The organism is Legionella longbeachae, assembly GCF_004283175.1.
In the GTDB taxonomy this organism is placed as follows: Bacteria; Pseudomonadota; Gammaproteobacteria; order Legionellales; family Legionellaceae; genus Legionella; species Legionella longbeachae.
The window spans coordinates 1-102,541 of sequence record NZ_RXNW01000016.1 but is presented as its reverse complement, the minus strand read 5'-3'; the positions used below and the strand labels follow the sequence as shown (position 1 = coordinate 102,541).

The following is a 102,541-nucleotide window of genomic DNA, read 5'->3' as shown; positions in this document are numbered from 1 at the left end:
GTCAATTGCCAACCCACGCTCAGCCATCATTTCTTCTAAATCACGATAGCTAATGCCCTATTTGCAATACCAACGTACACATTCCAGAATTAGATCCACATTAAAGTGCCGCCATTTGAAATCAATTGGATTTTCAGACATTTGCTGCTCTATAGAAAATCACAATTATACCCTAATCCTAATTTTTTCAATGCAGCCAGTGAATTCAATATCTCGATACAAGTCTTCACATCGATACATTAACCCTCATAAAAACCATCGGATTGCGGCCTTACGTCCTTCCTCAAATATTAATATAGAGGAAGCAATGCCAATGGCCATTAACCACTGAGCAAGAGTCAAATAAGACGTGCCAAAAATAGACTGTGCCGGTATCCAGTGTACTGCCAGAACTTGAAGAATAACAACAGCGGTGAGGGATAGCCATAACATTCGATTTTGGAAGAAACCTTTGCCAAAGGCCGAGCCTTTCTCAACACGTGCATTGAACACATTGAAAAACTGGAACAGCACAAATGTGGTAAAAGCAAGTGTCAGTGCTGTTTGTTCATTGTAATTGTTCACTGCGTAGTACAGCACCCCGAGTGTACCTACCATCATAGTTATACCGAACACAAAAATACGTGCCAAACGCATCCATGGCAATACAGGCTCCAAACGATTACGTGGGGAATCGTTCATAATTCCCGGGCGTCCTGCATCTAAGGCCAGGGATACTGCAGGTGGCCCATCCATGATCAGTGCGACCCATAAGATTTGGATTGGATTAAAGGGTTCCGGTAATCCTAAGATAGGCGCGAAAAACACCGTCAGAATAGCGCCCACCGTAGTGGAGAGTTGGAAACGGATGAATTTGAGGATATTATCATAGAGTACTCGCCCCTGTTCGACTGCACTAACAATTGTTGAAAAATTGTCGTCCATAAGCACCATAGTTGCAGCTTCTTTTGCAACCTCAGTACCCACGACTCCCATCGCCACACCTATATCTGCATTTTTTAAAGCAGGGGCATCATTGAGGCCATCACCGGTCATCGCTACTACATGTCCCTTACTCTGTAGAACTTGCACGATCTTCACTTTATGAGCTGGCGAGACCCGCGCAAACACGGTAATATTGTTTATAACTTCGGCAAGCTGTAGATCATCCAACCGATCGAGTTCTTTACCAGAGATGGCCTCACCTTGTAGACCGAGTTCATGTGCGATAGCTACGCCTGTATCCGTATGATCACCCGTAATCATTTTAACCGCGATACCCGCCTGTTTACACTGCGCGATAGCTTGCTTTGCCTCGGTTCGTGGAGGGTCCTGTAGTCCGATCAGACCTATAAAAGTGAGATCACCAATCCAAACAAACAAATTATCCGATAAAACAAATTCATCGGCATCCAAAGTACGGGATGCTATGAGTAAACATCGAAGCCCGCGAGATGCCATAGTGCAGTACTGCTCTTCTATTTCTTCCTTGTGCTTGCTGTCCAATAGAACATTATGATCATCACTAAAAAAATGGCTGCAACGAGCCAGAAGAACATCTGGTGCTCCTTTGACAAAAATTTGCCCCCCTCTCCCAACACGGTGAAACGTCGCCATGAATTTATAGGTAGAATCAAACGGTATCTCGGCAATGCGCGGGTACTCAGTAAGTACTTGTTCGTGGTGAAGTCCTGCCTTTACCGTAAGTACTAGCAGAGCAGCTTCGGTCGGATCCCCAATGACTCGCTCATCCTCAATATGACTATCATTACAAGCGACTAAGGGGACTAAAAGTGGTTGCATGTCTGGCAGCACTGAGTTTCGTGTTTCATGAAGCACCGCACCCGAAGTACTGTAGCCCTCACCTGTAACTTTGAATCGCTGGCCAAGATAGAACAATTCACGCACCGTCATTTGGTTAAGTGTAAGTGTTCCCGTCTTATCAGAGCAAATAACCGTTGTGCAGCCCAAGATCTCAACACTCGCCAGACGCTTGACGATTGCACGGTGTCGCGCCATTTGGTGCATACCCAGAGCCAAAGTTACTGTGACAACTACAGGCAATCCCTCCGGCATTGCAGCAACGGCCAGCACAATAGCATCAATAATAGCATGTGTGACATTCTCGCCACGAAATAATTGAAATACAAACAAAAGGCTTATCAACAATAAGGCTATCGCACCCAGACGTTTGCCGAGCTGATCTAACTGAACTTGAAGTGGACTGAGAATCTCTGGTGTCAAAGCCAATTGTTGCGATAACTTTCCCATCTCAGTGTGCATCCCTGTGGCTGTGACCAGAAGTTCAGCTCGTCCGCGAGTGACCATGGTATTCATATAGGCCATATTTAATCGATCAGCTATTGGAGCATCTCTTTCAAACATTGCGTCCACATATTTTCTAACTGGTTGTGACTCACCAGTCAAAGTCGACTCATCAACATCGAAATTGGCTACAACCACCAATCTGCCATCAGCTGGAAGTCGGTCACCGGCTTCGACTAGTACTATATCCCCAGGCACTAAGGATGCCGCATTGATAGTATATTTCTTACCGCTACGCCGAACATGAGCCTGAACTGGAAGCATTTTTCGTAGTGCAGCTAAACTTTGTTCTGCTCGGTACTCTTGGTAGAAACTGACGAAAGCATTAATAACTACAATCGCAAGGATGACGCTGGCATCCTTAAAGTTTCCTATTAGTGTGGCGAGTACGGAAGCTCCAATAAGAATGAGAATCAAGGCGCTTTTAAACTGGGCCAGAAAAACCAGCAAAGGTGATCGTGAAGATTGGTTTTGGATTTGATTAATACCCACTGAAGCTAATCTTGTCGCTGCTTCTTGGTCACTAAGTCCTTTAGACAAATCCACATTAAGATGTAGCGCAACCTCACTAATTTCAAAGGTATGCCATGATTCGGTTTGAGTCATGTCAGGATCTTTCTCTGATTTAACATTCAATTGCATAGCACTCCCTTTTGAGTAATTAGAAACAAATATAGCCATGCGACTCGCAATATCATCGCGCTAATTATGTAATACGCATGTGAAACCCAATACGGTGGTGTTCCAAATTTTTTTTTGCGACATAATACTAGAATAGCATTTCAAAAGACTTTAATTTGATTGTTCTCCTACTGCGGCTCCGCGCGATCCACCCACCAATAGGCATTCTTTAATCATAAGCTGCCTTGTCATATAAAAAAAATCTTTATCGGGGTTTTAATATAAGAGCCAATTAAAGTTCTATGCAAAATTTCTGGAAAAAAATCATGACCAATATCTTCAACATGGTCCGACCAATTACTCCTGGAATATTAGTATATATCCTAGGTGTCCTTTTTGATATAAATTAAGGGAGACGGATATGTTTAAGTAGATACACAATAAAAAATAGCGGGGCGGTCATGATTTACTTTTTTTCTTAAATCAGGCCAATATAGTTTCCTATATTCAGCAGCAGTTAGTGTGGCTAATGATTCGGTTTCTTATCTCGTATTCGCGTAGGACTGTTTTTGTTCTGTTTCTGTCTTTATTAATTTCAGCTGCTCTTTAAAGTCCTGTACCTTATTATTCATCGAGCTCTCAGGAAGAGCAAAAATAGGTTCTTTATTTATTGTATTGCAAAACTTATTGATGAATTCTTTAAATCCAGTACTCATTGAGTCCATTTGCGATATTAATGCATCTAATTCAATGATCGATTCTTCGTGGGAGGCGGAGTTGCTCAAGCCAGGGTTATCCAGTTTGGTAATATAACTATCCGTTGCCAATGGTGATTTTGATGGATTAAGTTCAAAATTTTTCAATTCCTCTAATAAATAAGAAGTATACCTTTTTTCACTTTTAAGCATAGGGATTTTTTGTGTCTTTAAAGTTCTTTGTTCATCCAGTAGATTTTTGCAAGATATGGCTGTTTGCAACAAGGTGCATAAAAATAATTTTTCATTTTTATCATCGGTTGTATCGATGTTGATTTGTGTCAGTGCAATTAGCTTTTTTAATTCTTCGATATTGATATCATTTTCGATAACAAAACATATGGTTTCACTTTTCGCTTCTTCTTGCAGTTGCTTTATCCGTTGGAATTGTTGTTCAAGTTCATTGAGAGCCTTCTGCCTTAGAATTAATTCTTTTTTATTTTGTTTTAGTTCTTCTTCATAGCGAAGCTCATTTATTCTCCCACTTTTTAAAAGTTTTTTTAAACCAATATTTATCTCATATTTGGTATCGACAATGATCTGTGTATTCATTGCAGTTATTCTTTGGAGATCTTCAATTTTGGGTTTCACGACCCTAATGACATCTTCGGGAGGCATAATGGCTAAATGAGGCATTTTAAACTCCTGGATATTCTGAGCCTTTGTTAGGTACGCACGGGGTAAAACGCAGGCATTAAGACTTAAGGTTCGATATCGCTGAATCCAGGGATGCTATATCTTGTCCACCATAAAGTGTATTAACAAGTTCTCCTTGGGGATTAATAATAAAAGTGACTGGTACACCCATAATATCTCCCAAGCCTAGAGCAAACGCGGGATTCGATGCAAGTGAAGGATAAAGGATATTGAATTTTTTGATGAGCTTTTTTTGCTTATGTAAAGGTAATTCGTCATAATTGACTGCAAATAATGCGACCGAGTCTTTTTCGTGTTTTTGATAAAAGCGATTGAGTTCTGGAATTTCATCAACGCAGGTTTTACACCAACTTGCCCAGTAATTAATAAGAATCCATTTTCCCTTTAAAGATGAAAAAGAAATACTGTTTCCTTGAATGTCTTTAAGCTGCACATCTGCTTGGCTTATTGATGATATGGTCATAAAAATTAAAACAGCAAAAAAAGTTTTTATTTTCGAATTCATAGCTATCTCATGTGTGCAAAAGATATGTTAACGATAAAAAGATATTTTTTGCACTATACCAGAGAAATGCTATGATGGCTTCAATTTAAAAAAAATTTGAGCGTTTTCATGGCAAAACTCTATTTTTATTTTGCGGCAATGAATGCAGGAAAAAGTACGGTACTTTTGCAGTCCAGTTATAACTACCGTGAACGCGGTATGCAAACTTTATTATTTACACCTGCGGTAGATAATCGTTACCAACAAGGAGTGGTGCATTCTCGAATTGGATTATCCGAGGAGGCATTAATTTTTAATACCGATGATGATCTGTACCTAAAAGCGATGAAACAAGGGCAAAAATATGCATGTGTTTTAGTTGATGAAGCACAATTTTTAACAAGAGCCCAAGTACATCAATTAACAGAAATTACCGATCAATTGGGAGTCCCTGTTCTTGCCTATGGGTTACGAACCGATTTTCGTGGTGAATTATTTGAAGGCAGCCAGTATCTCCTGGCATGGGCTGATGAACTTGTAGAGCTTAAAACAATCTGTCATTGTGGTCGAAAAGCAACGATGATCTTACGCTTAAATGCACAAGGAGATGTTATTACTGAAGGAGATCAAGTCGTGATAGGCGGTAATGATATGTATTCATCAACATGTCGCAAGCATTTCAAAATACGTGATCCAGGTATTACTAAGATGCATGCCGAGCTTTGTGAGAAATCGATTTTTTAAAAAAGAAGACTATTATTCCCAATGGTACATATAAAAAAATAACCATTGTGAGTGAACCTGCAAAATATGAATATGCAACCGCCCATTTTCAAGTGGGGTATCAATTATCTGATTGCCAGAGGCTATGTATTAATACGCACACCCGAGCTCGTGTTGTCAACACCATGGTCTAAGGTCATTCGTTTCTCAACATCTTCAGATGATTTTTATTTAAAGCAAACACCATCAGCTGTTTTTTTATCTAGTGAGCCAAGGGTTATCCGGTTGTTATCCGAGCAGCTCCATGCCCGTGTACCGATGGTGCTCGCTAGTAATGATGATTTACATTGCTTTCTGATGAAAGATGCAGGGATGACTTTGCGTGAAACGCTTAAAGCCGACTTTAAAACGGAACTATTGTGTCAAGCAGTGACGCAATATGCTGCGATTCAACGCGCGACAGAAGGTTATATCAGCATCTTACTTCAACTAGGCTTGCCCGATTGGCGGTTAGATAAATTACCCTCTCTATATGATCAAATGATTAATCAAACTTCCTTTTTAAAAGCAGAGGGTTTAACGGGTGAGGAGTTGCAAAAATTACACGCCTTAAGCACGTCATTTTTCGCTCAATGCAAATTATTATCCGGTTACGGCATCCCTGAAACTATCGGTTATCACGATTTTCATGATAAAAATGTGCTTATTGAGCAAAATACTAAAAGGATGACATTCGTAGATTGGGGAGAAGCTGCTATCATTCATCCATTTTTTTCATTACATACCTGTCTTGAACATTCAATTACTCACCATGGAGTAAAAGAAGGAGCACTGATTTACCAGAAACTTCTGGATGCATGTTTGGAAAATTGGTTGGAGATAGCACCAAAGCAGCAATTGCTGGAGGCATTTATTTTAGCCAGACAGATACGACTGATTTGGAGCATCCTGGCCTGTTACCAGTTTATGTTAAGTGTGGATCCACAAACTTATAAAGCCTATTATCCCAATAGGCCTAGCCCAATTGCCTGTTGTTTTAGAAAATACCTCCAAAGTATGGAGCTTGATACTCGAAATGCTTACACAAGAATATATCCATTCCCATCAGGATCAGGTCCCTTTGCACAATAAACGGTTGCTTTTCAAACTATTAAACGGAGCGAATTTTAGCCTCATTTTGCGGGCCATAACTTTCCGGGTATCTATGTGCTCGCGGTATGGTGGTTTATATGACTGTTTATAGCAAAAGGGATGTCCTATGCCGAGGTGCATCAAACATTTCAGGATCTAATCATTTTAGTACTGAAAGTACTCAAGTAGCTAGAAGGGAAGGATTTATTTATAAAATTCGATCCTAATACAAAGAGTTAACGGGAGACATTATTTATCATTTTATGACTCTCAATGGGAAATTTCATGAAGCACATTCATTGGCAAACAAGCGTTGCTTTTGCGACTTTGTAATCCGAATTTTTAATAGCCAGTCACCCTCATCATTAATTGACTCACTTAAAACCGAGCCTAATTGGTATAATTGAGCTCGCAATTTTGCCTGAGTTGCTTTAAGTACCACTTCTTCAGTAGAAATTGCTCCGTGCAATTGGGTACTAATTGCTTCTTTTAATAAATCCAATCCCAAATTTGATGCGGCAGAGAGCCATACTTTGCATTTCTCTTCCTGATAATCAATTTTAGGCTCCCATCCTTCTTTTAAATCAATTTTGTTGAATACCTGTATTATTGGAACATCATGAACCTCTAACTCATCCAAAACCTGTTGAACTGAAAAAACGTTATCTCGCCAATGGGGATCCGAAATATCAATAACATGAAGTAGTAAATCAGCTTGTTGCGTCTCCTCTAAAGTAGCACGAAATGCCTCTACTAAATGATGTGGTAAATCACGAATAAATCCAACGGTATCTGTGACAATCACTGAGGAAGATCCTGGTAAATTAAGCTGGCGCATGGTTGGATCCAACGTAGCAAATAACTGATTCGCCACATAAATACTTTCTCCAGTCAATGCATTAAATAAGGTGGATTTACCTGCATTGGTATAACCTACTAAAGATACGGTACGTAAAGATGCCTTTCGCCTTGCCTGGCGGTTTTGATCGCGACTACTTCGCACTTTTTCCAACCGTTTATTAATGTATTTAATACGATCGCGTAATAAACGACGGTCTGTTTCCAACTGTGTTTCACCAGGCCCACGCAGTCCTATTCCTCCCTTTTGTCGTTCCAGGTGGGTCCATCCACGAATCAAGCGGGTTGATAAATGCTGCAATTGGGCAAGTTCTACTTGCAATTTTCCTTCAAAAGTTCGCGCACGCTGGGCAAAAATATCAAGAATTAATCCACTTCTATCAACTACGCGACATTCAAGCAAGCGTTCTAAATTCCTTTCTTGTGATGGAGATAATTCATGATTAACAAGAACCAGCTCTGCATCACAAGTTTTGACCAGTTGCGCAATTTCCTCAGCCTTACCTTGACCAATATAATATTTGGCATCAGGAGTTGCACGAGTACCTAAAACACACTCTAACACTTCCGCATTAGCTGAAAGAGCTAATTCTTCAAACTCTTGCAATGCTTTACCAGCATCAATTCCTGGTAATGCTAATTGCACTAATACGGCGCGCTCACCGCCTTGAGGACGTTCAAACACTAACTACTACTCCTTAACTTTATGACCAAGCATCACTCTAAATGTTTAAAATGGACTCCTTAACCGATTGCATCAAGCATTCTTTAGCAGGATCACTAAAAGTATAAGCAAAAATTCAACCTATAGGTGGAACATTTTTTGCTAGTCTGCCACAGTTCCTTCAGTTCCACCAGATTCATCATCTGCAGGCATTTTTATCGCACGTGAAGGAACTACTGTAGAAATCGCATGCTTATAAACCATTTGCGTAATCGAATTCTTTAACATCACTACATATTGATCAAAAGAATCGACTATACCATGCAACTTAATCCCATTTACCAAAAAAATAGATACAGGCACCTTTTCTTTACGTAATTCATTTAAAAAAGGGTCTTGTAATAAATGATTCTTAGACATTGCCCACTCCTTATTGTTATTGTATTTTTTAAAGGCAAAACATGCATCTGATCAGTTATTCGACATTTTTTCGTAAAACTTTAGATTAATTTCATGACAGTTCAATTTTAATCCGTTACTATTTGCAATTTAACTCTGAAAACCTAAAAAATAGAAATGACGAACAGTTTTTTAAGAACCCATGGCAGTATAAAGAATTTCGGTTGTCTTCACCGAAAAAGGGCAAAGGAGATGATACTAATGATGTGTACGGGGGAGCTCCTTTGTATTGTTGTTTAGTACCCCATCTTTAATTTAAGGAGGATTAAATGCCATTTAGTTATGAAGAAATCATTAAGCTGGAAAATCCCTATGAGCAACTTAGTAGTGGTGATGCATTGGCTGAAAATGCGAAGGTACTTAATCAATTAAGCGAAGAAGAGCAAGAGACTCTCGCTACAAAGATAATTGCTGCTTGTCCAGAATCACAATTTAAACAATATGGCCGACATATTAATGCGTTAAGGAGTTTTGAAGAGGAAGGTTTTCATGCAGTAATTTCCAGAGCCTATCAAGTAAGGCATAGAATTGTCTCCTTGCTCGATCCTAGAAATAAGACACCTCATTCCTTGTTTTTGGAAGAATTTAGTTCCGATCTTTTTAATAACTTTAGTGATCTCGCCAGAAAAACATTAATAGGCAATGAACAGGCAATCGCAGAGCGACTGGCTCTTTGTACCCCAGAAGGAGTTAGAGGCAAATTAGCCCGGAAAATAGAGATTACTTTTCCCCACAGTTCTTTTGCAACAAAATCAAAAGCAGCCTTTGCCATACGTCACAGTATCGATAAATTGCTAGGAGACAATCCAGAACAATTTTTTGAAGGCCGCGATTTTAATAAAGATTCTTACAATATGTTCCCAGGCATGTTTCAGGAATTATTAAAAGGACAAGAAAAGCGAATTGGCGAAAAACTATCCACTTCAGATCACCATGATACCATTAGACACCAATTGGAACTACTTCATACCGAAGTATTTGATGAGGCGAATCCTTTTAAACTCATTGCCGAAGCGATGGGGCCAAAAATAGAATCAAAGAAAGTTTCATCTCAAGGCGCAAACCCCAGTCGTATGTTTGCCCATTCACGAAGACCATCAATCAGTCCCCAACATCTGAATGAAGTACCTAAAGTGAATAGTGAAACAGATGATAAAAAATCTGAGGAAGGATATGAAAAAACTTCATTCAGTTGCTAATGTTAAACTCCACTGCCCTTACACTAAAGTAAGGGCTCTTTTATTTGACCCTTAATTATAAGAGGTAATTTAATGGCACACGAAAAACTCACCGTTGCATTAGTGCAAGAAAAATGGCATGAAAACCCCAAAGAACATCAAGACAAACTGGCCTCTGGAATTCACACTGCAGCACAACAAGGAGCTGCTGTTGTATGTTTACAAGAGCTCACTTTAAGTCCCTATTTTTGTACCCGATCAGATGTCGATCCCACTCCATTTATGGAGGATATTCATAACGGCCCCACGGCACAATTCGTCAGTACAATGGCAAAGGCAAACAATATATGCATAACCGCCTCTGTCTTTGAAAAAGCAGGCTATAATACTGCTGTTGCTTATAACCATAAGGGTGATCTTATAGGGATAACTCGAAAGCAGCATATCCCCAGCGGGGAAAAATACCATGAAAACTTTTACTTTAAACCTGGGAACTCTGATTATCCAATTCATCACATAGCAGACCATAAGTGGGGACTGCCAACTTGTTATGATCAATGGTTTCCAGAGTTATCGCGAATTTATGGTTTAAAAGGCACAGAAATTTTAGTTTATCCAACTGCGATCGGCGGGGAGCCTACTGCCCCAGATGTGGATACTCAGCCTATGTGGCAAAAAGTAATGGTTGCTCAGGGCATTATGAGTAATACATTTATTATTGCAGCAAATCGGATTGGTTGTGAAGATGGATTAGAGTTTTATGGAAGCAGCTTTATTAGTACACCTATGGGTGAAATTCTGGCGCAAGCACCGCGCGATAAACCCGCAGTATTAGTTGCCGAGTTAGATTTCAGTGTGCGTACATTATGGGGAAGGCTATTTCCTTTTGCGCAACAACGCGAACCTGAAACCTACCATGAATTAGTCAAATCACGTTAAGCCCTTTGGAATCTAGAAACTATGAAAATCAGCGCACCATCTGAAGAAAATTTATATAACATTAAAAACTGGGGTGAAGGATACTTCAGTATTAACGCCAAAGGGAACATGGAAATAAGCAAAGCACCAGGTAAACCTGGTGTCGAGTTGCAAGCCATTGTCGATGCTGCAAGCAGGGCAGGGTTACATTTACCCTTACTCATTCGCAGCCCAGATATTTTACATGATCGAGTACATCGTATCTATGAAGCGTTTACTCAGGCTAAAGAAGAAAATGAATATGCTGGGAATTATAAGCTTGTTTATCCCATTAAAGTAAACCAGGAACAAAGCGTTGTTAGAGAATTGTTAAAATCTCCCAACCATACTATAGGTCTAGAAGCTGGCTCCAAACCCGAGCTCATGGCAGTTATTGGCATGCTCAGCAATCATCAAGAAAGCACTATAGTCTGTAACGGATATAAGGACAGCTACTACATCCGTACCGCATTAATTGCACAACAAATGGGACATAAGGTTTTTATCGTCATCGAAAAAATCTCGGAACTCGCTATTATTTTAAAAGAATCCGCTCGTCTAAATATTAAACCGACTCTTGGTGTTCGCATACGCTTAATCAGTAAAAGTGCAGGAAAATGGGAGCATACCGGAGGTGTCAAATCCAAGTTTGGCCTCAATGCGAAACAGGTGCTCGAGTTGATCGCCCAATTAAAAGCCCATGATATGCTCGACTGCCTTCAACTGATGCATTGTCATCTGGGCTCACAAATTGCAAATATTCATGATATTCGCCATTGCATGCAAGAGGTTTCCCGTTACTATGTCGAATTACGCCAGTTAAATGCACCAATAGACACCATTGATGTGGGTGGTGGGTTAAGCGTCGATTATGAAGGGACACATTCTAACCAGGGCTGCTCCATGAACTACAGTTTGCATGAATATGCCACACACATTCTTTTAGCAATTCAGTATTTATGCCAGGAATACAATGTGCCCGAGCCAAATATTATTTCGGAGTCAGGCCGAGCATTAACAGCACACCATGCTGTTTTAATTGCCGATATTAGTGATATAGAAATTATCCACAAGCAGCCTACACTTCCAGAGATTACGAGTGAAGACTCACATGTGATTCGCGATATTTATGATACTTATCAATCAATTACTAATAGCGCCCCAATAGAAATTTACAATTATGCAGAACACTCGCTCAATGAGGCACACTCTTTGTTTAAACATGGAGTAATTAGCTTACAAGAGAAAGCCAAAGTTGAAGCATTCTATACCAGTATTTGTATGGAACTTAAAGAACGGTTGAATCCAGATATTCCTACTGAAGCGACCTTATTAGCCAAAATCAATGAAGATATGGCCGTCAAGGTTTTTTGTAATATTTCCTTTTTTCAATCCATTCCAGATGCCTGGGCTATAGGCCAAATTTTTCCTATAGCACCTATTTCACAGTTAACAAATACCCCGTCTATGCATAGTGTATTACAAGATTTAACCTGTGATTCGGATGGAACGATAAAAGAGTATCTTGGAAGTTCTTGTGTGAACTCCACTTTAATGCTTCCTCTTTATGACAATAACAATCCCTATTCCTTAGGTTTCTTTCTCGTAGGTGCTTATCAGGAGATATTAGGTAATCTTCATAATTTATTTGGTGATACCAACTCCTTGGATGTCAAACTCTTTGATGATGGCCAATTTGAATTAAATGATCTAGTCAGTGGCGATACGGTGACTAACGTACTTAATCTTGCTCATTTCGATACTAAAAAATTAGCTCAATCCTATGAGAAACAACTCATTCAGGCGGAATTACCCAAAGAGAAAACGTTACTCTATTTAAATGAATTGAGAAGCATTTTTTCTCAACTAACTTATTTAGATGAAAACATTCGGAGAAAATAAAATGACCCCAAAACAAAGCGGATTTTTTATGCCCGCTGAATGGCACCCACATGAGCGATGCTGGATGGCTTGGCCTTGCCATGTAGAAACCTGGTCTAAAATTGGTCTACAAAGAGCCCAAATAGCTTATGCACGCGTGGCCCAGGCCATAGCACAATATGAGCCTGTCACTATGCTTGTCAATCCAGGAGATGAGGAATCGGCCAAAGATTTGTGTGGCAATAAGAACATTACACTATTGTCTCTTCCCATCAATGATTCTTGGACTCGAGATACTGGACCTACCTTTTTGTTGGATAAAACACAGCGCCTGGCAGGAGTAGACTGGATTCATAATGCTTGGGGAGGGAACTACCAAGATTGCGCACTCGACAATCAGATTGCTTCCGCAATTATAAAACAAACCCAAGCCTTATCTTTTCGCGCACCATTGGTTATGGAAGGCGGATCTTTTCATGTCGATGGGGAAGGAACTATTCTGACTTCTCGTGAGTGTTTACTTAATGAAAACCGCAACCCACAATTAAGCCAACAAAAGATTGAACGTTATTTGTATGATTTTCTTGGAGGACAGAAAATCATATGGCTCAACAAAGGGTTATTAGGAGATGAAACAGATGGTCATATTGATGAGATAGCCTGTTTTATCGCTCCTGGAAAGGTGTTATGCCTTATTACAGATGATAAAAAAGATCCTAATTATGAAAATTTACATGAGAATTTGGAGATTCTTAAATCCACGACAGATGCAAAAGGACGTAAACTTGAGGTCTATACAGTAGAACAACCCCCAGCCACATATATTAACGGTGAACGACTCACTTTATCCTATATTAATTTTTATTTGGCAAATAAAGGAATAGTAATGCCCGCATTTGGGTATGAAAAACAGGATAAAGCGGCATACCAACTATTCGCTCAACTATTTCCAAATTATGAGATTACTCAAATGGATGTGCTGGATGTATTTGCTGGAGGAGGGGGGATTCATTGTATAACCCAACAGCAACCTAAGACAATGCCTTGAACTCTTTGAGATATTTCTTACATCTTGTTGCTCGATTCACGCAATGACAACAGCCATGAAAAGACTATACTGTATCTCATAGGGATGACACGGAATTGTCTGACAGGATGTCAAACTAAGGGACCAGCACATCGGATGTGCTTCGCTGTAAGGATGCAGCACCGCTTAATATATCTTATTCTCCGTAACAAAGCACTACGCCCTTCACTTAGATTAGGTGAAGGGCTATCACATTACGCCTTTATCGAATAACAGAACAATATTGTCATGCCTTTTATATAGAACTTCATTAATCAGGTACTAGAACCATAAATCATACCAGTTGGACCAGCAGTACTACCTCCACTTGAACCGAACATTGTTGTGCCAGTGACCCCTAAAACTGAAGGCAAGAATAATAAAGCCGCAGCGATAAAAACTAACGCAATTGGAGTTCCTATAGCAACTTGGGTAGGGTTATCTTTATGCTGTTTAAATTTCATAATTGCACCAATAGAAAACGCCAAACCAGCTAAATAAGAACCGGCGGTTATTAGTTTAGTTAGATTTGTAAATGACGATGTAATTTGTGATGCCATACCTCCTACACTCATATCACCTGCAGCCGCACTTTGACTGACTAAAGCCAATACGCCCAAACAAGCAATACTAGCAAACCAATTTTTATAACTTAATTTATTACGCTTCACATTTTTCTCCTTAACGCTCCATTAGTTCAAATATTAAGTAATTCATGATTTTCATTACTTACTTTAATCATAACGTTCAAATATTAAACTACCGTTATATCTTTATTCCATTTGAGCATGCGAAATTCTGTATCGTAATAGCGTGAGTTAATTGTTCTGCCTAACGCCACCTTCCGCAAAAGCGGTAGGTCTATAAAGCCTTGCTAGAAAACTCTCCTTGCAAGAATACCTTTAATGCCTAAAACAAAAAAAATCAGTTCTCCTCTCACCTTAATGGAGAAGATAACTCTTTATTTTACTAACTAATTTCAGACTGAGATAGATTTGCGCTTATGCGTACATTGTGACCTCAAGCTAAGATAATAGCTCTTATGGTACCTGCAAATGCAGAAGGTAAACTCACGTTTTGACCGGGAGTGGGGATATAAGATAGTGCCGGTTCTAAATAAATATTTGTGATTATTTTTGCCTGATAGTAAACTTGGTACATCAATTCGGTAGATCGATTCGTACTTCGTTGATTAAGCCATGCTAAAGAAAAACCAATTCCCATTGAATCAGCCTCTCGATTGGCAACCAGACCAAATGCAGTTAACCCTGCACCAATAGATTTATTCATAGATAGCGCACTGGAATTATTAATACTTAATTGGTAAAAAGCTGAGATCCCGCTAATATCGTATCCAGGATGTCGGTACCATAAGCGTTGTGATCCGAATAAATAAGCACCTGTAGCACCTGTTTCGATAAGATTATGCTGGCGAATAAGGCCTGTTTGATGCCATATGCCGATACCAGAAGTTCCTGGCAAATGTTTTTTTCCTATAACCCAGGCGCCACCCGTTTCAGCAACCTGGAAATAATTTCCATTAAACGTAGGTCCAGACAAACCAGTTTGTTTGCCACTGGCTAAATTGCCATCATAAATGCCATAAGCTAGATACCATTGCTTCACCGGGGTAAAATTCAATGTTATTCCATAAGCAGAATTCGTGTATCCGGGCATAACCCCATCTACTGCGGGATTGATAAAAATAGGAGTATAAATCAAACTGCTTACAGCAGGGATATTAGGTTCACCTGCACTTAGAGGAACAGGTTTGATTACATTATTAAAATCAAGTGTAGTAATTGTTTTTCCAATACGCACAAATAGCTTGTCATCAAAAAGCGCTTGTCGGTACCAAAGCGCATAAAGCTCCGAACGATCGAAAGGAGCAACATCAGGTAATGAGTTATATCCCTGAAAAAGACCAGCTTGGGCATTAGTATTTTGCGCATTTTGCTGTAAAAATTGGGCGCTAAATACCCCCCCTCTCCATCCATTAAATTGTCCCATATCAATAGTTAAATCAACTAAGAGTACGCTATTTGAAGTGACGCGCTCTGGATTAGGTATACCGCCAGAAAATAAATCGTTCGTATCTCCAATCCAGGCTCCCTGGATCATAATTCCATGATTATTTTCAATACCAAGTTTTTTCTCAATATAGCGCTGGACTGTCCCTGTCCCGGTAGGGACATTAATCGCTGCGGGGTTGGAGCTAATACTCGTGGTTTTGGGATATTCTGTAGGAGCTGTTGCTTTAAAACCCGCTTTAATTGTCCCTGCATACACATCATGAATTGTAACAATTAGAATAAAAACAAAGATACGTTTTATCATTTTTCTTGTGCCCAAGACAATAACCACTGCAAAGGCAGTCCATTGTAAAATGCTTTAAAACTCACCATCCAATAATGAGCTCTCATTTATTGATTACTACCCTCATGAATCCCCCTGTGAATAGTAATCGACAAAAATAGTACTATGAGTAGACATAAACTCATCAATCGATAACCGGGCCTTGTCCGCTAGACGTAGGAATAAGGACCGACTACTTAACGCAACAGTGCTCATCTGCCTGAAGGTATCCAGGTAGACGTTCGTTCCCTTAAACTCCTTGTACATACCCCACGTCCAGGCATTTAACATCCAGCTCCAGCCATGAGCACCCTGGGTATGAGTTGATTCTGACTCACTACATAGGCTTTATTGGGAACAATGTCTACCCAGTTTGTAAGCAAGTCAGGCTCATTATTGTCATTTGACCACGCTACCAATCTGAAATACTGAGCATCATTAGGAGATGTTAACTGAATCGTTCCTTTTTGATTCAGTATCATTAACGAACCTGTATCTAATGTTGCGTTATTGAGAATACTCTTATTTGCTTTTTGTATCGCTTTAGCTGAAACTGCCCATTGCACTGCAATTTTGCCTAACTTACCTTTTTCAGGGTAATCCGTTTTATTTTCCAGTACAATGTTGCCACCAAAAACTCCAGAAGTCATGAGATTTAAGCATAAATAAACCAGGATCTTTTTCATTATGTCACCTAATGGTTATTGAATAATTTTGCCTTCTTGAGGCACGCAGGTTGCATTTTCATTGATCTTTGGCATTTCTAGAGGAAACTTACCTTCAGCAGAAAGAGTGGTTTTCTTACCAAGATTTTTAAATGCCTCTTTAGGAATATGTACGGCTACGCTTTTAATCACATTAACCGCCTCAGGAATGTCGAAATTACCTACCATACTTAAAAATTGATAACTTTCTTGTGGTGTGAACCCTTGAGTGCGTACTAAAAATTCAATGGCATTTTTAGAAGCAAGCTGCATGGCTTCAAATAAATCCTCATTCAATCCTATCACAATCCACTCTTTCGAGTTTTCGACAATAGGCCAAGTAAATAAGCTATTGCCATTTCGTTTTGTTTTATCAGATACCCCTTCAGCTCTCAGATCTTTTCGTACTACAAACTGCAAAGTGATCCCTTCATAAGAAGTTTCAAGTGCGGTGACATCAATTTCTCCATTACTTTGCATTGCATGAGAATCACCGGTCCAAACTAAAGCACCTTTTTGAAAAACGGGCAAATATAGAATAGAACCAACCTGTAAATCCGGTTGATCTAAATTACCTCCGAATGGACCTGGAGGAACAGAATTAAATTCACCAGGAACAGGTTGACCCATTTGGGTTTCTAAATTTACAGGCCATTCATTAGGCCAGTCTTTAGGAGGAGCGACTGCAATAATACCCGGAAACGGTTTTAGTTTTAAACATACGCCTTTTGTGAATTCTGTAGTGTTTTTTTCTTTATTGTATTTAAAGTACATAATCCTTGGCTGGGTAAATTCTGATAAAATCCCCTGGGTAGGACTTAAAAAGTTATATCCAAAATCATTCAATTTGATATCTAATACCCGAATTTCAAGTACATCTCCAGGCTCGGCCTCTTCAATGTAAACAGGACCTGTTAAGCTATGCATACCACGTCTTTTTTGGATATCATGTTTTGTATAAAACTGTGCAACATCAGCAGGGGTTGTCTTATTGAAGACCATTTCATGCAGACAACTGTTCTAAGTTTCCAAAGATACAGAATCTCCAGAGTGCACTTTAACTACAGGTTGTTTATCCAGGGTAAATAGACCTAAAGTCACTGTATCTTTTGTTGCTGGAACCCGGTAAGTTTCTGCTGATGCAGTAGAAACAAATACCATTGAGACTAATAAAATAAGGGTTTTTGGGGTTTTTAGCATTTCTAGTCCTTGAGAATGGCTAATGAAGATCATTTAAATTTGGAAGCATTAATATATTTAATATAAATATTAAAAAAAATCAAATAGTTGTGAATTAATCCCCCTGCTGACAATAAAACGGATAAATATAGGTTAAGCTCGGTAAGGATGTTTGCATACCCTGCTAATTTTGAACCCTAAAATCCAAATTTAGCCTTACATGAAAATTCTAGCTGGTAATAAATTCAGCCCATTTGTAATGCTGCCACGCCTTCGAACTTCAGTCCGGGCGGGCAGAGAATGATTTTTTATTTTGGGACTAAACCAATAGAAGTATCGCACTCTTCGGATAAGTTAACGCAGTATTTTCTTTGAGCTATTTTCATATGATGAATAAATTCAGAAGGTAAACATCCTTTTTTTTGCAAGACCTTATCCCCTTCAACCAGTACTTTCTCATAAGCTTCTGTGAGAGAAAGATCATCATACTTATGCGGAATTCCGACGGGATTTCCAACACAATTCTCCAACCATAAACAAATAGTATACTCACTTGGGTCTATGTTATTTCTTTTATAGAAATCTTTAACCAGCATATCCGATTTAAATGGAGGATCTATTTTATTGAAGAAACCGAGGGTATTAGCGCGTTTTTCGGGCAAGTTAGTGCCGGCATTTCGTTCGATTATGGTACTATATTGAATTGAAGGAGTAACGCTCTCTTCCGATAAGTTAACGCAGTATTTTCTTTGAGCTATTTTCATATGATGAATAAATTCAGAAGGTAAGCATCCTTTTTTTTGCAAGACCTTATCCCCTTCAACCAGTACTTTCTCATAAGCTTCTGTGAGAGAAAGATTATCATACACATGGGGAATTCCAACGGGGTTTCCAACACAATTCTCTAACCATAAACAAATAGTATACTCACTTGAGTCTATGTTATTTCTTTTATAGAAATCTTTAATTAGCATATCCGATTTACCAGGAATATATATTTCATGCAACTTCATATTTAACCTCGAAAAATTTTATTGATAGTGATTATATGTTTTGAAATGAATTTCAGAATGACTTTAACAAAGAATGATTATTATATTCTTAACAAAGCAAGAGCTCTTTTTCTAAGCGATTCCTTTCTGGAATTGATTATATTTTCACTATTCTATAATCTGTTCAGGTGATCAAGGTCTGTAAAATCCAGCTCGAAATAGACACGACTGAAAAATGGCAAATTTTAATTTTTTGTTTATGCTGAATCACTCATTCTGGATTTATTGAAGCAAGTTCTTGAGGCTTTAAAGAAATGATTTTGATCTTTTTAAATTAGAGTCTACCCAACAAAATCAATTCCGCCGGATGAGTGTGCATACTGTTTTAATTCAAGAAAGCTCAAACAAGCTAGGGAAAACAACCTTTATATACCATTTGTAACCAGGCAACATTCTGAGCGTTGCCTAATTAACTTTTAAATACGATAAAAATGGATACTGAATACGCCCATTAGACATTTAACTGGCTTTGTATTATTTCCTCTTCGCTAAATTCTCTTACAAAATCCCCTTTAAATTCATTAAATACACCATTGAAATGTCCTTCGAATTTTTGAGGATGGAATAAAGTTCCTGCCATAAAATGACTTTTAGCGACCATTTCTTGTACGTTAGGCCTGGCTTTTTTCGATTGGGGTATTCCTGATTCAATTTCTATACGTTTTTTATTTAATTCAGCAACAATTTCATTGGCTTTGGTGTCCAGCATTAATTGTTGCGCCTCATTTCCTTCGCGATGTTCATTGCAAACATAAACATCTGCCCCAACAGAACTACTTGCTGTATATTTTAAGAACCCGGGCCCTACATATTTTTTTTCTTGTTTTACACCCTCAAGCCGAACTCGACCACGTTGTTCTACATCACGTTTAATCCGGCGCTCAATAACATCAAGATAGTTCTCAGTAGTTATATTTACTGTCACTACAGGCAAATCGGATAATCCATATTTTTTATAAAAATATTGAGCAAATATACCTTCCATGATAATCACATCAGATGGGTGGATTGTCTCTTCTCCATTTCTACTATTTGACTTAAAGTCAAAAAGTGGTTTTGTAATTGATTCTCCTTTATTCAACTCAGCTATATGTTCTTGTAGCAAGTCCAGGTGCAGCATTTCTGGTGTATCAAAATTTGTATTTTTTCTGAAGTATTCGAGATCTACCCCCTCAGGTATCTCATGGTAATAATCATCCATATTTAATATTTGAGCACTCATTCCATTATCTTTTAGCTTAGTGAGAAGATGGTGGGATAAACCTGTTTTTCCTGATCCAGATGCACCACCAATAATTACAAAGAACATATCTAGCCTCGTCTAAAGATGACAAATAAAATAAAGGCTGCAGATTATATATTTTATGACCAGTTGTAGCAAATAAAAGCATGGGATTCTTTATATGATCAAAATTAGCAGATAAAGTTAAACTAGAATTGAAACGTTACACGTTGAGTAACGGAGTTTGCCTTATTTTTAGATTTTGACTTAGGATGGTGAACAGTAATGAACTCTTGAGCGATAGAAATCACACTCAAGAGTTTTTACTTTTGTGGAGAAAAGTATTGGAACCCATTAAAAACTAATCCTCTTACACATTAGAGTATTAGAATTTGCAAGAGCAGCTAGAGTAACCTTTATGGCGCCCCACACTAGCTCAACTACAAAACAATTTTATCATTACTTCTAAAAAGATTTATATCGTGGCATAGGTGTTATCATTTGTCCAGAAATGTTTTTAATGTTTTATTAGAAACTGCAATTTACTATACTCCACTCGAGATATCAGCGCCCCAAAATAAATCATTAATCATTAAATAAACCCTTTTATTTAAACTAATTTTAATTAATTCATTTATTACAAAAATTACTTATAATAATTTTACGTGATCATGAAACACTGATCACGTAACTTGTAATTATACATCGATATTTTCTGCCTCAAGTGCATTGAACTCAATAAACTCTCTTCTAGGCTCAACGTTATCCCCCATGAGTGTAGTAAATATTGCATCGGCAGCAACTGCATCTTCAATATTCACTTGTAGCATACGCCGTACCGTAGGATCCATTGTTGTTTCCCATAGTTGTTCGGGGTTCATCTCTCCAAGACCTTTATATCGCTGAATCGTTTGCCCTCGCTTCGCCTCCTCCATTAACCAATCCAAGGCTTGCTCGAAGCTTTCTACAGCCAATTCTTTGTCTCCTCGTTTGATATATGCCCCTTCTTCTATCAAACTTGCTAACTTAGCACCAAGACTAACTAGCTCTTTGTAGTCTTTAGAATTGAAAAACTCCGCATTTATAGGTATGGGATTTTTTGCTCCATGCTGAGTTACAATGATTCTAGGTAGAAATTGATTCGTATCAGGTAGCATATGGACATCAACATCATACTGTTCCGTTTTACTTCCCACTTGCTGTAAGCTTGAGTGTAACTGTTTACACCAATTTGCCACTTTTTCTTCCTGGTCAAGATCTTCAATATGAAGTATGGGTAAATATGCGATACGCTTCAATATATCTGTAGGATATCTTCGTTTATAACGTTTGATAATTTTTTCTGCACGTCTGAACTGAAGCACCAATTCCTCAAGAGCTTTTGAGGCGATAGAAGGGGCGTCTTTTGTCGGAAAAAATGCAGCGCCATCTAATGCGCTTTGTGTTAAATATTCAAACAAAGCCTCGTCATCTTTAACGTATTGTTCCTGTTTTCCACGTTTAACTTTATATAATGGTGGCTGTGCTATATAAATATAGCCTCGCTCTATTAGTTCTGGTGTCTGTCTGTAGAAAAAGGTAAGTAACAACGTTCTGATATGTGAACCGTCAACATCAGCATCAGTCATAATGATAATTCGATGATATCTTACTTTATCAGGATCATATTCGTCCGGGCCTATACCACAGCCTAAAGCAGTAATGAGTGTCGCTACCTCTTGAGAAGAAAGCATCTTATCAAAACGAGCCTTTTCAACGTTAAGTATTTTTCCTTTAAGTGGTAAAATTGCTTGGAATTTTCTATCGCGCCCTTGTTTAGCCGAGCCACCCGCTGAATCCCCCTCAACCAAATAAAGCTCAGATAAGGCAGGATCTTTTTCTTGGCAGTCAGCCAATTTCCCTGGTAATCCCGCAATATCCAGCGCACCTTTACGTCGAGTCATTTCTCGAGCACGCCGAGCCGCTTCTCTGGCTCGAGCTGCATCGATAATTTTGGCAACAATCGCTTTCGCACTCGAAGGGTTTTCTAAAAGAAAATCATTAAATTTTTCTGCAACACTGGACTCAACTACTGACTTTACCTCTGAAGAGACGAGTTTATCTTTTGTTTGTGAAGAAAATTTTGGGTCAGGTACTTTTACAGAAAGTATTGCTGTCAATCCTTCACGTGCATCGTCTCCTGTTGGCGATACCTTAGCTTTTTTAGCATATCCTTCACTTTCAATATAGTTATTTAAAGTTCGGGTCAATGCAGCCCTAAATCCTGCCATATGCGTTCCGCCATCACGCTGAGGTATATTGTTAGTAAAACAATAGAGCGTTTCTTGATATGAATCATTCCACTGCATTGAAAGCTCAACAACAATATTCTCTTTTTCAGCTGTCATGGAGAATACGATGGGCATAATCACATTTTTATTCTTATTGAGATGCTCAACAAAAGCTTTTATACCACCTTCATAGTGAAAAGTATCCTGCCTTTGCGAGCGCTCATCAAATAAATGGATACAAACACCCGAATTTAGATAAGACAGTTCCCTAAGGCGTTTCGCGAGAATATCATAGTGGAACTCTATATTTGAAAAGGTATCAGCGCTTGGCTTAAACCATATTTGTGTTCCTGTTGTTGTTGCATCTCCCGTTTCAGCCATTGGCGCATCGGGAACTCCATTTCTATAACGTTGCTCATGGATTTTACCATGACGCCGCACAGTCAAATGCAACTCTTCGGATAAAGCATTAACTACTGACACACCGACGCCATGTAGTCCACCAGATACTTTATAGGAATTATCATCAAACTTACCTCCTGCATGCAAGACTGTCATAATCACTTCAGCAGCAGAACGTCCTTCTTCCTTATGAATATCAACGGGTATGCCACGTCCATCATCTTTAACAGTAATTGACTCATCAGAATGGATAGTAACAAATATTTCTTTGCAATATCCCGCCAGTGCTTCATCTATAGAGTTATCAACAACTTCAAAAACCATATGATGCAGACCGGTACCATCATCAGTATCGCCTATATACATACCTGGTCGTTTTCTTACTGCATCTAACCCCTTTAGAACTTTAATATTATTCGAATCGTAACTGGCATCAACGCTCATTAAGTGGTCCTCTTAACCCTATTATGGTTTCTCAAATACCTTATCATAGCATAATTTGTATTGTGTTTATATGTGATTTAGGAACTTTGACAATGCTAGCTTATCTGTTTTTTAAAGATTACTGAACGATGCTTATTCCCTCTTCGTAAGGAGTAACTCTTCATACATTTTGTTTCACGTGAAACATTATTTCATCATTCAACACTCAAAATTAAAACTCAAATGGCCCTAATTCATAGGATGAAGTATTCCTGCATTAATTTGATATCTTGAACTGAAATTATTGGAGAAATTTTCAAAAAGTACATTTGAATTGGATGTCGAAGTTATGATGTATTGTCCATTTCGGGTAAACAAATGAGACATTATCCTTCTTTGGTGGGCTTCATCGAGTTCGGCAGCAAGATCATCCATTAAATATAAACAATCTTCTGAAACAAGATTTGCCTGTGCCAGTTTCAACGCAATTAAGATAATCTTTTGTTGTCCTCGTGAAATGAAATGTTTCACTTTATTATTATCTACTTCAATAATAAAGTCGGCTTGATGTGCTCCATGTTGCGTATATAATTTATGACAGTCACTATCGAAGTTCTCAGCTAATACTTCCTCTAACGATTTGCCCAAATTTTTTTTATCCCAGCCCTTATAATATTTTAAGGTACATCCAAGTTCACTAAGCTCACTAAGTACAGAAATAAATTCACGCTCCCATTGGATGAAATATTCCTCTCTTAGTAAATGAAGCTGATTAGCAAGCTGATCTAACTGCTTATCCCAGGGAATATAGTGTGTAAAAGGTGCCCTTTTTTTTAGGAGTGCGTTTCTTTGCTTCAGAACTCGTTTGTATTCTTTCCATAGGTTAAAGTAATTATGTTTCACGTGAAACAAACCCCAATCCAATAAATTTCTTCGTACCGATGGTCCTGCATCAATAATTTGAAAGAGATCCGAATAAAAAACCTGACAAGGTAACGCATAAGCTAATTGGCTGGTAGTAGAACAAAATTGATTATTCAACTTGACTTGAGTTGCACCCGAATAAGACTTTTGGATACTAATTGTTTCTTGATTCCTCCCTCGAGCAAATACAGTCATAGAAGGTTGATTATGAGAGATAATTGGTGCGATCTCTCGAGTTCTAAAAGAATGGCCGCAACTCAAGAGATAAAATGCTTCAAGAACAGAAGTTTTCCCACTTCCATTGGATCCGAAAATAAAATTAAATCGAGGATTTAATTCAAGATGGGCTGATATAATATTCCGTAACTGATGGATTTTTAACTCAGTAAGAATCATATTTTCATTGGCATGATAATATATTGATAATCTTCATCATTTAATGATTCGATTAAAATACTGCTATCCGTATTTGATAAAGACAAACGAATTTGCCCTTCACCAAAATGAGAAAGAACATCTAACAAATAAGTTGCGTTCAATCCAATTTTTAATTCATCCCCCTGGGTTTCAGCAATAAGTGACTCTACAGCCTCTTCTTGTTCATTATTGTTAGCGATTAAGGTAAGCATTCCTGGTTGTAAATGAAGCATAACAGCTTTTGATTTTTCGTGTGCTAAAATAACGATACGCGATAATGAACGCTTAAGAACAGAGCAATCTATTAGAATATGCTTATCTTGATTTCTTGGTATTGCTTTAGTGTAAGGAGGAAAACGTGCTTCAATTAGTTTAGATATAAAGACAAACTGTCGCGTTATTAATTTAAAATGAGATTTTCCTGCTGTTAATAAAATTTCCTCATCATCAATGTAATTAAGAATCCGCAATAACTCTTGAACCCCCTTTTTGGGGAGTAGTAATTTTTTATCACTAATATTAGAGCATTGATAACGACAAATAGCCATCCTGTGCCCATCTGTAGCAACAGCAGAAATAAGGTTAGGTTCAAAATCAAGAAACAAACCATTGAGAAAAACGCGGACATCTTGTTGAGCCATTGCAAAATGAGTAGATTGCAATAATTTCAACAATACCAAACGAGGGAGTGTTAATTCGACTTCGTTACATTCATCCTCACTAAGAGGATACCCCTCTGCAGGCAAGGTTGTAAGTTTAAAAGAGCTACGTCCTTGTTTAAGGGTTAAAAGAGAATTATTAACAAGCACATCAGGGCTTGTTTCATCATCAAGAGAACGAATAATGTCAATAAATTTCTTTGCTGGAACCGTAATACTTCCTGAACTATGTTTGGACACACAAGCGACTTGAGCAGAAATTTCGATCTCTAAATCTGTAGCAGTGATATTTAATAAGCCATCAGACAGTTTAAGAAAAAAATTAGACAATATAGCTAATGATTGCTTTTTGTCCACAGCTCCAGCAACAGCAAGTAGAGGAGGAAGTAAATCCTCTTTTTTAATAGTGAATTCAAACAAAATAGAACTCCTAATTAATTTCGGGAAAAGATTAAAATCGCTGATATAAAGTGTTTATTAAATAATACACGCTGTGTATTAAGAGGATAAAATACGCATTAAATTCTTATAATCTTCAGCAAAATCACTATCATCTTGAATTAACTCCTTAACCTTTCTACATGCATGAATCACAGTTGTATGATCTCTGCCACCGAAATGATCACCTATTTCAGGCAGACTATGGTTGGTCAACTCTTTACTTAAGGCCATAGCCATTTGTCGAGGCCTTGCAATAGAACGGCTACGTCGCTTCGACAATAAATCAGCCACTTTGACCTTGTAATACTCAGCAACAGTTTTTTGAATATTCTCTATTGTAACTAATTTATCTTGTAATGCGAGAAGATCACGCAAAGCTTCATGGACGAATTCAATGGTAATTGGCTTTCCAGTAAAGTGAGCATTAGCGATAACCCTACGCAATGCTCCCTCAAGCTCTCTGACATTGGAACGGATTCGTTTCGCAATAAAAAAAGCCACTTCATAAGGTAAATCTATATTGGATTGCTCTGCTTTACTGATTAAAATAGCGACACGAGTTTCGAGTTCTGGCGGTTCTACAGCTACGGTTAACCCCCAACCAAATCGAGATTTCAAGCGCTCCTCCATGCCTTCAATTTCTTTAGGATAACGATCGCTTGTTAAAATAATCTGTTGCTGCCCCTCTAACAATGCATTAAAAGTATGGAAAAACTCCTCTTGAGAGCGATCCTTACCCGCAAAAAACTGAATATCATCAATAAGTAAAGCATTAAGTGAACGATAAAAACGTTTAAACTCGTTGATTGAATTCGTCTGAATCGCCTTAACCATATCGGCAACAAAACGTTCCGAATGTAAATACAATATCTTAGCATCTGGATTATTTTTTAATATTGAGTTACCAATAGCATGCATCAAATGTGTTTTCCCTAAACCTACCCCACCATAAATAAATAAAGGATTGTATGCATCACCAGGTCGCTCAGCAACTTGCATTGACGCAGCACGAGCCAATTGGTTGGAATTACCTTCAACAAAACTTTCAAAAACAAATTTTTTATTTAAATGACTGCTTTTGTAATCAACAGCCTTTTTAGGAGTCGCTTTAACTTCCGTTGAATTAGCCGATACATTGACTGGCGTTCTAATCGATCCTGTAGAACTCGAATCAGAATCATTATTAGAGGTTTTACTACCTATTTCTATAGAAACAGATTTGATTTGATCACCAGAAAGCTGATTAATTAACTCTTCAATTCGAGAAAAGAAATGTTTTTTAACCCAATCGACGACAAAACGATTGGGAGCAAACAAAATCAAACGTTGCTCATCAGTATGAGCCTGTAAAGGGCGCAACCAAGTATTGAATTGTTGCGCAGAATACTCATCTTGCAATAGACCTAAACATTTTTGCCAAACGGATGCTGACACAACGTAACCCCTCATCAAAGAAGAATGTTAAAAAGAATATTTAAAACTAATAATCACAGTATTAAAATATGCCACTGAAAATACCCGGACAGCAATATAATTAAGCATGTAAATTATTTGCATGAAGCTAGGGCTTGTCGGCAATACATTCTGATTCTCAACATCTCATGGTTTATACGCGAGATCCAAACGGTATGAATCTATATTGAACCAATATTAGGTTCTAGCAAAGTTGGATATGGCGTATAAAGCGTAACCAGTAGTCAATGTAAACCGCTTGTAACAGACCCTAAAGAAAAATTTCTTCAGTTCACTAAGGCGCAGCTGCATTCGAATTATACTCAGGCTTTAATATAAAAGAAAGTTATCCACAAAAAAAGTATGGATTTTTAGAATTAAAATTTTTAATTGAATTTTAAGACTATAGACCAATACATCAAAATTAAACGTTTCTATAGAGTACAACCAGCATAACTCACTAATTTAACTTTAAATAGAGCCGAGCACCTCTATTAATCAATCATGAAAAAATAATAAAGTGTTCCTTTAACACCTAAAAAGTCATTGTTAATAGATGTGAAAAGATCAATGAATAAGTAAGATCATAAATAGAGTATAAGATGATAATAACCTTGTGTGTAAATCAAATTGAAAAAATACATACAGAAAGATCACAGCAGTAAAAAGAGGTTTTAAACAGAGTTTGCATTAACATAACCTATTATTTTTAAACTATTTTTAAAAGTTATCAACAGAAGTCTTTGTCACTAATAACAATAAAAAATTTAAAATATAAAAAATGATTATGTTATTAGCTGGCGAACAAAATACGCGTACAAGAAAATAAATACACAAAAAATAATCAAATGCTAAATTGACAGTAGAAAAAAAGTTCTCTATCATTGCGAGCCTTAGAATTTTATTAACAGGTTCATCATGAAACGCACCTTTCAACCCAGTAATTTAAAGCGCAAACGCGATCATGGTTTTCGTCAGCGTATGGCTACTCGAGCAGGTAGATTAGTAATCAAACGTCGTCGAGCTAAAGGTCGTAAACGTTTGACTGCTTAAGTGTTTGCATTTAAAAAGACACAGCGATTAATAACAAAAAATGATTATAGTCATGTGTTTGAACAAGCGAGTAAAATTGTAACCTCTGAATTTATTATTCTTTATAGAAAAAATAATTTAGGTTATGCAAGACTAGGGCTTGCGCTATCAAAAAAAATGATAGCAAAAGCCCATGATCGAAATCGCATCAAACGGCTGTTAAGAGAAAGTTTTCGATACGAAGAATTACCCTCAGTCGATATAATTTTTTTAGCAAGACAAGGCGTTGCAAAACAGACAAATGCAAATATAAACGCTAGATTGGGCAAAACATGGAAAAAATTAACCTCGGTTTACGAAAAATAGTTTGTTTTCCCATTAAAATATATCAATTTTTGATTAGTCCTTTGCTGAAACCTAGCTGCCGTTATTACCCGAGTTGTTCGCAATATGCAGAAAGTGCTATCATGCAATGCGGCATAACCAAAGGTGTATGGATGGCTCTTAAACGATTATTGCGTTGCCATCCCTGGTCTAAGGGTGGTTATGATCCTGTACTTCCTAACAATGAGAATTTTTGATGGATATACGACGAGTTATTTTATACATGGCGCTCGCGCTAATAAGCTTATCACTTTGGAATGCCTGGCAAATAGACTATCCTACTAAGCCTGCGCCAACAGATAGTGCCATCACTAATCAACAAAACAGTGAGCCACTATTGCCACAAATGGCTCCATCTACTGCTGTCGCAACATCAATAACACCGGCTAATGACGTAAAAACAAGTAACGCACCAATAATCCATGTTAAAACCGACGTTTTAGATATAGGTATTGACTTACAACAAGGGGATATTGTTTCAAGTCAATTGCTTGCTTACCCGCAAAGTATTGAAGAAAAAAATAAGCCGTTCCTTCTTTTACAAAATCAACCCAATGAACGATATATTGCAAGTAGCAATCTTTTTGTAGCTTCAGGACAAAATATTCAAGCTCTAAATTTTAATTTTACATCACCACAACAACAATACGAATTAGACCCAAATCAGAAGCAACTTGTTGTCACTCTTAATGGAAAAAATGGAGATGGACTTGATGTAAAAAAGGAATTTACCTTTACCAAAGGTAGTTATGTTATTGATGTAGAGTACAAAATTGTTAATCAGGGGAATGGCGAGTGGACTGGGTATATGAATACCCAATTGATACGCAGTTCTCCAAAAGAAGATAAATCAAGTGTATTTCATGTAGGCTCCTATACTGGTGCTTCTTATTCTGAGCCAGGGAAGCATCGTTATCAGAAAGTAAGCTTTAGTGATATGAATAAAACTAATCTGGACGTAGACAGCAAAGGCGGCTGGGTTGCTATGCAACAGCACTATTTTTTAAGTGCCTGGATTCCTGATGTTAATTCAACCAATAAATTCTATACTCGAGCTGTAAATAATGATTACACTATAGGAGCGGTAAGTCAGCCAATTACACTTCAACCAAGCCAAGAAAAGACTTTAGGTTCTAAGCTTTATGTAGGGCCAGAGATCACCAGCACCCTAAAAGGCATTGCTCCTTCACTTGATCTCACAGTTGATTACGGAATTTTATGGTTCTTGTCTTCATTACTTTTCTCTTTGATGAAAATTATTAATAATGTAGTGGGGAACTGGGGTTGGTCTATTGTCCTAGTAACTGTTTTGATTAAACTGGCGTTTTATCGTTTATCTGCAGCGAGTTATAAATCAATGGCAGGGATGCGTAAATTACAACCCAAATTGCAGGCATTACGCGAGCGTTATGGGGATGATAAAGCAAAAATTAGTCAAGCCACGATGGAGTTATATAAGCAAGAAAAAGTTAATCCATTGGGTGGTTGTTTACCTATTTTAATCCAAATTCCTGTTTTTATCGCTCTATATTGGGTTTTATTAGAAAGTGTTGAGTTAAGACAGGCACCATTTATTCTCTGGATTAAAGATTTATCGGATGCTGATCCTTACCACGTGCTGCCATTGATTATGGGAGCAACTATGTTGATTCAACAAAAACTAAATCCTGCGCCACCTGATCCGATGCAGGCGAAAGTAATGATGTTTTTACCTGTACTATTCACTGGTCTGTTTTGGAGTTTCCCTGCTGGTTTAGTACTATACTGGATTGTAAATAATACCTTATCGATATTACAGCAATGGTATATTACACGTAAATTTTCCGACGAAAAACCTGCTAAAAAACTTGCTGTAGTTAAATAAATGTTCACAGAAACAATTGTAGCTGTAGCTACCCCACCTGGAAGGGGTGGGGTAGGTATTCTTAGATTATCAGGACCCCAAGCATATTCTATTGCAATTTCCTTAAATGGTAATAAGACCTTGCAGCCTCGATTAGCTACTTTTTGCTCCTTTTATTCATGTTCCCACTCTAATGAAGAAGAGATTTCGGTGGTTGATCAAGGAATAATGATTTATTTTAAACAACCTCATTCATTCACCGGCGAAGATGTAGTTGAAATTCAGGCACATGGTTCGCCTGTTGTTCTTGATATGTTAACCAAGGAATGCGTCCATTTAGGGGCTCGTTTAGCACGACCCGGAGAATTTTCTGAACGTGCCTTTTTAAATGATAAAATCGACTTGACCCAAGCAGAAGCCATAGCTGATTTAATTCAAGCCAGCTCGCAAACCGCTGCAAGAATGGCATTCAAATCATTGCAGGGCGAGTTTTCCTCTAAAATAGCCCAGTTAAATGAACAGATTATACATCTAAGATTGTATGTTGAAGCTGCAATTGATTTTCCAGAAGAAGAAATTGATTTTCTTAACGACGGTAAGGTTGCTCAATTGCTGCAAAATTTATTAGATAAACTCGATGCCATACGTTCCCAAGCGAATCAAGGTGTGATATTACGCGAGGGTCTTTCTGTAGTTATCGCGGGAAGACCGAATGCCGGAAAATCAACCTTAATTAACTGCTTAGCCGGGCGGGATGTAGCCATCGTCACTGAAATAGCAGGAACTACTCGTGATGTAATGCGAGAACATATCTTATTGGATGATATTCCTTTACACATCATAGATACAGCCGGATTACGGGATTCTGATGATATTGTGGAAAAAGAAGGAATCAAACGAGCTTGGGAAGAATTAAAAAAGGCGGATTGTGTTTTATTGGTTGTTGATATTAATGATTTAGAACTTCATCACGATTTATCACAAGAGATTCGAACCTCCTTACCAGCAGAAGTTCCTATTATTACTTTATTTAATAAAATTGACACATTAGGGCGATCGGCTCAGGTGGAAAATCATTCAGTATACCTCTGTGCAAAATCTGGGGAAGGAGTTGACGCCCTGAAACAATTGATAAAACAAGTTGTAGGTTATCAGCCTAATGAAGGACAATTTCTTGCAAGAAGACGCCATCTTCGCGCACTAGATGAAGCAAAAGATATACTTCTTGTGGGGCAACAACAATTAGCAGAACATCGAGCTGGAGAATTACTCGCGGAAGATTTGCGTCTTGCTCATCAAACGTTATGTGAAATCACAGGCGAATTCAGTTCTGATGATTTATTAGGGCGTATTTTTTCAAGTTTTTGTATTGGCAAATAAACCATCATCCTCTTACTAATCCGAAATAATTTACTCAAATACGTAATCAACGCGTGTTTCTTGTACTGCTTATTTTTATATCTTCTTGTATTTCTTTATTTTGCGTTTTGTCATCGAATGAATTTCTTTGCACAACCAGTTTTTCTTTGAGATCAGCACAGGTCTTTTTACAATGCATTGTAACCGTTGCTTTTCTTTTTATTTCGTCCCAATTTGTTGCCTGAGTTTCCAGTTGGGTTGCATATTCCTGCAGTTTGATTTTGATTTTGCCTAGTCTTTTGCCATTTTCCACGAGCTCATTCTTTGGCATGATTTAATTCCCTATAAAATCGTCCTTAGTGTAAATTATATATTATTAAGATTTTTTTTGTTCAAGTGATTCTCCCTAAAAGTTAAACTACGGATTTAACTTATTACTTTTATCCATTATTACTTCTTGCTTTTGTACTGGCATTTGCTCGTGAAAATGTTTCTTATAATCAGAATTCTTTTGAATAACCTCTTCGGATGGGTCGATATTTGATTCCAGTTTTTTCTTAAAGGTTTCTTCTTTCTCTAAGACTTTCAGATGATCCAATTTTTTAGTTTCGCTATTAACTTTCGTATAGAGTCCCGTTAGATTCGCAACCTTTTTTATTTTTTCGGAATACTCTTTATTTTTAGTTGTATCAGTAAACTGAATTTCTTTAAATATTGCCTTACATTGCTTTTGAAATTCTTCAGGAGAAAGATTTTGCTCACACATTGCTATAACTTTTATTTTTATTTCGTCTTCGTTTTTAATATCTGTCTTATTTGCTTTGATAAGTTCTGTTGTCTTTTGAATAATAATATCAAATATCCTATCTCCCTTACCATGTAGATCTAAATCAGGACTCTTAACTTCATCCATAATAATTTCTTGGCCTCCCCCTAATGGCCTATCTTCTAGAGAAATAGGTTTTTCTTCAGAATGAGACCACGTAGGTTTTATAATTTGTTCAGGTCTCTCCCCATCAACCTTCAAATCTAAAGATGGAGCATTTTGTAACATTTCAACATTATAAATTACGGGTATATTAGGTGAAGGGTTAGCCAATTGTTCCGAAGAAACAGAGTATTCCAATTTCCACTTACACAGCATTTTTTTAATAACATTGCTACCTTCTTTTGGTATCCCTAAAAACCATACTTCAAATTCATCCTTAACATCAACAGACTTGATTTGCTTTTTACTTTGAGTCTCTTTTTCAATCTTAAATTGTGGGCAATCTGATAAAATTAAAAGGGGGTTATTACTTTTACCTGCCGCAGCCTCATCATAGTAAGGGTTACTTGCATCAATCCCTCCATCGCGAATTCGCTGACTGGAATTAAAGTCACATTTAATTCCAGTGTCATAGATAACCTCTCGTTTACTCCCTACAATATTTTGAACTAAACCGTAGGATTGATACTGGCTAGGATTATCCACAATAAATTCAAATTTGATATCTGGAGGTTGAAAAGTAATGTTGGAAGTACTCTTTGATATCTGCAGTAAAAGATCGCTTTGATCTTTTTCCACATCATTAACATAAATGCCGTATTTAAAATCCTCTGATGTGGGGGACACATTTTCAATTTTAGAGTCAGTCATTGGCAATCCATAAATAGTTGTGTTGTCTCCTAAATATAGATCACATTATCAGTCATTGATGTATTTGTTTTTTGAAAACATTGTAATAAAAACATACACAAATATCTTGTCAAAAGCAAAATCAAATGATAACGTACGGTACTTACTGTATATTTTTTGAGAGGTTTGGGATGGTTTATTCAAAGCAAAATATGGCCTTTAAAAGCGACAAAAACCAGTTTTTTCTAGAACTTCCTAAAAAAGATACGGTAACCAATAAAATTGAAAACATAGAAACCAGGGCGAGCCATATTGCTTATCCCTTTTTGTTACAAAACCAAAAGACGCTTGAGGCTGAGTTTGCGCATACGTTTGCGGTATTGCAGAAACAAAAAGATAACAATAATGAAGCCTTTTGGTTGTATTGTTATTATTGCGCCACTTTGTTAGAAAATTTTTATAAAGCCTATTCACAACAAAGCAAAGAAGAAGAATATAAAGATTTAAAGAAAAAAATTAAAAATCATTTATTAAATAAAAATGAGGATGCCGTTTCCGAAGAAGCGTTTATTGAATCTTTAAAACAAAGTTATCTGAAAAGTTTCCGTAATTTGATGTCTTCCCCTTTTCATATCTCACAAATTCGTGATTATGTTGCTTACTCTAATTTGTGTCGCGTGTACTGGGTTTTTTGTCGACTCACTTTAACAACAGGCCTTGCATTAGCAAAAGACTTACAATTTATTGATAAATTGGATGCTATTTTGGGTACCCATACAGATGTCGATAAAATAATCTCAGTGATACAAGCTCCAAATGGCATACTTAATTATTTTAGTGTCGGCTTTTTCCTAATGCGCTTTATGATCGATGCAGGCTTATTGATAAGGCATACCTTCTTCCCAACTGACGCAGAAAAAAAGGACAACACAACAGCCTTAGAACGTTTTAAATATGAACTCAATAAGCGTCATTGCAATTTTGCTAATGACCTGGTGTGGGCTACTGTTAATTTCTTGACGAACTTTAACCATATTACCCATATTCCAGGTCCTGTTGCAGGAGCAATTACTGCTGTCTTTTTAGGATTTGACGTCTGTATGACTTTATATAAATGTCAGCTGGCAAAACAAGATTATCTCGTTAAGAAAGCGCAGTATGAGCAGGAAATCGAAGAGTACAATAAACGCTTGATGCAACTTAAAGACGCTACTGAAATTAAAAATGCAGCGGCGCATATAGCTATGTTACAAGCTCAATTAAAAGAATTGGAAATTGATTGGCGTACTAAACAAGGAACTTTTTATTTTGTAGCTTCAGCAGCAGCTTTATTGATGCTTGGATTCACGGCTTCATTGCTATTTACCCCTCCTGGTATGATTGTTGCGAGTTTTTTTGTGTGTACCCTGGCTACAGCAATGTATCTTTCTGCTGGTGCTTATTCAACATTCCAAGAGAAAAGTTTGCGATTAGAGCAAGCACAACTTTCAGGAAAAGATCTTGATATGGCATTTCAAGAGTATCAAGCGGCACGTAATGATTTTATATTTACGATGGTGAAAAATACGGTAATGCCGGCACTCTTGATAACTACGTTTGCTATATGCTGGCCTGCAGCAATAGCATTAACAGCAATGTACTTAGGCTATGAAATTTATCATGCTTATGATCAACATAAGAGCAAAAAAGAAGCAACGCAGCTTGCTTTAACTGCTCCTTCTGAGGAGAAAATAACAGAGGGTAGTTGTTGCTATTCCTAGAGTACCGAATGATTTAAAGTAAACCCCGTCGCTAAGGCTTGGTATGAGAATTAGCGACAGTCCTTTTTGCGTTTCCTTAGCCCGAATAATCCAAGTGCAGAATAGCTCAAATCATCTTTTAAATTCAATTTTGTGACGCTCCCTTAAGGATGGCGCGCAATTCGTATAAAGTGGGAACCTGCTCTAATATTTTTTATTATTTATTGATGATAAAATACTCAATTGCCATTGATTTGTACTATATGTTAATGAACTTATGTTGATTTTAGAAATTTAGTTATGGATTAACCACAAATAGAAAACCGGGAAATGAGGTTAAATAATGAATAAAAAAAAACGCTCATATGAATACAGCGTCATTGAATTATTTGAATCTCAAGTCAAAACAACTTCAGATTACATTGCTTTAAGTGATAAAAAATCACAATATACTTATAAAGAGTTAAATGAAAAAGTAAACCAGTTTTCTCACTGTTTAAGAAAAAATGGCATAATTAAAGGGGATTGCGTTGCAATTCTTCTGGATCCAAGCACCGATTTTATATTATGTATCTTAGCGATCGCCAAACTTGGTGCTGTATATGTTCCTATGGATACATTAGCTCCAGTAACTCGATTAAATCATATGCTAAAGGATACAAATCCAAGGCTTGTTATAACCAGCGATGAATTAAAACAAAAGGTGCAGGAAATTAGTGTATCTCAGTATCTTGTGAGACAACTTCACCTTGAATCAATCAGTTACCCCAAAGAAAATATCAAGGAAAAGATCCATCCTGAAGACCCTCTTTATATGATTTATACGTCGGGCTCAACAGGAAAACCTAAAGGAGTAATTATCCCTCACCAGGCGGTGGTCAATTTGTCAGTTGTTGAAAACTATGCCTCAGTGCAGCCTGGTCAGATTTTAGCTCAATGTAACAATTTGGCCTTTGATGCCAGCACTTTTGAAATATGGAGCTCGTTATTAAATGGAGGAAAACTTTATGTTATTTCAAAAGAGGTCCGTACCAATCCTCTGGAGTTGAAAAAAACGCTTGAAGAGAATGCAGTGGAGTATTTACTCTTACCTACCGCTTTGTTTCATCAATTAATCAAATCGGCACCTAAAACCCTGAACCAACCTAAAACCATCCTTTTTGGTGGAGAGCAAATAAATCCAGTTCTTTTAAGGCAATTTATAGTACATCGCAATAAGATAAATAAACCAGTGACTTTGATTAATGGCTATGGGCCATCAGAAGCCACTACATTTGCATGTCGCCATATTGTTAATGAAAAACTACTTGCTAGCGATGAGCATCTGTCTGCGATAGGGGTTCCTTTTAAAAATACTCAAATTTATGTCCTTGATGAGCAGATGAATGAGGTAGAGGAAGGTGAATTGTACCTAAGTGGAATTCATTTGGCTCTGGGGTATCATCGTAGCGAAGAGATAACTTTTGAAAAATTTATTAAAAATCCATTTTGCCAAACTCCACCCTTTAAAAGGATATACAAAACTGGCGATTTGGTAAGGAAATTGCCTACGGGTGAACTACTATATACCGGCAGAGTAGATGATCAAGTGAAAGTAGGGGGGTATCGCATACATCTTAGCGAGGTAGAGCGGAAACTCATGAAACATAATGAAGTGAGTCTAGCTGCTGTGGTTGTAGAAATAGGTGGTGGTTTGCATAAAATGCTTACTGCTTATATTGTGTTCTCCTCACCGCATACGAAAATTCATGCAGACGAGTTGCGGGAATTCTTAAGCCAAGAATTGCCAAGTTACATGTTACCTGCCAAATACGTCATGGTAGATGAGTTGCCTTTAACACCCATAGGTAAAATTGATAAGACTAAGTTAGATCAAATACCTCATACGGATTTATCTTTTTATATCGATAAATCATTAACCAACAAAACAGAAGAAACATTAAAAGAGATTTGGAATTACCTGTTAAATCGTTCTCATATTGAGGTAAATAAAAATTTATTCGATTTGGGGGCTACCTCACTGCTGATTACTGAAGCATGTACACTCATTAATAATGCATTGCATACAGAGTTGCAAGTCGTTGATCTTTTAGAGCACCCAACAATTCATAAATTAACAAAGTTTATCGAAGGGGATATTGATGTTCCTATGGTGCGAGAAATACACTCCACTGCCTCTTGGGATATTGCTATTGTTGGAATGAGTTGTCGATTTCCAGGGGCAAAAAATATCGATCAGTTTTGGAATAACCTATGCCAGGGAAAAGATTGTTTAACTCGATTTGATTTTGAAGAGTTTGGTAGTTCATTGCAAAAAACTTCTAATTTTGTACCTGTGAAAGGAGTACTTGCAGATATAGATAAATTTGATGCTTCATTTTTCAATTTTAGTCCTGTAGATGCGAACATTACCGATCCTCAACAAAGGATTTTTCTAGAGTGTGCATGGGAGGCATTAGAGCATGCTGCTGTAGCCCCTAAAAAACAGGAAGAAAGAACGATTAGTGTTTTTGCTGGAATGACGGACAGCACTTATTTACATGAAAACCTATTAATGAATAATCGATTTTGTCGTGAATATGATCTCTTTCACCAACGTATAGCTACCAGCCTCAGTATGTTAAGCACCCAAACTTCATACCGTCTTAATTTAAAAGGGAGAAGTGTGAATGTGAACACAGCCTGTTCTACAGGATTAATCGCTGTGGATCATGCATGTCAGGATTTGATTCTAGGGCATAGTGATATTGCTTTAGCGGGAGCGAGTTGCATTACGGTACCTCAAATCGATGGATACATCTATCAGCCAGGAAGTATTGTTTCACCTGATGGCTATTGTCGACCTTTTTCTGCTGAAGCAAATGGTACTGTATTTTCAAATGGAGTAGGAGTAGTAGTCCTTAAACGTCTGGAAGATGCCATAAACGATTGCAATACTATATATGCGGTAATTAAATCACGAGGTGTAAATAATGATGGTGTCGATAAATTAGGTTTCACCGCCCCAAGCATGAGTGGCCAGGTGTCCTGTATTAAAGATGCTTTATGCCAGGCAAAACTAACCCCAGACCAAATCAGTTTTGTTGAGGCGCATGGAACTGCGACCGCACTAGGGGATGTTATTGAGCTTCATGCATTGTCTGCAGTATATCGGGAACAAACCGAACGTAGCCATTATTGTGCCTTAGGCTCAGTGAAAGCCAATATAGGGCATACCGATGTGGCGGCAGGATTGGCAGGATTAATCAAAACCGCATTGAGTTTGTACCATAAAAAAATTACACCCATGATTCATTTTGATAAACCTAATCCCAACTTGGGTCTTGAAGAGAGTCCTTTTTATGTTAATGACCAATTGCTGGATTGGGATAGTGATGATGGAGCGCGTTATGCAGGCATAAGCTCTTTTGGCGTTGGGGGAACCAATGTTCATATGATTTTAAGTGACTATGATGTGCATCGACAATCTACAGTACGTTTTTCGCAAACCGAGGAATTAATATTTGTATCTGGAAAAACACAACGTGCTCTTGAAGAACAAACTCAAAAGCTGGATCAGTATTTAAGTGCGGATGGATGCAATGATAACATGCTTCGAGACATAGCCTACACTCTGCACAAGGGGAGAGATGATTTCAATTGGCGTCGTTTTAGTGTGGGTAAGAGCATTATCGAAATACAAAAGGGTCTGCGTGAAAATGACTCTGTATATCGTGATGATGAAGTGCAATACAGTATAGTATTTATGTTTAGTGGCCAAGGCACGCAGTATCCGCGGATGGCTATGGAGTTATTTGATACTACTCCCCGTTTCAGGGAGTATGTATCGCAGGGTATTAAAACAGCAAATCATTATTTAAATTGTGATTTGCTCGATCTTATAAAAAATTCAGATACGGATACATTAGCGCCAACACAATTTACTCAACCGGCATTATTTATTATTGAATACGCATTGGCACGATTACTTATGGAGTGCGGCGTACAACCAGACGTGCTTATAGGTCATAGTATTGGTGAATATGTGGCAGCCTGTCTTGCTGGTGTTTTTTCCTTTGAAGACGGTATTGCACTGGTATGTGAACGAGGCCTTTTGATGGCTAAAGTACCTGAAGGACAGATGCTGTTGATAGAATGTTCTGGTGAAGAGTGTCAACAATATCAATTAGTTTCAGGTGCGAGCCTGGCACTACATAATGCGACAAACCAATATGTACTTGCAGGAAATCCTGACAGCATTGGGGTCTTAGAAAAACACCTGATAAAACACAAAAAGCAGTATCACAAATTAAAAGTAAGCCATGCCTTTCACAGTGGTATGATGGAGTGTTTGGAAAAACCATTTAAAGAGCTTTTTTCAAATATAAGGCTCTCACCGCCAACGATACCTATAGTATCAAATGTCACAGGGGAGCGGCTTTCTGCTGAAGACGCGATGAGCCCTGAGTATTGGTACCGCCATTTACGCCATACAGTCCAGTTTGCTCAAGGGGTTCATCTTCTGTTAAACGATGAGCATCCGCTTTTTGTTGAGGTGGGGTTAGGCCAGTCTCTATGTGGATTTGTCACCACTATGTCATCGAAGCAAGTTTTTGTAACGTCCACACTTCCAGGTCATTATAAGCCTGTATCTGATCTGACTCAATTTCTTACTACACTTGGACGATTGTGGACAAAAGGGGTTTCCGTACTTCTAGACCCTGTATATGGATCTTCGGTTCGAAAACGTATCGCCTTACCTACTTACGCATTTCAAAGGCAACGCTATTGGATAGATCCCGATCGAAATTCTCCAAAGCTTAAGAAACAGACAGTACTTTATAGCCCTGTTTGGACACGTGGGGCTTTGAGTGAAGTCAATCATACAAAGATAAGCGACTATCAATGGGTAGTTTTTAAAGACTCAATGGATATAGGCCAACAGATTATTAATGTTTTGAGTTTCTATAATGTACGACCTATTATTATTGAATCTGGTGATGAGTTTATCATTCATTCCCAATCCCACTTTACCATTAATCCTGTGGTGAAAGAGCATTATATTGACTGTTTTAAGTGTTTGAGGGAAACGTTAAATCATCCAAAACTTATTCATTGTTGGTCACTTGATGAAAATCAAGGGTTGGATGATGATGCTACTATTGAGGCCAGTTTTGATAAGGGATTTTACAGTCTTATGTATGTTATCCAATCATTTGTTGAAGTCATTGGAACCAAAAATGAATTGGGCTTTTGTATCATCACGCGTGGAACACAACATATCTTGGGAACGGAACGTTTATCTCCTGCTAATGCAACTTTATCGAGTTTTTGTCGTGTTGTACCCTTAGAACATCCTTTAATTCGTTGTCTCATGGCTGATATTGATCGTGATGTAAAAGGAGTTGAATTAACAGCTATATTTGCGGATATTCTCGCCACGCTCGTTGATAAATCCAGGGATATCCTTGTCGCATACCGCAATAATTATCGTTGGCTTCCTGCCTATGTAGCCATTGAAAATAATTCTTTAAAGACGCGGCTTTCTGATAATGGTATTTACCTTATCACCGGGGGCCTTGGCGGAGTAGGCTTGGCATTAAGTGAGGCGATAGCAAGCCAGGTATGTCAACCGGTTCTTATTCTAAGTTCCAGAAAGCCATATCCACCACAAGAACAATGGACACGGATTTTAGCAGACAAAAACCATGAAGATCATGACACAGTAAGCCGGTTAAAATACATCCAAAGTTTAGGTGCTTCAATCAATCTGTATCCTTGTGATGTAACTAATGATCAAGATGTATCTCAATTATTGCATTGGATTTTTCTAAAATATGGAAAACTGAACGGACTTATTCATGCGGCAGGTAGAGCAGGCAACGGAGTTTTACAATTAAAGACTCATGAAAAAGCATATCAGGTGCTCTCCACTAAAATTTATGGGGCTTATTATCTTGCAAAAGCAACGCAAAAATTACCAATACTTGATTTTGTCGTATTGATGTCTTCCATTGCAGCTGTAGTGGGAGCGAAAGGTCAAATAGACTATAGCGCAGCAAATGCAAGTTTGGATGCTATGGCGCAATCGAATTTATTCCATTCAAAATTTACCTTAAGCCTCAATTGGAATACCTGGCGTGACGTGGGTATGAGTGTGCATTCATCAAAAACGGATGATTTAAATTTACTTAACCTAGGCAATGACATTAGTTCAAAGGAAGGCCAATCTTTATTTTTAAACGCATTGTCTACCTCATACAGACAACTTGTCATTTCTAATTATGAACTTGATCGATATCAAGCGCTTTTGGCAAATACGGTGAATGAAAAAGAGGAGACAAAAAACAAAGTATCACGGAAGCATTTGAACATTAAAAATACTTATTCAGAGCCTCAAGACGAACTGGAAAAACAGCTTGCGAAACTCTGGCAGGAGTGTTTACACATAGACTCAATAGGCAGGGAAGATAATTTTTTTGCTTTAGGTGGTCATTCATTAAAGGCTATGACACTGATTGAGCAAATGAATACGCTATTCAATTGCTCTTTATCGATACAGCATATGTATAAAGCGCCTACTATTGCTTTATTGCGTCAACTTATCAGCGAAAACCATAAACAATCCATAGATATCATTGTGCCTTTAAATGAAATTGATGAGCTTAAACCCAAACTATTCTTTTGCCATCCGGTGAGCGGTTTGGTTTATTGTTTTAATGAAATAGCATCCCTATGGAAATCTGCATCGATTTACGGCATACAAGATCCGAGCATTTCAGTTGGGAAAATGTTGTATGACAGTATTGATTCTATGGCAAAGCAATATGTAGATGCGATTTTACATATTCAACCTAAAGGGCCTTATTATCTGGTTGGTTACTCCTTTGGTGGGACAATGGTCTATGAGATTGCTCATCTTTTACGACAACAACACCATAAGATAGGTTTATTAGCTTTAATTGAAAGCTGGTCTGTATTTTCACCACGCCAGCGCGAGGACAGTTATTCCATAGGACATTTTTTCGCTATGTACGATAAAAGAAACAAAGAGCTTGCTTATTTGGCTGCAGAGCGGATGAAATTGTTGTTAGAGCATGAACCAACATTGACAAGTCAGGATATGATACTGTTTAAAGCCAAGAAATTGAATGAAGGGTATCAAGAAATTGATGATCCTTTTAATGGATGGGCTAAATTTAATAAAGGAAACATTGTTTGTCAGGTTATTGATGCAAACCATGACACGATTATGAATGAAGAAAACAGCAAAATGATTGCTGAGTTTTTGCAAAAAAGCGGTTTTTATCAATGAAAGGATGCAAATTTTTAATCATGAAAAATAACTAATTTATGAAAATAACCCAAGAAGAACTGCCTGTGATGGCTAAAGCTTATGATATTGCCTCGTGTTCTTTAATCGTCATCGATCGGTTAATGAATGTGGTCTTGGTTAATCGTTGTGCTAAAAAAATATTGAATATTAGCGCATCTTCCTGGATAGGAAAGCCCCTTTTATCAGTTTGGGAGAAAGCAGGGCTTCCACCTGTTTTAGATAAAAATATGAATCTTGTTTGCCCCAAGATCATGATTATTAATAAATATTATCGAGTATGGAGTAAAGTAAGGGTCGTCATAGACAATAAAATACATTGGTTTTTACTCGATAAGGATATTTCAGAAGTCGATGATACCTACATGACTTTAGAACATGAGATAGAAAAAATTACTGGGCATGTTTTTGAAAAGCACCTTCCAGTGAATCAGTATGTGGATGAAATTCGCCATTTTCTATCGAGCATGATTAATCGAATCCCCTGTTATGTCTATTGGAAAAATAAAGATCTGGAATATGTTGGTTGTAATGAAATGGCAGCCGAGTTTTTTAGCCTAAAATCTTCCGATGACATCATTGGAAAGACCGATTTCGATTTGTTTTCAGATAAAGTGATTGCTGAAAGTTATCGTGAAGTCGATAGGGAAATATTGCAACATGGAAAGCCTGTTTTGAAATTGCCGCAAATTTTAGTGCGGCATAATGGCGAAACGTTCCATACTCTGGTAAGTAAAGTGCCTATTACCAGCGAGAATGGTTCGATTGTGGGCGTATTGGGCATCACGATTGATGTGACCAAAGAAAAACAGGCAGAAATTGCTAAAACAGAATTTATTGCCAATATGAGCCACGATATTCGTACGCCACTAACCGGGGTAATCGGACTTTCGGAAATATTGGAGAAAAATTTAACCAATCCCTTGCACAAGGAAGAAGCGCATTTATTGTATGAAAGTGGCAATCAACTTTTAACCATGATTAATGAGATATTAGAGGATGTGCGCGCAGGCAGTGCCAATGATATGGACATCCACGAGGAAGCATTTGAATTACGTCAATGTATTGATGATTTAATAAAACTTGAAGCCCCAACAATTGCAACAAAAAATTTAACCTTCACATGCACGGTTGATTCCCATGTTCCTCAATTTATTGTCAGTGATAGGAAAAAAATCCATCATATTTTATTAAATCTTTTGGGAAACGCAATAAAATTTACTCAAGCTGGAGGTATTACCCTTACGGTCAAGCCATTATCTTTTACTGCTTTTCATACCCTGTTGCATTTTAGTGTTTCAGATACGGGAATAGGAATTCCTGAAATGCAAAAGGATAAAGTATTTGAACAATTTTTTCGTGTTAATCCTTCTTACGAGGGAAACCAAACGGGATATGGCCTAGGTCTTCATATTGTCCAATCTTATGTTACATTATTAGGTGGCCATCTTACCCTGGAAAGTAAGGAAGGAGAGGGGACTACTCTCTCTTTTGATTTAAATTGCCGTATTGGATGTAAAGAAAATTTAATTTCAAACGACAAATGCAAAGAGCCATTTGAGAATCAAAATAGCGAATCGCAACGCTCTGTATTAGTAACTCCATCTCAGCATAGAGAAGATCCTCTTCAGGTGTTATTGGTTGAAGACAACCCTGTTGCTTTAAAAGTTTTAGAATCATTTGTTGCTAATGAAGGATATCGATTCACATCCGCCATGGATGCTAATAAGGCTTTGGAATACGTCAAAGCATCGCGCTTTGATCTTATTATTACGGATATTGGTCTTGCGGACATATCAGGAATCGAATTAGTGAAACAGATTAGGCATTGGGAAAAAATAAATAATTTTTTTTCGGTTCCCATTGTGGGATTAACAGGTCATGCCCTGGAAACTGCACGAGTTGAATGTATTCATGCAGGAATGAATGAGGTATTTAGAAAACCGATCAACATGCAGATGCTAAAAGATATTATGAAGCAGTTTCATTTGGATAAGCGTATATCCAGTGAGGCGATTACTGTAAATCAAGGTTCACAACCATCTATTTCCAGTTTGGATTTCGAAGTTCCTATGGCTAAAGAATTATTAGCCCTGGATTCAGTTTCTCTTTTTGATGCGCAAGAGGGAATGAAATACATTAATGACGTCTCATTATTGTTTCAGTTATTAAAAGAATTTACTTCACCAACCATTCAACAAGACATCCAAAACTTGAAGAATGCTTACCTGGAGCAGGACTGGAGGCAAATTGATTACTTGACGCATAAAATAAGAGGAGGGGTTGCCTGTATAGGAACCAGGCGTATGTTTTTAGCCTGTCAATATCTGGAACAATACTCTAAAGCAGAAAATCAAGTGATGCGGGATAAACTGTATCATCAGGTAATCGACGTGAATCAGCAAACTCTTGAAGAGGTCACGCGATGGTTGCATAAGTACACCAATATAGTAGTTAAATAAATACTAAAAATCATTTTTTAAATAGCAACAAATAAACGTTACTGTTTGTTTTGAGTAGTGAATTTTATCTTAAAAACACTCCCTATAAAGTAAGTGTATGGGCGAGTTTTTGTTATTTCACTGCTTGCTCATGCTAGTGAATCCGTGATCACTGATAGTGATGGTCTTACGCCTTAAGGTTTTATCAACGACGAGGATTTCAGTTTCGTCATGAAGATATGAAATTGCATTCGATTCCTCTTATATTTGAAAATACAAAATTGAAGATTGCTTCATCGAATTTCAGAAATTAATTAAACATTTGGTTCGTACGTTAGCGTAGTCATCGTATTAAATCAGCTCTAATTTATTGAAAACAATAAAATATCAAAACAGTTGATATGACACATCAAATTAATCAATTGGTTATTTTGTTTGCTAAATGCTTTATTTTATTCATTAAGTTAAAAAATAAAGTGGAATTCATAGGCATTAAAACCAAATAGCCTACACCAATGGAATCTCTTGAAGGAAAAATAAAGGAGTTATGAGGCGTTATTTTTAAGAAGCGAAAGGGAGGTTTTAAAACATCAATACCAAGAAAGGACTAAGAAATGCAAACAAAAGCATTCATCTTTAGTCACAAACTATTAAATAATTTTTATAAGATTGGGAGAAAGAAAAAATGCCAATAGAAGACATAATACACCATAAAAACCTACATAAACCAACAGAGCCGCCACCACTAGGCTCACCCATCATTCAGGATATAAATCCCCAAGAGCTTATATTGGAAGCAAAATCAAAAGAATCGTTTCTCAGAAAGCATAAAAAAGCAATTATTGCGGTAAGTGCCTCTGTGTTGGCTGCTGCTGTTTTAGGCGTAGCTGCCTTCTTTGCCTGGCCTGCTGTTGCATCTGCGATTCTGGGGTTTGGGGTTTTTGGCCTTACTCTTGGGGCTCTAGCTGGCGCTAACTTAGTTGCCCAGGTTGGCTTGGTTGCTGCTGTATTTGCAGTTGGCGGTTTTATTGCAAGCGGCGGGCTTTTTACTGCAGGTTCCAAGGCAATAAATAGTATAAGAAAAGCATGGAATTCCTTGTATGCGTCACCAGTTGGGACACAAGCTATTTTTATAACCCAACCCGACCCAATAATGAGTATCGCGAAACCATGGCCGCTAAATGGAGGTATTAGCAAAAATAATGCGCCATTAAGTTCGGTTACTCCTGCAATAGCTCCAGTTGCAACTCAAACCAGTTCGGTTACTTTTTTTACCCAAATGCAACAAAAGAAAGATAAATGTATGCGGCTGGTTGAAATCAATAATCAGTTATTAAATGGTGCATTGAGTAAAATAGAAAAGAGGCAGCTGAAGACTGAAATTGCAATTCTTGAGAAAGATATCCTACCAAATCGACAAAATAAGTTGGATCAAAACAAACAGAAAGAAGAACAAAGCATATCTAACTTTAAAGATGAATATCGTAGTATAAGGTCGTGTGATGATACATCTATCCAAACGCCAACTGCATTCAGCAATATAACTAAAGTGACCCCATGATAATATTTATTGAATCTGGCGGGAACGAATTGGATCATTGATTTAACAAATAATATTAAATAGTATATTATCATCATTTAGGATAAAGAGCTCTTTTTAGCAAGGGATGCTAATGAAGAGTTTTAACAATGATTAATTGCTCAAATACTTCATTAACTGGTAGTTAACTAAAATTTCTAGCTCAAGCTGGTTGCCAATTTGTTTTTTGCATCCCTGAGTCAATTGATCAATAAATAATAATACTCGCTACTTGCTTGTATGTTCTATTTTATTAATCGAATATGGATATTCAATTGCTTAAAATTTATAAGGGTCAATACGTTTACTGTTTATTGATATCCCTCGTCTTATTTAAAAATGCATTTTCAAGTGCTAGAGAGCATCTTGATTTAAATGTTGTTCAATACATCGATAAAAGTTGGGATGTATTAGTACGGGAGGATTGGCTGCAATCAAGTTTCGATCCCAAATTATCAACAAACGAATCTATAGTTTATTTACCTCAAAGTGAAAACATCGAAAAAATCAAATCAAAAAATATAAAAATATCAAGCAAAGTTCAGTTTGAACATCTACCTAAGGATCCAACCTCAATCAAGCGGCATGGTTTACTTTATTTGCCCTATCCCTATGTAGTACCTGGAGGTCGATTTAATGAAATGTATGCCTGGGATAGTTTTTTCATTGAATTGGGGCTTTTAGAAAACAGACGGTTTCATCTTGCAAAATATATGGTAGATAATTTAATTTATGAAGTAATAAATTATGGAATGATTTTAAATGCCAATCGTACCTATTATTTAGGAAGAACGCAGCCTCCATTACTCACAGAAATGGTATTAGCTTATTATGAGAAAGATCCAAATAATATTTGGTTAAAATCCACCTTGCCAGCGGTTGAAAAACTTTATCAATTTTGGACGTCCCCACCACATGCGATTCCTAATATTGGTTTGTCACGATATTACTCAAGTGGGGAAGGGCAAACCCCCGAGGAATCCCCCCTGTATTATAAAAAAGTATTAAATTATTTTAATACACATCCTGTCACTGATTATGATAAGGCTCTTTTCTATGACAACAAAAAAAATCAGTTAACAAACTATTTTTATATTGCAGATCGGACAATTAGAGAGTCTGGATTTGATATTACAGCAAAATACGGTCCTTTTGGCGCTGCTATTTTAGATTATGCACCAGTTGATTTAAATGTTTTGTTGTATCAAATGGAATGCGATATACAAAGAATATATGAACTATTAGGCAATAATAAGGAAGCCAATAAATGGCAGAGACGGGCAAAAAATCGTGCCAATCATATAAATTTCTATTTATGGGATGAGGCCACAGGTTATTATCTGGATTACAATTTTAAAAAGAAAGAGCGGAAATATTATCCATTTGCCACAACTTTTTATCCCTTATGGGCTGGAGTTGCTTCCAAAGAGCAGGCTGCAGCTGTAGTAAAACATTTACCCGATTTACTCATGAAAGGGGGTATTGTAACTAGCACGAATTATTCTGGATTACAATGGGATGCTCCATTTGGCTGGGCTCCCATGCAATATTTTGCTGTATTTGGCCTTGATAGATATGGCTATAATCAATTTGCGCGAGAAGTAGCTACTAAATTTATTCATACCATAAATAGGGGATTCCAAAAGGATCATGCCATATTTGAAAAATATGATGTTAATATCATAAGCACCCAGACCGATAATAAAATTAAATACAGTTATACGAGTAATGAGATTGGATTTGGATGGACTAATGGCGTTTATTTAATTCTTTCTAAATATCTAGAAGAGTCAGAAACTTAAAACAGCAATTATGAACATCCAGTTAAACCTACACATGTACTGTCATTTTCAAAAAACTTGAATTCTCTGATAAGGGCTCTCTTGTACTCAGGTCTTGTGTTTCAGGAATTTGTGCCTGAGAAAAGAAATGAAAACCACTTCGAGATAGGGCACTTTGCTCCTCTTTAGAGGAAACGGTTGACATGGTAGTTAATGTATTTTTAGGGGTGATTTTCATTAACCCCATCCCACCATTTCGCTGTAAAGGAGTTTCATAATGGAATGATAACTGCAAATCCTCTTCTCCAGTGAGTTCAATTTTGTAGGTCGCCAGGATACGAAATATAGAAAGTAATTCTGTCAGCGCAATTCGCAGACCAGGGCAGCGTCTTGCTCCTGTTTTAAATGTAAGGAACCTGCCTTCTTTTTGCAATACCCCAGGTTTATAAGTATCTGTATCCTCCGAAAAAAAGTTGGCGTTATAAAGTTCATTATTTTTTTGTTTTGGTCCCCATCGTTCTGGAAAGATGTCATTTGCGGTTATTAATTTTTTACCAATAACTTTCTGTCCCTCTTCAGATAGGACTATGTCTGGGAAATGCTTCTCATGGGTGTGTAAATTTTGCATAGGTATAAACACTAAGGAACCCGCCGGTAAAGTGAAAGAAAAATCATCAATATTAAGAGTGATAGCCTCACTAATTATCTCAGGTACAACAGGAGCTGGGGGGGATAATCGTAACGCTTCGAGTAACACAGCTTCAGTATAAGATAAAGCATTTTCTTTTTTAACAACATCCCAAGGAGAGTGCAATTCGAAAGCCTCCCCTGCTAAAATTTTTTGCTTCACCTCTTGTTTGATTATGGTATGGATTCTTTTATCTTGGAGCGCGATTTTCAGGGATGCAATCAATGCTGTAGCGGTCGCATCAAAACCTAGTAAAGGAATAAACAAACTTTCATTGATGACGTCCCTTATCAAGGTAGATAGTAGTGTATTATCTATGTGCAGTTGTGAATATTTGATCAAAAACTCGCATTGCTCTGCAGTTAGATTTGTTGTGGAATTGATCCCCATTTTTTGCAATTCACTCGCTGCATCTGGATTGCTTAAAACCCGCACTTTTAACAGGTAATTAAGCCAACTTTGTTCTGACATTAACTGCTTTGAAATTGCCTCTAACGAAAAAATGAGGTTGTAGCCCAAGTCTAATACTTTGCCTCTTAAAGCGAGTAGCTCTTTTTCTTCTGAGTTTTTAATAGGATCTAAGCTAAATAAGCAATCTATTAATTCTTTTGTTATGCTTGAACTATAAAGTTGTTCAAAAGGTTGAACAACTTCTTTTCCAAAGTAAGTTGCTATCAATACCCTGCGCGAAAGTCTATCCATTAGCTCACTTAATGATTGTCTCTGAACCATTTGCTCCGATTCATATTCTTTAAAAAACTCAGCAACAATTTCAGCAACATTTCGTCGATTTGATTCATTGCGAGAAAGAATGGAGGCGCGAATCTTTGAATGAACTTCTGATCCTAAAGCAGAGGACATTAAATTGTCAGGACCTAATATAAGCGCTAAACGTTGAAAAAGGGGTTTTTGACCAAATTTTTTCTCATTAGATTTTTCATAGAGTTGCTTAATTGCCTGCTGATTAGAAAGAACAAATACCTTTGTTAAATCAGGTAAACTGAAACAAGCTACTCCAGAACCCTCGTCAAGAGAATGGGCGCCAAGCTCTGTAACAAAAGTCATAAAATAAGATTGCAGTTGTGCTTTCTTAGCAGGATCAGTTTTTAATAAAGTAATATCTTTTAAAAATGTTAGATAATGGCCTAATGAAGGATAGGTTAATGTTCCAGCGGTATTTTTTTCTTTTTTTGCTTCAATACCTTGCGAGCTACCTTGCCATATATTAGAAATATAAGAAGAGATATTTTTAACCTTTTCAATTAGAGTATCCATAATTGAATCCCATATAAAAAGGGGTAAAGGATCTTCACTCATTATAATATAATCTAATTGATCATCTTGCTCTTTCATAATAGTCCTCATATTTATAATGATGTGAAACCGAGCATTGTACCCAAAAATTCCTCTATTTTGCAGAGTAACTTACGATTACTAAGCCAGGATCAAGAAAATATAGCAGCATATTTGCAAATGATTCTCATTTATGTAATAAGATAGGATTGGATTAAAGGAAGGATTAGTAACAAATGAAACTTATTTGCAAAATTGCGATTTTTATCAGCTTAGCCCCATGCGCATTTGCTAATCATTTTTTTTCTTATTGTCCTGTCCACACTTGGCATAAAGTTAAGAGTTTGCAAGGCGAGTGGGAAATCAATTTACGTATGATTAACGAGGAAGGGCTCTTTGTGGATCAAGCATGCAAGCCAATTACTCGGGTACCAATCTCAACAGCTAGTCCTCTCACTTATGGATTTGGTTTTAATGAGGACGCAACTTTTGATATTGCCTATACGGTAACCGCTGTGCAACTGTCGCACGGATCAGGTTTTGAATCCAAGACCTGTGTCTTTGTCGTCACAGCCAATGGTCCGGCACAGCCAGATATCCAAGCTCTAGGTTATCACGGCGCAACCTGCCAATGGAAAATTATACCTGGAGTCGAAGAGGATTTTATTGTGGGTTAAAGTATGGGGATTACCTATCTATCATAATATTGGATCGCGATGGCTCAAAATTAGATTTTAGAAGTATGTTTTATGCCACACCTGTTATTTATTTTTCAAACATAACGCCTTTTCATATAATTCATTTTTACTTGCATTACTAAGCTTACAGGCAATAGTCACTGCTTGCTTTAATGGAAGTTCTTCCAATAAGACTTTAAGTAATTTTTCATGGGCATCATCTTCCACAGGAGAGGGGCGTGGAGGAATAATCAAAACAAATTCCCCTTTTATATGGGCAGGTTCTGTTAATAACCATTGTCTGATTTCACAAATAGTGCCGATAAGAAAGCGCTCAAATGTTTTGGTTAATTCTTTTGCTAAAACAATATCACATTTTTCACCATATATATCACCAATGTCATTGAGACAATCAACGATGCGATGGGTTGATTCGTAAAAAATTAACGTATGAGGCTCTGCACGCAAGGATTCAAGCTTTACTTTTCTTGCTTGTTGTTTTGCAGGCAGGAAGCCTAGAAAAAGAAATGAATCACAAGGAACACCAGCGGCGCAAAGTGCTGTAATGAGAGCACAAGGACCAGGGATAGGGATAACCGGGATAGCATTTTGGTGTGCCAGCCTCACTAATAAGAAACCTGGATCACTAATTAGAGGAGTTCCCGCATCACTAATTAATGCGGCAGATTTCCCTCCTAAAATTTGTTCGATCAAATCTTTGCTTTTATTGTTTTCGTTATGTGCATGTAACGATTCGAGATGGTTTTTTATTCCTAAGGCATTTAATAGTTGTGCTGAATGGCGTGTATCTTCCGCTAAAATAAAATCAACGGATTTTAGTATTCCCAATGCCCTAAGCGTAATATCCTCACGGTTTCCTATTGGAGTTGCAACAATATAGAGAGCTCCAATGCCTGTTGCTAGTGAGTTACTCATAGTTTATCCTCTTGGGTTATTGCTTACTTAATTTCATGAAACATGTTAATAAACTCAATAAAAATCAGGGTGTTTTTTTTACTGATCTCTACTTCCTTTCTTTGCCAATGCACTACAGCAGTTACCTCTCCTGAAATGGCAACACCCGTATCAGTGCCAGAACCCAAAGCAGAAAAGGAAAAATTAGTAAGCCCATATTCTAAACCAACTTCAAGTTACCTTGCTCAAGCTAAAACCCAAGAGGGAATAGAAAAGCAACAATCGTTACTAAAAGCGGCAGGCCATTTGATTTCAGAAGGCAAGTGGCGGCAGGGCTCTGCTATTTTAACACAGACTTCGGATTTAACGCCGATACTCGCAGATGAAAAAAATCTTTTGTTGGCACAAATTGATTTGATTCGTGGACGCCCGCAAAAGGCATTAGGCCAATTAGCCAAAATTACAGAACATGATCAGCTATCGCTTTATCAACAGATTCAATTTCATGAGCTTCTGGCAAAAGCCTTCGGGACTACAGGTAGGCCTTTAGAGTCGGTACAAGAGCGTGTAAAACTCGAATCGTTAATCACTGAAGATGAGGGCTTGATAAATAATCGTCGTGCGCTCTGGTTGACTCTCATGCGTATTCCTCAGCCTGAATTAACTGCTTTAGCTGCAAAGTTGCCCGAACAATCAGTTTTACAAGGATGGATTCAATTAGCTTTGATTTCACATAAATATAGGGATCATTCAAAATCCTTACTTGCGGCTTTAGAGCAATGGCAATCTCGTTTTAGCGATCATCCAGCAAACCATATTCTACCTAACCCATTGGATTCGATTGCAGAAAAAATTCATGATCGACCAAAACAAGTCGCTCTTTTATTGCCCCTAACTGGCCCACTACAAGGACCAGGATCCGCTGTACGTGATGGATTTATGGCTGCCTCTAAAAGTAATCAGGGCGATACGCCAATAGATGTGAAAACTTATGATACCAACAGTGGTGATGTGACTGTATTGTACCAAAAAGCGGTTAATGAGGGAGCGGATTATATTGTAGGGCCTTTAACAAAATCACAAGCAGCTGCAGTTGCAGCATTATCGCATCCTGTTCCTACTTTGTTATTAAATGATTCCGATACCCCTATTCAAGAAAATTCTTATTCATTTGGCCTTTCCCCAGTTAATGAAGCAACTCAAGTAGCAATAAGAGCAAAGAATAAAGGATATAGTCGCGCCTTAATTATTGCACCGGGAAATGCGTGGGGTAATGAGATCAGGAAATCATTTAGTCAACAATGGCAAAAAAGTGGGGGACGTATTGTTGATACATTTTTATATGGCCCTAATGATGATTTAAATAAGAAAATGAAAGATTTTTTACAAGTCAGCAACAGCCAAATGCGCGAAAGAAAAATAAGGGAGCTGTTAGGTCAAAAAATTCAAGCTGTAACCAGTCGCAGACAAGACTTTGATATGATTTTTTTATTGGCGTACCCCTCCAAAGCACGACAGATTATGCCATTGCTAAATTATTATTATGCTGGAGATGTCCCCGTTTATGCCACTGCAAGTGTTTATGGAGGGAGCGCAAATCCATTGAAAGATAAGGATCTTGATGGAGTTATTTTTTGTGATATTCCCTGGGTTTTTGCGCATCAAGCAGGTTCACGAAATTGGCCAGAACAATTTAACAGTTATAATAGGCTGTATGCCTTAGGCACAGACAGCTACACTTTGGCAACCCAACTGAATCAATTGATGTTATTTCCTGCTGATGAGGCGCGCAGGGGAGACGGTATTTTATACCTCAAGCCATCACAACAAGTAGCACATATATTAGAATGGGGGCAGTTTAGAGATGGTCTTGTGCATTCTTTGGGTGAGACAGTTTAATTGAGAACTCAAGAAAAGGGACGTGTGGCTGAAGAAAAAGCTTTAGCCCACTTAACAAAACAAGGCCTTAAACTGGTAATGAAAAATTATCGTTGTCGTTTTGGCGAAATTGATTTAATTATGTACGATAAGGATTACCTTGTTTTTATAGAGGTTCGTTCACGAGTTTCTAATCAGTTTGGTGGTGGCATCTCAAGTGTTACTCATACAAAAAGGCAAAAAATATTAAAAACAGCTTCCTGTTTTATACTTGAACATCAAAAGTATAATCAATTTGGTCTTCGTTTTGATGTTGTAAGCATTGATGGTGATGCGGCATCAATAAGCTGGATAAAAGATGCTTTTGGAGCAGATTATTAATTTAACATTTAGGGGTTGTTACCACTCATTCCTATTCCCTGTTATGGGGGACTGATTGTCAACAGCCCCTCGTTTTTACTGAGATAGAGGTTTAATATCATGGCACAAATGGAAGAACGAGTGAGACACTTATTTGGTTTAACTATTGAAACCAAAATTGCTCTTGCTGATGCTTTATCCGATTCAATTGCTAGAGCAGGACAACGACTGGTAAATTGTTTGCTTGCTGATGGAAAAATATTACTTTGCGGGAATGGTGGTTCAAGTGCGAATTGCATGCATTTTGCGAGTGCCATGCTCAATCAATTTGAAGTGGAAAGGCCATCGCTTCCTGTAATTAATTTAAGTACTGACGCAACCAGTTTAAGCTCTTCAGCTAACGAGAATCATTACAATCAGGTTTTTGCCCGACAAATACAGGCTTTAGGCCAAGAAAATGATGTCTTGCTTTTGTTAACTACTTCAGGGAACTCAGACAGTATGTTGCATGCACTTCATGCCGCAAATGAACGGGGTATGGATGCTATTGCTTTAAGTGGACGTGATGGAGGGGTTCTTGCAAATCATTTAGGACCCGAAGATATTGAGTTGCGTGTTGCCTCTGATCATTCCGCCCGTATCAGGGAAATGCATTTGTTCATCTTACATTGCTTTTGTGATTTAATTGACCAGTCGTTATTTGGCCAACTTTTGGGGTAAAACATGCATTTGAAATTAAAACCAGTTTTTTTTCTTTTAATAGCATCTTTATTAACAGGGTGTGTTGCTGCTGTAGTTACAGGAGCGGTTGCGGGAATGGTGTATGATCGGCGTGGTGTCGTAACAATGGAAGCCGATGCCCGTTTATTTCATCTTATTCATAAAGCCATAATTACAAACCATCAGTTTAGTGATTCGCGTGTTATTGTAACAAGCTTTAACCGTGTAGTATTACTTGTAGGACAAACCCCGACACCTTCTTTACGTATTTTAGCAGAAAAAATTGCCCGGGGAACTCCAGGAGTTCATCGCGTTTATAACGAAATCACCGTAGGTTACCCTATACCGCTCACACAACGCTCTAAGGACAGTTGGATTACAAGTCAAGTACGCAGCAGAATGTTGACCAAAAAAGGTCTTGAGTCGGGATCGATACGTATCGTAACAGAAAATGGTGTTGTTTATCTGATGGGTATTGTTCATGATGAACAAGCAGCTCTGGCAGTTGATGTCGCACGTCGAGTGAATGGGGTTCGTAAAGTCGTCAAAACGTTTCAATACATACACTAGTTAAATATGTTAAAACAAGGACGTTTGATTTTATTGTTGGGAATTTCCTTATTGCTTCCGGGCTGCATTAGCGGATTATGGACTGGCGCAACATTGGTTTATGATCGATACGATGTCTATAAGAAACTCGATGATTACAGTTTATTTTTGAAAGTAAATAACGCAATAATGGTTGATAATTTATTTAAAAATAATCAATGCGTTATCGATATATCCGTTTTTAAAGGAGATATTTTATTGGTTGGCCATGTACCAACTCCTGAATTAAAGGATGAATTACATCGGCGATTAACAAGGGTAACAGGTTATAGACGAATGTTTAACCAAGTAGGGGTGAGTTCCTTGCCCTCTAACTCAATGGAAGATAGTTGGATAACTACCAAAATTAGAAGCCAAATTTTTGCAGATGGATCAATCGATCCCAATGCATTTAAAGTGATTACTTCTGATCGAATTGTTTATTTAATGGGGGATGCGCATGAGGATCAGGCTGTAAAAGTTATAAATATTTCGAGGAAAACAGCAGATGTGGTCCGTGTCGTAAAGTTACTTAAATATTTTACTTATCAAATTCAGCCTGGCAAGCCTAACAAACATACCTCTTGAAGTAACATATCTATCAAGACCTACCAATTTTAAAAGTCTACAAGGCTTATTTGAGCTCTAAATTCTGAATGCGGATTCAGTTGCATAAATGAATGCATCATGAGCAATTATTTTTTTAGCAATAATTGCTTTCTTAGCCGGGTCACTTAAAGATTGCCCCTGGGGCCTGGCTTCGGTTGTAAAAAAAGGCCAGAAACCTCCCCTTTGTGTAGGTTCCACCCATTTTGTCAAAGAATCCGTTTCGGCAATTTCTTTTCTTTCGTTAGGAGTTAGTTGTTCTTTTCGTAATTTTTTCTCAAGATACTGAGGTAAGTCGGGTATATCTTCAATCTGTTTCCCCTTTTTATCCAATAGGCTGGATAATTGCGATTGCAATTGCATTCTTTCTTCTGTGATACGTCTTTTTTCATGAATAAGTTGACGTGCAGCATCCTCTACGGTTCTTTTACCTGCTTCGCGAAGATCTAATAAAACTTGACTGATATCTTCAGTAAATTCAGATACATTATAGTTTGCAATAAATTGATCAAGACGTTGAAGTGCCTTTTGAGCTGTTGTAAATTGAAACAATAAAAAAGTTGGCTCAGGAACTTTAGTTTTAAACCAGGCGAGTAATGAGGAATGAGCACAGACCCCGTTAACCTGTAATGTCAGTAAATGTTTGTCATCATGGAGCCTCCCTTCATGATATAGACGGAGAAACAAAGCAGTCATTTTTTCCATGGACTGTCCATCTTCAATGATTAGAGGAGTTAATAATTCTTCAATAAAATTAGTGCCCAAAACTTCTTCTATTGACATGTTGCTTGTAACTTTAACCGGGCGGGTTAGTGTCGCGCTTATGAGCGATAGAAAAAGAGTTCTATAACTTTCAGTTTGCGTTTCTCCAGCACCTGTATTAATTATTTTAAAAATAACTTCCTGGCTATTTATTTTTTTACATTCAATCACCGTTGCATGTCCTCCATTTGCGGTGACATATCCATGCGGAATAATCAGAGAATGCCCGGGTGGTAGTTCGAATAGAGACTTTTGCACTTGATAGGATAAATCATAAACTAACTCTTGCTGTACCTCTTTATTGTTGTTTAATTGCTTTATAACCTGGATTGTATCCAGCTCATAAGAAAATTTGGAGCAATCTTCAATTTGTTTGTGTAAATCATTAACAAGATTTTTTGTCTGGTTATCCAGTCCAAGCGCTTGGATGTGAACAAAATCACTTAAGTCATTGAGGAAATGCTGATAAGCACTCGATCTTACTTTTCCCTGCAAGATTTCATGATGGTTTAAATCTACATTACCCATTAAATGATGTGAGAGATAAGTAAGTTTTTCTTTTTCTTGATAGTGATCATAATGATTACGTTGCCATACTTGTTTTAACTCAAAACCAAAAAAGTGAAGTATGCGAAAAATAAAATTGGGATAATGGATGTTATTATATGTTGTGGCGGCATTTGTACGTGACTTCTCAATTATTCCAATGATTGATTGTAACTGTTCTTCTTCAGGAGAAATAAATCCAAAAAAACCAACGAATTTTTCCCACCAATTTTTTTTGTTGTAGATTATGGAGTTGACTTTGTGAAGTGGGGCAAGCAGTTCTGCCAAATATTCCTGTTGGGCCAGATAACTTCGTTCAGGTGAGGCACTATATCTTTTAAATAATGAGAGTGCCTTTTGAACGCTCTTCCCAATTTCACGTTTTGAAAAGGCTGATTGGTTTGAAATATCTTTAATAAAAGTAGCTAATTCAGTTCTTGCTTCTAAATTGAAATTCATCTTAAAATCAAATTATTGCCAAAATTTGCCCACATTTTAACAATAAAATATTAATAAATTATTAAATTATGCAACTTGTTGATTAAGTACAATTTTTGTGCTCTGGCAACACCTTTCATTGTTGTGCTTGCTTTGACAAAAGTGATAGAAAATTACTACCATTTAAAAATAGATATAAAAGGCAACTCTGCCTATCAGATTACGTGATGTATATGCTCCGCTGATTTCGGAGCATAGTTACCCAGTGCGCATTTAACTCTTTTGTGTAAATTAACCCTAATTAGGATTTTACTCTACGAGAAGGTGGTATCTCGGGGATTTCCTCGTGAGAAATACTAGAAATATTGGAAGGATTCAATTTTCTGAAAAATCCATATATCCTATCTCCTAAAGTAGAGGCTATCTGATAAGATGGCTGTTGGCTATTTTGTTGTTTGATTGCAGTTTGTTCTGAGGACTCCTCCTGATGAACTGGAGCCGTAGAAGTTTCATTAATTACAATACTCAATGACACTTGGGGCTGTTGATTGTTTTCTGAAGCGACAATCATGTCCACATCCGGTTTCATTTGATTTTGCTCAGATAGATTATTGGCTTTACGCATATAATTTATTGGATCCTTTACTAACCTATCAAACTCAACTTGGACAATATGACTATCACTCTCACACAACTCGCTGGATGCTTTGTTTCTAAGCCTGGTAATTTCCTTGTTTGTGAGTATTGAATTAAAAACGGCTTCAATAGCCCCCACAGGCAGTCCTTTTAAATCTGCTTTATTTTCGTATCTTTCAAAAAACTTTTTAAGCTCAAGATCGAAAAAGGTGTACACATCATATGCTTCAGTCAACTTATTATTATCAAATCTTGCAGAAACAAAAGAGTTTAGACTGAGGCTGTCTTTGGGTCCCAATTTGGTCTTGTTTTCAGGAACTCCTTGTATGCGGAGATAGCCTTCAATTTTTTGGGCCAGAAGCATCACCGCATCAACAGAAGAGTATTTATTAAAATAAATCGTGATTTGATCGGTGTTTTTAAAGCGTTTATCGGAGGAATAGGATGGGTCAATAATTTTATAATTAAAATTGATACAATTGCCTCTTTCCAGTGCCTCTTCGCTTAATAATTTAACTAAACCCAAGACAATTTCTTTATTTAACTCGCCAATATTATTTATATTGACATGAAACTTAAGGGAAGCATCCGGATTCTCATAAGACACCCCGCAGAAAAAATTATCCATTAATTTTTGTTCCGCTAATTTTTTTAACTCATCATTGGCTGTTTGTAGCTTATGAAATTCTGTGATTGGTCCATCAAGAGCATCATTAGCATTACATATCAATTTTAAAGGTAAGTATTTATCTGGATTATGGTCTATCATGTAGAAAATTGTCCGAAACATTTTTTGACATTGGATATTCTTGTTTTGTTTCCTTATTTCTTCTGCCAATGCTTCTGCTGTTAGTTCTTTAAATTTCATGTTAAATCTCCAAATCTATTTTTAGAAGTTACACGTTATTAGGTCTATGGAAGTCGCGTCCCAATAAGTTTGAGTAAGTGGCTTTTTCGCAGGATCCATGAGATCTATAAACTACTAAGAATTGTAGAGAAGTAAGATTAGTGAATACTTAATCAGCAATGAATAGTTTACCAATTAGAGATTCCACTTTGGAAAAGGCATTGGCTTTAGAAGTTCCATAAATAAACATTTCAATAAATGTACGAATTATTATGTATCAGTTTTAGCGCATATCCGTAGACAATATTCTTCATAATCCTAAGAAAACAATCAAGTTTACGAAGAAACGCAACTGTTTTCCTAGGGGGGATACTCTTAATGAAACTGTCCTCTATCAGCTCGTTTACGCATTTTCTTTAAATTAGATTGACGCAACAATCCCGTAGAGCCATTGATACTTTCTAGCTCCTCGTATTTATTGTTCGGATTACAAGGGTGGGTTCTACAGTGTTGTCGGTATTCGAGATGATGTTTGTTATGTTTGTGATGTATGTTATCGCCATAACGAACGAGCATTTTTTGCTGCAGGTTAGCTGCTGTATGTTGGATCTTATCAGGCATGTTTTTTCCTTTTTCGAGGTTAATAAACACTACTTATTACCTGAATTGTGATAATAAGCTCCACACTTTAAGTATAGACGGTAAATTCAAATGAGAGCCTGTTCATTTACAATTAAAGTGTCATTTGATAGTGTTTTTAAAAAAGGGTGTATTTCATAAAGGATCACGATGGCGCATTGTATTCGTATATTTTTGTTCGCTTGCTGCATTATCCTCCCTTTCAAAACCACATTTGCGCAATTACCCAAAAATATGGATAAAACCCTAAGTGAATATTCGTATTCACTGGCATTACAAGCTGCTACTTGGGGATTGCCTGTTGTTATTATGCATAATCTGCGCTATAACGATGCATTGAGGCCTGGTGCTAAATCCAGACCAAACTCAATATGGCGTTTGGAAAATATAGCATCCCCCTCTCTATCTGAACAAGCGGGTTATGTTACTCCAAATACAAACGTTATCTATGGATTTGGTTTTATGGATTTATCCAAAGAACCAATCATCTTAAGAGTTCCTGATTCAAATAATCGTTATTATATGGTGCAGATTTTAGATATGTATACTAATTCATTTGCCTATGTAGGTGGTGTAAGTACAGGTTATAAAGGAGGGACTTATGCTCTTGTAGGACCTAATTGGCAAGGGAAACTACCTAACCTCATTACGCGTATTAAGGCACCTACTCCTTGGATTTTAATCCAGCCACGAGTCCATGTTATTAATAATGCAGATTTACCGGCTGCGCAAAAGGTATTGAATGAAATAACTGTCACAGGTATGGCTCAGTATCTGGGGCAAACACCAACCCCTTTACCTACCTACGATTTTATCAAACCAGTGTTAGCTAATCCTAAACTACCAGTCAGTGCAGTTGATTTTAAAGATCCATTGCAGTTTTGGCAGATTTTGTCGGCAGCAATTAATGAAAATCCTCCGCCAAAAGACCAGATTAGTGCTTTATTACCCATATTTAAGCCTCTTGGCATTGAGTACGGGAAACAGTGGGATGCGACAAAAGTTTCACCTATTATTTTAGAGTCTATGAAACGGGCCGCACAAGACATTGGATCACTTAATGCAAACTTACCCCTTGGTATGTTTGCTAATGGATGGTTTATTCCACCACCAGATATTGGTAATGCGAAAACCAATTATTATTTGCGGGCAATCATTGCACGTGTTGGATTAACAGCGAATATCCCACGTGAAGCGATTTATTTTATGACAAAAAGAGACAGCAAAGCGCACAGTCTAGTAAGTAATAAAAAATATACGATTACGTTCAAACAGTTGCCTCCGTATATTGCTCCAGGATTTTGGTCATTAACCTTATATAATTTAGAAAATAATTATACTGTTGAAAATCAAATCAATCGATACTCGCTCGGCAGTGATAATCAAATGAAGTTGAATGCCGATGGATCGCTTACTGTATATATCCAAAATACGAGTCCTGGAAAAGATAAGGAAGCAAATTGGTTGCCCTCGGGAAAAGACGGCCAACCCTTCTATTTGATATTACGCGCCTACGCACCAGGAAAAGCAATGATAGATTCATTGTCTAACCCAAAATCATTCACTGTACCAGCGGTGATCGAATCACCATCATTTTAGGAAGAAACGAATGAATTACCTACATACAATGGTTAGAGTATCAAACTTAGAACAATCACTTGATTTTTACTGCAATAAATTAGGTCTAATTGAAGTAAAACGCACAGAGAATGAAAAAGGTAGATTTACACTCATATTCCTCGCGGCTCCAAATGATTTAGAACAAGCAAAACAATTTAACACCCCGATGTTAGAGCTCACTTATAACTGGGATCCTGAGGTGTATCATGAAGGCCGTAATTTCGGTCATTTAGCGTATCGAGTTGATAATATTTATGAAACGTGCCAACGATTAAAAAATTTAGGTGTCATTATTAATAGACCGCCACGCGACGGTTATATGGCATTTATTCGCTCTCCAGACAATATCTCTATAGAGTTGTTACAAAATGGAAGACCGTTACCGGTCCAGGAACCATGGCTGTCTGCACCAAATATGGGTCATTGGTAATAAACATGAGTCAGTGACACGCCCATAGAAACTACTTTGAATTAGGCTTAATTATTGCCGATCTTTTAACTTACAGCTAGGAGAAACACGATGGGGTAGGGTACAGGGTATTTTGTTTGAGCATAATTTTGACATAACCAGTTCCATAAACTGCGGGTCATATTGACGTAATGGAGCATGCATGCACGTGATATTAGTGCAATGGAAATCAGATAATTAGCTCTAAAAGGCTTTCTTTATTAAACCTCATTGATGAGGTTCACCTATTGAAACGATTCTGATACGCGCATTGAATAAAATAGGACATTGATTATTAATTCGGGTTGCATTATAATTCGCGCGGTGAAACTTAGGTGAATATGTGAACAAACAGCTAAGTAAGCGCGGCATTGTTCGGCTTTGGCTTGTGCAAATAAGCGTTACATTGATCTTTGCAGTTTTTTGTGTGCTAGCATATAGTGCTAATGCAGGAATTTCGGCATTGCTTGGTGGAATGGTTTGTATCATTCCCAATGCCTATTTCGCAATTAAACTATTTAAATATCAAGGTGCACGTTCGGCCAAGCAAATTGTAAATAGTTTCTATAAAGGCGAAGCGCTCAAGATATTTATATCCATATTCCTGTTCACTGCGGTGTTTCTTTTTTTTAAAATAACCCCGCTCGCGTTTTTTATATCATATATTATGATACTGATGACGCATTGGTTTGCCCCGTTGATTATTAATAAACAGAATAGGCCTGAAAGTGACTGAAATGGTATCTAGTTCAAACTATATTAAGCATCACCTAACATATCTTAATTACAATGTTAGTGATATGACATTTGGTTCAGGTGGTTTCTGGACTTTACACCTCGATACACTGTTCTTTTCAATTACATTAGGAGTTGTAGTTTGTGCCCTAATGTATTTTGGTGCTCGTAAGGTTACAACAGGAGTCCCTGGTAAGTTGCAGAATTTTGCTGAAATCATGCTGCAATTTGCAGATAACCAGGTAAAAGATTGCTTTCATGGAAAAAACAACTTAATAGGCCCTCTCGCATTAACCATCTTTTTATGGGTCTTTTTAATGAATTTTATGGATATTCTGCCAGTAGATATATTGCCAAATATTGCTCAGGCTGGAGGCATTCATTACCTAAAAGTAGTGCCTACAACAGATCTAAACTTGACCTTTGCACTATCAATCACAGTATTTATGCTCATTATCTTTTATAGTATTAAAATTAAAGGTCCTAAAAAGTTTATAAAAGAACTTACATTACAGCCTTTTAATCATCCCGGATTCATACCTTTTAACCTGTTACTTGAATTGGTAGGCCTTATTGCCAAACCAATTTCATTGGCACTCCGGTTATTTGGGAACTTATATGCAGGCGAGTTGATATTTATATTAATCGCGCTGTTAACCTTAAATGCTGCAACATCATCAGTAGTAAGTACTGCGACCTTAGGCTCAGCTCAATTTATCTTGGCTTTGGCTTGGTCAATATTCCATATTCTGGTGATCACATTGCAAGCATTTATTTTCATGGTACTAACTATTGTCTATCTTAGTTTAGCGCATGAAGATCACTAACCGATTTTAATTTTCATCCATTGTAAAGGGGATAAATATGCAAGCCGCTAGTTTAATAGCACAAATTCAAAGTATGACCGTTGTTGCGGTTGCCTTGTTAATTGGTTTGGGTGCGTTGGGTACAGCGATAGGATTTGGTTTGCTTGGTGGCAAATTCCTTGAAGGCTCAGCTCGTCAACCTGAAATGGTTCCAATGCTACAAGTTAAAATGTTCATCGTTGCTGGTTTATTAGACGCCGTGACTATGATTGGAGTAGGTATCGCATTATTCTTTACTTTCTCAAATCCTTTCCTTAGCGGTATAGGTTCTTGATAACACATAGTTCAGGGCGCAAGGCGCCCTAATTGTTACAGGAGATAAACGGTGGAAATTAACTTAACATTAATAGTACAAATGCTGGTATTCGCAGCTTTTGTTTTGTTTACTATGAAATTAGTTTGGCCTCCTTTGGCAAAAGCCATGGAAGAGAGGCAAGACAAAATTGCTGATGGTTTGGCATCTGCAGAACGTGGTCGTAAAGAGCTCGAGCTAGCGCAACATCGCGTCAAGGATGAACTAAAGCAAGCAAAAATTCAATCGACTGATATCATTGAAAAGGCAAACAAGCGTGCTGCTCAAATCATTGAAGAAGCTAAGGAAGCTGCTAAGCATGAAGCTCAAATACAGATGAAGCTTGCTCAAGAACAATTGATGCAACAGATAAATCATGCAAAAGGTGAGCTGCGCAAACAAGTAGCAAACTTAGCAATCACCGGTGCTGAAAAAATTCTGATGCGTGAAGTAGATGCCAAGGCAAATACCGCATTGTTAGATAACTTGATAGAAGAGATTTAAAAATGTCTGATAGTACCACCATAGCCAGACCCTATGCTAAGGCGATTTTCGAATATGCTTTAGGGGAAAATAAATTAGCAGAGTGGTCAGCACATTTAAGAAATCTTGTTTTAGCTGTGTTGACTCCAGAGGCGGAGAGGTTTGTAACTAATCCAGCGACAACTGTTGAACAACATATCGAATTGCTGCAAACAGCGGTTGGTACAAAGCCAACTGATGACAGTCCAATAAATAATGTTATCGCATTATTAGCTACAAATAAGCGAATAATGTTATTACCAGAGATTTTCGCACTTTATGAAGCACATCGCGCAGATCAAGAAAAAACTTTAGATGTGAATGTATGTAGTTATTCTGAGTTATCAAGTGCACAACAACAACGCTTAATAGAATCATTGAGTCAACGCTTAAAGCGTAAGGTCTCGTTAAAAATCAGTATTGATCCTTCCTTGCTTGGTGGAGCAATAATTCGAGCGGGTGATTTAGTTATAGATGGTTCAGTCCGAGGTAAGCTTAATAAGCTTAGCAACGACTTAGCCGCTTAATTTAGAGGATAGTTTCCATGTCAGAACAAGTAGCGTTAAATCCTTCTGAAATCAGCGAATTAATCAGAAAGAAAATTGAACACTTTAGTGTAGTATCCGAAGCACGTAATGAGGGTACTATTGTTAGTTTGAAAGACGGTGTTGTAAGTTTGCATGGCCTTGAAGATGTAATGGCTGGTGAAATGATAGAGTTCCCCGGCGGTACTTATGGCCTGGCTCTTAACCTAGAGAGAGATTCAGTAGGAGCTGTTGTTCTCGGCGAATATTCTTCTTTAGCTGAAGGGCAAAAAGGAAAATGTACTGGACGTATTCTTGAAGTGCCGGTAGGAAAAGGGCTTCTAGGTCGTGTTGTTGACGCATTAGGAAATCCAATTGATGGTAAAGGTCCAATTGAAGCATCCGGCATGTCGCCAATCGAAAAAGTTGCTCCTGGTGTTATTGCACGTAAATCAGTAGATCAACCCGTGCAAACTGGATTAAAGGCAATTGATGCGATGATTCCAGTTGGACGTGGTCAACGTGAATTAATTATCGGTGACCGCCAAACAGGAAAAACAGCAATTGCAATTGATGCGATCATCAACCAAAAAGGCACAGGCGTTAAGTGTATCTATGTGGCAGTTGGACAAAAAGCTTCATCTGTTGCTGCAATTGTACGTAAACTTGAAGAACATGATGCTTTGGAACATACTATCGTTGTCGTTGCTGGTGCTTCTGATTCAGCTGCATTGCAATTTATTGCGCCTTATGCAGGTTGTACCATGGGTGAGTATTTCATGGAACATGGCGAAGATGCTTTAATTGTGTATGATGACTTGACGAAACAAGCTTGGGCTTACCGACAAATATCCTTATTGTTGAGAAGACCACCAGGTCGTGAGGCATACCCAGGCGATATTTTCTACTTACATTCACGCTTATTAGAAAGAGCCGCACGTATTAATGCTGACGAAGTGGAAAAACTGACTCATGGCGAAGTCAAAGGAAAAACAGGTTCATTAACCGCATTGCCAATTATTGAAACCCAAGCTGGTGACGTATCTGCATTCGTACCAACGAACGTTATATCCATTACCGATGGACAGATTTTCCTTGATGTCGATTTATTCAACTCAGGTGTAAGACCTGCGATCAACTCGGGTCTTTCTGTATCACGGGTGGGTGGTGCTGCACAAACCAAGATTATGAAAAAATTAGGTGGCGGTACTCGTTTAGCGCTTGCTCAATTCCGTGAGTTAGAAGCATTCTCGCAATTTGCTTCTGATCTTGATGATGCAACAAGAAAGCAATTAGAGCGTGGGCAACGAATTACCGAACTTATGAAACAAAAACAATACTCGCCATTGTCCGTTGCAGAAATGGGCACAGCATTGTTCGTCGTAGAAAAAGGCTATCTGGATGATGTACCTGTAAACGAAATTGCAGCATTTGAAGCCTCTTTGCATGACTATATGCGTACGTCGCATCCTGACTTGTTGCAGTTGATTAATGAAGCTGGCGGTTATGACAACGACATTGAAATGAAATTGAAGAATGCTGTAGAAGACTTTAAACGTACGGCAAGTTGGTAAGTCAATTTTAAGGCGAAATGAGATATGGCTGGAGCAAAAGAAATCCGTTCGAAAATTTCGAGTATTAATAAAACTCGAAAGATTACTCGTGCGATGGAAATGGTGGCAGCAAGTAAAATGCGCAAAACTCAAGAGAGAATGCGCGCATCTAAACCTTATGCTAGTAAAATCTATGCAGTGGTGAAACATATTGCTCGTGCACACTCAGAATACAGACACCCGTTTATGAGTCACCGCGAAATTAACCGCATAGGCCTTATTGTTGTGACTACAGATCGAGGGCTGTGTGGTGGTTTAAACGTCAACTTACTCCGCGAAACCGTTAAAACAATCCGCAGCTGGAAAGAGCAGGGGAAAGAAGTTGATCTTGCTGTTATTGGGCGTAAAGGACAGGCATTTTTCAAGCGTGTTGGGAGTAATGTCCTCGGTTCAAAAGATCATCTAGGTGATACCCCCAGCATTAATGACCTTATCGGTATTGTAAAAGTTATGTTGGATGCGTTTAACAATGGCACCATTGACGCATTGCATATCGTATACAATGAATTTGTGAACACCATGACCCAAAAGCCTGTGGTGAAACAATTATTACCATTGCCAAAATCAGAAGAAGACAGTCAGACAATGGGGCATCATTGGGATTATATTTATGAACCTGATGCTAAAGAGTTACTGGATAATCTTTTAGAACGATATATCGAATTACAAATTTATCAAGCTGTAGTTGAAAATATTGCTTGTGAACAAGCGGCTAAAATGATTGCAATGAAAAACGCAACAGAAAACGCCGGTGATTTGATTAAAGAATTTCAATTGGCTTATAACAAAGCTCGACAAGCTGCAATCACACAAGAGTTGGCAGAAATTGTCGGTGGCGCAGCCGCTTTATAAGAGGGTATAAAATGAGCTTAGGAACAGTAGTAGAAATTATTGGCGCGGTAGTGGATGTTGAATTCCCCCGTGATAATGTCCCTAAAATTAATGATGCATTAAAACTTGTTGATGGCGACTTGGTTTTTGAAGTACAACAACAGTTAGGTGATGGTGTTGTTCGTACCATTGCCATGGGTACAACGGAAGGGCTTAAGCGTGGACTTAAAGCTGAAAACACGGGTGATCCTATTCAAGTACCAGTAGGTAAGAAAACATTGGGAAGGATTATGGATGTTCTTGGCCGTCCGGTTGATGAAGCAGGGCCAATTGGTGCTGAAGAGCACTGGTCTATTCATCGCAAACCCCCAACTTATGAAGATCAGGCAGGTAGTCAAGAGCTGCTTGAAACTGGTATTAAGGTTATTGACTTGCTTTGTCCTTTTGCTAAAGGAGGTAAAGTAGGTTTATTCGGTGGTGCCGGTGTAGGTAAAACCGTTAACATGATGGAATTAATTCGTAACATTGCTATTGAGCACAGTGGATATTCAGTATTCGCAGGCGTTGGCGAACGGACACGTGAAGGAAATGACTTCTATCATGAAATGAAAGAATCTAATGTATTGGATAAAGTATCATTAGTTTATGGCCAGATGAATGAGCCACCAGGTAACCGTTTACGTGTTGCTTTAACTGGTCTTACTATGGCTGAGAAATTCCGTGATGAAGGTCGTGATGTATTGTTATTCGTTGACAATATTTATCGTTATACGCTCGCAGGGGTTGAGGTATCTGCATTGTTGGGTCGTATGCCTTCTGCTGTGGGATATCAACCTACATTGGCGGAAGAAATGGGTATGTTACAAGAACGTATTACCTCAACAAAAACGGGTTCTATTACCTCAATTCAAGCAGTTTACGTACCTGCAGATGACTTAACCGATCCATCGCCAGCAACAACGTTTGCTCACTTAGATGCTACTGTTGTCTTGTCACGTCAAATTGCAGAGTTGGGTATTTATCCTGCGGTTGACCCTTTAGATTCAACCTCACGTCAACTAGACCCACTGATTGTAGGACAAGAGCATTACGATACAGCCCGTCGTGTACAACAGACATTACAACGATATAAAGAATTAAAAGATATTATTGCAATTCTTGGTATGGACGAGCTTTCTGAAGAAGACAAACGGGTTGTAACTCGTGCACGTAAAATTCAAAGATTTTTATCACAGCCATTCTTCGTTGCAGAAGTCTTTACTGGTTCCCCAGGAAAATACGTGTCATTAAAAGATACGATTAAAGGCTTCCAAGGCATTCTTGCTGGTGAGTACGATGATTTACCAGAGCAAGCATTTTATATGGTTGGTAGCATTGAAGAAGCGGTTGCTAAAGCTAAAACCCTATGAGGTAAGCAAATATGACTAGAACAACGCACTTAGATATAGTTAGTGCTGAACATGAAATATTTTCCGGTGTAGTAGAAATGATTGTGGCAACTGGAGAATTAGGCGAGATAGGTATTACAGCTGGTCATGCCCCTCTACTTACTGTTCTGAAACCAGGTGAAGTGCGAATTACTTTACCTGGCGGTAACCAGGAAATCTATTATGTTCAGGGTGGTATGCTGGAAATACAGTCTAATTATGTTACTGTTCTTGCCGATGAAGTTGAGCGGGCTGAGCATCTTGATGAAGCAGCAGCTCTTGCAGCAAAAGCCCAAGCTGAAGCAGCGATGGCCAATAAAGGCGGTGAGATGGATTATTCTGTTGCTGCTGCTGAACTGGCACGAGCAGTTGCTCAAATTCGTGCAATTCAAAAAGTTAGAAAAATAATCAAGTAATTATTTTCATCTAAGGTGTGTTGATAATTCCATCCCCACTGCCTACATGCCGCGACTTGTTCGCGGTGTGCAGAAGATCTAATCAGCTACGAATTTATTAATGGCTTGTATTTCGCTACCCAAGATTCCTTCGCTATGCGAACCAGCAATTAATAAAACCAACATCAATAAACGCCCATTCTAGATCCTGTTTATGCTCTCAAACTATAAAAAATACCCAAGAGAGAAATAGATGTTGTTTTATAAAGCTATATCAATAGTTAAAATAAAGGTACACTAAGCATCCATATCCTATAGATTATTTAATGGTTGCGAAATGCGTAATCTATTCTATCTTGCTGTTTTCGTAGCAATGAACTTTGTGATGGGCGAATTGTTGGCTGCACCATTCACTTTTAAACAAGCATTAGAAATTGCATACCGCAACAACCCTGAGTTACAGGCGGAAATAGAGAAAGCACAAGCGATGCGCGGATACTTTATTCAAAGTGGCCTCTATCCTAATCCACAACTTTCACTCACTGCTGAAAATTTCGGTGGTTCAGGTTCTTATTCAAGCTATGAGGCTGCAGAAACTACTGCGTCTGTAACCCAACCAATTCCTTTAGGGAATCGTTTGGCTTATTTAAAGAAGGCAACCTATGCTGATTATTTAGCATCGTTAGCACAAATTCAGGTTCAAAAAGCCACACTCTATATAGCGGTTGGAGTTGCCTATGTTGATGCATTTTATGCAGGCCAATGGCGCCAGGTAACAAAAAAATTAGTTCGCCTTAATCAAGATATTGTGGCTGCTATTGAGCGACGAGTTAAGGCTGGAGCAGGTGCCGAATTAGATTTACGTTTAGCACAAGTACGTTTAGGCGAGGCTCGTATCCAAGAAAATAAGGCAACTCGAGATGAGTTGGCTCAAAGAGCCAAATTATCTCGATTGCTAGGTGATGGTTTAAGAATAGATAGGCCTTTGATTGATAAAGGATTTCCAGATGTAGAACTCAAATGGGATGCGTTATTGAAGAAGCTCCTACAAAGCCCGCAACTTCAACAGATGCAATTGCAACTTAAAGCCAAACGCGCGGCTATTACAGCCGTTAAAAAATCAGTATGGCCTGATCTAAACATACAATTGGGTGGGCGACATTTTTCAGATGATGGGAGTAACGCTGCAGTGATGTCTGCTTATGCACAAGTTCCCGTATTTGATCGTAACCAAGGAAAAATTTTGACTGCAGAAGCACAATATACACAAACAGCCCATGAATACCAGGGAACACGGTTGGACGTTCGACAAAGCGCTTATACGCTTTTTTTACAGGCTCAACAAAGTGAGTATGAAGCAGCACAAGTGACACGCTCCTTATTGCCTTTAGCGCGCAAATCAATCAAATTAGCTCAAGATGGTTACCAAATGGGGCGCTACACTTATATTGAATTATCTCTCTCGCTCAATACGCTCTATGAAGAAGAGCGCCACTATCAACAAGCCCATGCGGATTACCATAAGGCATTAATTCAAATCACTGGACTTTTAGGATTGCATCCTACTAAGGAGAGTAAATGAAATTTATAAAGATATCTATTTGCTATTTATGTCTCTTTGCTTTGTTATGGGGTGCAGGTTCTTTTTCTTTGTGGGCTAGTAAGGACAACGAGGCAATTGAAGCAGGTGCACAGCATGATATTGAAAAAGGGCCTAAGGGTGGCCAACTATTTAAAGAGGGAGATCTGGCTCTTGAATTGTTTCTCATTGAGCGTGGAATGCCTCCTCATTTTCGCGCCTACATTTACGAAAAGGGAAATGCAATTGCTCCTGTACACACGCAACTGACCATGCAGTTAACTCGGTTTAATCATAAAAAAGAGGTAATTCGCTTTGTTCCTGTTGATAATTTTTTACAAAGTGAACAAGAGATTCAAGAGCCTCATTCCTTTGATGTGTCACTTAAATTAGCCTATGCAGGAAAATCTTATAGTTGGCATTATTCAACTTATGAGGGGCGGGTAAAATTGGTCCCTGCCATGCTCCAAGCCGCAGAGATAAAAACGGCAACAGCGCAAAGTCACACCATCAAAACACAACTTAAAGTTGTGGGAAAAATTACTCCTAATCGCGACACCATGGCTCCTATATACGCACGTTATTCAGGAATTATTAAGTCCATGAATAAAAACCTGGGGGATGAAGTGTCTAAAGGAGAGCTATTAGCCATCATTGAAAGTAATGAAAGTTTACAAAATTACAATATTACGGCTCCCATTACGGGTACCATTGTGCAAAAGTATGCCACTAACGGTGAGCTAGCACAAAATACTAAACCTATTTATGAAATAGCAAATTTAGATAATGTTTGGGCTGATTTTACGTTATATCGCAAGGAAGCCCCGCTGGTAAAGCAAGGTATGAGTATTATTGTGATGGGAGATGAAGGAGCTCCTAAGTCTACGAGCATTATTTCTTATATCGCGCCTTTAGGTATAGAGGACACACAAACGACTTTGGCACGAGCTGTTCTCCCGAATGAAAATCGCCTGTGGTTGCCTGGTATGTATGTCAATGGAGAAATTATAATCAAAGAAAAAATAGTGCCGGTAGCCGTACGTCTTTCTGCGCTGCAACGCATGGATGAGCAAGATGTGGTTTTTGTGCAACAAGGAGATTATTTTGAGGCAACACCTGTAACGTTGGGACAACGAGATGAGCAATGGGTTGAAATACTATCCGGGCTTGAAGCAGGACAGCGCTATGTGACTAAAAACAGTTTTTATATTAAGGCCGAACTCGGTAAAGAAGGCGCAAGCCACGAGCACTAAGGATAAAAGATGCTGGAAAAAATCATCCACTTTTCTTTAAAACATCGCTGGTTTATCCTGTTGTTCACGCTCATTATTGCGCTACTTGGAGTCTACAATTTTCAAAGGCTTCCTATAGATGCGGTTCCTGACATTACGAATGTACAGGTACAGATTAATACGGAGGCGTCTGGTTATTCTCCTTTCGAAGTAGAGCAACGTATTACTTTTCCCATTGAGTTAGCACTGAGTGGATTACCAAATCTTGATTATACTCGATCCCTATCACGTTATGGATTATCACAAGTTACAGTCGTATTTAAAGATGGAACAGATATTTATTTTGCTAGGCAATTAATTAATGAACGCCTCCAAGAGGTTAAAGATAAATTACCGCCCGAAGCAGAAACCACCTTAGGACCTATTTCTACGGGTCTCGGTGAAATTTTTATGTACACGATCACTAATAAGTCGAATGTACCTAAAGTGCAACGTTATAATCCCACGGAGCTGCGCACGATCCAGGATTGGATTATTAAGCCCCAATTGCGCAATGTAGAGGGTGTTGCTGAAATCAACACTATTGGTGGTTATGAAAAACAGTTCCACATTACCCCTGATCCGGCTAAATTGGTTCGTTATAATTTGGGCTTAAATGAGGTGGTTGATGCACTTCAACGCAATAATGCCAATGTGGGTGCAGGATATATTGAACATAATGGGGAACAAAACCTTATTCGAGTTCCTGGGCAAGTCCAAAACATACCTGATATTGAAAATATTGTCATTGCGAGCTTTGAAGGAACCCCCATACGAATTCGTGATGTAGCTAAAGTGATTTTAGGTACAGAGCTACGCACAGGGGCTGCTACTGAAAACGGCCAAGAAGTAGTGTTAGGCACTGTGTCTATGTTGATGGGCGAAAACAGCAGAACTGTCTCGGAGCGAGTGGCTGCTAAAATGAAAGCAATCAACAAGTCGCTTCCTGAGGGAGTTGAGGCTACTACAGTTTATAATCGTACCGTATTAGTAAATGCTACGATTAATACGGTGAAAAAGAACTTATTGGAAGGGGCATTGCTTGTTTGTATTATTCTCTTTTTATTTTTAGGGAATATCCGTGCAGCACTGATAACGGCTATGGTTATACCCCTATCGATGTTACTGACTATTACAGGTATGGTGACTAATAAAATCAGCGCTAATCTCATGAGTTTAGGCGCACTTGATTTTGGTTTAATTGTAGATGGTGCTGTGATCATCGTTGAAAACTGCATGAAGCATTTAGGCGAAAAACAACATGAAGCACAGCGTCCATTACTACTTGATGAACGGTTGAAGGTAATTGCCTATGCAACTACAGAAGTTATTCGTCCCAGCATTTTTGGCGTTTTTATCATCACGGTAGTTTATCTTCCTATCCTTACGCTGACCGGTGTGGAAGGGAAAATGTTCTTACCAATGGCTGAAACAGTTATTATTGCCCTTATGGCTTCAATGTTATTTGCATTAACTTTTGTCCCGGCCGCGATTGCAATTTTTTTACGGAAACCCGTACAAGAGAAGGAAAATAAGTTAGTCCATTATATTTCGCAAGGTTATGCACGCATATTACGTTATTGTTTTCACGCACGATTATGGGTTATAGGTGCAGCTGTAGTTTTAGTGTTAATTAGCTTTTTAATTGCTTTTCGTATGGGAGGGGAGTTTATCCCCAGCCTTGATGAGGGTGATATTGCGATGCATGCCATGCGTATTCCAGGAACGAGTCTCACCCAATCTATAGAAATGCAAGACTTAGTGGAGCAACGCGTGCGACAATTTCCTGAAGTTCAAACAGTATTTGCTAAACTGGGAACTGCTGAAGTGGCTACTGATCCCATGCCACCAAATGTTGCCGATACCTTTATTATTTTAAAACCACGAAAAGACTGGCCAAATCCAAAGAAAAACAAACAAAAATTGGTACAGGAAATTGAAGACGCAGTGAAGCAAATCCCAGGTAATAATTATGAATTCACGCAACCCATTCAAATGCGATTTAATGAATTGATTTCAGGGGTGCGCAGCGATGTGGCCGTTAAAGTATTTGGTGATGATATGGATACTTTATTGGATATTGCTGAAAATATCAGTACTCAACTTAAAAAAGTACCCGGGGCTGCAGATGTCAAAGTAGAGCAAGTAAGTGGGTTGCCTTTGTTGACCGTAGAAATTAATCGTGATGCCTTAGCCCGATATGGATTACAAATTGGCGCTGTCCAAGATGCCATTGTGATCGCCACCGGTGGAAAGAAAGGTGGGGAGCTGTTTGAAGGAGATAAGCGATTTGATTTAATCGTGCGTTTGCCCGAGTCTTTACGTTCAAGTCCTAATGTATTGAGACAGATTTTTATTCCATTACCTCCTGGTAAAGATGGCACACGACATTATATTCCTGTAAGTGAAGTAGCCAAAATGGTGCGTAGTGAAAGTCCTAATCAAATCAGTCGTGAGATTGGCAAGCGACGTGTGGTCGTGAGCGCAAATGTTCGTGGTCGTGATTTAAGCTCATTCGTGAGTGATGCCAAACTACGTATGGAGCAAAATATCAAAATACCTAGTGGTTATTGGATTACTTGGGGAGGACAGTTTGAACAATTGCAATCTGCTTCACAAAGGTTACAAATAGTCATTCCTATTACATTAGTTGGCATTTTTCTGCTGTTATTTATGAGTTTTGGTAGTGTGAAAAATGCATTATTAGTGTTTTCAGGTATTCCCCTTGCTTTAACTGGGGGGGTATTTGCTTTGTGGGCTCGCTGTATCCCTTTATCGATTTCTGCAGGTGTTGGCTTTATTGCTCTTTCAGGAGTCGCAGTACTAAATGGTTTAGTGATGATAACCTTTATCAATAAGCTTAGGGAACAAAAAAAATTGTATTTAAAGGATGCGGTATTGCAAGGTTCTTTGGCACGCCTTCGTCCTGTATTAATGACCGCTCTTGTTGCTTCTTTAGGATTTGTTCCCATGGCTTTGGCAACGGGGACGGGCTCTGAAGTACAAAGACCCTTAGCAACCGTTGTGATAGGCGGAATTATTTCCTCAACATTTTTAACCTTGCTTGTTTTGCCGGGATTATATTATGTCTTTCATAAACGAAGAAAGCCTATAATAGCGAGTAAACAACACTGACCTCAGGCTTTTAGCCAATAACCAACGATCCAGGGATGAGCATTAATTGGGCTGTGTCAGCACCTGTTTTGCCATGTTATTTCCATAATAGTGCCTCAAATTCATGAACGTCAAATTAATTGGTCTTTAAATGGATTATTTCTTTTCTTATTTACATGCGGTTTTCTATTATCTATTTCGGAATATAAAACAATCCTGTTTTTTCCGTTGGTCTTAGCAAAATATAAAGCTTTATCCGCAGATTCAATTAACTCGTTAGTATTGCGGCCATCCGTTGGATATACGGCTACTCCAATGGAGACAGTAATGGGGCCTACAGGTTGAGCGCCATATTTTACTTGAAGTCGAGAAACTGCTTCTCTAATGCTCTCAGCACGTGTTTTAATTGTTTTTTCATCGGTATTGTAAAAAGCCACAATAAACTCTTCTCCACCATAGCGAGCAGCAATATCACCAACACGAATATCCTCTTGTAATATTTTACCGAGTTCTTTTAATGCAACATCTCCTGCATCATGTCCATAAGTATCGTTTATTTTTTTGAAGTGATCTAAATCTAACATTAAGAGAGAAATTGGACTTTTCGTTCGTTCGGATTGATGAATTTGTTTTAAGAGAAAGTCCTCTAAGTAACGGCGATTATATAATCCAGTTAATGGATCTCGCATTGATTGGTAACGGAGGTTTTCTCTTAAGCGCACATTCGCAAATGCCAGGGCGGTTAGTTCAGAAAAAGCGGTAATCAGGAGTTGCTGATTTTGTGAAAATGCACCTGCAGGTTCTTCGGAAACTTCCATGTATAATAAACCGTAAATATCATTTTGAGCCATTAATGGAATACAAAGGTATGATAAAGCCTGCTCACTTGAAACGTTTACATGGTTGCAAATTAATTCATTATGAGAATGGTTCACCTGATGCATCTTTCCCAATCGAATTGCCCAGCAATCATTAGGTGTAAACGTAGCTTCCTGAGTGTTTGGAGTCCCCCAGGTTGTTGCCATTTCCAAATAGTTTTTTGATGGATGCATAATATACAAATAACCACGTGCAAAATGGAGTATGCGTTGACAATATTTGCTCATCACATTACTTAATTCTTTTTGAGAACTGCACGCAAGCATAATGTCACTCATCTCGACAAGCAGTGTAATTTGTTCGTTTTTATCTTGTAGTGCCTGCATTCCTGCATGGAGCTTTTTGTAAGATTCCTTTAGTTCGAGTTGCTCTTGAATATGTTTGGTTATATTGCGAATAATATGTACCGTTCCATTAGTCTCGTTATTTTCATTTTTAATCAAGCTGGAGGTAATTTCATAGACATTAAGCTCTTTGTTGATATCAAACTCAATATTTCGCACAAATTCCCCGCTTTTTAGGGATTCATTCCACTGCGCTATTAATTTATTTTTTGAGGAGTTAGCTGCACTCGTAAGGATGTCATCCAAAGTCATGCCAATCGCTATCGGTTGGCCAAATATACGTTTAAACTCACGTTGATATGCTTCGTTAAACATCATATAACGGTATTGATTATCCAAAGCAGCAATCATATCTGTGGCTCCTTCCAGGATACTTCTTAATTGGCTTTCAATATTTTTCCTGTTATGCTCGGCTTTGAGACTTCTGGATAGCTCTCTATTTGCCAAAGCAAATGCGATAATTAGGCCACAAAAACTAATTATTTTTCCTACGATAATGGCAATATTTGTCGTTTTCGCACTATTGAGTGCGATCTTGTTTCTTTCCTTTAATAAGACGAGTTCAATAGATTTTATTTCTTGGGTGGCACTCTTAATTTGATTGGAAAGATCTTGTTTTTGAAGAAAAAAATCGTTCTCCTCCGGAGTATTGAGTTTATTATTTACTTTTAACTGAATGGCTTGATTTAATTGTTTGAGTCTTTGATTCGTTAACTCGTGAAAATGAGAGATTCGTTCCATTTGAGAGGAATTATCCCTAACTAAATAAAATAAATTATCAAAATCTTGTTTTAAGTCAAATTTCATTTTATCAATATTCATCATAAACTGTTCATCATCGGAGAGAAGATAAGCTTCTAGCTCAGAATCAATATCGATAATTGTTATTAATATTTTATCGGTAGCTTGAATGACTTGATAAGTATGGGCAACCGATTTATTGGCATCAAGCACTTTATTTACTTCATGATAGGATAAAATCCCAATACCTGATACAACTGCAAGTGCAGGGATAAAAATAATATAAAGTAAAAACTTATTAAATTTAGAAGATGAAATGCTATTGTTGTCCATAACAAATCTCTGAATCAATTTTCCCTTATATAGATTATACATCACTATTTATAGAATCATTGAATGGTAATTTTTGTGGTAATTACAAGGACTTAGTGCTTTTATTCTATAATAATGCACAAAGTTATCCACAGGATAATAGTGCCTCAAAAAAAGACATAATCAAAAATCTATTTATTTTCAATTGGTTAGATTAAATATCGTTATTGTTTTTGTGGTGTTTCATAAAGTTATTCACAACTTATAGAAGTGAATTATCTAACATAATCAATCCTGTGTTAAAATTACTTTGCAATATAGCATTGCAATGATTAAATAGTGATTATTAATATAATGAATGCAAAAACAATGAATGAAGTATCTGAACGAAAACTACTAGCCGAATTTACCGAAAAAGCTTATCTGGATTACTCGATGTACGTTATCTTAGATAGAGCTTTGCCTCATATTGCGGATGGACTAAAACCAGTGCAAAGACGCATTGTTTATGCCATGTCTGAATTAGGACTAAAAGCTACCGCCAAATATAAAAAATCAGCACGTACCGTTGGGGATGTATTGGGTAAATTTCATCCGCATGGAGACAGCGCTTGCTACGAGGCTATGGTACTTATGGCGCAGCCATTTTCCTATCGTTACCCTTTTGTTGATGGCCAGGGAAATTGGGGCTCTCCAGATGATCCCAAGTCTTTTGCTGCAATGCGTTATACGGAAGCTCGACTTTCGCGCTATGCTGAAGTTTTATTAGCGGAACTTTTACAAGGAACGGTGGATTGGGTTGACAATTTTGATGGCACATTACAAGAGCCGGCTTTGTTGCCTGCACGGTTACCGAATATTTTATTAAATGGCGCAACAGGTATCGCCGTCGGTATGGCCTCCGATATTTTACCTCATAATTTAACAGAGGTTGCCAATGCTTGCGTGTACTTATTGGATAATCCCCATGCAGATTTAGCCGCAATTACTCAATATATTAAAGGTCCCGATTTTCCTACTGAGGCTGAAATAATTACACCGCCTGAAGCAATTAGTGCCATGTACGAAACAGGGAATGGCTCTATAAAAATGAGAGCGGTATACAACCAGGAAAAACAAAATATAGTGATTACTGCATTGCCTTATCAAGTCTCAGGAGCCAAAGTACTGGAGCAAATTGCCCTACAGATGCAACAAAAGAAATTGCCAATGGTTGAAGACTTACGTGATGAATCTGATCATGAACATCCAACACGTTTGGTCATCGTTCCCCGTTCCAACCGTGTAGATATTGAAGGGTTAATGTCTCATTTATTTGCTACTACCGATCTAGAACGAAGCTACCGCGTTAATTTCAATATGATTGGACTTGATGGTAAGCCAAGAGTAAAAGGATTGGTTGAGATTATATCTGAGTGGTTGGTATATAGGATATCTGTAGTAAGAAGACGTTTGGAATATCGTTTGGCAAAAGTTTTAGATCGCATCCATGTACTCGAAGGATTACTTATTGCTTATCTGAATATCGATGAAGTGATCGCCATTATTCGTGAGCATGAACAGCCCAAGCAAGGATTAATAGCTCGTTTTAATATTAGTGACCGTCAGGCAGAAGCCATTTTAGAGATGAAGTTACGCCATTTGGCAAAATTAGAAGAAATAAAATTGCGAGGAGAACTGGATGAGCTTTGCATGGAGCGAGATAATTTACAAGCTATTTTAGCCTCAGAGCAGCGCTTAAAAAAATTAGTGAAAGAAGAAATCACTAATGACAGGGATGAATTTGGTGATGTTCGTCGCTCACCCATTATTGTTCGCCAGGAATCACAAGCATTAAAAGAAGAAGATATATTACCTAATGAGCCTATTACCGTAGTACTTTCAAAAAAAGGGTGGGTCAGGGCTGCAAAAGGGCATGATATAAATGGTTGTGAATTGAGTTTTAAAGCAGGTGATGATTTTAAAGCGCAAGCAACAGCACGTTCAAATCAACAAATACTCTTTTTTGATAGCGAGGGAAAAGTTTATTCTTTGCCCGGGCATGTGTTACCTTCAGCACGTGGCCAAGGGGAGCCTTTGACTGGTAAACTTAATCCGGCTGAAGGTGCTTTGTTTGAAGCTGCCGTTGGCGGTGAAGCTGACCAATCTGTACTATTAGCAAGTGATGCTGGATATGGGTTTATTGCAAAAATCGGCGATCTTTATGTGAAAAATCGCAATGGCAAGGCTTGCATCAAGCTTCCTGAAACGAGTCATATTTTACCTCCTCGAATACTCCCTAAACATGATGAGCTTTTCATTGCTTGTGCCACTAACGCAGGGCGGCTGCTTATTTGTTCTACGAAAGAAATTCCAGAATTATCGCGTGGAAAGGGGAATAAATTAATTAGTATTCCAACTGCCAAAGTGGTATCGCGCGAAGAATATGTAATCGACATACAAGTATTAACCGCGGACGATACACTCACCGTTCATGCCGGTAAACGTCATTTTACCTTAAAGGGGGCTGATCTGGAGCATTATAAAGGTGAGCGTGGACGTAGAGGGAATAGATTGCCGCGCGGTTTGCAAAATGTAACTCAATTACAAGTTATTACTTCAGCGTCTAACCCTTAGAAAAACGATCCTGGAACTCTTGGAGAAAAGTAGTTCGAGAGCTATATTTGTCCAAGATGTATCAAAGCGATTCTTTTTGGGCAATGTTGCCAATTCAGCTGCTTGAGCATGGCCATCATTCACGAATATGTGATTTTGAGCCTCTAAAATAATGTCCAGATTTGATCTATTAAATAGTTCTTAGTAATGATACAGTACCTAGACGTAATAACCGCTAATACCATTCCATGATGGGGAGCAACTTTAAGAGGGAAATATTAGCATTTATGTTAAAGATTTTTACTCTTGCGATTAGCCTGATGCTTAGTGCTTGTATGGTTGGTCCAAATTATAAAGAACCAATAAAGCCGGTCGCAGCCCATTGGCCCCAAAAAAATGCATCAGTTAAAGAAACCCCATTCAAAGATACTAATTGGTGGCAGGTATTTCATGATCCAGTTCTTACCTCTTTAATTTATCAAGGCTACCATAACAATCTAACGCTTCAGGCAACTGGAGTACGGGTTTTGCAAACCAGGGCATTATTAGCTCAATCCGTTGGGGAACTTTATCCACAGCAACAAGCAGCGGTTAGCAGTTTTAATTATTACAAAATTGGCGGCAGCGAGCTACAAACTGTTCTGCCTCCTACTTTCGAAACTTTATCATTGGGGTTTTCTGCAAATTGGGAAATTGATTTTTGGGGTAAATATAGACGAGCTATTCAGGCTAATGATGCTGTATTTTTATCCTCTCTTGCTGCTTACGATAATGCTTTAGTCACGCTTACTGCTGATGTTGCCACTACCTATATCAACATTCGTATGTATGAGACAAAAATTAAGGTCACAAAACAAAATATCGTGGTTCAAAGAGAGGGGTTAAATATAGCTCGTGCTCGTTATAATGCAGGGCAAACCAATCTCATTGATGTAGAGCAAGCCCAGACCGAGCTTTCACAAACGGAGGCTTCACTCCCACCTTTGGAAAGCAGCCTTGAGCAACAAAAAAATGCGCTTGCCCTTCTATTAGGTACTGTACCCAATGGGGTGGATAATCAACTTAGGAAAAGCCGAGGAATTCCCATCGCTCCTTCAACAGTGGCAGTAGGTATTCCTAAGGAAACTTTAGCAAGGCGGCCAGATATTTATGAAGCACGTTTAGAGGCAGTCTCTGAGTCTGCCAAGATTGGCGAAATAAAAGCCAATCTTTTTCCTTCGCTTGCATTGAATGGGACCTTTTCCTTTTCTTCCAATAATATTGGTCCAAATTCTCTTTCTGATCTTTTTCAACCATCTAACCGAAACATAACAGCAGGCCCCAGCCTAACTTGGCCAATTTTAAACTATGGACAAATTACCAATGCCGTGCGAGCACAAGATGCTGCTTACCAGCAGTCTTTATTACGTTATGTCAATCTGGTTTTAAAGGCCCAACAGGAAGTACAAAATAGCATTACTGCCTATATTGAAGCTAAAAAAGCTGAGCGTGCGCTAACAACAGCAAATATTGCTGCAGTTAAAACCTTAAAGTTAGCAATAATACGATATATGGAGGGGGAAACCGACTTTACTCCAGTGCTCAATGCGGAACAACAACAGTTAAGTGTGCAGACATCGCTGGTTAGTGCTCAAGCAAACATTCCCGCAGCATTAGTATCCCTTTACCGCGCTCTTGGTGGTGGTTGGGAAATTCGAGGTGGTAACGATGTTGTGCCGCAACAAATAAAAGCTGAAATGGCGGCAAGAACCAATTGGGGCTCTTTACTCAAAGAGAAAAATCATATGGCACCCCGAACTAAAAAAGAGGAAATAAAAGAACTTTATTTACCTAATTGGTAATCGCCACCAAAATGAAGACGGCAGCTTTTAGATGTTTTACGGATAAAAACGATGATTTCCAGGGTATGCTTACCCAGGCTACATAAGAAAAATTAAACAAAAATGGTATTGAGCATGAACTTTAATAGAGATTCAACATCAGTCAGAGTTGTAGCAATAATTGCGATCTTATTTTTTATATATTTATTAACGCATCTTTTTAGTAAAAGTACTGTACCTGCTATTCCTCTGCCAACGGTGGTTGTACAAAAACCAAAACTTGAAGAAATGGTTGAGTACGTGACGCAAACTGGAACCATGGTGGCATATAACTCAGTTAATTTGGTTGCACGTGTCGAAGGTTATCTTGATTCAATTGAGTTTGTAGATGGAACGTTTATCAAAAAAGGAAAGGAGTTATTTGTCATTCAGCCTGAACCCTATTTTGAACAATTAAGAGCAGCTAAAGCTACTGTAGCTGCGCAAAAAGCCGAACTTGCCTATGATAAATCAGAATATGCCCGGCAACAAAGGATGTATAAACAACATGCTACTTCATTAAATGAGGTAGAGAAGTGGTATGCTAAAACTCTGGAGATGGCTGCAGAAGTTGATAAAGCAGAGGCTGATGAAATAAATGCTGCAATTACCTACAGCTATACCCATATTTTTGCTCCGTTTAATGGACGAATTGGCCGCCATCTGGTCGATGTTGGCAATTTGGTTGGGCATGGTGAAGCAACAAACCTGGCAACCATCGAGCAGATTGATCCCATCTATGTTTATTTTAATTTAAATGAACTTGATTTAATTAAACTAAGAGCTGCCGCACGTGCCCGAGGATTTAAACCTAAAGATATAAATAAAGTTCCAGTGGAAATTAGCTTGCAAAATGAAACGACCTTTAAATACAAAGCAACCCTGGACTTTGTGAACACCGGCCTTAATGCGTCTACAGGAACTATGGAGCTACGCGCCCTTTTGCCCAATAAGGATTATGTTTTTGTTCCTGGCCTCTTTGTAAAAGTAAGAGTGGCAATTTCTGAGCCCAAAAAGCAATTAACTGTGCCTGATACAGCAATTCTTTATGATCAAATTGGTTCGTACCTATTGACCGTGGATAACAATAACGTAGTGGTATTAAAACATGTAACCTTAGGTAGTCAAGAAGAGGGAAGGCATGCCGTGGTGAAGGGACTGGATCCACAAGACAATGTAATTGTTGATGGCCTGCAAAACGCGACGCCTGGAAATAAAGTACAGATACAGCAACCAACCACAACGAATAGTAATAGTGAGCCAAGTACTAATGCAGGTAAGTAATGAAAATTTTGTTCAGTTAATTGATACAAAACGTGAGAAGAACGCAGAATGATTTCTAAATTTTTTATTGAGCGGCCTATTTTGGCAAACGTTATTGCACTACTCCTAATTTTACTCGGATTGGTTGCTATAATTGTCTTACCTGTATCTCAATATCCAGCTATTGTTCCCCCCACTATTCAGGTAACTACTACATATCCAGGTGCTGATGCAGAAACGTTAATTAAAACCGTAGCCTTGCCTATTGAGCAGCAAGTAAACGGGGTCGAAAACATGCTCTACATGCAATCCACAAGCACTAATAATGGCACATATACATTAATTGTCACTTTTGCGATTGGAACAGATCTAAATTTTGCTCAAGTGTTGGTACAAAACCGAGTGCAATCTGCAATGGCTCAATTGCCGCAATCGGTGCAAAAGCAAGGGGTTCTTGTACAACAAAAATCGACCAATATTTTACAGTTTATTACGTTGACGTCTAAAAACAATGAATATGATGGTTTGTTCTTGGATAATTATGCAGCAATTAACATGCAAGATGAACTATCTCGTTTACCTGGAGTAGGAAACGTAATTATTTTTGGAACGGGTACCTATGCTATGCGGGTTTGGCTTGACCCCCAAAAAATGTTAGCTTATTCCTTAAACCCAAGCGATGTGCTTGAAGCCATCACCCATCAAAACCAGGAGATTTCATCAGGACAAATTGGAGCCCCACCATCAGCAGGGACACCTGCTTATCAATTTACAGTGAATGTTCCAGGCCAACTTGCTGATGTAGAGCAATTCTCAAATATTATTGTTAAGACAATCGCCCAAAAACCTAATCAATCTGCAAACAGTAACAGGATTAACAATAGTGCTCAAATCGTTCGCATACGTGATGTAGGTCGTGTTGAATTAGGTTCTAATAGTTATAACCAGCTTGCTAAATTAAACAATAAACCGGCAGCTGCTATTGGGATTTTTCAGCTTCCAGGCGCTAATGCGTTAGAAGTTGCCACTGAGGTACGAAAAGCAGTGGAGAAAATGTCTAAAAAATTCCCTCCGGGGATGCAGTATTCCGTCCCTTTTGACACTACTATTTTCGTAAAGGCTTCAATTGATGAGGTATATAAGACTTTATTTGAAGCAGGTATTCTCGTATTAATCGTTATTCTTGTTTTTCTACAAAACGCACGCGCAACTCTGGTGCCTACCACCACCGTCCCGGTAACGATTATTGGTGCCTTTTTTGCCATGCTTGCATTAAGCTATTCCATTAATTTATTAACTTTATTTGCTCTGGTTTTGGCAATAGGTATTGTAGTAGACGATGCGATCGTGATTGTTGAGGGCGTGACGCAACATATTGAGCGAGGAACACCACCGAAAGAATCTGCTATTCATGCGATGGCTGAATTAATGGGGCCTGTAATTGGTATTACGCTGGTACTAATGGCTGTATTTGTGCCTGCGGGTTTTATGCCTGGTTTAACCGGTGCAATGTATGCTCAATTTGCATTGGTTATTGCAGCGACAGCATTTATCAGTGCAATCAATGCGATGACGTTGAAACCAACACAATGCGCTTTATGGCTTAAACCCATTGATCCACAAAAGAAGAAGAATGCTGCATTTCGTTTTTTCGATCGTGTCTATTTGCCTATAGAAAATACCTACATTAAATTTATAGATAAACTGGTCCATAAAAATAAAACCGTTTGCCTTATAGGTCTTTCATTAGTAGTAATAGCTATCCTGGGTTTAAGTCGTATTCCTACCGGCTTTATTCCCATTGAAGATCAAGGCTACGCTATGTTAAACGTGCAATTACCGGATGGTTCGAGTTTGGAGCGCACCGAGGCGTTGATGCATGATTTAAGCGAGCAAATATCTAAAATTGATGGGGTTGAAAATGTGATCAGCATCGATGGTATTTCTCTTTTAGATAATAGTGCGAGCCTTCCTAATGGTGGTGCACTGTATGTAATGTTTAAAGACTGGAGTGTACGTGGTAAGAAAGAAGATTTACTGGAAATGTACAAAAGACTAAATGAAGTTGCCCAGAAAAACTTGGGTGCTAAAATTTTAGTAATGATTCCGCCTGCTATCCAAGGCTTAGGGAACGCCGGGGGCTTCCAAATGCAAGTAGAATTGCAGGATGGTTCATTTGATTATCGAAAATTACAAACAGCCACTGATGAACTAATTCGTTATGCGATGCAGCAGCCCGAACTGCAGAGAATGATGACTTCATTTCGAGCTTCAGTACCACAACTTTCAGCGCCAATTAATAGAGTCAAAGCAGAAACTTTAGGGGTTTCTATAGGTGATGCCTCCGATGCGTTACAAACCTATCTTGGTTCGTCTTATGTGAATCTTTTTACAAAATTTGGACAAGTATTTCAAGTCTATGTACAGGCGGATGCTCCTTGGCGTATGTCTATCGAGGATGTGCGAAATTATTACGTTAAAAATAAGTCTGGTGAGATGGTTCCGTTAGGAACACTAACGGATATGACCTCTACCACAGGTCCTTCTATTATTTCCCTTTATAACCTGTACCCCTCAAGCAATATTTATGGTATGGCTGCACAAGGCTATAGTTCAGGTCAGGCAATGGAGGTTCTAGAAAAAGTAGCTCATCAGGTCTTACCCGCGGGGATCTCTTTTGAGTGGACGAGTACTGCGTACCAAGAAAAGATTGCTGGAAACCTGAGTTACTATATTTTCATGTTGTCGTTGATATTAGTTTATCTCATCTTGGCGGGCCAGTATGAAAACTGGGTTGCTCCGGCGGCAATCTTATTAAGTGTTCCATTAGCTTTAATAGGTACGGTGTTGGCTTTATCTGCTTTGGGAATAGCAAACAATATGTATACGCAAATTGGGGTTTTATTGCTTATTGCTTTGGCAGCAAAAAATGCTATTTTGATTGTTGAAGTAGCGCGTGAACAACATGAATATCATAATAAATCCATCATGGAAGCTGCAGTGCTTGGCGCGAAGACGCGTTTTCGCCCCATTCTAATGACTTCTTTTGCCTTTATTCTTGGTGTGATGCCTTTAGTATTTGCTACAGGTGCTGGTGCCAACGCCCGTAAGTCTATTGGTATTGCTGTATGTAGTGGTATGCTGGCCTCGACATGCCTTGCCGTAGTTTTTGTACCCGCTTTTTATGTGATGCTACAAAGCTGGCACGAACGTAGAAAAGCGAAGAAGAATCAAACACTTTAAATAATAAAGCAACCTATTTTTGTTATAGCGTATAATATAAGCCAATCCTATTGGGATGGCTTATTTTTTTTCATATTGCCTGCATTTGTATCGAAACAGGGTTCATTATGTTAAACTCATAGTAATGACTGTGGCGTAAGAGTTCTATAATGACGACATTAAAACAGCAGCAAGCTCAAAAAGAATATTTTGAAAAAATTACTGCTCGCGCGATTCAGCAAGCGTTGCAAAAAAATCCATCCTCTTTGCTTTTTGATCCCCAAGGGCGAGTATTGATTGATGTTACACTAACTGAACAGGAACGGGGGTTATTCATACAAGGCTTCGGGAAGACCAGAGCCCCCTCCCCAATAACTACCGTGAGTTTGGATGTTACGCAAATCAAAGAACTTAATGAAGAATATGAGCGTCGTTATGGGCTTGATAAGTTAAATAAAGAGCAGTTAGATAAATTATCAACTGTTAGAGGAAGTATTATCCCTCTCCAACAAGAGTTTCATTTTCACTTGGCACTTGCTGCACGGATCTACACTAAAGTTGACAATAGACGATTTCCCAAGGAACAAATGGAAATTGCGCATCAAGCGGCGATGAAACGGATTCAACCATTGTTTGAGCAGGCATTTGCTGATGCATTAGAAAAAGCCAGGGAAAAAGGCGCGCTAAATGATGTGAAACTGATTCAAGAGCTAGATCATGCCCGCAAAAAGATATCTGCAGAAGCACATAGTATTTTAATGGAGGAAGTGCTCAAAGAAACAGGACAACGTTTATCTAAAGAAGATTTGAAAAAAATAGAGAAAAAGCATATAGCCGAAAAAACAACAGCTTCGCCTAATGATTTGTTGTACATTGATCAATCATTAGAGCAGGCAATCTGGATTTCTGGTTCCGAAAACACGGCTCATGAGCGTCTTCGTCATTTGTCAGAAGTATATGCCCTTGCCGATAGGCAAATTGTAACTCTCGCACTAAGAGAAGAAAAGCAGGGCCGGGCGCGTTTACAAATTAGAGTACCTTCGCTTGATGTGAAAAAAAATCTTTCCATGGACAGCGCGATTGATGATGTTAGTGTAAAACTTTTAGCACTCGCCGAGAAATACTCAATCCACACTATCTCTGCAAATCCATTAGGGCGCAAAGCATTTACTTATAATCTTCATACCGCAATTAATCATACCCTGGATGATTTGTTTAAAGATAATAAACAATCATGGGGTGCACAGGCCATTTTAAATGGTGCTCATCTTTATAATAAAGTCCAACTTGCATCAAAAGAACCCAAACCTTTTTGTTTTGTGCAAAATATATCAGTTAATGGTTTTGGTGATAGTTTAGGATATGGGTGGAATATAGGTTGGAATAAACTGCGAAACGAAGCCACTTTAATGGCTGAGATGGCGATGCTGCAAAATCTGGTGGGGCCAAAGGACAACCTCCCTGAAATTCAGAAGGTTTTTGAGTATTACGAACAGTTTTTGATAAATTGTAAGAGTCGTGGTGAAAACTATTTTTCCCGCTCGAAAGAGGGGCAACTCGCTATCGCGCACATTAAAGCAATTAAAGCGGCATGGACCCAACAAGATGCAAGAGTTTATGAGCAAGATGCTACTCCAGTTGAAAAAGCACAAGAAGCTTTAAAAACAATCATGGCAAATAATCTGCATCATAAACATGAATATGCCAAACTCGTGCAATCACTTTCTATGTTTATTGAAGAAGCTTCTATCGCTGGATGTAAAAGTGGGAATGAACGTGCGCAAGCAATTAATGGCAGGGTAGCGATTTTAGATCATGAGGCCAGTAAAACCGACAGCATAATTTTTAAAGCCATTGACGCCCTGGCCAAGGCAAGGCCTGGTGATGTTAAAAAATATGCGTCTGACTTAAAACGCAATTTAGATGACAAATATGATCATCACCTACAAACGGGTTTATCATTAATTAGCGATGTCGATCAAGGAGCCTCTGCTAAAGTCAATGCCAAGGCTCCGTGGTATAAGTTTTGGACAAGACTTAATCCAAATTATGCGGAGGAGTCTTCCTTAAAGCATCTATCACAGGAAAAATCTGGAAATATGCAGGCACACAAAGGGCTTACGGATGCGATGGCCGCAGCTTCAGGGCATCCTAAGAGCTTTAGCGCCTATCTTGGATTTGGCAAGTTGGGGATGGCATTGAGTATTATTACCTTGCCAATTAGCGCGTTAGTGCTCTCTGGAATTTATTTGTTTTCTTATAAACCTTACAAAGAGAAACTAATAGCTAATGCTGAACCAAGAATAAAAGAATGTGAAAAAATCTATGCAGAACGTATAGAACAGAATTCCCAAAGAGTAGTTGCCAGTTATGAAAAAGCTAATCTTCATCTCAATGAGCTTATAGTGGAAAAAGGAATGGGTTTTTCTGTAGAGGAGCAACCTATAATGGATCAAGAAGTTGAGTATCCTCATACTCAACTTAAATTCTTTGCTGCGCTTCATGAGCCATTAAGTGTTAAAGCGGAAGATATCCATCACCATATGAGCCAATTTAAGGGTGTTTTAGCACAAATAAAAACACGACAACAGAAAGAAGGCTCAGTGGATATTGATTATGAAAGATCGTCACCTAATGTCAAAAATTGATTGGGAAATCTCCGATGTACCGTGGTTTTTCCACGGTAATTAATGCAAGGGACACGCCAAAGCAAAGGGTCTAAATAGCCAGCCACAAAGCAAATTTTTTTGGAGCAATGCAGTTTTTTAATCTCTAAAATAAGCACATCTTTATTCCTGATAAGAAATTACCATTCCATTTTTGCCTTAAACGATCATATTACTTTAATTTTCTTTGCATATCATGAAAACATACAGCATGTAATATCAAAGCAAAAATGGATTCAAAGCCCGGGTTGGTTTGTACTTGGTTATGAACTTCGATGATGCTAAAGCTGTGAAATCTCATTTTAAATGATTGCGAGATTCATTTAACCGATGAAGAGATTGCTCAACCATATTATGCGGAAATGAGGATGTTTGATCATGCCACCATCAAAAGAACAACAGTTGTTTCAAAAAGAATACCTTCAAAATATTACCGGACAGGCCCTTAAACAAGCTTTAGAGAATAAAGATGCTTTGCTTTTTGATCCTCAAGGACGTGTGCTGATTGATGTTTCAACTGAACTTTCTGTGAATTTATTTAAGCAAGGATTTGGTGACGCGCGTACTCCATCGCCAATAACCACTGTGAGTCTTGATCTATCGCATCATCCTGAGCTTAAAAAGGAATATTTGAAGCAATATGGGTTAAATGAAAATCAATTTCAACAATTATCAGACATCAGGGACAGCATTATTCCCCTACAACAAGAAATTCATTTTCATTTAGCACTAGCCGCTCGCCTATTAACAAAAAGTGATCCTGGGCGATTTCCAGCAGAACAAATGAATCAAGCGCATCTAAAGGCGATGCAGCAGGTACACTCATTAATCCAAAATGAATTTAAACAATCTTTGAAAAAAGCTACAGCAAAAGAAAGAACAATAAATGACGTCATACTTATTCACGAATTAGATAAGGCTCGTAAAAAAATTTCTCTTGAAGCCCATCAAATACTTGCTATAGAGACAGCCAAACAAACTGGTCATAAGTTGACTCGAAAAGAATTTAAACAATTTAATATAAAGCATAAGGCAGAGGAAACAACAGCCACTCCTAATGATTTAATCCATACGAACCAATCATTAAAACAAATGGTCTGGATTAGTGGTTCGGAACAAACTGCACATAAGCGGGGGGTTAATATTATTGCAGAACGTCAAATTGTTACAGTCGGACTTTTAGGGGTTCAAGACCCGCCCCCTCGTTTGCAAATGAGAACATCCTCTCTTGATGTGAAAGATAATGACATTGATGGACGTAAGCTAAGTAAGCAAGAGAAAATTGCAGATGTCAAAAATAAATTAGGTTCTCTTGCAACAAAATATTCAATACATGGAGTGGTGACCAAGAATGCATTGGATAACAAGGCATTTACTTATAACCTTCACACAGCAATTAATGACACCATAGGGGACTTGGGGGGTAATAAACAATCTGAAGGAGCTCGCATTATTCTAAGCGGTGCTCACCTTTATAATAAGTCGCAGTTGACCTCCCCTGAAAATGCAGTTTTTTGTTTTGTACAAAATATCTCAGTTAATGGATTTGGCGATACTTTAGGATATGAGGGCAATGATCTAAAAACAGAAGCTACTTTGATGGCTGAAATGGCCATGCTCCATAATCTGGGCAGCAAAAATGATATTGATAATAATCAGAATATTCAAAAAATATTCGGGCACTATAAAACCTTTTTACAAAGAGCTGATGGATCTCCTAAAAAAGACCTTTTTTTTTCCAAATCGAGGGAAGGTCAACAAGCAATTCAGTCAATTCAAAATATTAAAGCGACATGGCGAGTACAAGATATTGATGTAAGCGCAGTGGATCCAGTTGAAAAAGCAAAAGCAGCTTTAAAAAGGATGATGGCTAATGATCTGCATCATCAACACGAATACTCCAAATTGATTCAATCATTATCCCTGTTTGTTGAAGAGGCCTCTATTTCAGGATGTAAGAGTGGCAATGAGCGGGCACAAGCGATAAATGGCCGAGTTGCAATTTTTGATTCTGAGTCAACTAAACCTGATAGCGCTATTTTTCAAACCCTAGTTAAACTTGCAAAAGCCAGGTGTTTCACTAATGTAATAAACGAAGCAGCGAATTTAAAACGACAATTAGACGTGACTTATGACAAACATCTGCAAGCAGGTGTTTCATTGATTAGTGATGTGGATCAGGGCGCTTCTACCAAAATCAATGCTAAAGTCCCATGGTATAAGAGCATATTGGCGCAATTTAATAGAAACTATGCCGAAGAATCTTCATTAAGGCATCTAAGCCAGGAAAAAGCTGGAAATATGCAAGCACACAAGGGACTTACTGAAAATATGGCAGAAGCATGGGAGCCTAAGGGGTTCAGGGAGTTTTTGGGTAATGGAGCCAAAAGCATCGCAAAATTTGTAGGGTTAACCGTATTATCAGCAGGTATTTGGGCGTTAAAAACCGGTGTAGAATATGCAGTATACAGGTTTAGTTCCAAAAGTAGGGAAAAAGTAGAGGCCGCATTACAAGATTATCAAAAAGATCATCAATCAAAACCGCGAGCAGTTGAAAAAAAGCACGATGGTATTGATATGCCGGAGCAGCATGAATCCAGTTTCGAACTTAAAAGGTCAGATTCTAATTCGGCTCAACGGAGGGAACCTAAACCTGCTCCTATTCCTGAAATTTACAATACAGCGTCGTCAAATAAGACGCAACAGTATAGGGGAAGTATGTCTGCTGGGCGAATGAAACAACAAGATGGCCTTACTCCTAATGGATATGTCCCTAAGTAAAAACGAGAATGGCTATTATTCTAAATCCATGAATTTAAAAGGGGCTGATCTTATCCATGTGATTGAAATATGCATTTTTTTGCGAGAATGACTTTTATTTCCTCTTTTAACTGTTCCGATAATTGCGTTAAGGGAAGGGTATTTAAGCCTGCCTCTTGATATAAGTTCCTTATTTTATCGTTTTGTATTGTTTTTAAGTGAAGTGAAATTGTTTCAATGTCCCCTCTTGCCAAAGGGCCTGTGAGCGCCTCTGGGATATATTCTGTGCGTTGTAAATTATTCAAATTTCCCTGCATTAATTTTACTATCATTTGCCGGCTTTGTTGTGGGGGAATTCCCGCTTCAAGAAATAATTCCTCACTACACGCAGCCAAGGTAATTAGATAATTCGAGGCCATGCAGGCCGCGGCATGGTATGTTGCTTTTGCTTCAGGCTTAATGGCAATAAGGTTGGCTCCCAATCGAGTAAAAGAGCTTTTTAACCACTCACAAACTTCATCATCCCCTTCTAAAACACAGTCAACTTGTCTAAAGGCGGTGGACTCTAAGTAATTTATTTTAAATGCTTTTAAAGGATGGAAACTCGCTATAAAACAGCCTTTTTTTCTTAATGGAGCAAGTAAAGCAGAGCTAAATACTCCACTGCAATGAATAACAAAACTGTTTGGTTTTAAAGTAGGGCTCTGAGTTAATGTTTCTACAACAGATTGAATGGCATCATCATTACAGCAAATCCAGGTGATCTCAGCTTCTGGTAACAGGTCGATTTTAGCAGCTGCCTTACCTGCGCCAATTTCATGGCACGCATTTTTAGTGCTGGCTAAGTTGCGGTTACATATCGAAAACGATGAGACAAGCTGGGCTGTAGATAAAGCTAAAGCAATATTTTTACCTAATCGACCGGCACCTATGATATTGCATTTCATATTTTTTCCATTCAAAAAAAAGCATTATAAATGATGTTTTTATAAAAGGCACAAAAAATACATTTTTTGTAAAAATTTATCACCATTAGCACGAATTATTGGTTATAATACTCTCAATTTTCTATGTTGAGAATGAATTATGCCTTATTTGGTAACAGGAAACGCACAACAAATTTTCCATGCATTTGGACTAGATTGGGCCGTTGCTGAAGGAAAAGATGATACAGGAACAATTCACTTGGATTTTCCACGAACCCATTTTCTGGGCTCTCCAGAAGAAGCCATAAAACATTTTGACATATGGAATACAAGAGCTCTGGGGCGATATTACTTGCAAGGGAATATGTCTGCGGGGAATCTACACTATTTACTTGGTCCTAATCCTCTCATGAAGGAGAAAGAGGATCCTGAATCTTACAGCGCAAATGTGGTTCGCCAACATTTTGCTTATATGAATGATAAAGGAGAACCTTGTGGGCTTATGGTAATGTATCGTACAGATAACCCCAGGCAATGGATTATGGGACACATAAAAAATGGCCATGCCGCACCCAAAGATAGAGAGCTTACTTTGTTATCAAGCTTTGATTTGGCTCCATTTATTTCCGTACCTGCTCCAAAAGAACCCGTTACTTCTTCCGTGCCTAATTCAGCCGTAACTGTTTCTCATGTGGACTTTTTAAATAATCCTTTCATAGGGCAGATTGGTGCCAATTTACCCCGTAGCCTATTAAAAAATATCGTTAATGCAGAGAATGGTGAAATAAATTTACGTTTTCAACGCGTCGAATTGATGACACGGAAATTACACGTGGAACAAGAAATGGTGACATTATCCGATCCCATACAATTTTCCGAACTCAACTTGGCTGCATTATTTGCGGATAATAAAGCCCTGGATTTAATTATCAAATATAATCTTGCCACCCTGTTTCCCTTGTCATCTACTTTACTTCATGATCTTTTGACAGATCCAAGTTTGTTGCGTCAACAAATCGAGGCAATTCAATTAACTCAAGATGAAAACCGTAATAAGAATTTATTAAAAATGATTCTTGTATTTTATAAGCATGGGTTGCTGGAAAAAAATGGATATCTACTTAATGATCCCATGCTTCTGCAAACCTATGGCAGTTTAATGGGGGATGAAGCACAAATTAAACTAATACCATTTTTAAAAAACCAAAAATATCCTGATGGCTTAATGCGCCAAATATTATCTGAACCTGCATATTATAAAGCGATTGGCATGTTGGTAGATTTGCAGCCGGAACTCACCGAGGATGTCCCCGAATTCTTTAAGGATTCAAAAAAACTGGAGGATTTAAACTTTATCCATTCTTTATCGAATGATGATACGAAGAGGCTTTGCTTGCTTTTTTGGGTTTATGAAAATTTTTCTGAAGATGGTTATGAACAAATTATTACGGCAACAAATCATTATCCATTATTAGCCTCTACATTAGTTGCTTTAGAGCAAACAAAAACGAAAACAATTGATCAACTACAAGCATTGGCTTTAAATCCCAAAGAACATTTACGAAAATCAATTCTTCACCATTTTCGGGAGGAATTAAATACAGTACATGGTGTCTCAGCCAATTTGCGTCAACTTCCTGTCCAGGATTTGGAAGCAGCAAGTGAATCCTTAATTTTATTAAAAAAATCAAAGATTACTGCTCCGCAATCTTATCGTTTGGTATTAGATAAAGAGAGCAAAGGACACGCTTTGCGGTTACTTTTACCGCAGTTGGCAAAAATAAAAAATGAAGAGCATCGAAAAGCACTAATTGAAATTCTTTTGGTTGGAGCAAAATTTAATGTTGAATCTCAAGATAAGAGGGTGCAAGCGATAAAAGGTCCAAAAGAATTAAAAGAATTGGCTATCGACATCCATGAATGTTTTAAGTGCATTATACAATTACAAGATTTCAAGTGTGAAAAAGAAGCCATTAAACTTGTGGCTCAAAAAGATTCAGAAGAGGCTAAGCGTTTCCGCCAAGTCATTTTGTGTATTATGGAGCAATGTAAAGTAGTCGATGATCGATTATCCGGTTCACAATCTTATAGGCATATGTTCCTGCAATGGGAAGCAGAACAAAAAAAATATAGAAAAATATTATATCAAATCGCTTACGAAGGACTAACAAATCCTAACGCAAATATACGTCCTAAATTACAGGAGGCTGAGGATAGGATTTTAGCGATTGTCGATCCTGAAATTAAATCAGACGTTTACAAGGCACTCATTGTTTTTGCCAATATAATTATTACTGCTTTATCCCTTAGCCTTGCCAATGTCATAAAGTATAAAACTACTGGTAATTTTTGGTTTTTTAATCAAACTCGTTCAGGAGAGGAACTACGCGCTCTTGATAGAGAGATTTTTGAGCTTATTGCACCAGAAAAAAATGATGAAGTTGGCACTTGTGGCATACTTTCTCTGTGTTGAAAATAATTATGAGTTGGATAGAACAGGAAGGGGTTACTTCTTTAGGCCGTCTGCTGTTGCCTGTCCGTTAATCACAAGGTAAAACTATCGGGGAAAATCCAAATTTGCGGAGTTATTGAGAAGGTTCAGCCACTTCATAAAGATTGATGATTTTCTTTAGTAGACTCGATTACCGGATCTTTTATTGCAACACGCGCTATGCGTTTCTAAAAAGAGTTTTATTGTTCAGGCAATAATCAAATAGCCGTCCACCATTAAAAGAGGCAAAAAATAATCTAAAAGGATAAAATCTGATCCTCTGTTTAGTTTCCTTGTTCTTTGTATGAAAATTATTCTTGAACTTCTTAAAAATTTCTGCTTAATATGAACTATTCTATATGGACGACTGTGAATTAATGGATTAAAAAATGGCAATACCAAAAAAAGCACTGAGGCATAGTCAATTCATCTCAAAAACGCCTATTTCTGATGGCTCTCATAAAGTTTATTCCGTCTCCTTTGAAGAAGAAGGTATTACTAAAAAAGCCTTTTTTAAAGAACTAGAACCCCAAAGGCATTACCCCGAGCTATTAGCTAAAATAAGTGTAGCTACTTCTTCATTCAAAAGATCATTCCAGGGAAAAAGATCGGCTGAAGAACGATTAGTCTTTGATGATGAAGATCGATTAATAGGGACTTTGTCCATTTGTGTTGATAATTTTAAACCTTTTCATTACGCGGAAGATGGAATTCCGGTTAATAGCACTTTAAGAGAGCAGGTTGCTCCAAGTGTGAAAACTTTAGTTGAAAAAAACTTTATTGAACTGTTGTTTGGGAGATGGTTTCTTGATGATGACGATGGTCATCCGCATAACTTGAGTTTGGATGCTGATATCGATTTTGATATGTTTTTTTATTGGTTTACTATTCATATGAAAGAACCAAGATCGGTCATAGGCATTCCTAAAAAACACGTTTTTCTCTCTGTGCCAGATTATGAGTCATTTCCTAATGTCCAGGATTCCAAGCCATATCATTGGGCGCCATACACACATCCAGGCAAAGTGACTATTCCTGTACTCTTGCCTGGGCAAGAACAGGTTCTACCTAAATTATTACCTAAAGCGTACGCGGATCCCGTGCAATTTGCGCGTTTGGCTCAAGATTCTGTGGCACAAGAGCAAAAACTGGCGGCGGCTCTAAAAGCGTTATTAACGTATCAGCCTGAAGTACAACGTAAACGTTTAACTGAACTTTTTGGCGAGTTAACGTTAAACTACACTTCCTTAGACGAAACCAATAAAGAGCTGCGTGCTAAATATGAAGAGCTCTACCCAGATCTTTGCAATGAAAAGACAAATGCAGAGCCTTTTGTAGATTTTATGATGAAGCTCTATCAGGAGCATTATGATAACTTATACCGGGTTGTCGTTTTTTATATGGGATGTGTAAATAACGGTTATGGTATCCCTTTACCCCCAACCTGTCTGGCTCTTTACCAAAAACCTTCCTTTTATCGTAATATTGAAAAATGGGTCAATAATGAAAATGATACAAGCTACGCGAAAGATAGTGAACTAAAATATGATCTCGCTGAGTTACAAAAACGCTATCATCAAGTTTGGCGTGATGCGTTTGCTCCAACATTAAAAGAACTTCTTCATAGTTCATATCGACTCATAAATACGTTACTTCAAAAGACCACTAATCCACCCCATGTGCAGGTTTCTGAGATTATCAGCAAAAAGATTACCGATGATAGTTTAACCAGCGCGTGGGAGCTTTTTGGGAATATGCCTGAACTCGCTGTCGAAGCTATTGAAGAAAAAATTAGTGTGGATAAAGACAGTAATTTACGCGATGCTTTACTTGCTTTAGTTGCATTTACTAACGAGTTTCGTGCGATTACAAAAGACTATTATATTAAAGAACGAAAAGACCTTACCGAAGAGCATAACCTGGAGTTTTCAACCAAACTTACTTTACTGCATCAGAAATACAACTTAGATATCCGCAGAGCTTTAGCGAATACAACGCCTTGCGCAGTTGAATTTCATAATCTTTCCTCAAGCCTCAAATTAATTGCTGAACAGGTCAATTTCCCATTGCACTTGACCACTACAGACGAATTGATGGAGGAAGCATTACTTTCTGTTAAAAAGGATGTATTGCCTTTCACCCATGATGATGTCAAAAAGCAATACCACGACACTTTATTTATTTGGGCAAAAAGCTTGAAGCCAGAAGAGCTGGAGCGATATGTTACAGAGATTATTGATAAAAAATATGCTCCTTTATTGTCTACTTTTTCATTTCGCCAACGAACAGAGCCTGTGAAAGAATATTTAAGAGAAAGCTCGAATGAAAGTGGTGATAATCGATTAGCTTATATACTAAGCTCCGGATCTCAGCAAGATGGCGCTTTAAATAAGCTTATCATAGAGGGGCTTACTCCTTTAATGCTGCAAGAACATCCTATACCCAGTATTGATGTTGCCATTAGAGATAAAAGTTTTGAACGGGGTATAGCAGATTTTACTCGTGATGTAGTGTTTTATGCAAAGAAGGATAAACGATTTACTCATCCCTTTAGTGATATGGGTATTTCATTAATCTATAGGGCTGTTTATGATTGGGTAGATAGTTTAACCGAAAAATCATTTCAAAGTCTTATCAAGTCTTCATTAAAACAATATGAATCAAAGACATGGGGAAGTTATTGGGGCTCATCAAGGCGCTCAGAAGTTGAGGGTTATCTTAAGGGGAATTGTAATGCAAGAGCATTAGCTATGATTTTTATGAATGGCTTCGATTCTTCAACATTAAACGAGTGTTTATTTACCAAAATAGTCGAAACAATAAAAAAGGAATTTGCAAGCGGGGAATTCCCTGCAATGCAACAAGATCCCAAATATCAATTAGTTGCCAATTTTAATTTGGAAAAACATAAAGTATTTTATCTTGCTAACCTAAAGCATCACAGTGAGACCATTGCTGCATCCCATCGTCAACTCCAAATTACTTATAGTTTAACGCATTAGAAAAGATAGGTTATATTTACAGGTAGTATTGTATTTGTTATTTGCGCTTTAAAATTGAGTTTACAAATCATGATTTGTGACTCTTAAGCGTATAGGTTATGATTTCCTTTTTATAAGCAGTGAGAATTTTGCATGCCTTTAGATTTATTCAAAAAATTGTCGCAATATATTATTCCAAAACATAGTTTAACCTTGCTGGCTGGTTATTTAGCGGATGTGAAAAATATCAAAGTTAAGGATTACCTTATTCAACGCTTTATTCATGAATATCAAGTGAACATGAGCGAAGCTTTAATTGAAAATCCTGAGGCATATCAGTGTTTTAACGATTTTTTTATCCGTCGTTTAAAACCTGGGTGCCGACCTTTGGCACAAGCAGGCGTCATTTCTCCAGTAGATGGTTGTGTCAGTGAAATCGGTTCAATTGAAGAAGACAGACTGATTCAAGCAAAGGGACACTATTATACTGTTTCTGAGCTCCTTGCATGCAATAAAGAAATAGCGTCTCGCTTTATTAATGGACGATTTGCAACATTGTATTTATCGCCTAAAGATTACCATCGTGTGCATATGCCTATCGATGCTGAAATTACCTCGATGACTTATATCCCAGGGGCATTATTTTCGGTGCAACCGTCAACGGTTCAAGTGGTGCCCAAGTTATTTGCTCGTAATGAGCGACTGGCCATCTTTTTTTCTACTCCCGTGGGGCCTATGGCTATAGTGATGGTTGGTGCAACCATAGTTGGTGCGATAGGAACAAGTTGGCATGGGGATATTAAACGGAGTAAAAATCGCGTTGATTTTGAATATCCTCAGGCTAATAAAAAAATGGCTCAAGGTGATGAAATGGGTTACTTTAAGTTAGGCTCCACTGTTGTAGTGTTGTTTGCTGATGAGAGTAACGTCGATTGGAACAAAGAATTAAAAGCAGGGAGTGTACTTCGTTTTGGTGAGGCTATGGGTGAGATTGGGGACAATAAAACTTAAAAGCATATTTACATAAGGCCAATCATCCTAAAATTTTGGGGCATTTCCCCTAAAAAGAGCCGCTTGCGGGCATAGCTATGGGATAAGCGTCCAGGACGCTATTGATTTCCTCTCCCGTAAGTGTTCACACTCATGAACTGAAAGGCTGCTTTTCGCGCACCTGCGCTCAATCATACTCCTTGAACACAAACCTTTTGCCGGGCTAATTACTTGAAAAATCAATGGGTATTAGGTGAGTGCAAATGGTGTACCTAGTTTTTTATTAACCGCATTGTGATAAACCACTGAAGCGACACTTAAATCCTGGATGGAAAGCCCAACTGACTTGAAAACGGTGAGTTGGTTTTTGTAGTCTTGATTTTGATGAAGTAGCCAATCACCTATTTCAATAATTGATTCTTGTTTTAAGTGATTTTGTTGTAGGGCGTTGATAATTTCGCCTGCTTCGGTTAATGCTGCTTGCAATTGATCCACAATTACTATCGCACTGCTGAGTAAGTCATTGCCAATTTCTTTCATCTGTGCGTTATGGGACCCTATGGCATTGATATGTGCATGGGGTTGTACCTCTTTAAAATGAATTAGTGGTTCGGTACTCCCGGTTGCAGTACAAATAATGTCTGCATTTTTAATTGCTTCCGGAATATGATCATATACATTGATGGCATATTGATCCGCAAATTTTTCAGCAAATTGTTCGGCATTTTTTATATTTCTAGACCATACTGAGACTTGTTTGATATCACGTACAGTTGCTATTGCCTGTAGTTGTGTTTCTGCTTGAACTCCTGAGCCAATGATTGCAACATGAGTTGCATTATCTATTGCAAAATAGTTACTTGCCAAGCCTGATACAGCCCCGGTTCTTAGTGCCGTTAGATACCCCCCGTCCATTAATGCTTGAGGTTCGCCAGTACTGGCATCAAGTAACAAAATGCAACCGGTAATGGACGGTTTGTTTTTGGCATTATTTCCAGGGAAAATGGATACTACCTTTAATCCCAAAACTTTATCTTGAGCGAGATATGCCGGCATTGTTAAAGTCAAAGCCTCCTTTTCCTCAATCGGTATTCCAGTTCTTAGTGGTAATTGAACTTGTTGTTTAGCTAATTGCACAAATGCGTTTTCCATAGCGGTAATGGCTTGCTTCATGGTAATGCATTGTTTGACGTCATCTAAAGACAATAAGCGAAGACTCATGATGATTTTCAACCCCCAAATTCTTTAGTTAAAGCAGCTAATAATGTAGGGTACTTGAATTTAAATTGGTATTCAGCTAAACGTTGAGATGCTACTGTTTGTCCTGATAATAACAACTCTTCGCCCATTTGACCAAATAGAAATCGAATACTCCAGGAAGGTAATCGCATAAATACTGGTTTTTTTAAAACTTGCCCTAGGGTTTTCATGAAGTTTTTTTGTGAGACACATTCTGGCGCAACTAAATTAATGGGACCTGTAATCTCTGGATGTGCTAACAAAAATAAAATGGCATGAACAAGATCGGTGCTATCAATCCAGGCCAAGGGTTGTTCCCCTGTACCGAGCACCGCACCCATTCCATACTGGATAGGGATCTGCAATTTTTTTAACATCCCTTCCCCACGTTTTAGAACGACGCCAAAGCGCATTAGGGTAACTGGCATACCCATTGCAAAACCTTTTTTTGCTGCCTCTTCCCATTGTGTAACCAATTGTGATGCAAAACTCATTTTAGGAAAATCAATGGGCTTGGATGTTTCGGTAAATATGATATTGTCTTGTGCCTGCTTTTTTTGTAGTCCATAAATACCAATCGCGCTTGCATTATATAAATGTGGTTTTTTATTCTTTGCAGTGACACCCCATTCTATGAGTTGATTTGTTGTTTTAATACGACTTGAGAGCAGAACCTCTTTGGTTCGTGTATTCCAGCGATGAGCGGAAATGTCCTCTCCTGCTAAATTAATTATTGCGCTAAACTCGTCTGGGTTTAAAGTATCAAGCTTATTCCAGGTTGTTGCCTGAACGGTATTTGAGAATGCTTTTCGCACTTTTTCTTCATCTCGTCCTATCACATGAATTTCATGGCCAGATTTAAGGAGTTCGGGGATCAATGCTTGGCCAACTAACCCTGTTCCTCCGCTGACAATGATTTTCATACGAATCTCCTTTTGATATTAAACCTAATAGCATGGCACCGTTAACAATATTTATTAAAACACAATAACCATTAATAAGAGTAAAAAGAGAAACTTATTGACAACAATGATTCTTAATGACATCGATAATCCACCGCAATCGCTTATCATTCTCTAATCGCTTATGGTAATGGATCATAACTCGGTATTCTTTGATAGGAAATGGGAAGGATTTAATTTCAAATGGATACTTGTTTTGTAAAGAAAGAGCTAATGAGCGTGGCATCATTGCAATACAATTTGTTTGACTTATTACTTCACAAACACTAATCATGTTTGGCACAATTATTTTTGTCTTTCTCTTACCAAATCCTGCCAGTATTTTGAACAGCATATTGTCTTTACGTAGATAGCTGAACTGGACTTCAACATGATCAGCGGTGAAGAAGTCTTCTGTAGTCATTTCTTGATTAACTAGTGGATTTGATACGCCCATCACACATACAACCTCGTCAAAAAATAAGAGTTCGGCATTAGCGTTATTTCCAGTTTCAAGAAAGGCGGGACCCACTACAAAGTCAATTTCTGTTGCTAATAGATGTTCTAGATTTACGTATTCGGATAATGAAAGTGTTTTTAGTGTAAAGTTGGGGGCATTAGTGGATAAATAAGCACATAGCTTTGATAAAATAAGAAACTCTCCATGAACTGATAAAATAGCTTTATACGATAAATCTTCAGTAAATGGATCGAAAGTTGTTTCTTGAAAAATATTTTTAGAACTGTCTAAAAACGCTTTAATTTTTGGTGCTAAATCCAACGCTTTTTGAGTAGGTTGAAGTCCATGTGCTTTCCTTATGAATAAAGGATCGTCAAATAACTCGCGTAATTCCTTTAAAATATAACTCATAGCTGTTTGAGTTAAAAACGTTTTCTCCGCAGCCTTTGAAACAGATAGTTCGGTCATCAAAGTATCAAAGTGAATTAATAAATTTAAATTAATTCTTCTTATATCCATAAAATATATCCCGTAACAATCAGTTTTAATTAGTAATTAGCTATAAGTATAGTTGAAAATGCAGCACACATTTAATTTTTGAATATCAATATATATTGAAATTAAAAAAAGTTAAATGATTCAGTGGATTTATATTTTAAAAAATCACCATGGAATGATTTTGAATAAATAAAAATAATGGATTATGACTAAAAGAT

General features: G+C 38.0%; 74 protein-coding genes and 1 pseudogene. 45 read left to right on the top strand and 30 right to left on the bottom strand.

Features of this window, described 5'->3' with window-relative positions; all coding sequences use genetic code 11:
• Positions 1-60: 60 nt before the first annotated feature.
• The 4 genes and pseudogenes from EKG34_RS15420 to EKG34_RS15405 all read right to left on the bottom strand — a co-directional run.
• Positions 61-141: pseudogene (locus EKG34_RS15420) on the bottom strand (IS6 family transposase); the annotation flags it as partial.
• A 105-nt stretch (positions 142-246) separates the two neighbouring features.
• Positions 247-2,985 carry a calcium-translocating P-type ATPase, PMCA-type gene (locus EKG34_RS15415; protein ID WP_223800084.1) on the bottom strand — a complete coding sequence of 913 codons (2,739 nt, stop codon included), beginning with the start codon at positions 2,983-2,985 and terminating at the stop codon, positions 247-249.
• Between the two features lie 482 nt (positions 2,986-3,467).
• The gene (locus tag EKG34_RS15410; RefSeq protein ID WP_003633812.1) at positions 3,468-4,316 is read right to left on the bottom strand and encodes a hypothetical protein; all 849 of its coding nucleotides are present in this window, start codon (positions 4,314-4,316) and stop codon (positions 3,468-3,470) included.
• A gap of 58 nt (positions 4,317-4,374) precedes the next feature.
• A complete protein-coding gene (locus EKG34_RS15405; RefSeq protein WP_003633814.1) occupies positions 4,375-4,842 on the bottom strand; it encodes a TlpA disulfide reductase family protein in 468 nt (155 codons plus the stop codon).
• A 108-nt stretch (positions 4,843-4,950) separates the two neighbouring features.
• Here EKG34_RS15405 and EKG34_RS15400 point away from each other — a divergent pair, with 108 nt between their 5' ends.
• The gene (locus tag EKG34_RS15400; RefSeq protein WP_003633816.1) at positions 4,951-5,565 is read left to right on the top strand and encodes a thymidine kinase; all 615 of its coding nucleotides are present in this window, start codon (positions 4,951-4,953) and stop codon (positions 5,563-5,565) included.
• A 72-nt stretch (positions 5,566-5,637) separates the two neighbouring features.
• Positions 5,638-6,675: a phosphotransferase gene (locus tag EKG34_RS15395; protein WP_223800083.1), complete on the top strand. Its 1,038-nt coding sequence runs from the start codon at positions 5,638-5,640 to the stop codon at positions 6,673-6,675.
• Between the two features lie 283 nt (positions 6,676-6,958).
• Here EKG34_RS15395 and hflX read toward each other — a convergent pair whose 3' ends face one another.
• Together hflX and hfq are read right to left on the bottom strand one after the other, a co-directional pair.
• Positions 6,959-8,218 (bottom strand): ribosome rescue GTPase HflX, encoded by a 1,260-nt coding sequence (gene hflX / locus EKG34_RS15390; protein WP_003633820.1) that lies wholly within the window; start codon positions 8,216-8,218, stop codon positions 6,959-6,961.
• Between the two features lie 141 nt (positions 8,219-8,359).
• Complete coding sequence (gene hfq / locus EKG34_RS15385; RefSeq protein ID WP_003633821.1) at positions 8,360-8,617, bottom strand: RNA chaperone Hfq; 258 nt, start codon at positions 8,615-8,617, stop codon at positions 8,360-8,362.
• A gap of 308 nt (positions 8,618-8,925) precedes the next feature.
• Between hfq and EKG34_RS15380 the strand changes: the two genes are divergently transcribed.
• The 4 genes from EKG34_RS15380 (at position 8,926) to EKG34_RS15365 (ending at position 13,720) form a co-directional block, all read left to right on the top strand.
• The gene (locus EKG34_RS15380) at positions 8,926-9,855 is read left to right on the top strand and encodes a lpg0008 family Dot/Icm T4SS effector (protein ID WP_003633823.1); all 930 of its coding nucleotides are present in this window, start codon (positions 8,926-8,928) and stop codon (positions 9,853-9,855) included.
• A gap of 72 nt (positions 9,856-9,927) precedes the next feature.
• Positions 9,928-10,773, top strand: coding sequence for a carbon-nitrogen hydrolase (locus tag EKG34_RS15375; protein ID WP_003633825.1), 846 nt, complete (start codon positions 9,928-9,930; stop codon positions 10,771-10,773).
• A 21-nt stretch (positions 10,774-10,794) separates the two neighbouring features.
• Entirely contained in the window at positions 10,795-12,693 is a 1,899-nt protein-coding gene (gene speA, locus EKG34_RS15370) for a biosynthetic arginine decarboxylase (RefSeq protein ID WP_003633827.1), read from the top strand.
• A gap of 1 nt (position 12,694) precedes the next feature.
• A complete protein-coding gene (locus EKG34_RS15365) occupies positions 12,695-13,720 on the top strand; it encodes an agmatine deiminase family protein (RefSeq protein ID WP_003633829.1) in 1,026 nt (341 codons plus the stop codon).
• 293 nt (positions 13,721-14,013) lie between these two features.
• On the opposite strand, the gene EKG34_RS15360 is transcribed toward EKG34_RS15365, so the two are convergent.
• The 11 genes from EKG34_RS15360 to dnaA all read right to left on the bottom strand — a co-directional run bounded on the left by EKG34_RS15360 (position 14,014) and on the right by dnaA (position 27,220).
• Entirely contained in the window at positions 14,014-14,409 is a 396-nt protein-coding gene (locus tag EKG34_RS15360) for a hypothetical protein (protein ID WP_003633831.1), read from the bottom strand.
• Positions 14,410-14,758: 349 nt separating this feature from the next.
• Complete coding sequence (locus tag EKG34_RS15355; protein WP_012978723.1) at positions 14,759-16,075, bottom strand: carbohydrate porin; 1,317 nt, start codon at positions 16,073-16,075, stop codon at positions 14,759-14,761.
• A 302-nt stretch (positions 16,076-16,377) separates the two neighbouring features.
• Entirely contained in the window at positions 16,378-16,779 is a 402-nt protein-coding gene (locus EKG34_RS15350) for a hypothetical protein (RefSeq protein WP_003633837.1), read from the bottom strand.
• A 15-nt stretch (positions 16,780-16,794) separates the two neighbouring features.
• Positions 16,795-17,799: an acetamidase/formamidase family protein gene (locus EKG34_RS15345; RefSeq protein ID WP_003633838.1), complete on the bottom strand. Its 1,005-nt coding sequence runs from the start codon at positions 17,797-17,799 to the stop codon at positions 16,795-16,797.
• An 18-nt stretch (positions 17,800-17,817) separates the two neighbouring features.
• On the bottom strand, positions 17,818-17,997 hold the full coding sequence (locus EKG34_RS18690) for a hypothetical protein (RefSeq protein ID WP_003633840.1): 180 nt from the start codon (positions 17,995-17,997) through the stop codon (positions 17,818-17,820).
• 287 nt (positions 17,998-18,284) lie between these two features.
• Complete coding sequence (locus tag EKG34_RS15340; protein WP_003633843.1) at positions 18,285-18,989, bottom strand: hypothetical protein; 705 nt, start codon at positions 18,987-18,989, stop codon at positions 18,285-18,287.
• A 490-nt stretch (positions 18,990-19,479) separates the two neighbouring features.
• Positions 19,480-20,337 carry a uridine kinase family protein gene (locus EKG34_RS15335; protein ID WP_003633844.1) on the bottom strand — a complete coding sequence of 286 codons (858 nt, stop codon included), beginning with the start codon at positions 20,335-20,337 and terminating at the stop codon, positions 19,480-19,482.
• 611 nt (positions 20,338-20,948) lie between these two features.
• Positions 20,949-23,366: a DNA topoisomerase (ATP-hydrolyzing) subunit B gene (gyrB, locus tag EKG34_RS15330; RefSeq protein ID WP_003633846.1), complete on the bottom strand. Its 2,418-nt coding sequence runs from the start codon at positions 23,364-23,366 to the stop codon at positions 20,949-20,951.
• A gap of 228 nt (positions 23,367-23,594) precedes the next feature.
• A complete protein-coding gene (gene recF / locus EKG34_RS15325) occupies positions 23,595-24,665 on the bottom strand; it encodes a DNA replication/repair protein RecF (RefSeq protein ID WP_003633848.1) in 1,071 nt (356 codons plus the stop codon).
• Positions 24,662-25,765: a DNA polymerase III subunit beta gene (gene dnaN / locus EKG34_RS15320; protein ID WP_003633850.1), complete on the bottom strand. Its 1,104-nt coding sequence runs from the start codon at positions 25,763-25,765 to the stop codon at positions 24,662-24,664. The genes recF and dnaN overlap by 4 nt, the downstream gene beginning before the upstream one ends.
• 78 nt (positions 25,766-25,843) lie before the next feature.
• Positions 25,844-27,220 (bottom strand): chromosomal replication initiator protein DnaA, encoded by a 1,377-nt coding sequence (gene dnaA, locus EKG34_RS15315; protein ID WP_003633852.1) that lies wholly within the window; start codon positions 27,218-27,220, stop codon positions 25,844-25,846.
• A gap of 936 nt (positions 27,221-28,156) precedes the next feature.
• On the opposite strand from dnaA, the gene rpmH reads away from it, so the two are divergent.
• The 5 genes from rpmH to mnmE are packed head-to-tail and all read left to right on the top strand — an operon-like array spanning position 28,157 to position 31,877.
• Positions 28,157-28,291, top strand: a complete 135-nt coding sequence (gene rpmH, locus EKG34_RS15310; RefSeq protein ID WP_003633859.1) for a 50S ribosomal protein L34 — start codon at positions 28,157-28,159, stop codon at positions 28,289-28,291.
• Positions 28,292-28,636, top strand: coding sequence for a ribonuclease P protein component (gene rnpA, locus EKG34_RS15305; RefSeq protein ID WP_012979569.1), 345 nt, complete (start codon positions 28,292-28,294; stop codon positions 28,634-28,636).
• Complete coding sequence (gene yidD, locus EKG34_RS15300; RefSeq protein WP_003633864.1) at positions 28,603-28,851, top strand: membrane protein insertion efficiency factor YidD; 249 nt, start codon at positions 28,603-28,605, stop codon at positions 28,849-28,851. Before rnpA ends, yidD begins: the two co-directional genes overlap by 34 nt.
• Positions 28,851-30,518: a membrane protein insertase YidC gene (yidC, locus tag EKG34_RS15295; RefSeq protein WP_003633865.1), complete on the top strand. Its 1,668-nt coding sequence runs from the start codon at positions 28,851-28,853 to the stop codon at positions 30,516-30,518. Before yidD ends, yidC begins: the two co-directional genes overlap by 1 nt.
• Positions 30,519-31,877, top strand: coding sequence for a tRNA uridine-5-carboxymethylaminomethyl(34) synthesis GTPase MnmE (gene mnmE, locus EKG34_RS15290; protein WP_003633867.1), 1,359 nt, complete (start codon positions 30,519-30,521; stop codon positions 31,875-31,877).
• 46 nt (positions 31,878-31,923) lie between these two features.
• Here the strand turns inward: mnmE and EKG34_RS15285 are convergent, their stop codons facing one another.
• Entirely contained in the window at positions 31,924-32,187 is a 264-nt protein-coding gene (locus EKG34_RS15285) for a hypothetical protein (RefSeq protein ID WP_003633869.1), read from the bottom strand.
• Positions 32,188-32,274: 87 nt separating this feature from the next.
• Positions 32,275-33,495, bottom strand: coding sequence for a hypothetical protein (locus EKG34_RS15280; RefSeq protein WP_003633871.1), 1,221 nt, complete (start codon positions 33,493-33,495; stop codon positions 32,275-32,277).
• Positions 33,496-33,665: 170 nt separating this feature from the next.
• On the opposite strand from EKG34_RS15280, the gene EKG34_RS15275 reads away from it, so the two are divergent.
• The 5 genes from EKG34_RS15275 to EKG34_RS15255 all read left to right on the top strand — a co-directional run bounded on the left by EKG34_RS15275 (position 33,666) and on the right by EKG34_RS15255 (position 48,347).
• Positions 33,666-35,234 (top strand): hypothetical protein, encoded by a 1,569-nt coding sequence (locus EKG34_RS15275; protein WP_003633873.1) that lies wholly within the window; start codon positions 33,666-33,668, stop codon positions 35,232-35,234.
• Between the two features lie 322 nt (positions 35,235-35,556).
• Positions 35,557-42,507, top strand: coding sequence for a type I polyketide synthase (locus EKG34_RS15270; RefSeq protein ID WP_003633874.1), 6,951 nt, complete (start codon positions 35,557-35,559; stop codon positions 42,505-42,507).
• 38 nt (positions 42,508-42,545) lie between these two features.
• Positions 42,546-44,987, top strand: a complete 2,442-nt coding sequence (locus EKG34_RS15265; RefSeq protein ID WP_003633876.1) for an ATP-binding protein — start codon at positions 42,546-42,548, stop codon at positions 44,985-44,987.
• Between the two features lie 664 nt (positions 44,988-45,651).
• Complete coding sequence (locus EKG34_RS15260) at positions 45,652-46,527, top strand: hypothetical protein (protein ID WP_003633879.1); 876 nt, start codon at positions 45,652-45,654, stop codon at positions 46,525-46,527.
• Between the two features lie 281 nt (positions 46,528-46,808).
• Positions 46,809-48,347, top strand: coding sequence for a trehalase family glycosidase (locus EKG34_RS15255; RefSeq protein ID WP_003633882.1), 1,539 nt, complete (start codon positions 46,809-46,811; stop codon positions 48,345-48,347).
• A 28-nt stretch (positions 48,348-48,375) separates the two neighbouring features.
• Here the strand turns inward: EKG34_RS15255 and EKG34_RS15250 are convergent, their stop codons facing one another.
• Complete coding sequence (locus tag EKG34_RS15250; RefSeq protein ID WP_003633883.1) at positions 48,376-50,367, bottom strand: cytochrome P450; 1,992 nt, start codon at positions 50,365-50,367, stop codon at positions 48,376-48,378.
• 176 nt (positions 50,368-50,543) lie between these two features.
• Between EKG34_RS15250 and EKG34_RS15245 the strand changes: the two genes are divergently transcribed.
• Entirely contained in the window at positions 50,544-50,984 is a 441-nt protein-coding gene (locus EKG34_RS15245) for a hypothetical protein (RefSeq protein ID WP_003633886.1), read from the top strand.
• An 84-nt stretch (positions 50,985-51,068) separates the two neighbouring features.
• On the opposite strand, the gene rsmI is transcribed toward EKG34_RS15245, so the two are convergent.
• On the bottom strand, positions 51,069-51,920 hold the full coding sequence (rsmI, locus tag EKG34_RS15240) for a 16S rRNA (cytidine(1402)-2'-O)-methyltransferase (protein ID WP_003633888.1): 852 nt from the start codon (positions 51,918-51,920) through the stop codon (positions 51,069-51,071).
• Positions 51,921-51,962: 42 nt separating this feature from the next.
• Between rsmI and EKG34_RS15235 the strand changes: the two genes are divergently transcribed.
• From EKG34_RS15235 to EKG34_RS15215, 5 genes are all read left to right on the top strand, one after another.
• Positions 51,963-53,798, top strand: coding sequence for a penicillin-binding protein activator (locus EKG34_RS15235; RefSeq protein WP_003633890.1), 1,836 nt, complete (start codon positions 51,963-51,965; stop codon positions 53,796-53,798).
• Complete coding sequence (locus EKG34_RS15230) at positions 53,799-54,158, top strand: YraN family protein (protein WP_003633891.1); 360 nt, start codon at positions 53,799-53,801, stop codon at positions 54,156-54,158.
• Between the two features lie 99 nt (positions 54,159-54,257).
• A complete protein-coding gene (locus tag EKG34_RS15225; protein ID WP_003633893.1) occupies positions 54,258-54,857 on the top strand; it encodes a D-sedoheptulose-7-phosphate isomerase in 600 nt (199 codons plus the stop codon).
• 3 nt (positions 54,858-54,860) lie between these two features.
• Positions 54,861-55,427 carry a BON domain-containing protein gene (locus tag EKG34_RS15220; RefSeq protein ID WP_003633895.1) on the top strand — a complete coding sequence of 189 codons (567 nt, stop codon included), beginning with the start codon at positions 54,861-54,863 and terminating at the stop codon, positions 55,425-55,427.
• A gap of 6 nt (positions 55,428-55,433) precedes the next feature.
• A complete protein-coding gene (locus EKG34_RS15215) occupies positions 55,434-56,033 on the top strand; it encodes a BON domain-containing protein (protein WP_003633896.1) in 600 nt (199 codons plus the stop codon).
• Positions 56,034-56,090: 57 nt separating this feature from the next.
• Here the strand turns inward: EKG34_RS15215 and EKG34_RS15210 are convergent, their stop codons facing one another.
• The 3 genes from EKG34_RS15210 to EKG34_RS15200 form a co-directional block, all read right to left on the bottom strand.
• Positions 56,091-57,818, bottom strand: a complete 1,728-nt coding sequence (locus EKG34_RS15210; RefSeq protein WP_003633898.1) for a hypothetical protein — start codon at positions 57,816-57,818, stop codon at positions 56,091-56,093.
• Between the two features lie 280 nt (positions 57,819-58,098).
• Positions 58,099-59,301 carry a hypothetical protein gene (locus EKG34_RS15205; RefSeq protein ID WP_003633900.1) on the bottom strand — a complete coding sequence of 401 codons (1,203 nt, stop codon included), beginning with the start codon at positions 59,299-59,301 and terminating at the stop codon, positions 58,099-58,101.
• Positions 59,302-59,655: 354 nt separating this feature from the next.
• Positions 59,656-59,901 (bottom strand): hypothetical protein, encoded by a 246-nt coding sequence (locus EKG34_RS15200; RefSeq protein WP_003633902.1) that lies wholly within the window; start codon positions 59,899-59,901, stop codon positions 59,656-59,658.
• 168 nt (positions 59,902-60,069) lie between these two features.
• Between EKG34_RS15200 and EKG34_RS15195 the strand changes: the two genes are divergently transcribed.
• Together EKG34_RS15195 and EKG34_RS15190 are read left to right on the top strand one after the other, a co-directional pair.
• Entirely contained in the window at positions 60,070-61,518 is a 1,449-nt protein-coding gene (locus EKG34_RS15195) for a DUF1254 domain-containing protein (RefSeq protein ID WP_003633903.1), read from the top strand.
• Between the two features lie 10 nt (positions 61,519-61,528).
• Positions 61,529-61,969 (top strand): VOC family protein, encoded by a 441-nt coding sequence (locus EKG34_RS15190; protein ID WP_003633905.1) that lies wholly within the window; start codon positions 61,529-61,531, stop codon positions 61,967-61,969.
• Positions 61,970-62,215: 246 nt separating this feature from the next.
• Here EKG34_RS15190 and EKG34_RS18685 read toward each other — a convergent pair whose 3' ends face one another.
• Positions 62,216-62,476 (bottom strand): hypothetical protein, encoded by a 261-nt coding sequence (locus EKG34_RS18685; RefSeq protein WP_223800152.1) that lies wholly within the window; start codon positions 62,474-62,476, stop codon positions 62,216-62,218.
• Here EKG34_RS18685 and EKG34_RS15185 point away from each other — a divergent pair.
• From EKG34_RS15185 to EKG34_RS15130, 12 genes are all read left to right on the top strand, one after another.
• On the top strand, positions 62,376-62,723 hold the full coding sequence (locus tag EKG34_RS15185) for a F0F1 ATP synthase subunit I (RefSeq protein ID WP_223800113.1): 348 nt from the start codon (positions 62,376-62,378) through the stop codon (positions 62,721-62,723). The two genes, EKG34_RS18685 and EKG34_RS15185, sit on opposite strands and share 101 nt — an antisense overlap.
• A 1-nt stretch (position 62,724) precedes the next feature.
• Complete coding sequence (atpB, locus tag EKG34_RS15180; RefSeq protein ID WP_003633909.1) at positions 62,725-63,549, top strand: F0F1 ATP synthase subunit A; 825 nt, start codon at positions 62,725-62,727, stop codon at positions 63,547-63,549.
• Positions 63,550-63,586: 37 nt separating this feature from the next.
• Positions 63,587-63,862 carry a F0F1 ATP synthase subunit C gene (gene atpE, locus EKG34_RS15175; protein ID WP_003633911.1) on the top strand — a complete coding sequence of 92 codons (276 nt, stop codon included), beginning with the start codon at positions 63,587-63,589 and terminating at the stop codon, positions 63,860-63,862.
• A gap of 51 nt (positions 63,863-63,913) precedes the next feature.
• On the top strand, positions 63,914-64,384 hold the full coding sequence (locus EKG34_RS15170; RefSeq protein ID WP_003633912.1) for a F0F1 ATP synthase subunit B: 471 nt from the start codon (positions 63,914-63,916) through the stop codon (positions 64,382-64,384).
• Positions 64,385-64,386: 2 nt separating this feature from the next.
• The gene (locus EKG34_RS15165; RefSeq protein WP_003633914.1) at positions 64,387-64,929 is read left to right on the top strand and encodes a F0F1 ATP synthase subunit delta; all 543 of its coding nucleotides are present in this window, start codon (positions 64,387-64,389) and stop codon (positions 64,927-64,929) included.
• A 17-nt stretch (positions 64,930-64,946) separates the two neighbouring features.
• Positions 64,947-66,500, top strand: a complete 1,554-nt coding sequence (gene atpA, locus EKG34_RS15160; protein ID WP_003633916.1) for a F0F1 ATP synthase subunit alpha — start codon at positions 64,947-64,949, stop codon at positions 66,498-66,500.
• A gap of 24 nt (positions 66,501-66,524) precedes the next feature.
• Positions 66,525-67,391: a F0F1 ATP synthase subunit gamma gene (atpG, locus tag EKG34_RS15155; RefSeq protein ID WP_003633917.1), complete on the top strand. Its 867-nt coding sequence runs from the start codon at positions 66,525-66,527 to the stop codon at positions 67,389-67,391.
• Positions 67,392-67,402: 11 nt separating this feature from the next.
• A complete protein-coding gene (gene atpD / locus EKG34_RS15150) occupies positions 67,403-68,779 on the top strand; it encodes a F0F1 ATP synthase subunit beta (RefSeq protein WP_003633919.1) in 1,377 nt (458 codons plus the stop codon).
• Positions 68,780-68,790: 11 nt separating this feature from the next.
• Positions 68,791-69,213 (top strand): F0F1 ATP synthase subunit epsilon, encoded by a 423-nt coding sequence (locus EKG34_RS15145; RefSeq protein WP_003633921.1) that lies wholly within the window; start codon positions 68,791-68,793, stop codon positions 69,211-69,213.
• A gap of 316 nt (positions 69,214-69,529) precedes the next feature.
• Positions 69,530-70,774, top strand: a complete 1,245-nt coding sequence (locus tag EKG34_RS15140; protein ID WP_012979565.1) for a TolC family protein — start codon at positions 69,530-69,532, stop codon at positions 70,772-70,774.
• Positions 70,771-72,024 carry an efflux RND transporter periplasmic adaptor subunit gene (locus EKG34_RS15135; RefSeq protein ID WP_003633925.1) on the top strand — a complete coding sequence of 418 codons (1,254 nt, stop codon included), beginning with the start codon at positions 70,771-70,773 and terminating at the stop codon, positions 72,022-72,024. The genes EKG34_RS15140 and EKG34_RS15135 overlap by 4 nt, the downstream gene beginning before the upstream one ends.
• Positions 72,025-72,033: 9 nt before the next feature.
• The gene (locus EKG34_RS15130) at positions 72,034-75,177 is read left to right on the top strand and encodes an efflux RND transporter permease subunit (RefSeq protein ID WP_003633926.1); all 3,144 of its coding nucleotides are present in this window, start codon (positions 72,034-72,036) and stop codon (positions 75,175-75,177) included.
• 110 nt (positions 75,178-75,287) lie between these two features.
• Here EKG34_RS15130 and EKG34_RS15125 read toward each other — a convergent pair whose 3' ends face one another.
• Positions 75,288-77,453, bottom strand: a complete 2,166-nt coding sequence (locus EKG34_RS15125; protein ID WP_003633928.1) for a sensor domain-containing diguanylate cyclase — start codon at positions 77,451-77,453, stop codon at positions 75,288-75,290.
• Positions 77,454-77,786: 333 nt separating this feature from the next.
• Here EKG34_RS15125 and parC point away from each other — a divergent pair, with 333 nt between their 5' ends.
• From parC to EKG34_RS15095, 6 genes are all read left to right on the top strand, one after another.
• Positions 77,787-80,048, top strand: coding sequence for a DNA topoisomerase IV subunit A (parC, locus tag EKG34_RS15120; RefSeq protein ID WP_003633931.1), 2,262 nt, complete (start codon positions 77,787-77,789; stop codon positions 80,046-80,048).
• Positions 80,049-80,314: 266 nt separating this feature from the next.
• Positions 80,315-81,868: an efflux transporter outer membrane subunit gene (locus EKG34_RS15115; RefSeq protein ID WP_003633933.1), complete on the top strand. Its 1,554-nt coding sequence runs from the start codon at positions 80,315-80,317 to the stop codon at positions 81,866-81,868.
• Positions 81,869-81,982: 114 nt separating this feature from the next.
• Positions 81,983-83,170, top strand: coding sequence for an efflux RND transporter periplasmic adaptor subunit (locus tag EKG34_RS15110; protein ID WP_223800079.1), 1,188 nt, complete (start codon positions 81,983-81,985; stop codon positions 83,168-83,170).
• Positions 83,171-83,218: 48 nt separating this feature from the next.
• Entirely contained in the window at positions 83,219-86,392 is a 3,174-nt protein-coding gene (locus EKG34_RS15105; protein ID WP_003633936.1) for an efflux RND transporter permease subunit, read from the top strand.
• A 149-nt stretch (positions 86,393-86,541) separates the two neighbouring features.
• Positions 86,542-89,019: a hypothetical protein gene (locus tag EKG34_RS15100; protein ID WP_080619845.1), complete on the top strand. Its 2,478-nt coding sequence runs from the start codon at positions 86,542-86,544 to the stop codon at positions 89,017-89,019.
• Between the two features lie 396 nt (positions 89,020-89,415).
• Positions 89,416-91,818, top strand: a complete 2,403-nt coding sequence (locus EKG34_RS15095) for a hypothetical protein (RefSeq protein WP_003633946.1) — start codon at positions 89,416-89,418, stop codon at positions 91,816-91,818.
• A 50-nt stretch (positions 91,819-91,868) separates the two neighbouring features.
• Here EKG34_RS15095 and EKG34_RS15090 read toward each other — a convergent pair whose 3' ends face one another.
• Entirely contained in the window at positions 91,869-92,744 is an 876-nt protein-coding gene (locus tag EKG34_RS15090) for a Rossmann-like and DUF2520 domain-containing protein (RefSeq protein ID WP_003633948.1), read from the bottom strand.
• A gap of 139 nt (positions 92,745-92,883) precedes the next feature.
• Between EKG34_RS15090 and EKG34_RS15085 the strand changes: the two genes are divergently transcribed.
• The 3 genes from EKG34_RS15085 (at position 92,884) to asd (ending at position 99,206) form a co-directional block, all read left to right on the top strand.
• Complete coding sequence (locus EKG34_RS15085) at positions 92,884-95,196, top strand: hypothetical protein (RefSeq protein ID WP_003633950.1); 2,313 nt, start codon at positions 92,884-92,886, stop codon at positions 95,194-95,196.
• A 407-nt stretch (positions 95,197-95,603) separates the two neighbouring features.
• The gene (locus EKG34_RS15080) at positions 95,604-98,216 is read left to right on the top strand and encodes a hypothetical protein (RefSeq protein ID WP_003633951.1); all 2,613 of its coding nucleotides are present in this window, start codon (positions 95,604-95,606) and stop codon (positions 98,214-98,216) included.
• A 132-nt stretch (positions 98,217-98,348) separates the two neighbouring features.
• A complete protein-coding gene (gene asd, locus EKG34_RS15075) occupies positions 98,349-99,206 on the top strand; it encodes an archaetidylserine decarboxylase (RefSeq protein ID WP_003633955.1) in 858 nt (285 codons plus the stop codon).
• A 228-nt stretch (positions 99,207-99,434) separates the two neighbouring features.
• Here the strand turns inward: asd and EKG34_RS15070 are convergent, their stop codons facing one another.
• From EKG34_RS15070 to EKG34_RS15060, 3 genes are all read right to left on the bottom strand, one after another.
• On the bottom strand, positions 99,435-100,406 hold the full coding sequence (locus EKG34_RS15070) for an ornithine cyclodeaminase family protein (RefSeq protein ID WP_003633957.1): 972 nt from the start codon (positions 100,404-100,406) through the stop codon (positions 99,435-99,437).
• Between the two features lie 8 nt (positions 100,407-100,414).
• A complete protein-coding gene (locus EKG34_RS15065) occupies positions 100,415-101,347 on the bottom strand; it encodes a TIGR01777 family oxidoreductase (protein ID WP_003633958.1) in 933 nt (310 codons plus the stop codon).
• Positions 101,348-101,441: 94 nt separating this feature from the next.
• Positions 101,442-102,344, bottom strand: a complete 903-nt coding sequence (locus EKG34_RS15060; RefSeq protein WP_003633961.1) for a LysR family transcriptional regulator — start codon at positions 102,342-102,344, stop codon at positions 101,442-101,444.
• Between the last annotated feature and the right edge of the window lie 197 nt (positions 102,345-102,541).

What these genes read in the sequence shown, in the direction of transcription:
- EKG34_RS15415 (WP_223800084.1), bottom strand. Translation starts at nt 2,985, where the DNA reads ATGGCTATATTTGTTTCTAATTACTCAAAAGGGAGTGCTATGCAATTG.
- EKG34_RS15410 (WP_003633812.1), bottom strand. Translation starts at nt 4,316, where the DNA reads ATGCCTCATTTAGCCATTATGCCTCCCGAAGATGTCATTAGGGTCGTG.
- EKG34_RS15405 (WP_003633814.1), bottom strand. Translation starts at nt 4,842, where the DNA reads ATGAATTCGAAAATAAAAACTTTTTTTGCTGTTTTAATTTTTATGACC.
- EKG34_RS15400 (WP_003633816.1), top strand. Translation starts at nt 4,951, where the DNA reads ATGGCAAAACTCTATTTTTATTTTGCGGCAATGAATGCAGGAAAAAGT.
- EKG34_RS15395 (WP_223800083.1), top strand. Translation starts at nt 5,638, where the DNA reads ATGCAACCGCCCATTTTCAAGTGGGGTATCAATTATCTGATTGCCAGA.
- hfq (WP_003633821.1), bottom strand. Translation starts at nt 8,617, where the DNA reads ATGTCTAAGAATCATTTATTACAAGACCCTTTTTTAAATGAATTACGT.
- EKG34_RS15380 (WP_003633823.1), top strand. Translation starts at nt 8,926, where the DNA reads ATGCCATTTAGTTATGAAGAAATCATTAAGCTGGAAAATCCCTATGAG.
- EKG34_RS15375 (WP_003633825.1), top strand. Translation starts at nt 9,928, where the DNA reads ATGGCACACGAAAAACTCACCGTTGCATTAGTGCAAGAAAAATGGCAT.
- speA (WP_003633827.1), top strand. Translation starts at nt 10,795, where the DNA reads ATGAAAATCAGCGCACCATCTGAAGAAAATTTATATAACATTAAAAAC.
- EKG34_RS15365 (WP_003633829.1), top strand. Translation starts at nt 12,695, where the DNA reads ATGACCCCAAAACAAAGCGGATTTTTTATGCCCGCTGAATGGCACCCA.
- EKG34_RS15355 (WP_012978723.1), bottom strand. Translation starts at nt 16,075, where the DNA reads ATGATAAAACGTATCTTTGTTTTTATTCTAATTGTTACAATTCATGAT.
- EKG34_RS15350 (WP_003633837.1), bottom strand. Translation starts at nt 16,779, where the DNA reads ATGAAAAAGATCCTGGTTTATTTATGCTTAAATCTCATGACTTCTGGA.
- EKG34_RS15345 (WP_003633838.1), bottom strand. Translation starts at nt 17,799, where the DNA reads ATGGTCTTCAATAAGACAACCCCTGCTGATGTTGCACAGTTTTATACA.
- EKG34_RS18690 (WP_003633840.1), bottom strand. Translation starts at nt 17,997, where the DNA reads ATGCTAAAAACCCCAAAAACCCTTATTTTATTAGTCTCAATGGTATTT.
- EKG34_RS15340 (WP_003633843.1), bottom strand. Translation starts at nt 18,989, where the DNA reads ATGAAGTTGCATGAAATATATATTCCTGGTAAATCGGATATGCTAATT.
- EKG34_RS15335 (WP_003633844.1), bottom strand. Translation starts at nt 20,337, where the DNA reads ATGTTCTTTGTAATTATTGGTGGTGCATCTGGATCAGGAAAAACAGGT.
- gyrB (WP_003633846.1), bottom strand. Translation starts at nt 23,366, where the DNA reads ATGAGCGTTGATGCCAGTTACGATTCGAATAATATTAAAGTTCTAAAG.
- recF (WP_003633848.1), bottom strand. Translation starts at nt 24,665, where the DNA reads ATGATTCTTACTGAGTTAAAAATCCATCAGTTACGGAATATTATATCA.
- rpmH (WP_003633859.1), top strand. Translation starts at nt 28,157, where the DNA reads ATGAAACGCACCTTTCAACCCAGTAATTTAAAGCGCAAACGCGATCAT.
- yidD (WP_003633864.1), top strand. Translation starts at nt 28,603, where the DNA reads ATGGAAAAAATTAACCTCGGTTTACGAAAAATAGTTTGTTTTCCCATT.
- yidC (WP_003633865.1), top strand. Translation starts at nt 28,851, where the DNA reads ATGGATATACGACGAGTTATTTTATACATGGCGCTCGCGCTAATAAGC.
- mnmE (WP_003633867.1), top strand. Translation starts at nt 30,519, where the DNA reads ATGTTCACAGAAACAATTGTAGCTGTAGCTACCCCACCTGGAAGGGGT.
- EKG34_RS15285 (WP_003633869.1), bottom strand. Translation starts at nt 32,187, where the DNA reads ATGCCAAAGAATGAGCTCGTGGAAAATGGCAAAAGACTAGGCAAAATC.
- EKG34_RS15280 (WP_003633871.1), bottom strand. Translation starts at nt 33,495, where the DNA reads ATGACTGACTCTAAAATTGAAAATGTGTCCCCCACATCAGAGGATTTT.
- EKG34_RS15275 (WP_003633873.1), top strand. Translation starts at nt 33,666, where the DNA reads ATGGTTTATTCAAAGCAAAATATGGCCTTTAAAAGCGACAAAAACCAG.
- EKG34_RS15270 (WP_003633874.1), top strand. Translation starts at nt 35,557, where the DNA reads ATGAATAAAAAAAAACGCTCATATGAATACAGCGTCATTGAATTATTT.
- EKG34_RS15265 (WP_003633876.1), top strand. Translation starts at nt 42,546, where the DNA reads ATGAAAATAACCCAAGAAGAACTGCCTGTGATGGCTAAAGCTTATGAT.
- EKG34_RS15260 (WP_003633879.1), top strand. Translation starts at nt 45,652, where the DNA reads ATGCCAATAGAAGACATAATACACCATAAAAACCTACATAAACCAACA.
- EKG34_RS15255 (WP_003633882.1), top strand. Translation starts at nt 46,809, where the DNA reads ATGGATATTCAATTGCTTAAAATTTATAAGGGTCAATACGTTTACTGT.
- EKG34_RS15250 (WP_003633883.1), bottom strand. Translation starts at nt 50,367, where the DNA reads ATGAAAGAGCAAGATGATCAATTAGATTATATTATAATGAGTGAAGAT.
- EKG34_RS15245 (WP_003633886.1), top strand. Translation starts at nt 50,544, where the DNA reads ATGAAACTTATTTGCAAAATTGCGATTTTTATCAGCTTAGCCCCATGC.
- rsmI (WP_003633888.1), bottom strand. Translation starts at nt 51,920, where the DNA reads ATGAGTAACTCACTAGCAACAGGCATTGGAGCTCTCTATATTGTTGCA.
- EKG34_RS15235 (WP_003633890.1), top strand. Translation starts at nt 51,963, where the DNA reads ATGTTAATAAACTCAATAAAAATCAGGGTGTTTTTTTTACTGATCTCT.
- EKG34_RS15225 (WP_003633893.1), top strand. Translation starts at nt 54,258, where the DNA reads ATGGCACAAATGGAAGAACGAGTGAGACACTTATTTGGTTTAACTATT.
- EKG34_RS15220 (WP_003633895.1), top strand. Translation starts at nt 54,861, where the DNA reads ATGCATTTGAAATTAAAACCAGTTTTTTTTCTTTTAATAGCATCTTTA.
- EKG34_RS15215 (WP_003633896.1), top strand. Translation starts at nt 55,434, where the DNA reads ATGTTAAAACAAGGACGTTTGATTTTATTGTTGGGAATTTCCTTATTG.
- EKG34_RS15210 (WP_003633898.1), bottom strand. Translation starts at nt 57,818, where the DNA reads ATGAATTTCAATTTAGAAGCAAGAACTGAATTAGCTACTTTTATTAAA.
- EKG34_RS15205 (WP_003633900.1), bottom strand. Translation starts at nt 59,301, where the DNA reads ATGAAATTTAAAGAACTAACAGCAGAAGCATTGGCAGAAGAAATAAGG.
- EKG34_RS15200 (WP_003633902.1), bottom strand. Translation starts at nt 59,901, where the DNA reads ATGCCTGATAAGATCCAACATACAGCAGCTAACCTGCAGCAAAAAATG.
- EKG34_RS15195 (WP_003633903.1), top strand. Translation starts at nt 60,070, where the DNA reads ATGGCGCATTGTATTCGTATATTTTTGTTCGCTTGCTGCATTATCCTC.
- EKG34_RS15190 (WP_003633905.1), top strand. Translation starts at nt 61,529, where the DNA reads ATGAATTACCTACATACAATGGTTAGAGTATCAAACTTAGAACAATCA.
- EKG34_RS18685 (WP_223800152.1), bottom strand. Translation starts at nt 62,476, where the DNA reads ATGATACAAACCATTCCACCAAGCAATGCCGAAATTCCTGCATTAGCA.
- atpB (WP_003633909.1), top strand. Translation starts at nt 62,725, where the DNA reads ATGGTATCTAGTTCAAACTATATTAAGCATCACCTAACATATCTTAAT.
- atpE (WP_003633911.1), top strand. Translation starts at nt 63,587, where the DNA reads ATGCAAGCCGCTAGTTTAATAGCACAAATTCAAAGTATGACCGTTGTT.
- EKG34_RS15165 (WP_003633914.1), top strand. Translation starts at nt 64,387, where the DNA reads ATGTCTGATAGTACCACCATAGCCAGACCCTATGCTAAGGCGATTTTC.
- atpA (WP_003633916.1), top strand. Translation starts at nt 64,947, where the DNA reads ATGTCAGAACAAGTAGCGTTAAATCCTTCTGAAATCAGCGAATTAATC.
- atpG (WP_003633917.1), top strand. Translation starts at nt 66,525, where the DNA reads ATGGCTGGAGCAAAAGAAATCCGTTCGAAAATTTCGAGTATTAATAAA.
- atpD (WP_003633919.1), top strand. Translation starts at nt 67,403, where the DNA reads ATGAGCTTAGGAACAGTAGTAGAAATTATTGGCGCGGTAGTGGATGTT.
- EKG34_RS15145 (WP_003633921.1), top strand. Translation starts at nt 68,791, where the DNA reads ATGACTAGAACAACGCACTTAGATATAGTTAGTGCTGAACATGAAATA.
- EKG34_RS15140 (WP_012979565.1), top strand. Translation starts at nt 69,530, where the DNA reads ATGCGTAATCTATTCTATCTTGCTGTTTTCGTAGCAATGAACTTTGTG.
- EKG34_RS15135 (WP_003633925.1), top strand. Translation starts at nt 70,771, where the DNA reads ATGAAATTTATAAAGATATCTATTTGCTATTTATGTCTCTTTGCTTTG.
- EKG34_RS15130 (WP_003633926.1), top strand. Translation starts at nt 72,034, where the DNA reads ATGCTGGAAAAAATCATCCACTTTTCTTTAAAACATCGCTGGTTTATC.
- EKG34_RS15125 (WP_003633928.1), bottom strand. Translation starts at nt 77,453, where the DNA reads ATGGACAACAATAGCATTTCATCTTCTAAATTTAATAAGTTTTTACTT.
- parC (WP_003633931.1), top strand. Translation starts at nt 77,787, where the DNA reads ATGAATGCAAAAACAATGAATGAAGTATCTGAACGAAAACTACTAGCC.
- EKG34_RS15115 (WP_003633933.1), top strand. Translation starts at nt 80,315, where the DNA reads ATGTTAAAGATTTTTACTCTTGCGATTAGCCTGATGCTTAGTGCTTGT.
- EKG34_RS15110 (WP_223800079.1), top strand. Translation starts at nt 81,983, where the DNA reads ATGAACTTTAATAGAGATTCAACATCAGTCAGAGTTGTAGCAATAATT.
- EKG34_RS15105 (WP_003633936.1), top strand. Translation starts at nt 83,219, where the DNA reads ATGATTTCTAAATTTTTTATTGAGCGGCCTATTTTGGCAAACGTTATT.
- EKG34_RS15100 (WP_080619845.1), top strand. Translation starts at nt 86,542, where the DNA reads ATGACGACATTAAAACAGCAGCAAGCTCAAAAAGAATATTTTGAAAAA.
- EKG34_RS15095 (WP_003633946.1), top strand. Translation starts at nt 89,416, where the DNA reads ATGCCACCATCAAAAGAACAACAGTTGTTTCAAAAAGAATACCTTCAA.
- EKG34_RS15090 (WP_003633948.1), bottom strand. Translation starts at nt 92,744, where the DNA reads ATGAAATGCAATATCATAGGTGCCGGTCGATTAGGTAAAAATATTGCT.
- EKG34_RS15085 (WP_003633950.1), top strand. Translation starts at nt 92,884, where the DNA reads ATGCCTTATTTGGTAACAGGAAACGCACAACAAATTTTCCATGCATTT.
- EKG34_RS15080 (WP_003633951.1), top strand. Translation starts at nt 95,604, where the DNA reads ATGGCAATACCAAAAAAAGCACTGAGGCATAGTCAATTCATCTCAAAA.
- asd (WP_003633955.1), top strand. Translation starts at nt 98,349, where the DNA reads ATGCCTTTAGATTTATTCAAAAAATTGTCGCAATATATTATTCCAAAA.
- EKG34_RS15070 (WP_003633957.1), bottom strand. Translation starts at nt 100,406, where the DNA reads ATGAGTCTTCGCTTATTGTCTTTAGATGACGTCAAACAATGCATTACC.
- EKG34_RS15065 (WP_003633958.1), bottom strand. Translation starts at nt 101,347, where the DNA reads ATGAAAATCATTGTCAGCGGAGGAACAGGGTTAGTTGGCCAAGCATTG.
- EKG34_RS15060 (WP_003633961.1), bottom strand. Translation starts at nt 102,344, where the DNA reads ATGGATATAAGAAGAATTAATTTAAATTTATTAATTCACTTTGATACT.